Annotated in this window: 103 protein-coding genes and 1 pseudogene (1 of these 104 cut by a window edge); 50 read left to right on the top strand and 54 right to left on the bottom strand. The window is 61.5% G+C overall.

Annotation, left to right across the window (positions count from 1 at the left end):
* Nucleotides 1-484 carry the 5' portion of a hypothetical protein gene (locus ACYVM5_RS20815; protein WP_460620006.1) on the bottom strand. The gene continues 44 nt to the left of window position 1, outside the view, so only the first 484 of its 528 coding nucleotides appear in the window; it begins with the start codon at nt 482-484; its stop codon lies off the left edge, out of view.
* A 468-nt stretch (nt 485-952) separates the two neighbouring features.
* Between ACYVM5_RS20815 and ACYVM5_RS20810 the strand changes: the two genes are divergently transcribed.
* Entirely contained in the window at nt 953-1,255 is a 303-nt protein-coding gene (locus ACYVM5_RS20810) for a hypothetical protein (protein WP_460620005.1), read from the top strand.
* A gap of 117 nt (nt 1,256-1,372) precedes the next feature.
* Here ACYVM5_RS20810 and ACYVM5_RS20805 read toward each other — a convergent pair whose 3' ends face one another.
* Together ACYVM5_RS20805 and ACYVM5_RS20800 are read right to left on the bottom strand one after the other, a co-directional pair.
* Entirely contained in the window at nt 1,373-3,904 is a 2,532-nt protein-coding gene (locus ACYVM5_RS20805) for an ABC transporter permease (RefSeq protein ID WP_460620004.1), read from the bottom strand.
* A 63-nt stretch (nt 3,905-3,967) separates the two neighbouring features.
* Nucleotides 3,968-4,663 carry an ABC transporter ATP-binding protein gene (locus ACYVM5_RS20800; RefSeq protein ID WP_460620003.1) on the bottom strand — a complete coding sequence of 232 codons (696 nt, stop codon included), beginning with the start codon at nt 4,661-4,663 and terminating at the stop codon, nt 3,968-3,970.
* A gap of 207 nt (nt 4,664-4,870) precedes the next feature.
* On the opposite strand from ACYVM5_RS20800, the gene ACYVM5_RS20795 reads away from it, so the two are divergent.
* Nucleotides 4,871-5,566: an arylesterase gene (locus ACYVM5_RS20795; RefSeq protein WP_460620002.1), complete on the top strand. Its 696-nt coding sequence runs from the start codon at nt 4,871-4,873 to the stop codon at nt 5,564-5,566.
* On the opposite strand, the gene ACYVM5_RS20790 is transcribed toward ACYVM5_RS20795, so the two are convergent.
* Nucleotides 5,563-5,790: a hypothetical protein gene (locus ACYVM5_RS20790; protein ID WP_460620001.1), complete on the bottom strand. Its 228-nt coding sequence runs from the start codon at nt 5,788-5,790 to the stop codon at nt 5,563-5,565. The genes ACYVM5_RS20795 and ACYVM5_RS20790 overlap by 4 nt on opposite strands.
* 136 nt (nt 5,791-5,926) lie before the next feature.
* Between ACYVM5_RS20790 and murI the strand changes: the two genes are divergently transcribed.
* Both murI and ACYVM5_RS20780 read left to right on the top strand, forming a co-directional pair.
* A complete protein-coding gene (murI, locus tag ACYVM5_RS20785) occupies nt 5,927-6,775 on the top strand; it encodes a glutamate racemase (RefSeq protein ID WP_460620000.1) in 849 nt (282 codons plus the stop codon).
* 141 nt (nt 6,776-6,916) lie between these two features.
* Nucleotides 6,917-8,269, top strand: coding sequence for a site-specific integrase (locus ACYVM5_RS20780; protein ID WP_460619999.1), 1,353 nt, complete (start codon nt 6,917-6,919; stop codon nt 8,267-8,269).
* On the opposite strand, the gene ACYVM5_RS20775 is transcribed toward ACYVM5_RS20780, so the two are convergent.
* The gene (locus ACYVM5_RS20775; RefSeq protein WP_460619998.1) at nt 8,200-8,691 is read right to left on the bottom strand and encodes a hypothetical protein; all 492 of its coding nucleotides are present in this window, start codon (nt 8,689-8,691) and stop codon (nt 8,200-8,202) included. The two genes, ACYVM5_RS20780 and ACYVM5_RS20775, sit on opposite strands and share 70 nt — an antisense overlap.
* Nucleotides 8,692-8,694: 3 nt before the next feature.
* Complete coding sequence (locus ACYVM5_RS20770) at nt 8,695-8,889, bottom strand: hypothetical protein (protein ID WP_460619997.1); 195 nt, start codon at nt 8,887-8,889, stop codon at nt 8,695-8,697.
* A 70-nt stretch (nt 8,890-8,959) separates the two neighbouring features.
* Here ACYVM5_RS20770 and ACYVM5_RS20765 point away from each other — a divergent pair, with 70 nt between their 5' ends.
* The 4 genes from ACYVM5_RS20765 (at nt 8,960) to ACYVM5_RS20750 (ending at nt 11,338) form a co-directional block, all read left to right on the top strand.
* The gene (locus ACYVM5_RS20765; RefSeq protein WP_460619996.1) at nt 8,960-9,565 is read left to right on the top strand and encodes a thermonuclease family protein; all 606 of its coding nucleotides are present in this window, start codon (nt 8,960-8,962) and stop codon (nt 9,563-9,565) included.
* A gap of 60 nt (nt 9,566-9,625) precedes the next feature.
* Nucleotides 9,626-10,372, top strand: a complete 747-nt coding sequence (locus ACYVM5_RS20760; RefSeq protein WP_460619995.1) for a hypothetical protein — start codon at nt 9,626-9,628, stop codon at nt 10,370-10,372.
* Nucleotides 10,373-10,480: 108 nt separating this feature from the next.
* Nucleotides 10,481-10,828: a hypothetical protein gene (locus ACYVM5_RS20755; RefSeq protein WP_460619994.1), complete on the top strand. Its 348-nt coding sequence runs from the start codon at nt 10,481-10,483 to the stop codon at nt 10,826-10,828.
* Nucleotides 10,829-10,867: 39 nt separating this feature from the next.
* The gene (locus tag ACYVM5_RS20750; RefSeq protein WP_460619993.1) at nt 10,868-11,338 is read left to right on the top strand and encodes a hypothetical protein; all 471 of its coding nucleotides are present in this window, start codon (nt 10,868-10,870) and stop codon (nt 11,336-11,338) included.
* A gap of 77 nt (nt 11,339-11,415) precedes the next feature.
* Here ACYVM5_RS20750 and ACYVM5_RS20745 read toward each other — a convergent pair whose 3' ends face one another.
* Nucleotides 11,416-11,853, bottom strand: coding sequence for a hypothetical protein (locus ACYVM5_RS20745; RefSeq protein WP_460619992.1), 438 nt, complete (start codon nt 11,851-11,853; stop codon nt 11,416-11,418).
* Between the two features lie 254 nt (nt 11,854-12,107).
* On the opposite strand from ACYVM5_RS20745, the gene ACYVM5_RS20740 reads away from it, so the two are divergent.
* The 4 genes from ACYVM5_RS20740 (at nt 12,108) to ACYVM5_RS20725 (ending at nt 14,640) form a co-directional block, all read left to right on the top strand.
* The gene (locus tag ACYVM5_RS20740; protein WP_460619991.1) at nt 12,108-12,575 is read left to right on the top strand and encodes a LexA family protein; all 468 of its coding nucleotides are present in this window, start codon (nt 12,108-12,110) and stop codon (nt 12,573-12,575) included.
* A gap of 2 nt (nt 12,576-12,577) precedes the next feature.
* Complete coding sequence (locus ACYVM5_RS20735) at nt 12,578-13,915, top strand: Y-family DNA polymerase (protein WP_460619990.1); 1,338 nt, start codon at nt 12,578-12,580, stop codon at nt 13,913-13,915.
* Between the two features lie 171 nt (nt 13,916-14,086).
* A complete protein-coding gene (locus tag ACYVM5_RS20730) occupies nt 14,087-14,281 on the top strand; it encodes a hypothetical protein (protein WP_460619989.1) in 195 nt (64 codons plus the stop codon).
* A gap of 98 nt (nt 14,282-14,379) precedes the next feature.
* Nucleotides 14,380-14,640 carry a hypothetical protein gene (locus tag ACYVM5_RS20725; RefSeq protein WP_460619988.1) on the top strand — a complete coding sequence of 87 codons (261 nt, stop codon included), beginning with the start codon at nt 14,380-14,382 and terminating at the stop codon, nt 14,638-14,640.
* A 125-nt stretch (nt 14,641-14,765) separates the two neighbouring features.
* Here ACYVM5_RS20725 and ACYVM5_RS20720 read toward each other — a convergent pair whose 3' ends face one another.
* The 12 genes from ACYVM5_RS20720 to ACYVM5_RS20665 form a co-directional block, all read right to left on the bottom strand.
* The gene (locus tag ACYVM5_RS20720; protein ID WP_460619987.1) at nt 14,766-15,827 is read right to left on the bottom strand and encodes a PDDEXK-like family protein; all 1,062 of its coding nucleotides are present in this window, start codon (nt 15,825-15,827) and stop codon (nt 14,766-14,768) included.
* A 114-nt stretch (nt 15,828-15,941) separates the two neighbouring features.
* Nucleotides 15,942-16,157: a hypothetical protein gene (locus ACYVM5_RS20715; protein WP_460619986.1), complete on the bottom strand. Its 216-nt coding sequence runs from the start codon at nt 16,155-16,157 to the stop codon at nt 15,942-15,944.
* Nucleotides 16,158-16,222: 65 nt separating this feature from the next.
* The gene (locus tag ACYVM5_RS20710; protein ID WP_460619985.1) at nt 16,223-16,612 is read right to left on the bottom strand and encodes a hypothetical protein; all 390 of its coding nucleotides are present in this window, start codon (nt 16,610-16,612) and stop codon (nt 16,223-16,225) included.
* A gap of 56 nt (nt 16,613-16,668) precedes the next feature.
* On the bottom strand, nt 16,669-17,373 hold the full coding sequence (locus tag ACYVM5_RS20705; RefSeq protein WP_460619984.1) for a PD-(D/E)XK nuclease family protein: 705 nt from the start codon (nt 17,371-17,373) through the stop codon (nt 16,669-16,671).
* Between the two features lie 48 nt (nt 17,374-17,421).
* A complete protein-coding gene (locus tag ACYVM5_RS20700; RefSeq protein WP_460619983.1) occupies nt 17,422-17,670 on the bottom strand; it encodes a hypothetical protein in 249 nt (82 codons plus the stop codon).
* Between the two features lie 130 nt (nt 17,671-17,800).
* A complete protein-coding gene (locus ACYVM5_RS20695) occupies nt 17,801-18,496 on the bottom strand; it encodes a hypothetical protein (protein WP_460619982.1) in 696 nt (231 codons plus the stop codon).
* A 73-nt stretch (nt 18,497-18,569) separates the two neighbouring features.
* Nucleotides 18,570-18,776 carry a hypothetical protein gene (locus ACYVM5_RS20690; protein ID WP_460619981.1) on the bottom strand — a complete coding sequence of 69 codons (207 nt, stop codon included), beginning with the start codon at nt 18,774-18,776 and terminating at the stop codon, nt 18,570-18,572.
* 58 nt (nt 18,777-18,834) lie between these two features.
* Complete coding sequence (locus ACYVM5_RS20685; RefSeq protein WP_460619980.1) at nt 18,835-19,029, bottom strand: hypothetical protein; 195 nt, start codon at nt 19,027-19,029, stop codon at nt 18,835-18,837.
* 50 nt (nt 19,030-19,079) lie between these two features.
* Nucleotides 19,080-19,388: a DUF3846 domain-containing protein gene (locus ACYVM5_RS20680; RefSeq protein WP_460619979.1), complete on the bottom strand. Its 309-nt coding sequence runs from the start codon at nt 19,386-19,388 to the stop codon at nt 19,080-19,082.
* A gap of 73 nt (nt 19,389-19,461) precedes the next feature.
* Entirely contained in the window at nt 19,462-19,749 is a 288-nt protein-coding gene (locus ACYVM5_RS20675) for a hypothetical protein (RefSeq protein ID WP_460619978.1), read from the bottom strand.
* A 50-nt stretch (nt 19,750-19,799) separates the two neighbouring features.
* A complete protein-coding gene (locus tag ACYVM5_RS20670; protein WP_460619977.1) occupies nt 19,800-20,213 on the bottom strand; it encodes a hypothetical protein in 414 nt (137 codons plus the stop codon).
* The gene (locus ACYVM5_RS20665; RefSeq protein WP_460619976.1) at nt 20,206-20,700 is read right to left on the bottom strand and encodes a hypothetical protein; all 495 of its coding nucleotides are present in this window, start codon (nt 20,698-20,700) and stop codon (nt 20,206-20,208) included. Before ACYVM5_RS20665 ends, ACYVM5_RS20670 begins: the two co-directional genes overlap by 8 nt.
* A 193-nt stretch (nt 20,701-20,893) precedes the next feature.
* Between ACYVM5_RS20665 and ACYVM5_RS20660 the strand changes: the two genes are divergently transcribed.
* The 6 genes from ACYVM5_RS20660 (at nt 20,894) to ACYVM5_RS20635 (ending at nt 29,069) form a co-directional block, all read left to right on the top strand.
* Nucleotides 20,894-21,310 carry an SLOG family protein gene (locus ACYVM5_RS20660; protein WP_460619975.1) on the top strand — a complete coding sequence of 139 codons (417 nt, stop codon included), beginning with the start codon at nt 20,894-20,896 and terminating at the stop codon, nt 21,308-21,310.
* Nucleotides 21,311-23,156: 1,846 nt separating this feature from the next.
* Entirely contained in the window at nt 23,157-23,459 is a 303-nt protein-coding gene (locus tag ACYVM5_RS20655; protein WP_460619974.1) for a hypothetical protein, read from the top strand.
* Nucleotides 23,446-23,937: a M15 family metallopeptidase gene (locus tag ACYVM5_RS20650; protein WP_460619973.1), complete on the top strand. Its 492-nt coding sequence runs from the start codon at nt 23,446-23,448 to the stop codon at nt 23,935-23,937. Before ACYVM5_RS20655 ends, ACYVM5_RS20650 begins: the two co-directional genes overlap by 14 nt.
* Nucleotides 23,938-24,745: 808 nt before the next feature.
* A complete protein-coding gene (locus ACYVM5_RS20645; RefSeq protein ID WP_460619972.1) occupies nt 24,746-25,882 on the top strand; it encodes a DNA cytosine methyltransferase in 1,137 nt (378 codons plus the stop codon).
* 14 nt (nt 25,883-25,896) lie between these two features.
* Nucleotides 25,897-27,693 (top strand): AAA family ATPase, encoded by a 1,797-nt coding sequence (locus tag ACYVM5_RS20640; protein WP_460619971.1) that lies wholly within the window; start codon nt 25,897-25,899, stop codon nt 27,691-27,693.
* A 47-nt stretch (nt 27,694-27,740) separates the two neighbouring features.
* A complete protein-coding gene (locus tag ACYVM5_RS20635; RefSeq protein ID WP_460619970.1) occupies nt 27,741-29,069 on the top strand; it encodes an LlaJI family restriction endonuclease in 1,329 nt (442 codons plus the stop codon).
* 8 nt (nt 29,070-29,077) lie between these two features.
* On the opposite strand, the gene ACYVM5_RS20630 is transcribed toward ACYVM5_RS20635, so the two are convergent.
* The 9 genes from ACYVM5_RS20630 to ACYVM5_RS20590 form a co-directional block, all read right to left on the bottom strand.
* Nucleotides 29,078-29,512 (bottom strand): very short patch repair endonuclease, encoded by a 435-nt coding sequence (locus ACYVM5_RS20630; RefSeq protein ID WP_460619969.1) that lies wholly within the window; start codon nt 29,510-29,512, stop codon nt 29,078-29,080.
* 89 nt (nt 29,513-29,601) lie between these two features.
* Nucleotides 29,602-30,390, bottom strand: coding sequence for a DNA adenine methylase (locus tag ACYVM5_RS20625; RefSeq protein ID WP_460619968.1), 789 nt, complete (start codon nt 30,388-30,390; stop codon nt 29,602-29,604).
* Nucleotides 30,383-30,775 (bottom strand): VRR-NUC domain-containing protein, encoded by a 393-nt coding sequence (locus tag ACYVM5_RS20620; protein ID WP_460619967.1) that lies wholly within the window; start codon nt 30,773-30,775, stop codon nt 30,383-30,385. Before ACYVM5_RS20620 ends, ACYVM5_RS20625 begins: the two co-directional genes overlap by 8 nt.
* A gap of 13 nt (nt 30,776-30,788) precedes the next feature.
* Nucleotides 30,789-31,064, bottom strand: coding sequence for a hypothetical protein (locus ACYVM5_RS20615; protein WP_460619966.1), 276 nt, complete (start codon nt 31,062-31,064; stop codon nt 30,789-30,791).
* A gap of 4 nt (nt 31,065-31,068) precedes the next feature.
* A complete protein-coding gene (locus tag ACYVM5_RS20610) occupies nt 31,069-31,809 on the bottom strand; it encodes a hypothetical protein (RefSeq protein WP_460619965.1) in 741 nt (246 codons plus the stop codon).
* The gene (locus ACYVM5_RS20605) at nt 31,802-32,833 is read right to left on the bottom strand and encodes a hypothetical protein (protein WP_460619964.1); all 1,032 of its coding nucleotides are present in this window, start codon (nt 32,831-32,833) and stop codon (nt 31,802-31,804) included. The genes ACYVM5_RS20610 and ACYVM5_RS20605 overlap by 8 nt, the downstream gene beginning before the upstream one ends.
* Nucleotides 32,830-33,453, bottom strand: coding sequence for a hypothetical protein (locus ACYVM5_RS20600; RefSeq protein ID WP_460619963.1), 624 nt, complete (start codon nt 33,451-33,453; stop codon nt 32,830-32,832). Before ACYVM5_RS20600 ends, ACYVM5_RS20605 begins: the two co-directional genes overlap by 4 nt.
* Nucleotides 33,450-33,734: a helix-turn-helix domain-containing protein gene (locus ACYVM5_RS20595; protein WP_460619962.1), complete on the bottom strand. Its 285-nt coding sequence runs from the start codon at nt 33,732-33,734 to the stop codon at nt 33,450-33,452. Before ACYVM5_RS20595 ends, ACYVM5_RS20600 begins: the two co-directional genes overlap by 4 nt.
* Before the next feature lie 5 nt (nt 33,735-33,739).
* Nucleotides 33,740-33,994: a hypothetical protein gene (locus ACYVM5_RS20590; RefSeq protein WP_460619961.1), complete on the bottom strand. Its 255-nt coding sequence runs from the start codon at nt 33,992-33,994 to the stop codon at nt 33,740-33,742.
* Between the two features lie 309 nt (nt 33,995-34,303).
* On the opposite strand from ACYVM5_RS20590, the gene ACYVM5_RS20585 reads away from it, so the two are divergent.
* The 4 genes from ACYVM5_RS20585 (at nt 34,304) to pelA (ending at nt 40,785) form a co-directional block, all read left to right on the top strand.
* Nucleotides 34,304-34,951 (top strand): S24 family peptidase, encoded by a 648-nt coding sequence (locus tag ACYVM5_RS20585; RefSeq protein WP_460619960.1) that lies wholly within the window; start codon nt 34,304-34,306, stop codon nt 34,949-34,951.
* A gap of 347 nt (nt 34,952-35,298) precedes the next feature.
* Nucleotides 35,299-38,106: a beta strand repeat-containing protein gene (locus ACYVM5_RS20580; RefSeq protein WP_460619959.1), complete on the top strand. Its 2,808-nt coding sequence runs from the start codon at nt 35,299-35,301 to the stop codon at nt 38,104-38,106.
* Between the two features lie 242 nt (nt 38,107-38,348).
* Complete coding sequence (locus tag ACYVM5_RS20575) at nt 38,349-38,696, top strand: cupin domain-containing protein (protein WP_460619958.1); 348 nt, start codon at nt 38,349-38,351, stop codon at nt 38,694-38,696.
* A gap of 31 nt (nt 38,697-38,727) precedes the next feature.
* The gene (gene pelA, locus ACYVM5_RS20570; protein ID WP_460619957.1) at nt 38,728-40,785 is read left to right on the top strand and encodes a pectate lyase; all 2,058 of its coding nucleotides are present in this window, start codon (nt 38,728-38,730) and stop codon (nt 40,783-40,785) included.
* A gap of 87 nt (nt 40,786-40,872) precedes the next feature.
* On the opposite strand, the gene ACYVM5_RS20565 is transcribed toward pelA, so the two are convergent.
* The 6 genes from ACYVM5_RS20565 to ACYVM5_RS20540 form a co-directional block, all read right to left on the bottom strand.
* Nucleotides 40,873-42,687: a hypothetical protein gene (locus ACYVM5_RS20565; RefSeq protein ID WP_460619956.1), complete on the bottom strand. Its 1,815-nt coding sequence runs from the start codon at nt 42,685-42,687 to the stop codon at nt 40,873-40,875.
* Between the two features lie 4 nt (nt 42,688-42,691).
* A complete protein-coding gene (locus tag ACYVM5_RS20560) occupies nt 42,692-44,959 on the bottom strand; it encodes a hypothetical protein (RefSeq protein ID WP_460619955.1) in 2,268 nt (755 codons plus the stop codon).
* Nucleotides 44,956-46,599, bottom strand: coding sequence for a BatA domain-containing protein (locus ACYVM5_RS20555; protein ID WP_460619954.1), 1,644 nt, complete (start codon nt 46,597-46,599; stop codon nt 44,956-44,958). Before ACYVM5_RS20555 ends, ACYVM5_RS20560 begins: the two co-directional genes overlap by 4 nt.
* Nucleotides 46,600-46,661: 62 nt before the next feature.
* Nucleotides 46,662-47,537 carry a DUF58 domain-containing protein gene (locus ACYVM5_RS20550; RefSeq protein WP_460619953.1) on the bottom strand — a complete coding sequence of 292 codons (876 nt, stop codon included), beginning with the start codon at nt 47,535-47,537 and terminating at the stop codon, nt 46,662-46,664.
* A 77-nt stretch (nt 47,538-47,614) separates the two neighbouring features.
* Entirely contained in the window at nt 47,615-48,592 is a 978-nt protein-coding gene (locus ACYVM5_RS20545; RefSeq protein WP_460619952.1) for an AAA family ATPase, read from the bottom strand.
* 141 nt (nt 48,593-48,733) lie between these two features.
* Nucleotides 48,734-49,357, bottom strand: coding sequence for a DUF4159 domain-containing protein (locus ACYVM5_RS20540; protein ID WP_460619951.1), 624 nt, complete (start codon nt 49,355-49,357; stop codon nt 48,734-48,736).
* A gap of 255 nt (nt 49,358-49,612) precedes the next feature.
* On the opposite strand from ACYVM5_RS20540, the gene ACYVM5_RS20535 reads away from it, so the two are divergent.
* Complete coding sequence (locus tag ACYVM5_RS20535; RefSeq protein WP_460619950.1) at nt 49,613-50,242, top strand: porin family protein; 630 nt, start codon at nt 49,613-49,615, stop codon at nt 50,240-50,242.
* Nucleotides 50,243-50,355: 113 nt separating this feature from the next.
* On the opposite strand, the gene ACYVM5_RS20530 is transcribed toward ACYVM5_RS20535, so the two are convergent.
* The 7 genes from ACYVM5_RS20530 to ACYVM5_RS20500 all read right to left on the bottom strand — a co-directional run bounded on the left by ACYVM5_RS20530 (nt 50,356) and on the right by ACYVM5_RS20500 (nt 61,268).
* Nucleotides 50,356-51,681 carry a TldD/PmbA family protein gene (locus ACYVM5_RS20530; RefSeq protein ID WP_460619949.1) on the bottom strand — a complete coding sequence of 442 codons (1,326 nt, stop codon included), beginning with the start codon at nt 51,679-51,681 and terminating at the stop codon, nt 50,356-50,358.
* 33 nt (nt 51,682-51,714) lie between these two features.
* Complete coding sequence (locus ACYVM5_RS20525; RefSeq protein WP_460619948.1) at nt 51,715-53,364, bottom strand: TldD/PmbA family protein; 1,650 nt, start codon at nt 53,362-53,364, stop codon at nt 51,715-51,717.
* 104 nt (nt 53,365-53,468) lie between these two features.
* Nucleotides 53,469-54,662, bottom strand: coding sequence for a carboxypeptidase-like regulatory domain-containing protein (locus ACYVM5_RS20520; RefSeq protein WP_460619947.1), 1,194 nt, complete (start codon nt 54,660-54,662; stop codon nt 53,469-53,471).
* A 152-nt stretch (nt 54,663-54,814) separates the two neighbouring features.
* Nucleotides 54,815-56,149 carry a TldD/PmbA family protein gene (locus ACYVM5_RS20515; protein ID WP_460619946.1) on the bottom strand — a complete coding sequence of 445 codons (1,335 nt, stop codon included), beginning with the start codon at nt 56,147-56,149 and terminating at the stop codon, nt 54,815-54,817.
* A gap of 183 nt (nt 56,150-56,332) precedes the next feature.
* Nucleotides 56,333-57,985 (bottom strand): TldD/PmbA family protein, encoded by a 1,653-nt coding sequence (locus tag ACYVM5_RS20510; protein ID WP_460619945.1) that lies wholly within the window; start codon nt 57,983-57,985, stop codon nt 56,333-56,335.
* A gap of 91 nt (nt 57,986-58,076) precedes the next feature.
* Nucleotides 58,077-59,396, bottom strand: coding sequence for a TldD/PmbA family protein (locus tag ACYVM5_RS20505; RefSeq protein WP_460619944.1), 1,320 nt, complete (start codon nt 59,394-59,396; stop codon nt 58,077-58,079).
* A 219-nt stretch (nt 59,397-59,615) separates the two neighbouring features.
* Nucleotides 59,616-61,268, bottom strand: coding sequence for a TldD/PmbA family protein (locus ACYVM5_RS20500; protein ID WP_460619943.1), 1,653 nt, complete (start codon nt 61,266-61,268; stop codon nt 59,616-59,618).
* Nucleotides 61,269-61,723: 455 nt separating this feature from the next.
* Here ACYVM5_RS20500 and ACYVM5_RS20495 point away from each other — a divergent pair, with 455 nt between their 5' ends.
* The gene (locus tag ACYVM5_RS20495) at nt 61,724-62,020 is read left to right on the top strand and encodes a hypothetical protein (protein ID WP_460619942.1); all 297 of its coding nucleotides are present in this window, start codon (nt 61,724-61,726) and stop codon (nt 62,018-62,020) included.
* A 113-nt stretch (nt 62,021-62,133) separates the two neighbouring features.
* Here the strand turns inward: ACYVM5_RS20495 and ACYVM5_RS20490 are convergent, their stop codons facing one another.
* From ACYVM5_RS20490 to ACYVM5_RS20460, 7 genes are all read right to left on the bottom strand, one after another.
* Complete coding sequence (locus ACYVM5_RS20490) at nt 62,134-62,940, bottom strand: phosphatase PAP2 family protein (protein WP_460619941.1); 807 nt, start codon at nt 62,938-62,940, stop codon at nt 62,134-62,136.
* A 182-nt stretch (nt 62,941-63,122) separates the two neighbouring features.
* Nucleotides 63,123-64,574, bottom strand: a complete 1,452-nt coding sequence (locus ACYVM5_RS20485) for an efflux transporter outer membrane subunit (RefSeq protein WP_460619940.1) — start codon at nt 64,572-64,574, stop codon at nt 63,123-63,125.
* A gap of 148 nt (nt 64,575-64,722) precedes the next feature.
* Nucleotides 64,723-65,913: an efflux RND transporter periplasmic adaptor subunit gene (locus ACYVM5_RS20480; protein WP_460619939.1), complete on the bottom strand. Its 1,191-nt coding sequence runs from the start codon at nt 65,911-65,913 to the stop codon at nt 64,723-64,725.
* 59 nt (nt 65,914-65,972) lie between these two features.
* Nucleotides 65,973-69,305: an efflux RND transporter permease subunit gene (locus ACYVM5_RS20475; RefSeq protein ID WP_460619938.1), complete on the bottom strand. Its 3,333-nt coding sequence runs from the start codon at nt 69,303-69,305 to the stop codon at nt 65,973-65,975.
* Nucleotides 69,306-69,488: 183 nt separating this feature from the next.
* Nucleotides 69,489-72,632, bottom strand: a complete 3,144-nt coding sequence (locus ACYVM5_RS20470; RefSeq protein WP_460619937.1) for an efflux RND transporter permease subunit — start codon at nt 72,630-72,632, stop codon at nt 69,489-69,491.
* Between the two features lie 156 nt (nt 72,633-72,788).
* Entirely contained in the window at nt 72,789-73,766 is a 978-nt protein-coding gene (locus tag ACYVM5_RS20465) for an efflux RND transporter periplasmic adaptor subunit (protein ID WP_460619936.1), read from the bottom strand.
* Between the two features lie 129 nt (nt 73,767-73,895).
* A complete protein-coding gene (locus tag ACYVM5_RS20460) occupies nt 73,896-75,242 on the bottom strand; it encodes a TolC family protein (protein WP_460619935.1) in 1,347 nt (448 codons plus the stop codon).
* A 373-nt stretch (nt 75,243-75,615) separates the two neighbouring features.
* On the opposite strand from ACYVM5_RS20460, the gene ACYVM5_RS20455 reads away from it, so the two are divergent.
* The 14 genes from ACYVM5_RS20455 (at nt 75,616) to preA (ending at nt 94,121) form a co-directional block, all read left to right on the top strand.
* The gene (locus ACYVM5_RS20455) at nt 75,616-76,293 is read left to right on the top strand and encodes a response regulator transcription factor (RefSeq protein ID WP_460619934.1); all 678 of its coding nucleotides are present in this window, start codon (nt 75,616-75,618) and stop codon (nt 76,291-76,293) included.
* Nucleotides 76,294-76,371: 78 nt separating this feature from the next.
* Entirely contained in the window at nt 76,372-77,688 is a 1,317-nt protein-coding gene (locus ACYVM5_RS20450; protein WP_460619933.1) for a sensor histidine kinase, read from the top strand.
* 56 nt (nt 77,689-77,744) lie between these two features.
* Nucleotides 77,745-78,182, top strand: coding sequence for a PepSY-like domain-containing protein (locus ACYVM5_RS20445; protein ID WP_460619932.1), 438 nt, complete (start codon nt 77,745-77,747; stop codon nt 78,180-78,182).
* 203 nt (nt 78,183-78,385) lie between these two features.
* Nucleotides 78,386-79,201: an SDR family oxidoreductase gene (locus ACYVM5_RS20440; RefSeq protein WP_460619931.1), complete on the top strand. Its 816-nt coding sequence runs from the start codon at nt 78,386-78,388 to the stop codon at nt 79,199-79,201.
* Between the two features lie 165 nt (nt 79,202-79,366).
* On the top strand, nt 79,367-82,006 hold the full coding sequence (locus ACYVM5_RS20435; protein ID WP_460619930.1) for a glucosidase family protein: 2,640 nt from the start codon (nt 79,367-79,369) through the stop codon (nt 82,004-82,006).
* Between the two features lie 45 nt (nt 82,007-82,051).
* Nucleotides 82,052-82,678 (top strand): cyclase family protein, encoded by a 627-nt coding sequence (locus tag ACYVM5_RS20430; RefSeq protein WP_460619929.1) that lies wholly within the window; start codon nt 82,052-82,054, stop codon nt 82,676-82,678.
* Nucleotides 82,679-82,829: 151 nt separating this feature from the next.
* On the top strand, nt 82,830-83,312 hold the full coding sequence (locus tag ACYVM5_RS20425; RefSeq protein ID WP_460619928.1) for a DUF6799 domain-containing protein: 483 nt from the start codon (nt 82,830-82,832) through the stop codon (nt 83,310-83,312).
* Between the two features lie 26 nt (nt 83,313-83,338).
* Complete coding sequence (locus ACYVM5_RS20420; protein ID WP_460619927.1) at nt 83,339-85,450, top strand: WG repeat-containing protein; 2,112 nt, start codon at nt 83,339-83,341, stop codon at nt 85,448-85,450.
* Nucleotides 85,451-85,660: 210 nt separating this feature from the next.
* A complete protein-coding gene (locus tag ACYVM5_RS20415; protein ID WP_460619926.1) occupies nt 85,661-87,133 on the top strand; it encodes a CoA-acylating methylmalonate-semialdehyde dehydrogenase in 1,473 nt (490 codons plus the stop codon).
* A 148-nt stretch (nt 87,134-87,281) separates the two neighbouring features.
* A complete protein-coding gene (locus ACYVM5_RS20410) occupies nt 87,282-88,634 on the top strand; it encodes a PLP-dependent aminotransferase family protein (protein WP_460619925.1) in 1,353 nt (450 codons plus the stop codon).
* A 100-nt stretch (nt 88,635-88,734) separates the two neighbouring features.
* Nucleotides 88,735-90,108 carry a dihydropyrimidinase gene (gene hydA / locus ACYVM5_RS20405; protein WP_460619924.1) on the top strand — a complete coding sequence of 458 codons (1,374 nt, stop codon included), beginning with the start codon at nt 88,735-88,737 and terminating at the stop codon, nt 90,106-90,108.
* 245 nt (nt 90,109-90,353) lie between these two features.
* Nucleotides 90,354-91,220 carry a carbon-nitrogen hydrolase family protein gene (locus ACYVM5_RS20400; protein ID WP_460619923.1) on the top strand — a complete coding sequence of 289 codons (867 nt, stop codon included), beginning with the start codon at nt 90,354-90,356 and terminating at the stop codon, nt 91,218-91,220.
* Nucleotides 91,221-91,312: 92 nt separating this feature from the next.
* Nucleotides 91,313-92,638 (top strand): FAD-dependent oxidoreductase, encoded by a 1,326-nt coding sequence (locus tag ACYVM5_RS20395; protein WP_460619922.1) that lies wholly within the window; start codon nt 91,313-91,315, stop codon nt 92,636-92,638.
* A 94-nt stretch (nt 92,639-92,732) separates the two neighbouring features.
* On the top strand, nt 92,733-94,121 hold the full coding sequence (gene preA / locus ACYVM5_RS20390) for an NAD-dependent dihydropyrimidine dehydrogenase subunit PreA (protein ID WP_460619921.1): 1,389 nt from the start codon (nt 92,733-92,735) through the stop codon (nt 94,119-94,121).
* Nucleotides 94,122-94,595: 474 nt separating this feature from the next.
* Here preA and purU read toward each other — a convergent pair whose 3' ends face one another.
* On the bottom strand, nt 94,596-95,429 hold the full coding sequence (gene purU, locus ACYVM5_RS20385; RefSeq protein WP_460619920.1) for a formyltetrahydrofolate deformylase: 834 nt from the start codon (nt 95,427-95,429) through the stop codon (nt 94,596-94,598).
* 114 nt (nt 95,430-95,543) lie between these two features.
* Between purU and ACYVM5_RS20380 the strand changes: the two genes are divergently transcribed.
* Complete coding sequence (locus ACYVM5_RS20380; RefSeq protein ID WP_460619919.1) at nt 95,544-96,464, top strand: DUF6268 family outer membrane beta-barrel protein; 921 nt, start codon at nt 95,544-95,546, stop codon at nt 96,462-96,464.
* Here the strand turns inward: ACYVM5_RS20380 and ACYVM5_RS20375 are convergent, their stop codons facing one another.
* Nucleotides 96,465-97,625, bottom strand: coding sequence for an XdhC family protein (locus ACYVM5_RS20375; RefSeq protein WP_460619918.1), 1,161 nt, complete (start codon nt 97,623-97,625; stop codon nt 96,465-96,467).
* Between ACYVM5_RS20375 and ACYVM5_RS20370 the strand changes: the two genes are divergently transcribed.
* The 6 genes from ACYVM5_RS20370 to ACYVM5_RS20345 all read left to right on the top strand — a co-directional run bounded on the left by ACYVM5_RS20370 (nt 97,624) and on the right by ACYVM5_RS20345 (nt 102,908).
* Complete coding sequence (locus tag ACYVM5_RS20370) at nt 97,624-98,622, top strand: helix-turn-helix domain-containing protein (protein ID WP_460619917.1); 999 nt, start codon at nt 97,624-97,626, stop codon at nt 98,620-98,622. The two genes, ACYVM5_RS20375 and ACYVM5_RS20370, sit on opposite strands and share 2 nt — an antisense overlap.
* A 76-nt stretch (nt 98,623-98,698) precedes the next feature.
* Nucleotides 98,699-99,580 carry a Rossmann-fold NAD(P)-binding domain-containing protein gene (locus ACYVM5_RS20365; protein ID WP_460619916.1) on the top strand — a complete coding sequence of 294 codons (882 nt, stop codon included), beginning with the start codon at nt 98,699-98,701 and terminating at the stop codon, nt 99,578-99,580.
* 168 nt (nt 99,581-99,748) lie between these two features.
* On the top strand, nt 99,749-100,669 hold the full coding sequence (locus ACYVM5_RS20360; protein WP_460619915.1) for a helix-turn-helix domain-containing protein: 921 nt from the start codon (nt 99,749-99,751) through the stop codon (nt 100,667-100,669).
* A 160-nt stretch (nt 100,670-100,829) separates the two neighbouring features.
* Nucleotides 100,830-101,711, top strand: coding sequence for an SDR family oxidoreductase (locus ACYVM5_RS20355; protein WP_460619914.1), 882 nt, complete (start codon nt 100,830-100,832; stop codon nt 101,709-101,711).
* Nucleotides 101,712-101,859: 148 nt separating this feature from the next.
* Nucleotides 101,860-102,342: a GNAT family N-acetyltransferase gene (locus ACYVM5_RS20350; RefSeq protein WP_460619913.1), complete on the top strand. Its 483-nt coding sequence runs from the start codon at nt 101,860-101,862 to the stop codon at nt 102,340-102,342.
* Nucleotides 102,343-102,455: 113 nt separating this feature from the next.
* Nucleotides 102,456-102,908, top strand: coding sequence for a DUF4262 domain-containing protein (locus ACYVM5_RS20345; RefSeq protein ID WP_460619912.1), 453 nt, complete (start codon nt 102,456-102,458; stop codon nt 102,906-102,908).
* Nucleotides 102,909-103,004: 96 nt separating this feature from the next.
* On the opposite strand, the gene ACYVM5_RS20340 is transcribed toward ACYVM5_RS20345, so the two are convergent.
* The 3 genes from ACYVM5_RS20340 to ACYVM5_RS20330 form a co-directional block, all read right to left on the bottom strand.
* Nucleotides 103,005-104,456, bottom strand: a complete 1,452-nt coding sequence (locus tag ACYVM5_RS20340) for a TolC family protein (protein ID WP_460619911.1) — start codon at nt 104,454-104,456, stop codon at nt 103,005-103,007.
* Nucleotides 104,449-107,640 (bottom strand): efflux RND transporter permease subunit, encoded by a 3,192-nt coding sequence (locus ACYVM5_RS20335; protein WP_460619910.1) that lies wholly within the window; start codon nt 107,638-107,640, stop codon nt 104,449-104,451. Before ACYVM5_RS20335 ends, ACYVM5_RS20340 begins: the two co-directional genes overlap by 8 nt.
* Nucleotides 107,641-107,763: 123 nt before the next feature.
* Nucleotides 107,764-108,849, bottom strand: coding sequence for an efflux RND transporter periplasmic adaptor subunit (locus ACYVM5_RS20330; RefSeq protein WP_460619909.1), 1,086 nt, complete (start codon nt 108,847-108,849; stop codon nt 107,764-107,766).
* Nucleotides 108,850-109,371: 522 nt separating this feature from the next.
* Between ACYVM5_RS20330 and ACYVM5_RS20325 the strand changes: the two genes are divergently transcribed.
* Genes ACYVM5_RS20325 through ACYVM5_RS20315 form a run of 3 tightly spaced genes read left to right on the top strand, consistent with a single transcriptional unit; the run spans nt 109,372 to nt 110,686 of the window.
* On the top strand, nt 109,372-109,671 hold the full coding sequence (locus tag ACYVM5_RS20325) for a type II toxin-antitoxin system RelE/ParE family toxin (protein ID WP_460619908.1): 300 nt from the start codon (nt 109,372-109,374) through the stop codon (nt 109,669-109,671).
* Nucleotides 109,672-109,709: 38 nt separating this feature from the next.
* A complete protein-coding gene (locus ACYVM5_RS20320; RefSeq protein ID WP_460619907.1) occupies nt 109,710-110,012 on the top strand; it encodes a helix-turn-helix domain-containing protein in 303 nt (100 codons plus the stop codon).
* A gap of 50 nt (nt 110,013-110,062) precedes the next feature.
* Nucleotides 110,063-110,686, top strand: coding sequence for a DKNYY domain-containing protein (locus tag ACYVM5_RS20315; RefSeq protein WP_460619906.1), 624 nt, complete (start codon nt 110,063-110,065; stop codon nt 110,684-110,686).
* A gap of 108 nt (nt 110,687-110,794) precedes the next feature.
* On the opposite strand, the pseudogene ACYVM5_RS20310 reads toward ACYVM5_RS20315, so the two are convergent.
* A pseudogene (locus tag ACYVM5_RS20310) lies at nt 110,795-110,986 on the bottom strand (hypothetical protein); the annotation flags it as partial.
* A gap of 158 nt (nt 110,987-111,144) precedes the next feature.
* Between ACYVM5_RS20310 and ACYVM5_RS20305 the strand changes: the two are divergent.
* Both ACYVM5_RS20305 and ACYVM5_RS20300 read left to right on the top strand, forming a co-directional pair.
* Nucleotides 111,145-111,969, top strand: a complete 825-nt coding sequence (locus ACYVM5_RS20305; RefSeq protein WP_460619905.1) for a helix-turn-helix domain-containing protein — start codon at nt 111,145-111,147, stop codon at nt 111,967-111,969.
* A gap of 129 nt (nt 111,970-112,098) precedes the next feature.
* Nucleotides 112,099-112,608 (top strand): cupin domain-containing protein, encoded by a 510-nt coding sequence (locus ACYVM5_RS20300; RefSeq protein ID WP_460619904.1) that lies wholly within the window; start codon nt 112,099-112,101, stop codon nt 112,606-112,608.
* Nucleotides 112,609-112,653 lie beyond the last annotated feature (45 nt).

The raw sequence follows: 112,653 nt of genomic DNA, 5'->3' as shown, positions 1-112,653 counted from the left end.
TGACGTAGCCGGTGCGCAGGTATAAACCCCGGTGCCGAACGACCATGCCGGGGACACTGGTGTAAGCCACGGGAATGGAGAGCCAGATAACAGCGCCGTTCAGCCGGCGCTCCCTGAGCAGTATTTGGTGGCCGGCACTAAGGCGGTAACGCTCCTGCACGCGGCCATTGCGGCGGTAGCGGGTGATGTGACGCCAGGCGATGTTATCGGGTGCCCACTGCGTCTGTCGCACGCCGGCGTTGGACAAGGTGCCGCTGTTCTGGTGGGAAATGCCCACCACCACCACGCGGCGCCGGCCGCGAGACCGGGCATTGGTGTTGAATATTGGGCTGGTTTGCTCCGCGTGCAGTCGTAGCTGCGCCGCTTGTTGCAGCAGGGTGTCGCGGGCGGCGGCAGCGCGGGCGGGGTCGGTGATAAGCTGCGCGTGGGCGGGCGCGGCCAACAGCACCAGCAGGGCCAAAAGGCCGCCTAATCGGTAGAACATGTCGAATAAAGGGTTGTGGAATGCCCCAAAGCTACTGCGCCGGCCGGCATCCTGCCAACAGAATGGTGGCGCTGGAAAGCATGCCCAATGACCGGTGCTACTCCTACTCGAAAGGGTCGCTTTGGCATGAGAAAAACGCGGGCGAGACGACCGCCTGTGCAGTGAAAACCGTCCGGCAGTTGCCCGTTAAAACAGCCCTTGCGACGAGGCCCGTATTTCTACCCTCCCCAACGCACGTACTTATACCTGGCTTTAAAAACAGGTGATTTTACGCGTTTTTCAGCACCCCGCCGGGCGCTAGGTTTGCATCAGTTATTACTCGGATTAACAGGCAGTTTGCTGAAGCTACCCATGGGCAACAGGCAGCGGTTTTTCAGTAGTAACGAGTGGAGCAGCAACCACTTTGCCAAACGGGGCGATGATTCCGAAAAGCCTTACGAGTAGGAAAAATAATAACCCAATAAACCCATGTCAAATTCACCCGCAGCAGCACCAACCGCAAACGGCCAGGCAAATACGTTGCCCGGAGGCTGGACGCCCTACCACCCCCTCACCCCCCAGGACCAGAAGGTATGGGACGAAGCCATGCACGGCTTTGTAGGGGTGAAATACACGCCGCAAGCGGTTTCGACGCAAGTGGTGGCCGGCACCAACTATAAATTTGAGTGCAACGCCACGATGCCGCCATCCAACGCTATCTGGCGCGCCATTGTGGAGATTTATGCTCCCCTGCAAGGCCAGCCGCACGTGGTGAGCATTCACCGGATGTAATTAATTAGCAAGTGAATTAGTAGGAGAATATGAGAAGCCCCCTGAAATTATCAGGGGGCTTCTCTTCTTTTATCTCATTTGCTGAAGCTGGACAGCGCTGCGGGGAAGCCCTACGCTTTATCCCTCGGCCCGCAGCACCTCCAGCGGCGAGCGGCGCAGCACGTCGCGGCTGTTGAACAGGCCGATAGCGGCCGTGAGGGCCGTGACCAGCGCCGCCAGTCCCAGCAGCGGCAGCACCGCCGGCCCGAAGCTGGCCTCGAACACCCATACGGCCAGCGCCCACGCCGCCAGCACCGCCAGCGCAATGCCGGCGAGTGCTGCCAGCAGCCCCAGCAGGCCATACTCCACCAATGTGATGCGCAGAATCTGGGCCCGGCTGGCGCCCAGCGTGCGCAGCAGCACGCTTTCACGCACCCGCTGGTAGCGGCTGATGACCACCGCGCTGCCGAGCACCAGCAGGCCGGTGAGGATGCTGAAGCCCGCCATGAAGCGAATCACGAAGGAGATTTTATCGACAATGTCGTTGAGCGTTTGCAGAATCAGGCCCAGGTCGATGGCCGACACGTTGGGAAATTGCTGCACCAGCTTTTGCTCCACGGCGGCCAGCGCGGCCGTGCTGGGCGTGTGCGTGAGCACCACCTGGAACTGCGGCGCGCCCTCCAGCACGCCGGCCGGGAAGATGACCAGAAAGCTGGGCTGCACCCGGCTGCGGTCAATCTCGCGGGTGCCGCCGATGATGGTGCGCTGCGGCAGGCCCTGCACGTTGAAATCCAGCGTGTCGCCCAGGCTAAGCTTGGTGCGTTCCAGGTAGCCCTTCTCCACGGAGATGCGCGGTATTTTATCGGGGCCAATGGTCGGTAAGGTGCCGGCGGTGAGCTTTTCGGAGGAGTTCAGCGAGTCGCGGTAGGTCACGCGGTACTCGCGGGTGAGGGCCCAGGCCGGGATGCCCCGCGCCGTATCCTTTTTAATCACGAAAACCGACGTGCCATTGATAGCCGTCAGGCGCATCGTCACGATGGGGACGCGCTGGAGCACGGGCAGCTTTTGCGCCGTCAGCAGCGCCTCTACGCCGGCGCGCTGCTCAGGCTGAATGTCGAAGAGTACCAGGTTGGCGGCTGATTTCTGGCCGGCCACCTGCACGCGGCCCAGCAGCATGGCCTGGGTGAGGAAAAGCGTGGCCAGCAGAAACGTGCCCAGCCCAATGGACGTGACCAGCGTGAGCGTCTGGTTTTGGGGCCGATACAGATTGGCCAGGCCCTGCCGCCACACGTAGCCCCAGCCGGCGGGGAAGAAGCGTCGCACCGCCAGCATCAGCAGGCGGCCCAGGCCGGCCAGCGCCGCAAAGGCGGCCAGTAGCCCCGCCCCGAAGCCCAGCGTGAGCTTCCAGTCGTGCGTCTGGCCGTAGGCGAAGGCGAGAATGAACAAGCCGATTACCCCAATAACAACGCCCCGCACCGGGTCGGGTGCGGTTGTATCGTCCTCAAAGGCCGTGCGCAGCACCCGCAGCGGCGACACGCGCCGGATGCGCAGCAGCGGCAGCAGCGCGAAGAGCACCGCCATCAGCAGCCCCGTGAGCAGGCCCGTGGCAATGGCGGCCCACGACACGCTCACCGTAATATCAACGGGCAGAAAATCGCCCAACACCCGGGGCAGCAGCCCCTGCACGGCTGCGCCCAGGCCCGCGCCCAGCACCGCGCCGATGAAACCCAGCCCGGCCGTTTGAATCAGGTAAATGAGCAGCGCCTGCCGGCCGCTGGCCCCCAGGCAACGCAGCACGGCCACGGCAGCCAGCTTTTCGCGCACGTAGAGGTTTACGGCGCTGGCCACGCCCACGCAGCCCAGCAGCAGTGCCACAAAGGCCACCAGGCTGAGGTAGCGGGTGAGGTCGGCAAAGGCGCGGCCGGTGCTTTGCTGGCGGCTGGCCACGGTATCGGTGTCGAGGTCGGCCGCGTCGAGGCGGGCTTGTAGGGGCTTGAGCACGGCGGCCACGTCGGTACCCGGCGCGAATTGGTAGCTGCGGGTGTACTTCACCCGGCTGCCGCGCTGCACCAGGCCGGTGGCGGCTACTTCCTTCAACGGCAGAAACACCGTGGGTGCTACCGCCGTGCTGATGCCGGACTGCCCCGGCGTTTTCAAAACCCGCCCGATGATGGGCAGCACCACGTTGCCCACCTGCACCGAATCACCCACTTTGGCCCCGAACTGCACCAGCAGCGCGTCATCAACCAGCGCGCCGGGGGCGGCGGTGGTATCGGCGAAGCGCCGGGCGGCGGCCTGCGGCTGCGTTTCCCAGTCGCCGTAGAAAAAGCCGCCGTCGCGCGCCCGCACTTGGGCCAGCCGCGTGCCCCGGCCCGGCCGGAACTGCACCAGCGAGGCAAAGGAAATTTCCCGCGTGCGGGCCGTGCCGAGGTTTTTAAGGGCAGGTTCCAGTTTGGGTGCGAAGGGCTGGTTGGCGCTGAGTACGAGGTCGGCCCCGAGCAGCTCCCGCGCCTGGGCGCTGATGCTGCGGGCCAGGTTATCACCGAAGGAATTGATGCCCACCAATGCCGCAATGCCCAGGATAATGCTGGCCATGAACAGTAGCAGTCGCGCCCGGCTGCGGCGGCTGTCGCGCCACGCCATGCGGAAAAGCCAGGAGGTATTAGTCATTTTTGGGGTGTTATGGTAGCTTATTTGAGGACAGTCAGGCTGCGTCTGCGCTCAGCATGCCGTTCAGATGCTAATTTGATTTGCCCCCAGTATTTCCTCCACCACCTTGCCGCCGCGCAGGCGCAGCGTGCGCTGGGTTTTTGCGGCCAGCTCCAGGTCGTGCGTCACGAGCACCAGCGTGGTGCCGGCTTCGCGGTTCAGCTCAAACAACAGGTTCACCACCCGCTCGCTGGTGTCGGGGTCGAGGTTGCCGGTGGGCTCGTCGGCGAAGAGCACGGCCGGGCGGTTGGCGAAGGCGCGGGCCAGGCTCACGCGCTGCTGCTCGCCGCCCGAGAGCTGGGCGGGGTAGTGGCCGGCGCGGGCGGCCAGCCCCACACGGTCGAGCAGGTCGAGGGCGGTTTTGGTGGCGCCGCGCTGGCCGCGCAGCTCCAGCGGCACCAGCACGTTTTCGAGGGCCGTGAGGGTGGGCAGCAGCTGAAAATTCTGAAAGATGAAGCCCACGTGCTCATTGCGCACGGCGGCGCGCTGGTCCTCGCTCAGGTTATCGAGCTGAATGCCATTGACCCAGACGCTGCCCGATGTAGCACGGTCGAGCCCGGCGCAGAGGCCCAGCAGTGTGGTTTTGCCCGAGCCTGAAGGCCCAACGATGGCGAAGGTGTCGCCGGCGGCGAGGTCGAAGCTAACGGCGTGGAGCACCGTGAGCGGCTGGCCGGCGCTGGGGTAGGTTTTGGTGAGATTATCGACGCGGAGGATGGACATGTAGTAGGATGTAGAGACGCATATTCGCGTCTTGTCGTTGGACGATAATGGGACGGCCCGTTGGGGCGGGCGCAGACGACAAGACGCAATTATGCGCCTCTACATTCCGCCTGCTGCACAACCGCGCCGGCCCCCGTTCGTTACCCAAGACGTTGAAACCCTTGGCATGTTTTCCAACTTTATGGTTTCGTGCCCAAAAAGCTGCTTATGAAATTTCTGAATTTGCCCCTGGCCGCCCTGCTTGGGCTGGCCCTCACTGCCTGCAATACCGGCCCCACGGCCGAAAAGCCGGCTGCTGCCGAGGCTCCCGCCACTACCGCCCCGGCGGCCACGCCCGCCACCAAAAAGCGCTTACTGTTCTTCGGCAATAGCCTCACCGCCGGCTACGGCGTCGAGCCCGAGCAAGCTTTTGCCGGCCTCATTGGTGCCAAAATCGATTCACTCAAACTGCCCTACGAAGTGATAAACGCCGGGCTGAGCGGCGAAACCACTTCCGGCGGCCGCAGCCGCGTGGGCTGGATTCTGAAACAGCCGGTGGATATTTTTGTGCTGGAGCTGGGCGGCAACGACGGCCTGCGCGGCCTGCCGCTCTCAGCCACCCGCGACAACCTGCAGGGCATCATCGACACGGTGCGGCGGCGCAGCCCCGCCGCGCAAATTGTGCTGGCCGGCATGCAGATTCCGCCCAACATGGGCCAGGCCTACGCGAAAGATTTCAAGGCCCTCTACCAGGAAATGGCCACCAAAAACCACTTGGTGTTGATTCCCTTTCTACTGCAGGGCGTAGGCGGCGACCGCGCCCTGAACCAGGCCGATGGCATTCATCCCACGCCGGCCGGGCACCGCATTGTGGCCCGCACGGTGTGGGCGGTATTGCAGCCGCTGCTGGTACCAAAAAGCTAAATTACCCGCAGCCCGTCGAGGTTTACTTCATCGCGCAGCAACTCGAGGTGGCGGTAGGCGAGGGGGCGGCCAGCATCGGTGCTGAGGTCGGGCAGGGCGGCGCGGGCCGCGTCGAGGGTGAGCTGGGTGAGCTTGCGCTCGCCGAGGTAAATGGCAACGGGGCGGCCCAGGCGGGCATCGTGCGCGGCCAGGGCGTGGTCGATTTCGGCCAGAATGGTGCTCATAGAAAAAGAGTTGAGCTGAAAATTGGCGGAAATATACTGTGTAGCTTTCAGTTGGCCGTGCATAGCACGGGCCAACGATTGAGTGTTATCCATCTACCTGAAAACTGTTCACTGCCAACCCGGCTACCTTTGCCCAATGACTACTGCTGCTCCCGCTCCGGCCGTTTCGGCGGCATTGGCCGCCCGGCCCATTGGCATGTTCGACTCCGGTATTGGCGGCCTCACGGTGGCCCGGGCGGTGGCCCAGCGCCTGCCCCACGAGCGCATCGTGTACTTCGGCGATACGGCCCACCTGCCCTACGGCGACAAAAGCACGGCCGCCATCCAGGCCTATTCCATCAAGATTTGCGACTTGCTGCTGCGCCAGCACTGCAAGCTGATTGTCATTGCCTGCAACTCGGCCTCGGCCGCCGCCTACGAGCTGGTGCGCGAGTACGTGGGCAGCAAGGCCCAGGTGCTGAGCGTGATTGACCCCATTGTGGCGCACCTGGGCCAGGCCTACGCCGGCCGCCGCGTGGGCCTCATCGGCACGAAGCAAACGGTGAATTCCAACGTGTATAAAAAGAAGGTCGACGACCTCGATGCGGGCGTCGACCTGCAGTCGCTGGCCACCCCGCTGCTGGTGCCCATGATTGAGGAAGGCTTCTTCAGGAACTCCATTTCGGACGACATCATCGGCACTTATTTAGGCAACCCGGCCCTGGCCGACATCGACGCGCTGGTGCTGGCCTGCACGCACTACCCGCTGATAAAGGAGCAGATTGCGCGCTTCTACGCCGGCCGTGTCGATGTGCTGGATGCTTCGGATGTGGTGGCCGCCGCGGCCGAAGCATATTTAGCAGCCCACGGCCTGCTGGCGCCCGCCTCGGCCACGCCGCCCGCGCACCATTTCTACGTGTCCGATTTCACCCGCTCCTTTGAGGAAAGCACGCGGATATTCTTCGAGCAGGAAGTGCACCTGGAGCATTACCCGCTGTGGGAATAGGTTTATATACCATGTTGCTGGCCAAAAATACCCCGTGGGCGTAGTTTAAACGGGTTTTTTGGTTCTCGCGTGGTGCTTCCAAAACGGTTTGTATTGGCATTTACCCGGTGGTTTGCGCCCCACTGGTCGCCCCACTTTTTTATGAAAGTTTCTTACATCCTGCGGACGGATAAAAAGAGCACGGCCGGGCTGGCGCCGGTGCATGTGGTGATTCACTACGATGGCAAGCGGCTGAAAGCTGGCATCGGGGAGAAGTGTAAGCCGGCGAACTGGAACGCGGAAAGCCAGCGGTTTTGCGGCAAAATGGAGGGAAAAGCCGAGGCCAACGACTACTTGAAAAAGCTGTCGGAGCGGCTGTATCAGCTGTACCGGAAGCTGCGGGGTGACGGGGTAGCGGTGACCAAAGAGGCACTGCTGGCGGTGGTGCAGCCGGTGGTGGCCGAGGAGCTTCCGGCCCCTGCGCCGGAGCCGCCGATGGTGGGGCGGTTCGAGGAGTTTATGGACACCATGCGCGGGATGGGGTACGCACCGAATACCCTCATTCACTACAAGACGGTGCGCAACACCCTGAACCGGTTTCTGATTTCGGTGGGGCGGCCCGAGCTGCCGGTATCGGAGTGGGACATGGCTTGGCATCAGCAGTTCGTGGGCTACCTGCGCGAGGTGCAGGAACTGGCCGACAATGCGGTGTTCTCGACCATCAAGGACCTGAAATCTTTTCTGCGGCACCTGCAGAATGAGCGGGGCGAAACGTTGGCCCTGGACCTGGCGAAAGTGCAGCTGCGCTACTCTGACCCGGTGAAAGTCCACCTGCGGGCGGATGATTTGGCGGCGCTGGATTCGGCTATTCTGCCCACTTGGATGGTGTCGGTGCGGGACGTGTTTCTGTTCTGCTGCTACACCGGACTGCGGTACTCGGACGTGGCGGCGCTGCACGGCGGTAACCTGCACACGCTGGGCGCGGACGGCAGCGCCGGGCGGGTGCTGCGGCTGACGCAAACCAAGACGCGCACGGCGGTAAGTATCTACCTAACCTCGGCGGCTGCGGCGTTGCTCGATAAGTACGCGGGGCCTGCGCGGTCAGGGGCCGGGGCCAAGCTGATGCCGGTGCGGGTGAATACGGCCATGAACCGGGCCCTGAAACGGGTGGGTGAGCTGGCGGGCCTAAACCGGCTGGTGGAAGTGGTGAGCACGCCGGGCGGGCGTGTTGAAAAGCGGGCGGTGCCGCTGTACGAGTTGATGAGTATGCACACGGCCCGTCACACGTTTGCGGTGCAAAGCCTGCTGCGTGGTATGCCGGTGGTGGTACTGCAAAAAGTGCTGGGGCACGCCCACATTCAGACGACGATGCGCTACGCCCAGATTGTAGAGGAAGTGCAACACGATGCCATGCGGGCGGCGTGGGAAGGTCCGGCCGCGCCGAGTCAGGGCGCTACCGTCAATGCGGCGGCTTTGTCGGGTACCATCTGCGCGGTGGAACCGTTGGCGGCTTGAATGTAGCCGGTGACGGTAATGGTGCGGCCTACGAGTTTGGCCGGGTCCATTTTGAGGTGGGCGGCTACGTTGGCGAATAGTACCACTTCAAGCGGGCAATCCGGGAAGGGCTTGCTTAGGTTCAGGAAGGTTGGTGCGCCCTCGCGGTGGTGCGCCGTGTAGGCGCGTACCACTTTGCCCGTTACCTGGGCCCGCTTGCCGATGTAGCGGGGGGCTTTGTCGGCCGGTATCTTCAGAAGCGGCGGTGTCGTCGAAGAAGTGAGGGCTGCGGCCGTTATCAGCGTCAATACAAAGCCGCGCACGGAAAGCCGGGGCCGCGCCTGAACAGGGCGGTCAGCCGGGGGCATTACGGCCGGGCCGGCCGATACCTGCGAACTGGGGGCGGCGGTACTGCAGCCTTGCTTGGTCCATACTCCAGCCATACTCTAACTGCGGTTCAAGGCGCGGGACACTTCGGCCTCGGGGAGGTGGGTGAACTGGCAGAACTCGGCCACCGACACGTAGGCCCGCGCCGGCTTATTTAGCTCCTTGCGGATGCGTTGGAGCAGGGTCTTGGCGGTGCCGTATTTGGTGCCGGTCAGCTGGGCTACCTCCTTCGGGTAGATGCAAACCTGGGGCATAGTGGGGTGTATTTGGCTAGATGTGGCAGACGAATATACAACCCTTACGGGCGGCGCGTAGGTTCGGGGCATGATGAGCAAGCGTAAGGTTTCGGTACTGGGCGTGGGGGTTTTTGTGGCCGGGTTGGCGATGGGATGCCTCGGTACCCGGTCCGACGACTTTCCGGCTTCGTCCTTCACCGCCCGCGCCGCTCTCGCCGCCGAAGCCGCCCGGGTGGTGCGCGTCATCGACGGAGATACCTACATCGTGCTGTCGGGCTCCAGTACCTACCGGCTGCGGCTGCTGGGCGTGGATGCACCCGAGCATGACCAAGCATTCGGGCCGCAGGCTACCGACTCGGTGGCGCGGCTGCTGGCGCCGGGGCGGGTGGTGCTGGTGGCGCGGGCCGGGCTGGACCTGTACGGCCGGACGCTGGGGGCGGTGCTGCTGCCGACCGCAACGGTGGCAGCTGCGGGCCGCGCCGTGCCGCTGGATTCGCTGCTGGTGGTGCGGGGGTGGGCCTGGGCTTTCGACCCTAACCGCACCGTGGCGGGGCGGGCGCAGCAGCAGGTGGCCGCGCAGCGGGCCGGGCGCGGGCTGTGGAAATGCGGCGCGGCCGGGGCGGTGCCGCCGCAGCTGTGGCGGTCCTTCAATTCTGAAATCAAGCGGCGCTACCGGGTTGGCTGCACCTGGTAACAATGCCGCGCAAGTGAAAGCAGCCGGGTTTTTTATCTCACTTTTTATCCCTCTTTTCTCATGGCCTCTCAAAATGGCATCCTGGGTTTGCAAGGCACCGTGGGCGGCCTTGTATTCGCCAAAAACGGCACTGTCCGTCAGAAACCCGCTTCGAACAAGGCAGCCTTCACCTCGTCGGCGTCGCTGGCCCGTACCCGTGAAAACGCTTCGGAATTCGGCCGCGCCGCTTCGGGCGCCAAGCTGATTCGGGACGCTTTGCGCGTGCTCATTTCGGCCGCTTCCGATAGCCAGATGGTGAGCCGCCTCACGCAGAAGGTGCGCCAGCTCATCGGCATGGACGACACCAACAACCGCGGCGAGCGGGTGGTGGACAAGGCCAACATCGCGGCCCTGCTCGGCTTCAACTTCAACCTGGGCGCCGGCATCGGGCAGAGCATCTTTTTCCAGTACGGCATCGCCGCAGCCGGTTCGGACGTGACGATGAGCATTCCGGCCCTGAACCCGGGTACCGACATCTCGGCTCCGCAGGGCGCGACCCACTTTGAGCTGCTGTACGGCGCGGCTTCGCTGGACTTCGAAACCGGCACCTACCAGCAGGGCGCCGTGGCGGCTCCGCTGGGCATCCTGGCCCTGAACTCGCCGGCGCTGGCTAACCAGAGCATCGTGGCCAGCTTCCCGGGCGCTCCGGCCGCTACCGACGTGGTGGTGGGCGTGGTAGGCATCAACTTCTACCAGCAGCTCAACGGCCAGATGTACCCGCTGAACAACAACGCCAACAACCCGTTGGCCATCGAGTTCGTGGGCTAAATGGCCTTCGGAAAAAACAAAACGGCCGGCTCCTTTTGGCGCTGGCCGTTTTTATTCAGACCCGGAGGGCGGCGGTTTTTACCTTCCTTGCCTTTACAGCTTCAACATATGGTAGCTCTTACGCTATACCAACTGCAAGGTAAGCGGCGCATCAAAAAGGCATTGAAACGCCGCTACAGTGCCGATTTCAAGGCGCGTGCGCTGGCGTTGCGGCTAGCGGAAGCGTTGGCCGATGCTTCGGTGGCGGCTACCAACGTGGCAACCATCAACACGCTGTACGGCACCACCTACGCCGGTTCGACTTCCTTTATCCAGGCCCTGGGCACGGCTGGGGTCGGTGCCGCCATTACGGCCGCTGCTGCAGCGAGCGTGGCCGGTGCTCCGGCTCAGGTGTACGCACCGCTGCCCAACGCCAACGGCGGCGCCGAGCTGGCGCCCAATGCGGCCCTGGACTAATTTTCTCTTCACTCAGAACGCGCTACGCGCACCCAGTTTATGCCTATCAAGCCCATTCTTTCCGCCTCCGCCGGCGGTAAATCTTCTGCTTACCAATTGCAAGCCAACGGCCGCGCCAAGCGGGCCGTGAAACAGGTATCGGTGGCCGATACCCGCGTCCGGGCGGCTGCCCGCGTGCTGACCGATGCGCTGGCGCTGGCCAGCAAGGCCACGGCTGCCGTCGAGGCCGTGAACAAGGCATACGGTACCAGTTACCCTACCACGTCAAAGTACGTGGAGGCAGTGGCCGGTGGGGGCGTGACTCAGGCCCTCGCCAAAGCGGGCGAAATAGCGCCCACGGCCGAATACCCGCCTGTCATCGGCTCGTTCGAGGACAGCAAGGACGGGGCCGCGCTGCCGGGCCTGGCGGTGCTCGGGGAGTACGAGGCTCCGGCCGATGTCAAAACGGAAAAACCCGCGAAGGCAAAAGCCCGGAAGGAGGAAGCTCCTGCCGATACCGTACCGGCGTAACCGACGAGGGCGGCCATGGTCGGCCGCTGTGGACTGAAAAAGCCAGCTCCTGATGAGGGGGCTGGCTTTTTTTGTAGCTAGGCGGCTTGTAGCTCGTCTTCGCGGTAGCAGTCCCAATAGCCGTTGTCGAGGCGGTAGACGTTGACGCGGTGGTACAGGCCGGTGGCGGGGTGGCGCTCCTTGTGCTGGCCGCGCCAGATGACGGGGGCGGGGGCGCTATGGGTGGGCTGCACGCAGTTGCCGATTGCGAAAGCGAAGGCGTGGCCCGGAGCGTATAGGGGCACCGGAGGGGCGTTGTCGGCGTGCTCGGCAGCGGCGGGTGGCGTGGGGGCGGCGGCGCAAGCCTGCTCGTGCCAAGCCAGCGGGTCGCCGCAGATGGAGCAAAGCGGGTCGGCGGCGTCCGTGCCGTATTCGGGTGGCTGTTCGTCGTGGTAAAGTAAATCGGCGGTGCCGGGCTCGTGCTCGGCATCCTCGTATAGCAACACGGTGCGCGGCGCTTTTTTGAGCGTTTTCATGGGGCGAGGTAATGCATTTGCGGGCTGATGTTGCTGCTAATTTAGCTGGCTTTTGGTAAGGCAGCAAATAGAAATACAACCATATTAGCAGTGATAGGCGGGTAGATTACGGCTGAAATACCAGTAGGGTACTTCCTTTGGATGAAAGTTTTACGACTGATTATCAGTGGTCATTGCCAAATTCATTAGTGATTTTGTAAACTAATACAGTTAGCAGGCGTTTCTTTGGGCGTTCACTCTATTTTATCCGCCTTATGTATGACGTGCTGCTTATTCCGGTGCATGAAGCACCGATGCCCGCCCTGCTGCCTGTGTTCAGCTGCCGGGTGCCTGCGGGGTTTCCCTCCCCGGCCACCGATGAGTTGGAGGGGCTATTCGACCTAAACCGGCTGCTGTTTCGGCACCCTGACGCTACGTACTTGGTGCGGGTGTCGGGTGAGAGCATGAGCGGGGCCGAAATTCACGCCGGCGACCTACTGGCCGTGGACAAGCATTTGGAAGCCGACCACGGCCATATCGTGGTGGCGGTGGTAGAAGGTGACTGCACCGTGAAACGGTTGGAGCGCCGAGGGGAAACGTGGTGGCTGATGCCCGCTAACCCGGCATTTCAGCCCTACAAGATTCGGACGGGGGAAGAACTGCACATCTGGGGCGTGGTGACGCACGTCGTGCATGAGCTGATACCGGGTAAACTCGCGGCCCTGCTGCACAGCCGCGACTAGGTATGTTCGGGCTGGTGGATGTCAACAACTTCTACGTGAGTTGTGAGCGGGTATTTCAGCCGCGGCTGGAAGGGAAGCCGGTGGTGGTGCTTTCAAATAATGACGGGTGCATCATTTCGCGCTCGGCGGAAGCGAAGGCGCTGGGCCTGAAAATGGGCGAACCCTACTTTCAGGTGAAAGAGCAACTGCGGCGCGAGCAAGTGCAGGTGTTCAGCTCGAACTATACGCTGTACGGCGACATGAGCCGGCGCGTGATGCACTACCTGGGGGCGTCGGTGCCGGGGGTGGAAATATATTCGATTGACGAGGCATTTCTGGACCTGGGCGGCCTGGAACAGCACCTGACGCCGTACCTCGGCCACCTGCACGACCTGGCGCAGCGGCTGCGGACGGGCGTGAAGGCGCGCACGGGGCTGCCGGTGTGCGTGGGCGTGGCCCCGACGAAAACGCTGGCCAAGCTGGCGAATCGGGTAGCCAAGAAAGACGCGGGGCTCGGCGGGGTGCTGTACCTGGATTCGGCGGAGCGGCGGGCCTGGGCCCTGAAGCAGGTGCCGGTGGGCGACGTGTGGGGCGTGGGGCGGCAATACGCCCAGAAGCTCTCGGCGGTGGGCGTGGACTCGGCGGCGGACCTGGCGCGGGTGTCGGAGGCGTTTGCCCGCAAGCACCTGGGCGGCGTGGTGGGCGCGCGGCTGGTGCGCGAGCTGCAGGGCTACCCCTGCGCGGGGCTGGCCCCGAGCGAAGACGGGACGCTGAAACGGCAAAGCATCAGCTGTTCGCGCACGTTCGGGCAGCCGTTGCGGGTGCAGGCCTTCGTGATGGGGGCGCTGGCCTCGTTCGTGGCGCGGGCAGCGGAAAAGCTGCGGGCGCAGGGCGAGCTGGCGCACGTCATGACGGTATTCATCAGCAAAAACCGCTACGGGCCGGACGCGGGCGCGGCGGGCGGGCATTCGCGCTCGGCGGTGCTCACGCTGCCGGTACCCACCGGCGACACGCGGGAGCTGACGGCGCGGGCCGCGCAGCTGCTGGCCCGGCTCTGGGAACCGGGGGCGGTGTACGTGAAGGCGGGCGTAGTGCTGGCCGGGCTGGAGCCTCCGGGCGGGCAGCAACTGGGCTTGTTCGGGGAGGCCGCTCCGCTGGCTGCGGGGGCTGCCGTGGACGGCCGCGGCGCACGGGCGATGGCGGCGCTGGATGGCCTCAATGCCCGGTTCGGGCGCGGGACGGTGCAGCTGGCGGCGGCGCTGGGGCCGAAAGGCGGCGGGCCGGTGCCCTGGAAGGGGCAAGCGGCGTGGCGAACTCCGGCCTACACGACGAGGCTGGAGGACCTGCTGACGGTGGACTAATACTTAACCTGCTTAACTGTTAATGCTATGTCTTTTCCAATTCCCCCGGCCCACTTGCCAGGGTCCTTGCCGGATTACCCGGTTTCCAACCGAGCCGTGGTGAGGCGGCTGCATAATCGACGCATTACGATGCTCGCGCTGCCCAACGGGGACTGCTACACGCATTTCGCGGTGGCGCTGCGTCCCGGTGAGGCGGATGAGCTACGGCGCGGGGGCCACGTCGATTCGGTCATCAACTACATCCTGCGGGACCGGGTGCGGTACTGGGTACTGGTGTTGAAGGGCGAAACTTTCGACGCCATGATTAGCTGCTGGGGCGACCTGCAGGCGCGGGAGCAGCAGCGGAAAACCCGCAAGCGGGCGTGAGCAAGCCGGGTGGCTGTACTACCTGCCATGCCGATAAAATGAACGTTTGGGGCCCGGTGGGTTGCCGGTCTTCGTTTTTACCTTTTCACTTATTCGTTATGCCACATTTTTTGCCGGATGCGGAATCCATCACCGATTACTGCGGAGCCTACGAGGCCCGCGGGTGCCGATTTGACGTAGTGCGGGCCACCTCGATGGGCGGGTTCGGGCTACGGATGAAGTTCGGCCCAGGAAGCAACGTGTCGCCCATCTTCCCCTTGCCAGCGGAGGAAATGCAGACGCCGGAAGCGGCGGAGCAGTGGATGGCGTACCTGCGCGACACCCACCTAAGCCAGTTTTCTTACTTGCTGCAGGAGTAATAGGCGGGCAACGGCGCTAGGCTTGTGGTGGGACAGGAACTTATGTAAAGCCCCGGCTGGTATGGCACCGGCCGGGGCTTTTCTGGTTTGTTGGTGGCGGATGCCGGGGTGGCAGCTTGCCGGGCCTACTCGCCTGCCGCTACCTGGGCAGGCCAGTCGGCTACGCATTTTTTGACGAAAGCATCGTAGGCGTTTAGCTTTTGTTTTACCCCCTCGAAGTCTACCGGCTGGTCGGGTGCCCCGAGCCAGTGCTCAGGCTCCACCACGGCCACCGTCATGTAGGCACCGCTACCGAAGCGGGCGGGCTTGTGAATGTGGTTGAGCCCTGCCGCTTTCGCTTTCTCCATCACATAGCGGTAGTAGTCGTTGCGTGTTTCGCGGGTGTAATCATCAGGCCGAACATCGGGGCCACCTTCCTCGGTGCTGATTTTGATGCAGAGCATCTTGCGGTCGGCCTCAATCTGCAGATAAAGCGGGTGGGGACTATTTCCTTGCTGCCAGTTTATCAGATAGCACCAGAAACCGCCTGAATAATTATTCACCCAAAACCATTTGATTTTCGAGATGTCGGCTTGGGTATCCATCCACAGATAAAAGCCTTCCCAGTCGCCGTTATCCCAATGATTCCAAGGCTTTTCGAGGTAGCCGGAAACGGCTTTTTCCAGCGCATCGAGGTACCCGATGAAATCGGTGAAAATTTGGTTGGTAACTCCAGGGTGTTGCTTAAACAGGCTTATCAAGTCAGTCCGCCCTATCGTGTCGTATTGCTTTTTCTTGATTTCCGCCAAATCAACGGCGTTTTCGTTGCCCGTTTTCAGATATACACAAACGAGTTTCCAGGGCTTTTTCCGGTCTGGGTGCGAACACCACTCCTGGGCCATCTCGCGGTACGTGTCTAACTGATTACCGTGCTCGGCGGCGTGCTTCTTGTCTTCGATGATTAGCAGAGTTTCCTCATTAATTTCCGCCCACACATCGACGTTGTTCCACTGCCGGCCTGCGTCCAAGCTAGTTATCTGGAAATCGGGCGTCTCCTTCAGTAGCAGAATGACGAATTGCCGGGCGCACTCGTGCAAAGCCGGGTCGTTTTGGCGTTGCTCCGGGGCGGCCCATTTCAGCATCCAGGTTAGGAAAGCATCTTGGCTCAGCTCTTTGGTGGCAATCTGGAAAATATTTGGTTTGTCCATCAGGTTTATAAATGTTTTGATAGTGAGCCGCGAAAGGTATGCAATGAAACAGCCCCGACCTGCACGGGGCGGGTCGGGGCTGGCGGTGCTCGAGGCACTTTGGGTCTGGCGGTGTCAGCTCTGCGGTGCCGGGGCCGGACGACGGCCCGAATCATCAAAAAGAAAGTGCTCGCCTACTTGGTAGGTTTCCTGTAGATAGTCCAGGGCGGCATCAGGCGTTGTAAAAGGCCCAGCCATCTTCATGCCGCCCTCGGGCAACTCGGCTCGGGTATAGAATTGCTGGTCGCGGGCGCGGAAGATTTCGCGGTGTAGTTGCTGGGCGGCGTTCATGGCTGGCTGGTGGCGGGTCAGGAATGGAAAATTACGGAATAGAAGGGCAAGAAGTGGCGGTTGTGTTAGAATGGCGGCTCCTCGTCGCCTGGGCGGCGGCTACCGGGCACCCCGAAACGGAACAACGGAGTAGATTCCGGCGCTGCACGCTCGGCAGTTTCGGCGGTGGTGGCCACGAAACAGGGATTATTGGCCTTGGCTAACTCAATCGGTTGGCCGTTGTGGCCTGAGCCCTCCCAGCGGTGCGGTGGGTCGGTGGCCTCGGTCAGCATGGCATCACCTGCGGCTGCTGCGGCCTGGGCGGCGCGGATGGCGGCGGCGTGGTGATGGTCGCGGGTGAATTGGGCCAGCAACTCGGTAAAGTGGGAAAGGGCTCCGGCGTGGGTCCGGTGGGTGGTACTGACGGTGACGGTGTACCCGCGGTGGTCCTGGATGATTTGTAGCTGGGTGAGCATGGGCGGGGTTTCTGTCGGCGAACTGCAGATAAACGAGGCGGAGGGCAGGGGTTTGATTAGGCCCTGACGTAGGCCGGGGCCCACGTTTGCGCGGGTATCACCGGCACAGTAGACACAGCTGGGCGGGGCTGCTGCTGGGCGCACAGCTTCAGCAGCCGCTCGTACTTCTTGCGGCCTTGCTCGATGAGGCCGGGCGCGGCGCTTACCTCGAACTGCCATACCTCGAACGGGGCTTTTTTCTGCACGCCGATGATGACAAAGCGGGCCGCGCCCAATAGGTCGGTGTATAGGGCGGCTTGGCGGTCATAGTCGTATTTCTCGATGGTAGCGCAGAAATTGGCGTAGTCCGGGGCGCTGGTGGTTTTGAAGTCGACCAGAACCCGCCGCCCGGTTTTGGAGCTGGTAATTAGCAGGTCGGGGCGCACCTTCACCGTGAGGCCGGTGGCCTCGTGGGTGGCGGTGTGGGTCTGTTCGGCCTGGCCCCGGTAAAGCAGGTCGCGGCAGAAGCGTTGGCGGCGCACGGCGGCGGCCAGGTCCTCAATCTGCTGCCAGGGCACGCGCTGGGTAGTGCGCTGGTAGTGGTCGGGCTCCAGCACCGCCGTATGGAAGTGGCTGCCGAAGGCCAAGGCCTGCGGGTTGGGCTGGCGGGTGATGCCGAGGGCGCGGTTTTTGGCCTCGCTCAGGTCGGTATTGGAAAGGAAGGGCAGGGCGCGGTGGGCTTCCTGCGTCAGGCCGGGGTGGTGGCGGTGGTCGGTGAACATTCGACAAGTAGCGGTTAGCAGTGAACAATGAGCAATGAGTAAGCGGGGCTACTGGTAGCGGTCGATGATGCAGGCCAGGCGCTGGGGCTCGTCGGCGCGGTGCAGCCAGACGTGGGAGCCGCCGCAGCCGACCTGGTAAGCGGGCTCGGGAAAGAGCCGGCGCACGTCGGGGGCCAAGTCGCGCACATCAAGCAGCGGGGCGGTGGTGGCGAGAAGCTGGGCCAGCTCAACCAAGCGGGCGGCTTCCTCGGGGGAGTTTGGGGTTAGCTCCTGGCGGAACTCGGGAAGTTGCAGCATGAGAATAGGAATTGAGAAGGGACTAGGAGAAGCGGGGGCCGGGCGCGGCCCGTTGGTTCTGGCGGTGTCGTCGAAGCGTTCCGCCGATTCGGACGGGGCCAGCTGATGCGGTGCTGGCCCCGTCCGGCGGTTAGGCGGCTTCGGCCGGGGCGGCTTCGGCGGCTTCGAGCTGCGCGGGCTGCTCGACGGGCGCGGGTACCCGGTAGCCCTGCACCAGCTTGGTATCGGCCTCGCCGGTGTGGGTTTCCTCACGCCAGATGTGGAAGTCCTCGGCGAACTCCTTGCGGGCCTGCACCTCGGCTTTATCGGCGGGCGTGTAGCTGAACTCGGCGATGTAGTAGGTGGCCGTTTTGCCTTCCTTCTCGGTCTGCTTCTTCTGCGCGGTCACGGTCACCACCACGTCGGCTAGGGTCAGGTCGTCGTAGAAAAGCGGCTCGATGAGGCGGTACAGGTTTTCAACCGAATACCCGTGAAACAGCACGGCGCAAACGGCCCCTTTGTCATCGACAAAGTACAGTTCGGCCCAGGTCTTGCGGCCCATGTTCAGGATGTTGTCCTGGAAAATGTGCCAAGCCAGCGGGATAAAGCTCAGCGACTTGCCGATGACGGTTTGGCCGCCGATGTTGAAAACGCCCGCCTTCGCGTCGAAACGAATCTGGCGGGGGTGGCCGGGGAGGTACTTGAAACGGCTGGTTTCCGTCACTTCGCCGCTGTCCTCATCCACCGAAACGGTGAGGTAGGAGCGGCTGGGCTTCGGGGTGGTGGTGTCGATGGCGGCGGGGGCGGCGGTTGCGGCACCTGCGGCGGTTTTGGGAGTGGTTGCCATGTGGGCGGTTGTGGGAGTAAAAAAGCGGGGCCAGTTGTCGGCCGGCCCCTGCGCCGTTTTGTGGTAGTGGCCGCTAGGCGGCATCTTCTGCATCTCGGTAGGTCAATTCCCATCCGGCGGCTCGCAGCTCAGCCAGCACCTCCACGGCCAGAAATCGGGCGCCGCGTGCGTTTGCGCCTCGGTCGTGGATGTATTCGGCCGGGCCTGCGAAGCCTAGCACCTGGGCGGCGCGGCCTACGGCGGCCTCGAAGGCTTCGGCGTGTTCTTTTACTTTTGACATTGGAAGTAGTGGGGTAGTAATGGGGCCAGTTGTGGGCCGGCCCCTGCGCCATGTGTGCTCAGGCCCTGCGGGGGTCGGGGTGCTCGTGTATGTCCTGGAAGTGGCGGCAGTCGCGGATGATGTCGCGGATGGCGCCGGCGCGGGTCGGGCTGTCGTTGTTGGCCGTGGTGGCGCTGAATGGCTGGCGGGCCTGCCAGATGTAGCCGCCTGCGGGCCAGCGGCGGATATAGGCGCGGAAAATCGGGGCTTTCATGGGGCGTGCCGGTAATGCGGGGCTGGCGCTTACGGCCGGCCCCTGGGTGGTTATTTGAATTGTTTGTCGTGGCAGAGAATGGCGCGGCCCACAATGCAGTCGACGCCGCGGGCGGCTGGCTCGTGCTGGTGCCACAGGTAGGTAGCCAGCAGATTGAGGTAGGCCGGTTGGCGGAACTTGCCTTCGTCGTCGATTATCAAAATCAACTCATCGGTGAGGCGCACCACGTCCACCAAACGGCAGTCAAGCATGGTGTATAGCTCGGCCAGCTTGAAGCTCTTGCCGTTGGCAGGGTTGACGGGGCGGGGCTCGGCGCTGGCTGGGTCGAGCAAATGGGGCTGGTAATTGATTTTGGGCATGGGCGTAAGGGATGCGGGGCCGGCGCGCTGAGGGCGGCCCCCGGTTGATGGGTTGGGATGGTGGCGGGGGTGGCTAGCGCGGCGCGTAGCTGCCGGCCCCGGAGGGGTCCCCGGCGTGCGGCCGGGCGCTGGGGTAGGCGTGCGCGCTGTCGTTGAAAAGGCTGACGACTGCGGCCAGCGCCTCCCACCGGCAGGCCCCGGTGGCGCGGTACTCGCGGGGGCAAGCCAGCCCGGCCGGAGTGCTCACGACGATGGTAAACCGGGCGCCGTGGGAGAATGAGTAGCCGCCGATGGTGCAGCCGGGGAGCGGGAACAAAGCCGCCGCGACCTGGGCAAAGCTGGGCGTAAGGAGTGCCGGCATGAGCTGGTGGGGGAGGTGGCCCCCGCCGCTGCTGACGGGGGCCGGGTGGCTTACAGATTTGTTCCGTGGCGGGCGTTGTGGCCTGCCCTTATGCGGGCTTCGAGCTGGGCGCGTGGCGTGGCGGCGTAGGCTTTGGCGGCGGCGGCGTAGCGGCTGCGGGCGGCTTCCTGCGCCAGCCGGGCGGCTTTTTTGCGCCGCTTGCGGCCGGGGCCGTGGTCGTTGTCGCGCACCTCCCGGAATGCTTGGTCGGCGTCGAACTTGGCCGACTGCGCCCGGCATAGCTCGAAATAGGCGGCTTGGCTCTCGGGGTCTGGCTGCGGCCTAGCGGCTGGGGCGACCTGGCGGCTAGGGCTGCGGGCGGCGAGCTGGGCCAGCGTAGCATCTAAACGGGCCAGTGCCTCCCGGACCCGGTGGCTGGCGGCCCCCGTGGCGGGGGCCGCTGCCTGCTGCACGGTGCTAAGCATGGGCCGTGACGGGCTGGCGCATGGTGGCCCAAACACAGTCGCACCCTACTCCGAACGGGTCTGTAGTGCTGTCGCACCCGCAAGCCGCGCACTTGATGGGCGCCGGGGCTGCGGGAGCAAATGAGAAGAAGCGGGGCGCGACGGCGGGGAGGGCGGCACAAGCGGCGGCGGCCTGACGGGGCTGCGCGTTGCTGAATACCTGCTCGGCGGCGGTCAGGATATCACTGCCGGAATGTAGCTGCTCGGCGGTAATGGCGAACTGCTGCCACGCTTTGAGCAAGGCAGCGCGCACGGCCGCAAAGGGGCAAGGCTCTACCGCATAATAGCAGGGGCCAGTGGCACCGTGCGGGTGGTAGCTGACGCTGTAGCTGGTGGTAGTGTAGTCGCCGGCCTCACTGGTGTAGTGGGCAATGGTGGCGAAGCGGCTGGCGGATGGGCCCGACCATGCGGAGGCTGCAAGCTGGGAGAATTGCGAAGGGGTGAACATGGGCTGTATAGGTTAGCCGTGTGGTGCGCTGCGATGCTGGCCGGGCCCAGCTAGCGCCGCAGGCGCAAGCGCCGGGGTCTCTCCCCGACTACTACACAAATATACGCACCAAAGTAGGAAAAGATGCACCAAAGTAGGTAAAAAGTTATCCACAATATGCACCAGAATACACACGTATGGCGTAACTTGCAGTATGAGAAATGTACTAAAAGAGGTGACCGGGAGCGGTGGGCCGGTGGTGGCGGTGGTGGGCAGCCGGGGACTGGCGGCGTGCGCGGCACTGCTGGCCCGGCTGGCTGAACTGGCCCCCGCTGAGGTGGTGAGCGGCGGCGCGGCGGGCCCTGACACGCTGGGCGCGGAATGGGCGCGGGCCAACGGGGTGCCGCTGCGGGTGCTGCGGCCTGACTACAGCGCCCACGGCCCGGCCGCCCCCCATGTGCGGAACGCCGAAATAGTGGCCGCCGCCGATGTGGTGCTGGTGGTGTGGGACGGAAAAAGCCGGGGGACGCTGAGCGCCGCCCGCGCCGCCGCCCGGCTGGGTCGGCGCTGCGAGTGGCTGGCTGCCCCTGCACCTGGAGCGCGCCCGGTGCCGGGCGGGCTGGGGCTGTGAGGCCTGCACCGCCGGGGCCGCTGGTGGCCGCGAGCCCCGCCGCCCCTGGCGCTGCTGGCCACCGCCGCCCCTGCCGGTGGCAGCTGCCGGTGGCGCGGGCGCTGGATGGTGCGAAAACAGCCCCACCACGGCCACCTGACGCGCCCGCCCCGCCCAGTGCCTGCCTGGCTGCTGCGCGTGGCGTGAGGACGCCCGGCCGCTGCCCTGGTGGCCGCTGGCGCGGCCCCGCCTGCCACAACACACTAGATGCCCCCGGCCAGGGGGTGCGGGGGCCGGCCGTGAGGCCCCCGGTGCGCGCCGATGGCCGCACCCTCTCCGCGAAGCGGGCCTTGTGAGGGTGTAGCAGCCTTTTCCGGCTGCGGAACCCGAGGAAGATGACCGGGCGTAAGCCTGGGCATGGATGCCGGGGGCCTGGGGGCTGCCCCCAGACCAACCCTCCGCGAAGCGGGCCTTGTATTTGAGCCAGGGGCCGCTGTCGCCGCTGCTGGCACCTTCGCCGCTCTGCGCCGCGCCCTGGCTTCGTTTCCGCCGCTTCCGGCGTTGCTCCAGCCTGCTCGCGGGCGGTGCGTGGGGCACGGCCAGGGGGCCGCGCTTGGGAGATGCCGACCAACGGAAGGCGGCGACCTTGCGCATCGGCAACCTGGGCCGGTGCGGTGGGCTGGCGTCAGGTGACGGTGGGGGCGGTAAGCGTAGGCTGAACCCGAACGCAGCAGAGCGAAGTGAGCGGTTCAGCCGGAGCGCCGGGCAGGCCTGGACGCTGAAACCGCCGCCGCTGATGCTACGGGTGACGGGCCGGCAGAGGCTGGCCGAATGAAGCACCGGGCAGCCGGCAAGCGGAGGTACGGAGCGCAGTCCGGCCGCCCGGTGTGGAATGAGGCGGGCCGGGGCGGTGGGTTACGGTAGGGCCGACTGGCCGACCATCGGGAGGCTGGGCGGGCCGCTGGGTGCGTCTGGTGAGCTTCGGCGGTAACTGCTGAGGCGGTGAGCGTAGGGGGACGGCCGCGGTGGGTCGTGCGGCAGGCCGTCCCCCCGAAGCGCAGGCGGGCCGCTGCCACTTGAAACTGCCGCTTCGGGTTGCTGCTGGCTGAGCGTGAGCCGCTTTTTTCAGCGGCTGGCGCGGGGCGGCGGGCTTGCGTCCGGGGCGTATCACCGGCACCACGGCCACCGCTGCCTGACGCGCTGGGCTGGTGGTGCTGAAGGTCGGCGGCGGGCTGCGGTGGGCTGTTTCGGCGGTATCAGTGCGTTGGGCAGAGGCTGGCCGCCCAACGGAAGGCGGGCCGGGGCGGTGGTTTTCGGTAGGGGCGGCCGGCTGACCTCGGGGAAGCTGGACGACCCGTAGGCGGTGGTGCTGCAGCTTCGGCGTATCAGCAGCTGGCGCGGGGGTAGAGGCCGGCACGGTGCCGCAATGACCAGAGCGACCAGCGCCTAGCAAGCATAGTGAGTGAGGAGCCGAGGGACGAGGCGACGAATCGAACGTAGCGCAGCGTGGCGCAGGGAGTGGCGGGAATGCAGGCGACGGGCGGGCCGGGGCGGTGGGCTTCGGTAGGGGCCGGATGCGCCTTTTTCCGGCGCTGCCGGGCCCGTTGGCGGGGTGTCACGGCCGAGTCGCTGAGTCGCTGCCGAAGTGTGCAAGGGATGGGAAGGGAGCGACCAACGGGAGCTGTGCGAAGCACCGTAGCGCAGCGAAGCCCTGGACAGCCCGACCCCCGGAGCGACCCACGGGAGCGGAGGGGGATGCACCCTGAATAATGCAAATAAAGCCAGTGCTGTAAATCGATGGCTGAATCATCGGTGACTACGTAGATTTGCACTAAAGTGTATTTTACAACTTCTACTTTAGTAAACTATGTTGTTCAGCAGCTCCAAACTGGGCCATATCGGCCAGATTCTCAGCACCGGCGCGGTCTGGGAAATAGGCACTTCGGCTTTCACGCCGCCTACGGCCAACGAAATCGAAACCTTCGTCCACGTTGTAATTCAGGTGGTGGTGGGCATCGTGACCATATATGCCACCGTGCGCAAGATGTTTCAGCGGCCGGAATCGGTGGTCAAGCTGCCTGCTGTCGGGGTGGTGGCGGCTCCCCCGGCTTCACCTGCTGCTGCTCCTGTGCCTCCCGCCGCCGCTGATTCCGCCCATGTCGCCGACTAAGCCCGCCGCCACTCCTGCGCCCGTCCCAGCCGTTAAGCCGGTCCGTGTCGCGCCCGTGCTTTCACCAGCCCAGGTAAAGTCGCAGGCTGCCCGGCTGGCGCAGGCGGTGCCTTATCTGGCTGCGGCTTACTCGCACGCGCTGGGCCGTTGGGTAAGTGACCCGGTGTTGCGGCTCCTGGGCCTGCCCATCGTGACGGAAAGCTACCGAAGCCCCGAACGTCAGGATGAGCTATACACGCACGGCCGCACTGCCCCCGGTCCGGTGGTGACTTACAAGCGGGGCGGCGAGTCGAACCACAACAAGCTGCCCGCGCCTGCGCTGGACGTGGCTTTTCTGCTGGCCGATGGGTCGGTGTCGTGGTCGGGGCTGCTGCTCTCCAAGTTCGCCCGGCTGATGAAGGCCGCCGATGCGCGGGTGCATTGGGGCGGCGACTGGTCGAAATTCAAGGACAGGCCGCATTTCGAGGTATTGAGCTGAGCCGCAAGCCAGCCGCAACCCTTTCTTTCCCTTCACCCTTTTACCCCATTTTTCACTGATGAAACTCTGGCAGATAATCGTTCACGCTGCGGTAAGCGTGATTTTACAACTTGTGGATAAGAAGCGCGACCAAGCCGGCAAGTAGCCGGCACCTGCACCACCGCCACAAACAACGGGGCCAGCTGGCCGGGCGTGATGCTCGACCAGCTGGCCCCGTTCACGTAGTTACACCGACATTTGCAGGGCACTACGGCCATATTTTCATGCGCGCTATTCTATACACTCCGGCGGAGCCGCCACGTACCGTATCACCCGCCGGCTTCACTATGCCCGACCGGGTGACAGGATTAGTCCGTACTCCCCCGCAGGCCGCAGAACTGTTAGAATGTGCCCCTACGCTCGTGGACGTATTGGCGTCTGGGGCTGATTACGTGGCTTTCTCCATATTCGACTTCGAAGGTGAAGTAAACTATGCGGCGATGGAGGCCGTGGCCAAAATCAGCGGGCATGATTTCGACGTTGCGGACGAGGACCACACGTTAGCAGGACCGGTACTAATCGTATATGAAGGCTAACTTTCTTAGTTTAGGAATGGCCGGGCTCGTGGGCTCGTAGAAAAAAAATCAAGTCTTTAGAAAGCGTCTCGGGTCAGGCTACTTGGTTAAGTTTTACGGTATTGCCGCACGCCGGGGGCCACCGACATGCCATCGGGAAGGAAGCCCGCGCAACCTTAACCAGGGTCTGCGGATTGTAGGCGATTACAAACCGACTAACTTTAGGTCGACAAAATCTTACAACGGGCCTACTAATGGGAAAGAATAAATATACCGTCCTCAGCATGTTCAGCGGGTGCGGTGGGATGGATAAGGGCTTTATCGACGCCGGCTATGAGGTGCTATGGGCTAATGACTTAAATAAAGACGCTTGCGACACGTATCGTAAAAACATAGGTCCTATAGAAGAAGGTGACGTCTGTAACGTTTCGGTTCCGCTTATCAACGACTTGGACGTGCTGACCGCCGGCTTTCCGTGCCAGCCGTTCTCAAACGCCGGCTCCAGAAAAGGCATCGACGATGACCGGGGGAGCCTATACCACCAGTGCTTGCGATTCATCAGAACGTTGAATCCGAAGGTCATCCTGTTCGAGAACGTCCGAGGTTTTCTTTCTTTCAAGAACGGCGACGAACTTCTGGTCGAGACCTTATGCCGGGAGCTATCGGAACTCGGGTATGAGGTGCAATTCAAACTCGTTAAGACCAGTGATTACGGAGTGCCGCAACACCGTATCCGTCTCATCATCGTCGGGACACTTCAGAACGCGCGCTTAGGCCATTTCAGCTTTCCGCAGCTCGTCAAGAACGTAGACCTTTCGCTCGGGGCCACCATTTTGGATATTCCCGCTGACGCGCCCAACCAAAATGAGCTGATGCAACTGAACCCGCAGGCCGTGCTGCTCGGCACTTTCGTGCCCGAAGGCGGTTCATGGAAAGATATTCCTACTGAACATCTGCCCGGTCGTCTGAAGCTGATTCGGGATAACATGGAGAAATACCGCTGGCCGAACTTCTACCGGCGGTTCCACCGTGATGAAGTCGCGGGCACCATCACGGCGGCTTTCAAGCCAGAAAACGCCGGCGTGTGGCATCCGGTAGAATCACGCGTGTTCTCGGTGCGGGAAATCGCGCGGATTCAGACCTTCCCGGACGACTTCGTTTTCTACGGCGCCAACGTCAAAGCTAGATATGCGATGATTGGTAACGCGGTGCCACCGCGCCTAGCTCAGGTGCTGGGTGAGGAAATTAAGGTGGTGCTACAGGGAAAGACGCGGAAGAACCGTATCGTGCCTGTGAATTCTTCGACCATTGAGCTGGGGAAAAAGCCGGTGCGGCCCAGTGACCTGCCGATTTTCTATGACGGGCCCGCTGTTATGGCCGCTACTGTATAACCCGCTTTTCTACCATGCCTAAGTATTTTTCCAACGCCGCTTTCATAAGTGAGTTTAAGAAGCTGCGCCATTCGACCACCACTGGAAAGGTCGGTAAGGAGCAGACATCGGCTCTATGCACGTTGTTGGCGTTCGATATGGCTGAGAAGTCGTTGGGCAAAGACTTGCTGGACTTATCTGTCAATAGCGGTGACCGGAGTGAGTTTTCGCGCAAATTCGACGAATTGATGACTTTCGGTCAAGAAGCCGAAGGCGTTCTTCTAGTCGATGACCTTGGCTATCTAAGCTATTCGGACGGTACGGCTAGTTCACGGCTGAGTAAGAATTTCCTGACCACGATACTTAAAAAGGCTAGCGAGGCCGCAGCCCAAAGCGTATATCCGCGCCGTGGTGCAGCTGTCTTGAACCTTGGACTAAGCGCAACTAAATACGGAACTCGAAAAGTAGCTGACTGGAAGGGCGCATTAACGTCACATGTTGAGGAGCGAGAATTGGATACGTTCGATGACGATTCATTCGACCTCACTCCTTTGGCAATGTTTGTACTGCGTGATTTCGAATTCCCAGACAGCATAGTCGGTAACCCGCGAAAGGGCGTAACGGCGGCGCTGCACCTGATTTTGACTGATGACGTTGCAGATTACTTGGCGGCGCATCTGTATTTTGATGGTGCGGTTAATTACTTTGACGACAAGCCCTTGTCGGATGAGCTTGATGTTGACGCCCTGCTGAAAGATTCACAAGAAGAGGATGGCGGCGGCTCCGTAAAGCCTAGCAAGTCGCAAGCTGTTGACTCCGAATTTCCCCGTAATAGAATTATTTACGGCGCACCCGGAACAGGCAAAAGCAATAAGCTGAAAACAGAATCGACCGGGTTCGAGGAGACTCGGGTCATGTTTCACCCGGACTATACCTATAGCCAGTTCGTCGGCGGCTATCGGCCAGCTACCCTTTACAGGACTCCGGCAACTGGCGTCGAAATATTCGATGTTTCCAAAAAGGATAAAATAGACCCGCAGTTAGAGCCGGTCATCGATTATGCGCTGGCGTCGGGTCCGTTTCTGGACGTACTCGTCAAGGCCTTGAATGACCCGTCAAAGAACTATTTGCTGTTGATTGAGGAAATCAACAGGGCGAACGTGGCCGCCGTTTTCGGAGACGTATTCCAATTGTTGGACCGAAACGATGACGGGGTTAGTGAGTATGACGTTACTCCGAACCGAGAAATCGGCGCATTCTTGAAGGAGGCTGTAAATGAATTCTCAGGGAAAATGCAGCTGCCCGCTAATATGTATATCTGGGCCACGATGAACAGCGCGGACCAAGGCGTATTTCCGATGGATTCCGCTTTCAAGCGCCGCTGGTCATTCGAATATTTGCCCTTGAATCAGCCTGAGCAAGACGCTTTGCTACGCAATCTGAAGCTGAGTTTCCTCGGGAAGGAATATTACTGGGTGCCATTCAGAAAGGCACTCAATTCGTTTCTGACGGAGAAGGCTAAAGTGTCTGAGGATAAATTACTGGGTGCGTTCTATATGAAGGCCAGTGAACTCAGCAGCCCGGCCGCAATCAAAAATAAGTTACTGCTTTACCTCCGTGAGGACGTGCTACGCCACAACGCGAAGGCCCTTTTCGAAAAACCGACTTTTTCTCAAATCGCTGAGGCTTACGATAAGGCAGACGGCGGGCTGTTCAACGCAGCGTTTATAGAAAGCCTCACCGAAGCGAACGTCACTTATGCCGCTGATTCCGGGCCTGCTGCCGCTGAAGCTGCTGACGAGGATGAGGACGCCGCTGAGGATGACGAATAATTCCGATTGACGCCCCGTAGCCATACCTTACGCCGATGAAGCGGACAATGCTCCACTACATAGAGGGCCGCTACTACCCAGCGGCTAAGCTCATGGAAGCGTTGCCAGCTGCAGCGCTTACGTTTCTTTACGAGAACCGTCTGCTGGTCAAAGTCGATGAGGACGGGGCGGCGCTTAGGCAGTTTAATTTCGTCGGTTTCCTATCGTTCGGGGAGCTACTCGTATGCGTGCTGCCGAAGTTCTATCGACCTTTACGCGACAAAGACAACGTTGATGAACTGGCCCGGCTGCTATTGCAGACGATGGAAAAGCACGGGCCGGTGACTGAGCGAGGTGACCCGTTGGATGAGCCTGATTTCACCGCTGACCGGTCACCGCTGTTCGATGAGCTGACGGTGGGGCGGGAATTAATCACAGATTATCTGGCGAACGGTTTACTCATTCATGAGTTGAAATACAACGAACTGAACGGACCTGGCCGGATAGATTGGGAAGTGACCGTTCAGCGCGAATACGCGCTCGTGACGGCCGGCGGGGCGTTCTACCCCGTGACCCATACGGCGGCCCGGCGTAGCATCGACTCGCTTAAACTGACGGAGATTCATAAAGCGGTGCTGAACCTTTGCGTCGAACGTTACGGCTGGGCCTCTGATTATGAAATAACCGCTGATTTCGACTCTGCTGTCGAATTGGGAACGTATGACGATGAGCTTTTGCAGACACTGCGCCAAGAGTTGAATCAGACCTACGTGGATAGTAGGCTGCGGACCATCCGCAACCTAATCAGCTTCATCGAGCAAGTCAACGGGGAGGAATCGCGGCCTAACGTGTTCGGTACGCGGTTCTTCCATCGAGTATGGGAGAAGGTCTGCGCGGCGCTGTTTCCTGCTAGCGGGGCTTGGAAACGTGATTTGTTGAAACCGCTCTGGCATGACCACTCCGCCCAGACATACACCGACGAGGCTACCAGACTGATACCGGATTCCGTCTATCAGTGTCAGAGCCAGTCGGCTATCATCATCATTGACGCGAAATACTATAACGTCAAAGTTCAGAGTACGCCCAGCTTGCGGTATGATGGCGCGCCTGGCATCGGTGACGTGCTGAAACAGTTCGTCTATGAGGACGCGGTTACCAAAGCGATGGCCGGTGAGCCGCCGTTTGAAATCCGTAACTGCTTTCTGTTCCCGGCGGCTGATGAGGTCAGCGGATTCCCGTTGCGGCACCTGGGCTTTATCACCTATGACTTGCAAGCGTTCAGCGGCAAGCGAATCATGATGGCGACCGTATCGGCGAACAAGGCATTCGCTAACTACGTGAACGGCGGCAGTCTGCGAGACGCTGAAATAGCGGCCTTCTTCCTGAGTCCGGTTTAGCGGCTCCGTCAGGATTTAGGAAGGGCCAGCAACGCATCGCGCAACTCACTAAGGGTCGCTTCGCGGACTTGCTTTTTCAGGGAGCATTCCCATATGACGAATACGTGCCAACCAAGCTCCTGTAATTCGGCCTGCTGCCTAGCGTCACGGTTGACGTTGCGGTCGAATTTGGCCTGCCAGAACTGTAAGTTAGACTTCGGTTTGAGAGGCTTTACTAGGCATTCCGCGCCGTGAGCGTGCCAGAAGCAGCCTTGAATGAACACCACCGCTTTGCGGCTGGGAAACACGATGTCGGGGCTGCCGGGCAGGTCTTTGCCATGCAAACGGAACCGTAGGCCCTGAGCGTGCAGGTACTTTCTCACCAACATCTCAGGCTTCGTATTCTTGCCCTTCACCTGGGACATGTTATAGCTCCGGGCGGGCGTAGTCGTAACGTCTAGCATATCAAGAAATACGTCCGCTCATCCCGCTTCGTTCCGGCCGCCGGGCATTTCCTCGCTAGGGTATCGTAGGAGGTCGGAGGGCCGGCCGGCTAGCTCGCCGGGGCTGCCGGTGGTCGAGTACCGCTGTACCTGGCCGCCTCGTCGTGGGTGGCGGTGGTGGCCATGGTGAGCAGGGCGGGGTGGGTTTCCTGCATCAGCTCCTGTAGAATGTGCTGGCGCTCGTGGGGCTTCAGCTCTTTCCATCTGGCTACCCAACGGGCAGCCTTGCGTTTGATGTATTCCCGCTCGCGGTAGTCGTTGCCGGCAAAGCGGGCATCGTGTAGCACTTCGGGAGTTGGGTAGTTGTAGAAAAGCCACTCTGTGGCGGCGCCGTGGCGTGTCTGGCTTTGAAACTCTGTGCGGTTCCAGTGGCTGAGCTGGCGGGCGTAGCTTACGTTGGGGTAGGTGCTCACCAAGCAGTCGACGCGGAGGAATCGGACGGCCGTTAGAAATTCCTCGTGGTCCTGGTCGGTCATTTCGTACCGGTAGCGCAACTCGGGGCTTTTGCGGCTGTCGAGGGGATAGGGGGGGTCGCAGTAGATGACTACCCGGCCTAGGTCGGTGCGCTTTAGCACGATGGCCAAAAAGTCGAGGGCGGGCAGGTTGTAGAGGTCGAGGCGGGGGCCTATTTCAGCGTTGCGCCACTGGTCGATGATGTATGGGTCGAGGTCGTTGACGATGACCTGGGCGGGCCACTGGATTTGACGGGTCAGGGCGCAGTTACCGAGGAAAGGTATTATCAGGGTGTCGTGGGGGCGGACGTGGTTGATAATCTTCTGGTAGGTGCCGCTGCTGCCCTTGCCGCCGTAGTACGTGCTGATAGTGGGGAGCTTAATCATGGCGGTGCTGCAGGTGAAGGCCGCGGCCCTCGAATGACTGTTGGAACTGGGCAAAATCGTAGGCGACAAAGGCTAGGCCCTGGGCCTGCTTCAGTTCATTTAGGAACTGCTTTTGGTCGTCGCGTAGGGTGTCGCGGCCGGCTTTCACTTCGACGCCCACGAACACCCCATCAGCGAGGCGGAAGCCGATGATGTCGGGCACGCCATTGCAGCCCTGGGGGTTCTTCCGCCAGCGGCCGGTATCGGGGTCGTAGATGCCGCTGGTGTTCTGGCGCCATACTTTGAAGCCGTGCTTGGTGAGGTAGGCAATGATGGCGCTGGTTATCTCGCCGGCTTTGAGGGTGCCGAAGTCAAGAGGCAGCTGGTCGTGTTTGCGGGCTATCATGGGCGGGGCGGGGCTAGTGCTCGGCGTAGTGGCCGCGGTGGGGTTGGGGCTTGGGTGCTGGCAGTTGCTCGGGGGCGAATAGCTGGCCCTGGGTAGGTTGCAGGCGGGCTTGGTACAGTCGTTCGAGGTCGGCTAGCACGTCGCGTAGCACCTGTTCGCGGTGGTCGGCGGTGTGCTGGGAGAGGCGACCGGTGCGGACCCAATCGGGGTACACCCGCTTGCGGGTTTCCAGCTCGCGCCGTAGCTCGGTCAGGCGCTGCTCAAGAGTGGTAGCTTGCTGTTGGGGCATGAGGCTAGCGGGTAGGGGGGCGGTACTTTTCCATCAGGCGGGCATCTTCGGCGCGGTTGCGCTTGTCGATGAGGCGCTGGGCCTCGGGGCTGGCTTTCCAGTCGGGGCGGGGCTTGCGTTCGATGGCACGGCGCACCTCGGCGCGCTGCTCCTCGGCCTGGGCGGGGGTGATGAGGCCGCGCCGGGCTTTCTGGCCGGTGATGGTGAGCTTCTGGCGCAGGCCCTCGGCGTTGGGGTGGTCGGCGGGAATCTGCTGGGCCACGTTTTCGAGCATCCGGGGGGCCGCGTCGCCGAGCAGCTGCACATCGGCGGCTTGCTGGCTGGCGCCGTTGGCTTTCTGGTCGAGGTGCCGGTTTTCGAGGAAGGCAGCCTTGCGGTTGAAATACTCCTGGATAAGCCGGTAAAGGGTGCTTACGTCCATCGACTGGTAGAATTTGGTGCCGTGGGTGCGGGCCTCCTTCAGCGCCAGAATTATATCCTTCAGGCTGTCGTGGGTGTAGGTGTGGGTCAGTGTATCGGCCAACTCCAGAATGTCGGCCGGGTCGGGCTTTTCGGGCACGCGCAGCGAATCCATGAAGGCGCGCAGCACGACGACCAGCAGCTTGGTTAGCACCGTTTCACCCAAGCGGTGCCGGAGCTGGAATAGCTTGGGCGCGGCCACGGCCTGGGCCACGGTGAGGCCTACGGACACCTCGGCCAGCAGGGCGCGGGCCTCGGGGTTGGGGGTGCTGGCCAGCTCACGCATCGTACTTGGAGCGGTAGCCAGTTGGAGCAGGCCGTGTTCCGGGGTCGGGGCCGGGCTGGCCAGGCTGGTGCTGGTGGGTTCCGGGAGCGAGTTTGAGGCGGTTATCAGCTGCATCATTGAGCATGAATTTTTTGGAGGTTGCTACCCAGTCGCGGCGCAGGGGCGGCAGGCCGGTCTTCTTGTCGCGCCAGTTGTCGATGAGCTGGTGGTAGTGGCGCAGGTCGGCCAGGGCGTAGTCGGTGCCGGCGAAGGCGGCGGTAAAGGCCTCGAAATCGAAAAGGGCCGACTGGCGGAAAGTCAGCTCGGGGAGTGGGGCGCGCCGGCGGGGCTCGTCGCGGGCGGCGGTGGCAGCTGCGCGGATGGTGTCGGCGCGTACCCCTTTCTTTTTTAGCGCAACTTTTTTCTTTGGGGCTGCGCCTGGGGTCGGCTGCGAGTCGTCGGCGGTTTCTTCGGCTAGCCCTGAAAGCCCTTCGTTGGTGGGCGAAGCCTCCCCCTTATTTTTTTTTGAAGCGGCGGCGCGGCCGTTTACTTCTACATGCTGTTTACTCTTATCAGGATGTTTATTACCTATAAGGAGTGGTTGGGGCACATCTGCCCCCGGTAACTCGTCGGCTTGGGGCACATCTGCACCGGGTAAGGGCTGGTTACCTGGGGCAGTTGTGCCCTCGGTAAACGGCGGGGAGCTTGGGGCACTTGTGCCCCCGGTAGGGCTGGCGGCTTGGGTCACATCTGCCCCAAGTAAATCTGACATCAGAAAGCAGGTGGCTTGGTGGCGGCTGCGGCTGGGACGGTAGGCCAGCAGCCCCCACGTTTCGAGTGCGTAAAGCGTGGCCCGGTACACCTTTCGGTTGCCGATGTGAGCGGCCCGCATCATGCGCTCGTGGTCCAGCTCCACGGCTTCGGCGAACCGGGTGGCGTTCCATTCAAAGAACAGCGCCCAGTACAGCGAAACGTGTAGGGGAGTGGCCTCGGCGCGACGGGTCAGCAGCTCGTGGGCGGCGCGGGTGTGCTGGATGAAGTTCATGCAGCGGGGCGGTTGTGGGCAGCGAACACGGCGGCGGAAAAGCCGCGGGGCGTGAGGCTGCGAATGTTGGCGCGGTTCTTTGACGCCGGTACCTTGTCGACCATGGAGCCGCGCACCGGAAAGACGGGTCGCTTCTCGGGCATCTGGAAGCCGTGCCCCGTCCATAGGCAGGTGCGCTTGGTGTAGGCTTCGGGCTCGGGGTCGGCAAGCCAACCGGCGTACTCGCATGGGTCGAACTGGTGGTCAGGCTCGCGCCAGTAGTGGCGGAGCTGGCCCCTGGGGTTCTCGATGAAATAGGGGGCGCCGAGGCGTTCGCACAGGTCAACGGCTGCGCCCACCAGGTCAAGGGAGGCAGCCAGGGCTCGCAAGCCTTTCACCCGGAACAGGTGCGCGCCCGCGTTGCTCAGGTCGGTGCAGGGCAGGAAGGCAGCCACGAAAGCAATGGGGCCGGGGGGCGGCACGAAACGGCGCACGTCGCCGCCCACCAAGCACACGTTGCCCTGCCAGATTTCGCCGGCCGGGTGCTGCACGTCGACGCAGTAGCAGGTGTAGCCGGCAGCGGCCCACGGCTCCACGAAGCGGCCGGAATGGTCGAATAGCGAGATGACGACTTGGCTCATAAACTGGGCCGCTGGTAGCGGCGGGGGTAGGCTTCGACCACGGAGCGCCGGAAGCCGAAGGACTTTTCATCACGGCGCACACCTGGCAGGCGCCCGGCGCGGCGGGCGCAGCGCACGGCCTCCGGGGAGATGCCCAGGGCTTCGGCGGCTTGGTTGGTGGTCAGGATGTCGTCGGGGCTGGCGGCAGTGGCCACGCTGGCCTGCTGCTGCGCCTCCAGCTTTTCGAGTCTGCCCACCACGTCGCGCCATTCGTTTTCGGGGATGAGAAGAACGGCTTGCATGGCGGCTAGGCGGCGATTTTGGCGGCGCGTTCTTTCACCTGGGCCCGGCGCTCGGTTTCGGCCTCGGCGGCGGCAAGGAAGGCTTCTACCAATTCCTTACGGCCACTCTTGCCCTGTATCATCTGGTACATGGCCGAAGTACTAACCTTTATTCCTCTGGCAGTTAGGGCCGCAACTGCGTCCTTAACGACTGTCTGGCCAGGCCCCAGCCGTTCGAGAATCTTCTGGAACTCGGTGGGTTCTTTGGTATTCTGGTGCATATTCGTGTGTATTTTGGTAGTAATTGTGTATCTTTGTAGGAGCAATAATGCCCTTGTTGCACAAAGATACACTTACCATAGTGTCAAAGTTGCACCTTAGTATGCCTACTTATGGAAACATCTGACAACATCTCAGAGCGTCTAGACGCTATTTTAAGGCATTATGACTTGAATGCCAATAGTGTAACGGCCAAGCTCGGGTATTCCACCACGAGCAAAATGTACAAGATTTTGAAAGGTGCGGAGCCTAGTTATCCTACTTTGGTAGATTTCCTGCGGGTATTCCCAGAGATTTCCAGCGATTGGCTGATGCTAGGCAAGGGGCCCATGCTGCGCGGTTCAGCACCGCAGGCCACCCCTAAAACAGAACTGCCCCAGCGGGCTATCACTGGGGCGGAGGTGCTGACCGTAACGGTCGACACGGACGGGGAGGAAAACACGCTGCTCGTGCCGCTGTCGGTGCAGGCGGGCTATCCTAGCCACTTCAATGAGGCGGTTTACCTAAGCGACATGAAGCCTTACCATCTGCCGGGCTTCGAGCGGGGGACCTACCGGGCGTTTGAGGTGGAGGGGCTAAGCATGTCGCCGACCTTCGGCCACCGCGACATTGTGGTGTGCTCTTATGTGGACCGTTGGGACCTGCTCAAACCTTGGGAGTGCTACGTGATAGTGACGGCTGAAAACCTGCTGCTCAAACGCATCAGCGAGCGAATTGTAGACAAGCGCGGCAGCTTCGAACTGCACTCGGATAATCCGTCCTATGACCCGTACCGTCTGCCGGTGGCCGACCTGCTACAACTGTGGCAAGTGCGGGGCTACATCTCAACCAGCATTCCGCCGCGCCCCACTAACAACGGGCTGGCAATGGAGCGGCTGCAAGAGGTGATTGAGCTGCTGGGACACGACTACCACGAGGTGCGGAAATTTCTAGAAGACACCGTGCGGGAACGGGTGTAATGGGGCGCTGGGGCAGTGTCTAGTTGCCGAAATCGCCCCACTCAGCGCCCCACTGTTCGGGACGGGCTAAGTGGCTTGTTCCGTATAGTGTTGATAAATAATAAATTGACAGCTTTGTACCTCGTTAGTAGTTACTTGCTGTGGGAATGAAAAGCAGGATTTCTTCGCCACAAAGCCTTTGGTCCGGGGCGGCATTTGGCAGCGCGGGCGTCCCGGCTTTGGGTAGGATATAATTCCGTAACTTTCCGACCGCGCTGCGCCGCTCTATCTTTGGGGTGTATGAGCGCAATTGCGATACTTACTTTACTCACTTTTTTCACCTTCCTTTTTCACTTTATTTCTTCACTATGAAGCAATTCTTCACAACGCGGCTGCTCTCCTGCTTAGCGGTGCTGGGCCTGACTGGGCCCACCCTGGCCGTGCAGGCCCAAGCGCTTACCCAGGCCGATTTCACGGGTGTAGTAGTTCCTCAGTATCTGAGCAACGGCAACAACAGCGGTACCGCTACTTTTCCTGGCCCACGTTTGGCCGTAGCCTTTCGCGCCACTGTTTCTAATTTGACTGCCAGCACCACGTACCGCTATTACGTGCAAGCGGCCACGCAATCGGAATTCACCGGTACTGCTTCCGGTGCGGGCGTTGTGCTTTCGGCCACGCCCGGCACCACGCCTGCTACCAGTACCTATGCTACTTCCAGCACGGGCAGTCTGGGTACGGCGGGTTCGTATGCCAGCTTCACCACCGACGCCTCGGGCAGCTATACGGGCTGGTTTTTCTTCGTGAATTCGAACAACGCCACCCGCTTCCAGACGCCGGGCACCGTGCTGTTCCCCACCATTACCCTGGCTACCGATGCAGTGCCGGGTACCATCGTGGCTCGGCGGGCACTCAACCAAAGCATCACTCTGCTCGGTTTCCTGCCCAGCGCTGGTGCCAACAACGGCACCTTGCTCACCGGCTCGTCGTCGGCCACGCCCAACAACGTCGTATTTACCTACGACAACACGGCCGGTACCGGCCGGCCGCTCAGCGGCGCGGTAGTCGAAAGCATCGGCGTAACCACCGGCACCACCCAGACCGGCGCTAACGCCTATACCTACAGCACCACTAACGGTTCCTACACCACTGTTATTCCTAACACGCTGGCCACCGGCGTGCGCCGCGTAGAGGAGCGCAGCATTGTGAGCGGTGCCGTGCTGAACTGCAACAGCGACGCCGACGGCATCTGGCCTTCGGGTGCCAACACGGTGAACCCCGCCGGCGGCACTGCTGCCGTGGTTCTCACCGCCACCGACACGCCCCTGAATGCGGGCTGCAACTCGGCTGCTACGGCCACCATCACCGGCACGCCGGCCAGCCTCACGGCGTTCACCACGGTAGTGGGCACGCCCTCGGCTACCCAAACCATCACCGTGGGCGGCACGTCCCTCACGGCCGACATCGTGGTAACGGCCCCGGCCGGCTACGAGGTTTCGCTGAGCGCCACCACTGGCTTTGCCGCCACCGTAACCGTGCCCCAGACCAGCGGCACCGCCGCTAACACGCCCGTTTATGTGCGCCTGACCGGCGCCGCTACCGGTACCTTCGCCGGCAACGTGGCCTTGAACAGCACCGGCGCTACCTCCGTGAACGTGAACGTGACCGGCACCGTAACCGCCGTAGCTACGCCTGCGCCCACCATCACCAGCTTCACGCCCACCACGGGCGCGGCTGGCACCACCGTCACCATCACCGGTACTAACCTGACGGGTGCTACTGCTGTTACCCTGAATGGCGTGGCTATCACCGGCTTCACGGTGGTGAACGGCACTACCATTACCTTCACCCTGCCCGCTGCTGCCACCACTGGCACCATTGCCGTGACCACGCCCGGCGGTACGGTTACCAGCACTGGTACTTTCACCGTAACGGCTTCGGCTCCCACCATCACCAGCTTCACGCCCACCACGGGCACAGCCGGCACTACCGTAACCCTGACGGGCACCAACTTCACGGGGGCTACTACGGTGACTGTGGGCGGCATCACCGTCACCGGCTTCACGGTGGTTAATGCGACGACCATCACCTTCGTGCTGCCCGCTACGGCCGTTACCGGCCCCATTGTGGTGACCACGCCTGCCGGCACGGCCACCAGCACCACCAGCTTCACGGTGACGGTGGCCGCTGTGCCCACCATCACGACCCTGAGCCCGGCCCGTGCCGTGGTAGGCGGCCCCGCTTTCGTGCTCACCGTAGGCGGCACCAACCTGACGGCTACCACGCAGGTAAACTTCCGCGGCCAGAACTACACGGCGGCCACGGTTACCGGCACCACCAGCATCACCGTTAACATCCCCGCCAGCGCCATTGCCACCGTCGGTCAATTCACCGTGACGGTAAACAACGGCGGTACGGCTTCCAACACCCTGGACTTCGCGGTGGTGGCTGCTGCCACGACTGTTGCCTACGAAGACTTTGAGCAGGGCGTCCGCACCGGCTACACCGATGCCGCGCCCGTAGCGCTGCGCTCCGGTGCCTGGACTTTCACCCAGGCGCTGCTGGGAGACTTGTTCAACGACCGTGTGAACCAGACGAAGTCGGCCCGTATTCGCGGCGGCGGCTCCATTGCCATGAACTTTGACAAGCCCAACGGCGCGGGTATTGTTACCATTTCGGCCGGCTTGTACGGTTCCGACACGGGCCCCACGTTCACGGCCGAAGTATCTACCGACGGCGGTACTACCTATCAGACCATTGCCGGTACGCCAGCCACCCTCACCAGCACGCTGACTCCCTATACCCTGACGGTAAACCGGAGCGGCAACGTGCGGCTGCGCTTTAGCACGACCAACGCCACGGCGGGCCAGAACCCCCGCATCAACCTCGACGACCTGAACATCACCAACTTCACGGGCACGGCTACGGCTGCCAGCCAGGCGCTGCCCGGCCTGTCGGTGTTCCCGAACCCGGCTACCGACCGCATCACCGTGGCGCTGCCTTCGGCTGGTGCTGCTACCGTAGCCCTGCGCGACCTCACCGGCCGCGTGGTGCTGGCCCCGGCCACGCTGGGTGCCGATAAGCAACTGGTGCTGCCGGCTTCGCTGGCCCGCGGCGTCTATATGCTCGAGGTGAAGCAGGGCGACGTACTTGCTGTGCGCCGCATCGAGAAGAACTAAGTTTTCGTGTGAACTGACCGGAACCGGTCAGCACTTGTGAAAAAGCCCCCGCCGACGCGGGGGCTTTTTTTGTCTCTGAGCCGAAATAGCAAGCATCTGGTTGATGGCCGATGGCAGGAGAAGAGAGACGCGTTGACATCGATGTCGGGAACGATTGCGCAATTAAAAAGCCCGCTGACCTTGGCGGCACCCCCAAACAGGTCGGACTTTTAAGGTCCGACCTGTTCTTTTTACCTGATATCATGACGCCACAATCCGTTGCCCAACCCGCTTTTGTAACCGACGCCGACGCGGCCTGGGAAACCACCGGCCCCGGCGTGCGCCGCAAAGTGCTGGCCCACGGCCCCGACCTCATGCTCACCCGCGTGGCCTTCGAAACCGGTGGGGTAGGAGCCCGCCACCAGCACCCGCACGCCCAGCTCAGCTACGTGGAAAGCGGTGCGTTTGAGTACACCATCGAAGCCGAGACGCACACCCTGCGCCCCGGCGACAGCTGCTACGTGCCGCCGCTGGCCTGGCACGGCGTGACCTGCACCGAAGCCGGCGTGCTGGTGGATGCCTTCACGCCCCGCCGCGACGATTTCTTGTAAGCCCACTCGTTTCGCTGCTCCTTCTCCTTCGATGAAAACGACTTTCCTGCGCCTGCTGGGGCTGGCCATGCTGCTGTTGCTGGGCCTGTGCCTGCTGCCGGCCCGCGCCCAAACCATTACCGTAGCCGCCGATGGCTCGGGCAGCTTCCGCACCATTCAGGAGGCCATCAACAGCGTGCCTGAAACGGCGGCCAAGCCCCGCACCATCTTCATCAAAAACGGCACCTATCGCGAGAAAGTCTTCATCGACGGCAAGAACAAACTGATTATCAAAGGCCAGAGCGAGAACGGTGTCATTCTGACCTTCCCGCAGGCCCGCGACATGTGGAGCTGCGGCCCCGGCGCCACTGCCGGCGACTGGGGCGTGGCCACCCTCAACCTGCGCAACAGCCCCGACCTCACCCTCGAAAACCTCAGCGTCATCAACAGCTACGGTTTCGACGCTACCGGCGAAGTCACCATCGACTGCCCCAGCGCGCCCACCGGCAAGAAAACAGTGAGCAAAACCGGCCACCAGATGGCTCTTCGCGCACTGCCCGGCGTCACCCGCCTCATTGTTCGGCACTGCACCTTTCGGGCCTTGGGCGGCGACACGGTGAGCCCCTGGGACACAGAAGCCGGCGCGTATTATTTCAAGGACTGCACGATGGAAGGCGGCGTGGATTTCTACTGCCCGCGCGGCTGGGCTTACGCCGAAAACTGCCGCTTCATCTGCCACAGCAAGGAGGCCGCCATCTGGCATGACGGCTCCGGCAACCGCGACTCGAAAACCGTGCTGCGCCATTGCACTTTCAGCGGCGATGACGGCTTCAAGCTGGGCCGCTTCCACCGCGAAGCCCAGTTTTATCTGGTTGATTGCCAGTTTGCGGCCAATATGGCCGATGCCGACATCTACCACGCCACTTCGGGGCCGGGGGCGAAGCTCTGGGGGCGGCGCGTGTACTATGCCGACTGCCACCGCCAGGGCGGCGACTATGCCTGGATGAAAGATAACCTGAGCACCGCCGAGGGCGCGCCTAAGCCCAAAGACCTCACCGCTGCCTGGACCTTCGGCGGGCGCTGGAACCCCCTGACCGGAGCCGTGCGCGCCACGCCGCCCGTGCCCGCGGCACAGGTCGACACTACGGCCGAGAAAATGCTGCTTTACCAGCGCGCCGTGGGCGGCTGGCCCAAGGCCCTGGGCGAAGTGAAGGTGAACTACGCCGCCCGCCTCAGCGCCGGGGCCCGCGCCGGCCTGCTCGACAGCAAGAACCTGAACGATGGTACCATCGACAACGATGCCACAACCCGCGAAATCAACTACCTCGTCGTCGCCTTCCAGAAAACCAATAACCCGGCCTACCGCAAAGCCGCCGAAAACGGTATCCGCTACCTGCTGAAAATGCAGTACCCCAACGGCGGCTTCCCGCAGTTTTACCCCGACCTGAGCGGCTACCACCACGAAATCACCTTCAACGACGACGCCATGATTCACGCGCTGACCGTGCTGCGCAACGTAGCCCGTCAGCAGGGCGCCTTCGCCACCGTCGACCCTGATTTGGTGGCGCTCTCCAAAGCTGCCGTGGCCCGGGGCATCGAATGCATTCTCAGAACGCAGTACGTGCACAACGGCCAGCCCACCGCCTGGTGCGCCCAATACGACGAAGTGAGCCTACTGCCGGCCCGGGCCCGCGCCTTCGAGCTGCCCTCGCTCAGCGGTGAAGAGTCCGTGGGTATCGTGCGTTTTCTGATGGACATTGAGCAACCTACCGCCGCCGAGAAAGCGGCCATTGAAGGTGCCATTCATTGGTTTGAAAAGGTGAAAATGCCCAACCTGGCACTGAAGGAAATTGCCGCGCCGAACGAGCCAAAGGGCCGTGACCGCGTTATTGTGCCCGCGCCCGGCGCGGCGCTCTGGGCGCGCTTCTACGAGCTGGGCACCGACCGGCCCATCTATGTGGGCCGCGACAGCCAGGTGCATTACCAGCTCACCGAAATCGAAAACGAGCGCCGCGCCGGCTACCTCTACGCCGGCACCTGGCCCGCCGAATTATTGGCCCAGGAATACCCCGCCTGGCAAAAGCGCGTGGCCGGCGAAGCCCGCAAGTAGAGACGCGACCCTTCGTGTTTCGGCGTTGAAAGTCAGCGTTTCGGATGTTCAGCCGGTGCGAATTCCAAGACGCGAAGCGTCGCTTCGCTACAGCTTTTCCTCCAGCCACAAGTACCCGGCAGCCAGCAGAAATAGCCCGAAGAACCAGCCCGCCGGCCACGGTTCCGCTACCGTTGCTTGCGTGGCTGCCGTTGCTTGCGGAACCACAGCTGCGGCTGCCAATTGCTCGGTGGCCTGCTCACGCTCCTGCAGCTCCGGTCCCAGCCAGGCTGTGGGCGGGTACACGTAGAAATTGTAGCTCACGCGGCCCGGGCCGCGCACCTGGTGCCAGCCCGCCGCGCCGGGCCAGAACTGCGCCGTGCTCCACTCGGGTAGGCGGGTGTCCTGGCGCAGGGCCAGGCGCACGGCGGGGCCGCCGGCCAGCGGGGCCACGGTGGGCGGCGCGGCTGGAAAATCTGCCGCCAAATGCAGCGTAAGCGGCTGGGCTGGCCGGGGCCAGCGGCTGCCCGCGTGCCAACTGGCCTCGGCCGGAGCCGGGGGCAGGGCCGCCGCCAGCAGTCGGTTCCAGAAGGAAGCATACACGGCGGCATGCCCCTGCAAGCCCCAGCGAAACGTTTCGGGCACCACCGACACCACCGCGAAGCCCAGGCCTACGCGCCGGCTGGCCGCCAGCAGCAGTTGGCGCGGCCCCGTGATGAGGGTGCGCAAGTTGGGGTTGGGTTGGAGCTGGGCGGGTAACGTGGCGCGGGCTTCACCGGGAGCATCGGGCCAGGCGAGGGGCTGCGCAGGGGCATTGGCCGGCCGGGTCTGCACTGCGAAATCGGCGCGGGCGGGAGCGATGCGGGGCAGTGGTGCAGCTTCGGCCAACGTGACTAGGCCGAACCGGCCGGCGCGCAGTGCCGCTTGCAAGGCTTGAGTTTCGGAGGCGGTAAGGGTTGCTATTGTAGCAGCATCCGCAACAAGAACCGAATAGCGGGCTAGCAGCGCGGGCGTAAGGCGGTCGAGCGACTGGGCCGGCTGGTTCACGAAATCAGTTTGCACCAGGCCCCGGCTCACGCTCGTGCGCAGGGCCACGGGGTAATGCGCTTCGGCCAGGTAGTTCTTCAAAAACTTGAATTCGAAGGATGGCGCGGCCGTGAGCAGCAGCACCGTCGGCAGCGCGGGCGTGGTGATTTCGACGGGCACCGGCTCGCCCAGTAACGGCAGGCCCGGCCGACGCAGCAGTAGCTCGTAGGTAGCCAGCCCGGCCGTTTTGGGCTGGTAGCGCAGCCGAAACGGCCCGCCCCCGGTGGGGAGTTTCATTGAGTCCCGTCCGGTGCCGGCGGCCCGCAGCACCACCCACGCAGCAATTGCCCGGCCATGCGCGGTCACCGTGCCTTCCAGCTGCAGTGTTTCGCCCAATGGCAATTTCGCCGGCCAGAAAGCGGTGCCGAAACCCGCGAAAGGCGCGCTTTGGTGCTGCTGAACGGCTAGCGTACCCAGCAGAGGCAAGTCGGCCGCCGGCAGGCCGTGGCCCAGAATGTGCAGACGGCGCAGAGTCGGCCGTTGCTCGGCCAGCGTGAGCACGCTAGCCAACGGCCGGATGTTATCGGCTTTTTCAACGTCGCCATACGCCCATACCGCCGTGCCCGCGCCCAGCCGCTGGCGCAGCTGCCGGAGTGTGTCGGACGAGTAGCCGGGGGTGAGGAGAATGGCCTCGGCACGGGCGGCGGGCAGGTGGCGCAGGGGGGGAAAGGCCGTGAACCACAGCGCCGCCACGGCCGCTGCGCTGGCCAGCAGCCGAGCCGCCCGCTGCCGCCGTCGGGGCCGCCGCCAGGCCAGCACCAGCAGCCCAAGGCCAAGCAACAGGCAAAACGCCAGCAGGCCGTAGTAAAGAACTGGATTCGGAGCTAAAACAGGCAATGGACTAGCGGCTTAATTCTTGGAAATAGCGCCGTGCCAGCCGGTCGGGGGCGGGCGGGGCGGCCGGGGCGGGAGCGGGCGCGGCCAGCAGGTCGGTGAGGGCGCGAGCCACCGGGGCGCGGCTGGCGGCGCGGGTGGGGCGGCCAGCGCGCACGTCGGCCCCCAACTCGCGCAGGGCGCGCAGGGCCGGCAGGTAGAAGCCCGGTCGGGTAAGGGCTGCGCCGGCCAGCACGGTGCCGGCCTGGTCGAGCGCGGCGGCATCGGCGGGGCGGGTGGGCTGGCCGTTGTCGGCCGCGGCCAGCCAGCGCAGGGCAGCACGAATGGCGGGCTGCGGATTAGGGGCGGGCAGGGTTTGCTGGCGCTGGGGCACGGCGGCCCCGGCCAACTCGCCGGTTAGGCGCAGGGTGGCCTCGGTCATGGGCGGCGGACTGAAACCGGCTTTCTTGACGAAGGCGCGGGTTTGCTGCTGCACTTGTTTGAGTAGCCGCAGGGCGCGGTATTCGTAGGGCAGGGCCTCGCGGAGCTGGCCGGTGCGCAGGCGCAACTCAGCGGCCCACATCTGGTCGAGCACGGCACGGAGTTTGGCCTTCACGGCGGGCTCCAGGAAGTCGGCCGTTTCCGAGTCGTCGTGCTTGTGGATGTAGGGGTCCATCAGGGCATCGGTTTCGGCGGTGGGCGAGGCCTTGGCGGGCGAGGTGGGTGGGGCGGCGTGGTCGTGGTGGTCATCGGGCTCCGGCACTTCGGCAGTAGGGGTGGCGGGCGAGTCCTCGTCCTCCGCGATAGGCGAGTGCTGCGCCTCCGCGCCGATGCCGGCTTCGGCTTCTTCGCCCATAAACTTGCCGTAGCGCAGGCGCAGGCTTTGCTGGTCGAAGCCCAGGGCGTTGGCCCGGCTGGCCACGGTGGCGGCGTCCAGCTTGGGCTTTTCGGCGATGAGCTTTTCGGTGTCGATGATAATCTGGCGCTCGCTGCGGAAGTAGGCCGGGGCCACTTTCACGCCCATGCCCATGTCGATGGCGCCGTCGGCCACGGCGGTGTCCTGCCACTGCACGAGGTAGGAATCGGTGCGGGCGGTGTGGCCATTGTTGTCGCGGGCCGTGAGGTAGAAGTAAAGCTCGTCGCCGTAAGTCAGGCCGAGTTTGGGCAGATTCAGCGTGCTGCTCAGGTTGGTCTGGGTTCCGCCCAGCCCCGCGCTTAAGTCGCGCCGCACTTCGCGGAACTTCACTGCCTCGCCCTGGCCCTGGGCCACGGTGATGACCAGCTCGGCCCGGCTCAGCCCGTAGTCATCGTGCACCGTGGCACGAATGGGCACCTCCGGCCGCTGGCCCAGCGCCGCCACCAGCGTGTAAGGCTTCGGCGTGACAATGCGCAGTACCGGCGCAAGGTCGGGCCGCACGTCGATGGCGTAATCGTCCGAAACCGTACCCGCGTAGCGCAGCCGGTACAGCGTCGAAGTATTCAAAACCAATTCGATGGCAAACACACCCGGCTGACCAGCCACGGATTGCAAGCGGCGGCGCTGCGTACCCAGTTCCAGTTCGGGCGCGGGCTTATTTCCGCTCACGCGCACCTGCCAGCGCACCCGCGCCCCCTGCGGACATTGGAACGAAGCCTGAGTGGGCGCGAATTCCGCCAGGTGGGTGTAGGCCGGGGGCGTTACCCGCAATGTGGTTGCGCTGATGCGGGGCGGCGCCGCGGAAGTCGGGGTTGGCTGACGGCCATCGGGCGTAAAATGCATCGCTACCGCCGCCAGCCTGGCTATTGGCCGGGCTGGAGGAAGCAAAAAGACCGTGGCCGCTCCCAGCAGCAGGCTGCTACTCAATACCAAAGCGTTTTTGAACGCAACCGGCAGCAGGGCCGGACCGTCGGCCGTTAGCTGCGCCATCTGCCGGGCTACGCGCCGAAACTGTAGCTGGCCCAAAAACGACAAGGTGGCCGGGTTTTGCAGGAGCAGGCCGGTGCTGTCCTGCAACTCAGCAAACTGCCGGTCCAGCCGCCGGGCTACGGCAGCACGGTCCAACTGCCGCAGCGGTAGCAGCTGCCACACCGCCGCCAGCAGCAAGCCAAGAGCAGCTAAACCTGGCCAAATGGTGGGCACGGCTGGCCAGTGGTGGGCCAACGCCGCCAACAGGCCGCCAGCAGTCAGCAACGGCAACAGCCGGGCTGCTGCGTAGCGAAGCGCATAGCTGCGCCGCACCTCCTGCAGCTGGACAACGGCGGGGCCCTGCGCGCTGAGCAGGCTGGTTTCGGGAGAATTATCGACAGTCTGCATCATGCCGCGGCCGGTGAAAGAATGTCCGCTCGCCGCCAGGCCAGCAGGCGTTCCAGCAGCAGTAGGAGGCCCGCTAACAGCACCAGCCACGGCTGTAAATCGGTTTGGCGAAAGCCAGGGCTGGTGGAGGTTCTGGGTGCTGCATCCATCGGGAGTTTTGCTGCTGAACTTTGAGTGAGCATAAGCTGCACTGCGTCAAGGGCTCGCTGGTCCTGCATGGCATGGCCCGCACCTGCCGCCTGCCCTTGTGCCTTGGCCGGAAAGGCGGTTTGCAACAGCTCCAGCAGCCACGCGGGCAGCTGCGGGGCCTCGGCAAGCTCGCTCCACTCGGAGTTCAGGCGGGTAGTGAGGCGGTAGATAGCCCCGCGGCCCAGCGTTTGTCGCGCCAGCACAGCGCGGCCCTGACCATCGGTCCACACGGCTACAGTGCCTTTGCCGGGAGCTACTTTATCGCGGCGTAACACGGTAACCGGCAATGAGTTAGACTCATTTGATGTTAAATGTGCGGTGTCGGTTACGCCCGGGCCGGCTGCTTCCTGCCACAGACTAGTACCCTGCCGCACGGCGTTCTGCCACGCCGTCGGCATTGGGGCATCGCTCAGCCAGAAAAGCCAATCCGGCGGCGTAGCCGGGTTCGGTGGCTGAGCCGTCGTTTTCAATTCCAACGCCACGGGCAGTCCCACACTCGCCGCCTGCAAACCGGCCTGCAATACGCGGACATCGGAGCAATAAGGCGCTGTGGCGTATATAATTGCCCGCAATGGCCTAGTTTGTAATACTACCGCCGCCGTATCGGCCGAGGAACTGGCGGCCGTTTTGCTCAAGCTAATTTGACTGCCCGCTGCATTCTTTTGGAGGCGTAGGGGGGCTAGTCCTGCCACGCGCAACGCCGCTCCCGGCGCAGGCTGGGCCACCGTTATGGTTCGAAACCGTGTTTGGGTTTCCGTGCTGTGCCCCAGCACCAGGCGCAGGCTATCCCCGCGTAGCGCTGCCGCCTGAAGCCAGTTCGTGGCCTTCGCATCGGGCAGCGCCAGCCAGGTCACGGTTTTCGGCAGCAGGCCATGGCTGCCCTGAAAGTTGCGTAATGCTGCACTCGTCACCACCAAAAGCGGCTGGCTGGGAAAGGCAGCCACGGCCTGCTGCACCCGCGCCCAGGCAAACGGCTGGTAACTAGATTCGGAAGTAGCTCGTGCCACTCCCGAATCAGCGGTTGCCCCGAATTTGCCGGCCTTCATTCGCTGCCATGCTCCGCCAGTTACCCTGCCGAAACCGGGCGCCAGCCAGCGTAGCGTATAGCCTTTGCGGCGCAGGGAATCAATGGTGGATTTTAACCCGTTCAGTGCGGGTAAACCAGCCGCCTCGGCACTCAGCAGCACCACGCCCCGGCTGGCGGGCAGCCGCTGCCGCCATACCGGCCCGGCTACCGCCACGGCCAGCACGGCCAGCAGCGCAGCGCGCAGCAGCAGCAGCCAAAGCTGCTCCAGCTTCAGGTTGCGCAGGCGGCGGTTGGCGCCCGCGGCCAGCCAGCGCACGCTGCCCACGGCTACCTCCCGGCCCGGCCGGCGGTTCCAGAGATGGATGGCTACCGGCACCAGCAAGCCCAGCAGGGCCAGTAACGCGGCAGGATTAAGCAGAGTGAACAATGTGCGGTGAAATCAGAATCGCAATAACAGACGGAAAAACAGCGTCGAAGGTGGCTTTGGGGTCAGCTGCCAAGGGTGCGTAGCCGGAGAAACTCCCGCATCGCCGCATCGAGCGGCTGCGAAGTGTCAAGCAAATGATAGTCGAAGCCCTGGCGACGGGCCTGCCGGGCCGTCACCTGCAGCCAATCCTGCAATTGGGTTTGGTAGGCGGCGCGCTGCTGGTCGGCGTCGATTTGCAGAGTTTGGCCGGTTTCCAAATCCCGAAAGGTAACCGCGCCCTGGTAGCCGAATTGCAGCTCGTTATGCGCCATCAGGTGCAGCAGCAATACATCGCCGCTGGTGGCACGCAGGCGTGTGAGCAGCGCGTTGATTTCGGTGCCTTCCTCATACAAGTCGCTCACGCACACCGTGAGGGCGCGCTGCCGCCGCGCCGTAAGCGGAGCTAGCGTGCCGGCGTTGGGGAAGTGGCCGGCGGCCTCGGTAGTCTCCAAAGCGTGGTAGAGGCGCGGGAGCTGCCGGGCATCGGCGCGGGGCTCAAGGTGCTGCAAGCCGGTGGGATGGAGGATGGTCAGGCCCACGGCGTCGCCCTGCTGGGTGGCGAGGTAGGCCAGCGCGGCCAGCAGCAGCCGGGCATAGTCGAGCTTGGTGAGGCCGTTGTCGTCGCGGTGGTTCATGCTGGCGCTGGCATCGAGCAGCAGGTGCACGGTCAGGCTGGTGTCAATTTCCGACTCTCTCAGATAATACCTATCCGAGCGGGCGGCCAGGCGCCAGTCGAGGCGGCGCAAGTCGTCGCCGGGCTGGTAGGGGCGGTACTGGCTGAACTCCATGCCCGCGCCGTGCCGCCGGCTGGCGTGCGCGCCGTTGAGGAAGCCCTCGGCCGCTTGCCGGGCGGCGAGGGACAGGTTGCGCAGGCCATGCAGGAGTTCGGGAGTGAGCATGGAGTAGCGCGGACTTTGTAGTCCGCGAATTCAACGATTTAATCAGGAATAAACACGCGCGGACTACAAAGTCTGCGCTACACTACTACCGCTTTCAGCAGCTCTGCCACCGCGTCATCCGGCGTCAGATTCTCCGCTTCGGCGTTGAAATTCAGCAGCACCCGATGCCGCAGCACCGGCGGAGCCAGCGTGCGAATATCCTCGAGCGTAGCGGCGAAGCGCCCATGCAGCAACGCCCGCGCCTTAGCACACAATATCAGCGCCTGGCCGGCGCGCGGCCCCGCCCCCCAGCGCCCGTAGTCCTTGATGAACTTTACCTCCGACGTAGCCGGGCGGGTGGCCCGCACCAGCCGGTTCACGAAATCCATCAGCTCGGGGCTGAGGCTGACCTGCCGCACGAGGGCTTGCAACGCCCGGATATCGGCCCCGCCCAGCACCGGCTGCACGGTTTGGCCGGCCGCGCCGGTGGTGCCGCGCAATACCGCCAGCTCCTCTTCGGCCGTGGGGTAGCCGATGCGCACGTACAGCAAAAACCGGTCGAGCTGGGCCTCGGGCAGGGGATAGGTGCCGCTTTGCTCGATGGGGTTTTGGGTGGCCAGCAGGAAGAAAGGCTTGGGCAGCGCGTGCTCCTGCCCGGCGTAGGTGACGTGGCCCTCCTGCATGGCCTCCAGCAGAGCCGCCTGGGTTTTGGGTGGCGTCCGGTTGATTTCGTCGGCCAGCACCAGGCTGGCGAAAATGGGCCCGGGGTTGAACTTGAACGAGCGGCGGCCCGTGCCGTGGTCTTCCTCCAATACCTCGGTGCCGAGGATATCCGTCGGCATCAAATCGGGCGTGAACTGGATGCGGCGAAAGGGCAAATCCGTGGCGGCGGCCAGCGTGCGCACCAGCAAGGTTTTGGCCAGTCCGGGCACGCCTTCGAGCAGGGCGTGGCCGCCGGCCAGCAGCGCCACCAGTACCTCATCGAGCACGGTTTCCTGGCCCACAATGACCTTGGCGATTTCGGCCTTCAGCACGGGCAGCTTGGCGAGGAGCGTATTTACTTCTTGTTCGGTCATTCGGGATATAAGGAGGAAAAACGAACGTCATGCTGAGCGTAGCCGAAGCATCTCTACCGCATAACTAACTCATTCGGTTGGATTACTACAGTGGCAGAGAGGCCTCGACAAGCTCAGCATGATGTACCTTCTTATCGGTCATCACGTCAGCGCATACAGCAAAATATTCACCCCAAATTTCGTGTTGTCTTCCGCCAGAAAGCGCTTGTTGCGGAAGTCGTAGTCCCACTCACAGCCGTAGTCTTTGTTGGAATACAGCACGCCGATGCGGCCCTTTATTTCCACGGCTTTGAGGTAGTCGTGCACCAAGTCGTCGCCCCAGCCATTCAGCTCAAAACCCGTGTTGGGCGGGCCGTCTTTGAAGGTGAAAAACTGGGAGTAGATGGGGTGGGTTTTGGGGATTTTCTTCAGGGCATTGGCCCCGAAACACTGGCGCATCTGTTCCTCAAACGAGCGGGCGAAGAGGCCGTCGATGTCGTGGTTACAGTCGTCCACGAACACGAAGCCGCCGTTGCGCACGTACTGGATAAAGTTCTGTTTTTCAGTGCCCGAAAACTGCACCAACCGGTGGCCCGAAAGGTAACAGAAGGGGTAGTTGAACAGCTCCGGGCTGTCCAGGGCCACCACTTTTTCCTTGGGGTCGACGGGGACTTTGGTGTACTGCACCAGCGAATGCAGCAGGTTGGCAGGCATGCGCTCGTCCACCGCGTCCCAGTCGCCGGAGTGGTATTTCAGGCGCACAAAAGTGAATGGGGCAGCGGGCACAGCGGAAAGGGTAGCGGCGGAAGAAAAATGAAAAAGCGAACGGGCGCTAGCGCGATAGTCGGGCGGGAAATAAATCGGTTGCGCGAGGCGTTGAAATCGGCGGTAATTAAATCAAGCCTTGGCCTAAACCGCAACCTTTTGCCGGCGTCCAACTGTATTAAAGCCTACTCTTTTCGGCCCGACTGTTGCCGAAGCTACGCCTGAAATCCCGGATGGCTTTGTCTTGCCGTCCTCATCCTATATCCACTATTTCCTATGAAAAAGCTGCTGATAATCGCATTGCTGAGTTTTGGGCTGATGCCGCTGGCGCACGCGCAGTTTGGCATCAAGGGCGGGCTGAACGTGGCGGAAATGACCGGCCGCGACGGCGAAAGTGCTTCCTACAAACCGTTTTACCACGTCGGGATTTTCTATCAGGCCAACGTCCTCGGGCCGCTGTCCATTCAGCCCGAGGTGCAGTATTCGGTGGCCGGCGGCAACCTGAAATCGGCCTTCACCAACTACGACAGCGAGCTGCATTACCTCACCGTGCCCATCCTGGCCAAGCTCACCGTGGGGCCGGTGTTTGTGGAAGCCGGGCCGCAATACGGCATCCTGCTCAGCGCCAACCAGTCGGGTACTATGCAAGTAGGGTTTACCCCCGACGGCCAACCTGCCTATGGCAACCAGTCGCGGGCGGCCAGCAGCGAGTTTAAAAGCAGCGATTTCAGCGTAGTAGGTGGCGTGGGCCTGAAGCTGGCCAGCGGCTTTTCGCTGGGCGGCCGCCTCGTGGCGGGTTTAAACGACATCAACGATGCTAAAAACCTGTCCGGCATCAACGACCCGCGCCTGCAAAACCGCGTGTTTCAGGTGTATGCCGCGCTACAGTTTGGCGGGCGGAAATAATGTAGCGTGGACTTTGCGAGTCCGCGAGCGAGCGGAGCGAGCATCGGATGTATGGCATGGTCCCAGATGTTCGCTGCGCTCACGCGCGGACTCGCAGAGTCCACGCTACATTTCTATATCGCGTCCGACAAACTCGTGAACGTGAAGTCCCGGATTTTCAGCGGCGGAATCAGGCAGCCGGCCAAGCGTTGGGGCCGGCCGATGGCCTCGATGTTATTCAACATGATAATCGGGCTTTCGTTGAAGCGCAGGTTCTTGATGGGGAATTTGATGGCCCCGTTTTCGATGTAAAAAGTCCCGTCGCGGGTGAGGCCGGTATAGAGTAGCGTCTGCGGGTCGACTTCGCGGATGTACCACAAGCGCGTGACCAGTATGCCTTTAGCAGTGCTTTTGATGAGCTCGGCGGTGCTTTGGGTGCCGCCCGTCATGATGAAGCCGCTGGGGAAGGCCGTGGCCGCCACCTTGTTTTTCTCGGCCCAAAAGCGGGAGTAATACAGCTGCTTCACCACGCCTTTTTCAATCCAGCTCAAGCGCTTGGTGGGCAGGCCGTCGCCGTCGAAGGCGCTGCCGGGCACCTCGGCGTTCATAGGGTCGGAGTAGATGTTCACCCGCTCGTCGAACAGCTTTTCGCCCTTGCGGTTGCCGCCGCCTTTCTTCGTCATGAAGCTGCGGCCCTCGTCGGCCGAGCGGGCATCCAGCCCATACATCAGCCCGCCGAGCAGCGACAAATCGCCACCGTCCATCAGCGCGGCCGGCTCCAGAATCACGGTGTATTTGCCGGGCTCGATGGCCTTGGCATTGACCGAGCCCAGGGCTTTGTCGGCGGCGCGCTGGGTGAGGGCTTTGGCGTTGAGCTTGGCGGGGTCCGTCACATCGGCAATGGCGTAGCCTGAGCCGCGCCCATCGGCGGTGCGCACCGTCACCGAAAAGTCGGTGTTGGTGGATTGCTGGTAGGCTTCGAGGCCCTTGGAATTGCGGATGGCTTGGAACCGGGTACCGCCGTCGAGGAAGCCGGCGGCGGTCAGGTTTTTGGCGGCGCATAGGTTCATGCTGTCGGCGGCGGCCTGGGCGCGGGTGGCGGCCGTGAGCAGCGTGGTGGCCGTGGAGGGCGGGCTCACGTAGGTTTGCGGGCCGAGCAGGGGCACGTATTCGGGGCTTTCGGGGGCGAGCTTCGCGATTTCCTCGGCCCGCTGCACGCAGCGTTTCAGGGTGGCGTCGTCGAACTCGTTGCAGGTGGCAATGCCGCTGCGCTTGCCGAAGCGGCTTTCGACCACCAGCGAGATGGAATTCTGAGCGCCGGCTGTGCTCACGCTGTTGCGGGCGTAGCGGATGTTGCCGGTGGTGCGCCCGTTCAGCGACACCGCGCACTCGTCGGCGGTACTGTATGTGAGGACTTTCTTGAGTAAAGCCTGGGCTTCGTCTTTGGAGAGAATAGCCATGATGATTTGCAGAAATGTTGGGAAGGAGAAGGGCTAAACTTTGCGGGCGGTGTTGATGACGTTCACGCCATTAAATCGCGTGGTGGCCGAGCCGTGGCTCACCGACGACACCTGGGCCGGCTGGCCCTTGCCGTCGAAGAAAGTGCCGAACAGGCGGTAGTCCGACTGGTCGCACGAGCCGGCGCAGGCGCCCCAGAATTCCTGGGTGTTCGACTGGTAGGCCACGTCTTCCAGCGGCTCGGTGATTTTGCCCTTCTCGATGGCAAAAAACAGCTGCCCGCCAAACTGGAAGTTGAAGCGCTGCTGGTCGATGCTGAACGAGCCGGCTCCGGCGATATAAATGCCTTTGTCCACGCCTTTCACCATCTCGTCGGGGCTCATTTTGGCGGTGCCGGGGCGCAGGCTCACATTGGGCATGCGCTGGAACTGCACGTCTTCCCAGCTCTGCGCGTAGGCGCAGCCGTCCGATTCCTTCTGGCCCACGATGTGCGCCTGGTCCCTGATTTTCTGGTAGTTCACCAGCTTGCCTTCCTTGATGAGGTCCCACTCGCGGGTTTTCACGCCCTCGTCGTCGTAGCCCACGTTGCCCACCGAGCCCGGCTGCAACTTGTCGGCCACAATGTTCACCGCCTTCGAGCCGTAGGGCAGGTTCTTGGCCTTCCAATCGAGCGTCGCAAATGAAGTGCCGGCAAAATTGGCCTCGTAGCCCAGCACGCGGTCCAGCTCCGTGGGGTGGCCGACGGATTCGTGAATCGTGAGGCCCAGATGCCCTGGGTCGAGCACCAAATCATACTTGCCGGGCGTCACCGATTTCATGTTCAGCTTGGCCTTCGCCTGCTTGCCGGCCAGCGCGGCATCGGCCAGCATATCGTAGCGCAGCTTGTAGCCGATGGTGTCGGTGCCCTGCGGCCCGCGCACCTGCTCGGCCGCGCTGGGCGTGAGGTACTCAAACCCCAAACCCACCGGCGCACTCAACGCATCGCGCGAGCGGAATTTGCCGGTCTTCATATCCACCGCCGTGGCCGAGAAGGTGGGCCAGAGCCGGTGAATATCCTGGTCGATGTAGGAGCCGTCGGTGCTGGCGAAATACTTCTGCTCGTTCACCTGAAACAGGGCCGAATTGATGTAGTTGGCCCCTGCGTCCAGTGCGGCGGCGTTGGCGGCCAGCAGCAGGTCCACTTTCTGTTTGATGGGCACCTCGAACGCGCTTTGCTGAATGGGCGTTTTCCAGCTCACCTCGCCGTAGCCCTGTTGCGCGGCCAGCTGCACGGGCTCCTTCATTACCAACTTGTTGGCCTTGGCAATGCTCACCGCCTCGCGGGCGGTGGCGGCCAGGTTGGCCTCCGTCACCACGCTCGTGGAGGCGAAGCCCCAGCATCCTCCTACCAGCACCCGGATGCCCACGCCGTAACTCTCGGTGCTCACAATGTTCTGCACCTGCTTCTCGCGGGTGAACACGTACTGGTTCAGCGAGCGGCCGATGCGCACGTCGGCGTAGTCGGCCCCGGCGGTTTTGGCGGCGTTCAGGGCGGCGTCGGCCAGGCGTTTTTTCACGGCCACGTCGGCGCCCGGCTCCAGCAGGCGGGCGGGGTCGACGGGCGTGTGGCCGAAGCCCGGCAGGCTCGGCAAAAACAGGGCCCCGGCGGCGAGGCCGGTGAGGCCCACAAAGTCGCGTCTTTTCATAAGGTTGCAGAGAAAAAAGTGTAGCGCGGACTTTGTAGTCCGCGAGTGAATGGAATGAGTTTAGGCAGCGGCTCATTCGCGGACTTCAAAGTCCACGCTACAAGCTATGGCGTGAGCATGGTGCCGAAAGCGCCCTTCTGCTCGAAGGATTTCATCACCTGCTCCTCCAGCGGCGTGCGTTTCACTACCGCGTTGTTTTGCCAAAAAGAGGGGTCATAAGCGGTTTGCTTGATAGTGGCCAAATCAACCACGCCGCTCTTGGCCTGGGCATACGTTACGCCGTTTTCGGGCTTCGGCTGACAGTTGTAAAAGTAGATGAAGGACGAGGCCTCAATGGGCAGGTTGCTCTTCAGCGGCCGGCTCATCGAGCCGCGATAATCGACTTTTAGATACTCAAGCACCGTTGGCCCTTTAACCGATGGCCGAAACACCCATTCCACCCGCGTCAGCTGGTCGTGGAACTTGAACATGGGGTTATTAGACTTGGTGTTGAGCGCATTGGTTTCGAGCCGCAGCCGCAGAATCTGGTGCGTGGCCGCGTCGATAACCACGCTGCCCTGGCGGGTACGGGCATTCGGGTCCTTATTCACAAAGCTGATTTCGGCTAGTTGCTGCTGCCCATTCTGGCTTAGTCCGAGGAGCCGGAGCTGATATTGCTCAGCCGTGCGCAGGCTGATAATGCCTTTGTTGCTGGCGCTGTCTTCGGCAGCATCGAAGAAGGTGACGACTTTGGTGAAAAGCGAAAAGTTGTTGAAGGAAATCAGTGCTTTTTTCTTCGCAAAGCGTCCCTGCGCCAGCGCCGAACCTTCGAGCCGGGCGTTGCTGGTTTGGGCGTGCCACACCATTTCCTGCACTTCGGTAGGGTCGCCATCGATGCGCGTGACCTGGCGGTAGAAAGCCTGGCCGTAGGTTTTCTGGTCGTTGGTGCGGCGCAGCTCGCGGTAGGCCTGCTTGATGAGCTCCTCGGTGTAGGTGCCGGTTGTTACTTCCGGCAGCGCCACGGCCGCCGGCTGCAGCCGCACCAGCAGCGGCGTCGCAGTAGCCGCCGCCACGGCCACGGTGTCGCGCCGGTGGCCCAGTTCCGAGACAATGAGGCGGCCCGGTAGCGCAGTTTTGAGCTCGAACTCGCCCTCGGCGTTGCTGGTAGTGCCCGTGGTGGTATGCAGCACCGAAACGCTGGCGTAGGGAACCGGTTGGCTGGTGGCGGCATCCAGGATTTTGCCGGTGAGGCGCTGCTGCGCAGCTACGGGGCGGGCGGCAGGGGCCAGCAGTAAGCCGGCGAGTAGAAGAAATTTCATTGCAGAAAGTAGGAGAGGAAGCCGCAAAATAGATGCGGGGATTTGGCATCCAAACGGGCAGATGCAGCGGGCCACTTAGCGGTTGCCCACGGCAGCGGCGCAAACCAAAAGTCCCCCAACCGGGGTAGGCTGGAGGACTTTGAACCGGTGTCCTATACCGCGTCCGACAGGCTCGTGAAGGTGAAGTCCCGAATCTTGAGTGGCGGCACCAGGTTGCCGTTCAGGCGCACGGGCTTGCCGATGGCTTCGAGGTTATTGAGCATAATCACCGGGCTTTCGTTGAAGCGGAAATTCTTCACCGGGAACTTGATTTGGCCGTTTTCGATGTAGAACGTCCCGTCGCGCGTGAGGCCGGTGAACAGCAGCGTCTGCGGGTCGACGGGGCGGATGTACCACAGGCGCGTGACCAGAATGCCCTTGGCGGTGCCTTTGATGAGGTCGGCGGTGCTCTGGGTGCCGCCTTCCATAATCCAGCCATTGGGGCGGGGCAGGTCGGGGATGCCGGCCTTCTGCGCCCAGTAGCGCGAGGAGTAGAGGTTCTTCACCACGCCCTTTTCAATCCAGGTGGTGCGCTGCTGCGGCCGGCCGTCGCCGCTGAAAGTGAGGTCGCTGATTTCCGGGTTCAGCGGGTCGGAATAGATGGTAACCCGCTCATCGAACAGCTTTTCGCCCTTGCGGTTGCCGCCGCCCTTCTTGCTCAGGAAGCTGCGGCCCTCGTCGGCATTGCGGGCATCGAGGCTCTGCATGAGCGCGCCGATGAGCGACGTGTCCACGTTGGACAGCAGCGCGTTCGGCTCCAGAATCACGGTGTATTTGCCCGGTTCAATGGCCCGTGCCTTCATCGAAGACGCCGCTTTATCGGCCGCAATTTTCGTGAAGCGGGCCGCGTCCATCTTCGCTGCGTCCACATAGTCGCCCGAGGCGTAGCCCGAGCCCGTGCCATCGGGCGTGCGCACCGTCACCGAAAACGTGACGTTCGAAACCTGCTGGTAAGCCTCCAGCCCTTTGGAGTTGCGCTTGGCTACAAAGCCGTGCGAGTCGTCCAGAAAAGCGGCCGAGCTGAGTTTGCGTTGGTCGCACAGCGCCATGCTAGCCCCTATTTGCCGGGCGCGGTAGTCGGGGTCGATGGCGGCCGTGGTGGCCACGTAGGAGCGGCTGCCATCGAGGTACTGCTGCGGCCCGAGCAACGGCATGTATTCCGGCGACTCCGGCGCAAGGCGGGCAATTTCTTCGGCCCGCTGCACGCAGCGGCGCAGCGTGGCGTCATCAAACTCGTTGCAGGTGGCCACGCCGGCGCGTCGGCCGAAGCGGCTTTCCACGGCGAGCGAAATATTGTCGCTGGCCCCGGCCGTGCTGATGGAGTTGCGGGCCGAGCGCACGTTGCCGCCGGTGTTGCCCTGTAGGGTAGCATCGCACTCGTCGGCGGTGCTGAAGCTGAGGACTTTCTTGAGTATGGTTTGGGCTTCGTCTTTGGAGAGAATGGCCATGAGAATTGTCGTTGAGTTGGAGGAACAAACTCCCCTCCTTACCAAGGAGGGGACGCTGGCGCGAAGCGGCAGCTGGGGTGGTTGTGGGCGTTGGATGACTCAAGCTTTGTCCAATGCCACAACCACCCCCGTTCGAGCCGTTGGCTCGAACATCCCCTCCTTGGTAAGGAGGGGAGTGATGCACTACCCGATTTTGCGGGCCGTGTTGATGACGTTCACCCCGTTAAACCGCGTGGTGCTGCTGCCGTGGCTCACCGCCGAGCTCTGGCTGGGCTGCCCCTTGCCGTCGTTGAAAGCGCCGAAGAAGCGGAAGTCGCTCTCGTCGCACGAAGCCACGCAGCTGTTCCAGAATTCCTGGGTGTTGGCCTGGTAGGCCACGTCCTCCAGCATTTCGGTGATTTTGCCCTTCTCGATGGCGTAGAACACCTGGCCGCCGAACTGGAAGTTGTAGCGCTGCTGGTCGATGGAGAAGGAGCCGTTGCCGGCGATGTAAATGCCCTTGTCGACCTTGCTCACCAGCTCGTCCACGCTCAGCTTTTCCTTGCCGGGCTGCAGGCTCACGTTGGGCATGCGCTGGAACTGTACGTCCTGCCAGCTCTGCGAGTAGCAGCAGCCGTCTGAGTGGTCCTGGCCCACCACATGCGCCTGGTCGCGGATTTTCTCATAATCCACCAGCCGGCCTTCTTTAATCAAATCCCAGCGGCGGGTTTTCACGCCTTCGTCGTCGTAGCCCACCGCGCCCAGCGTGCCGGGCGTCACCTTATCGGCCACGATGTTTACCACTTTCGAGCCGTAGGGAATTCCCTTGGCCTTCCACTCCAACGTAGCGAATGAGGTGCCCGCGTAGTTGGCCTCGTAGCCCAGCACGCGGTCGAGCTCCAGCGGGTGGCCGACGGATTCGTGGATGGTCAAACCCAAGTGGTGCGGGTCGAGCACGAGGTCGTATTTGCCGGGCGTCACCGACTTGGCGGTCAGCTTCTGCTTCACCTGCTTAGCGGCCGAAGCCACGTCTTCCAGCATGTCGTAGCTGTATTTGTAGCCGATGATGTCGGAGCCGGTGGGGCCGGCCACCTTGTCGGCGGCTTTGGGCGTGAGGTACTCATAGCCCATGCCCACGGGCGAGCTCAGGGCCTGCCGCGAGCGGAACTTGCCGCTGGCCCGGTCGATGGCCGTGACGCCGAACGTGGGGTAAATCCGGTGAATATCCTGGTCGATGTAGGAGCCGTCGGTGCTGGCGAAATACTTCTGCTCGTTCACCTGAAACAGCACCGAGTTGATGAACGACACGCCCAAATCGAGGGCCTTGGCGTTCACGCCCAGCAGCAAATCCACCTTGTCCTTGATGGGCACCTCAAACGCATTCTGCTGAATGGGGGCCTTCCAGGTCACTTCGCCGTAGCCTTTTTGTGGGGCCAGCTGCACCTTTTCCTTCTGCACTTTCGAATTGGCTTTGGCAATTTGGACGGCCAGCTGGGCGGCTTTGGCGATGCCGGCCTCGGTCACGTTGTTGGTTGAGGCAAAGCCCCAGGTGCCGTTGGCAATCACGCGGATGCCCACGCCGTAGCTCTCGGTGCTGGCAATGTTCTGCACCTGCTTTTCGCGGGTGAAGATGCCCTGGTTGAGGTAGCGGCCGATGCGCACGTCGGCGTAGCTGGCCCCGGCGGCTTTGGCGGCGTTGAGGCCGGCATCGGCGAGGCGTTTTTTCATGGCTACATCGGCACCCGGCTCCAGCAGGCGGGCGGGGTCCACAAGTGTCCCGCCGAGGCTGGGGAAGCTGGGCAGAAACAGGGCCCCGGCCGCCAGGCCGGACAGTCCCACAAAGTCGCGTCTTTTCATATGGTGAGATGTAGCGCGGACTTTGTAGTCCGCGATTGAAGGCTAATGAATAAATAAATGGTGCACAGACTCGCGGACTACAAAGTCCGCGCTACACCGCATCCGAGAGGCTGGTGAAGGTGAAATCCCGGATTTTGAGCGGCGGCACGAGGCTGCCGTTCAGGCGCACGGGCTTGCCCAGGGCTTCGAGGTTGTTCAGCATAATCACCGGGCTTTCGTTGAAGCGGAAGTTTTTCACCGGGAATTTAATCTGGCCGTTTTCGATGTAGAACGTGCCGTCGCGCGTGAGGCCGGTATAGAGCAGCGTTTGCGGGTCGACGGCCCGAATGTAGTAGAGGCGCGTCACCAATATGCCTTTCGCGGTGCCCTTGATGAGCTCGGCCGTGCTCTGGGTGCCGCCCTGCATAATCCAGCCGCCGGGGGGCGGGATGTCGGGCACGCCCGATTTCTGCGCCCAGAAGCGCGAGGTGTACAGGTTTTTCACGATGCCTTTTTCTACCCAGGTCACTTTTTGCTGGGGGCGGCCGTCGTTGGCGAAGGTCAGGTCGGGCACGTCGGGGTTGGTGGGGTCGGAGTAGATGGTCACCCGCTCGTCAAAAACTTTTTCGCCCTTCTTGTTGCCGCCGCCTTTTTTGCTGAGGAAGCTGCGACCCTCGTCAGCGTTGCGGGCGTCCATCGCGCCCATCATGTTGTTGAGCAAATCGATAGCCGCAGCGGGTTCCAGAATCACGGTGTATTTGCCCGGCTCAATGGCCTTGGCGCCCACTGATGAGGCCGCCTTGTCGGCGGCCACGCGCGTGAGCCGGGCCGCGTCGAACTTCGCCAAATCGGTGTAATTGGCAATGGCGTAGCCCGAGCCCGTGCCGTCGGCCGTACGCACGGTGATGGAAAAATCAACGCTGCTTACCTGCTGGTAAGCCTCGAGCCCCTTCGAGTTACGCTTGGCCACAAAGCCCGCCGAGTCATTAAAGAAACCGGCCGAACTCAGCTTCTTCTGCTCGCATAATGCCATGCTGGCCCCAATCTGCTCGGCCCGGTAATCGGGCGTAATAGCCGCCGTGCGCTGGGCAAACGAGCCCGGCGAGGCCAGATACGTCTGCGGCCCCAGCAGCGGCACGTACTCCGGCGACTCGGGCGCGAGGCGGGCAATTTCCTCGGCCCGCTGCACGCAGCGGCGCAGCGAGACGTCATCAAATTCATTGCAGGTGGCAGTACCGCTGCGCTTGCCGAAACGCGCCTGCACCGCCAGCGCCACATTCTCGGCCGCGCCGGCGGTGCTGATGGAGTTGCGGGCCGAGCGCACGTTGCCGCCGGTGCTGCCGGTGAGCGTGGCCTCGCACTCATCGGCGGTGCTGAAGCTGAGGACTTTCTTGAGTATCGTTTGGGCTTCGTCTTTGGAGAGAATGGCCATGAGGAAGGGTTGAGTTTTCAGTGCTGAGGGTTGAATGAACTTCACTCCCCTCCTTACCAAGGAGGGGATGCTGGCGCGAAGCGCCGGCTGGGGTGGTTGTAGCGTTGAACGGTCTGCAGAAAAGGATTTCGGCATTCTTCCAACGCCACAACCACCCCCGTCCGAGCCTTTGGCTCGAACATCCCCTCCTTGGTAAGGAGGGGAGTTGCCGTTCAGGTGCTACCCAAGTTTCCGGGCCGTGTTTATCACGTTCACGCCATTAAAGCGCGTCGTGCTCGACCCGTGGCTCACGGCCGACACTTGGCTGGGCTGGCCCTTGCCATCGAAGAAGGAGCCGAAAAGGCGGTAATCCGATTCGTCGCAAATCGCGGCGCAGGAGTTCCAGAATTCCTGGGTATTGGCCTGGTAGGCCACGTCCTCAATCATGCCGGCAATCTGGCCTTTTTCGATGGCGTAGAACACCTGCCCGCCGAACTGGAAATTGTAGCGCTGCTGGTCGATGGAGTAGGAGCCGCGCCCGGCGATGTAGATGCCTTTGTCGACGTTTTTAATCATGTCATCGACGCTCATTTTGGCCTTGCCGGGCTGTAGGCTCACGTTGGGCATGCGCTGGAATTGCACCGAATCCCAGGAATCGGCGTAGCAGCAGCCGTCCGATTCGGTCTGGCCGACGATGTGGGCCTGGTCGCGGATTTTCTCATAATTGACCAAAACGCCATCCTTGATGAGGTCCCAGCGCTTGGTTTGCACGCCCTCGTCGTCGTAGCCCACCGCGCCCAGCGAGCCGGGCTGGAGCTTGTCGGCCACGATGTTGACCAGCTTCGAGCCGTAGGGAATCTGCTTGGCTTTCCACTCCAGCGTGGCGAAGCTGGTGCCCGCGTAGTTGGCCTCGTAGCCCAGCACGCGGTCGAGCTCCAGCGGGTGGCCGATGCTTTCGTGGATGGTGAGGCCCAGGTGGTTGGGGTCGAGCACGAGGTCGTACTTGCCGGCAGTCACCGACTTCGCGGTGAGCTTTTCCTTCACTTGCCGGGCAGCCAGGGCGGCATCTTCCAGCATGTCGTAGGAGTTGCGGTAGCCGATGAGGCCGGTGCCGCTGGCCCCCGGAATCTTATCGGCGGCCTGGGGCGTGAGGTACTCGTAGCCCAGTCCCATGGGCGCGCTCAGCGCGTCGCGGGTGCGGAACTTGCCGCTGGCCCGGTCGATACCTGTGACCGAAAACGTGGGCCAGATACGGTGCACGTCCTGGTCTATGTACGACCCGTCGGTGCTGGCGAAGTACTTCTGTTCATTGATTTGAAACAGCGAGGAATTCACAAAGCTCGCGCCGTTGTCGGTGGCTTTGGCGTTGGCGGCCAGCAGCAGTTCTACCTTCTGGGCCACCGGCACCTCGAAGGAATTCTGCTTGATAGGCGTGCGCCAGGTCACTTCGCCGTAACCTTTTTGCGGGGCCAGCTGCACCGTTGACTTCTGCACTTTGGCGTTGGCCTTGGCAATCTGCACAGCCAGCTGGGCGGCTTTGGCCAGGCCGGCTTCGGTCACCACGTTGGTGGCGGCGAAGCCCCAGGTGCCGTTGGCCAGCACCCGCACGCCGCACCCAAAACTCTCGCCGCTGGCGATGTTTTGCACCTGCTTTTCGCGGGTGAAGATGCTCTGGTTGAGGTAGCGGCCGATGCGCACATCGGCGTAGCTGGCCCCGGCGCTTTTGGCGGCGTTCAGGGCGGCATCGGCCAGACGTTTTTTCTGGGCGGGGTCGAGGCCGGGCTCCAGCAGGCGGGCGGCGTCTACGGGCGTGCCGCCCAGGCTGGGGAAGCTGGGCAGAAAGAGGGCCCCGGCGGCCAGGCCGGAGAGTCCTACAAAGTCGCGTCGTTTCAAAAGTGCGTAGGGATTCGGGTGATAGAGAATGTAGATTCGTAAAGATGGGACGGAATCTTAATGAAAAAGACAAGCAGATAACCGGAACGTTGCGTTGTCTATTAGAAGGCTGAGGCCACCGGAAAAATTTGTTGTGGAAAGCTTGTCGGGGCTGGGCGCCCGCAGTTAGGGTTGGCCAGTACTGCAATGATACTGGCGGCATTGCAGGCTGGCGATAACAAAGCGGGGGCTGCAGTGCCTCAGGCTGGGGCTGCAGGAAAAATTATTGTCTGAAATCAGCCTGCTTTAGCGAGGGCTGGGGCTGTGTTCCGGCCGTTTATTCCGCAGTTCCAGCCATAGCGCTACGAAATACTATCTAAATACAAGTCGCAGTTAGCATCAGTTTGTCCTTGAATAAGCAAGTGAGGACGCGTGTCTTTGTGTCGTTCAATTTTCAACCTTCACTTCCATTTTTCATGAACAAACTTTCAATGTTGCTACTGGCTGCCGCTTTAATGACGAGCACCGCTACCCACTCGCTCGCAGCCACTCAGGCGGTTGCGGTCACTATTCCGGACGAGGGCTATAACTATGGATACGCCGCTGGCCAGCGCTACCTGACGTATACCACCGACATGGCCCGCATTGCTGATGAGTGGCACAAGGCACTCAGAAATGTTGATTTCTACAACAACGCCGGCGAAACCGGACGCGCCGAGTGGTGGCAGGGCTATGCCGATGGCCTGCAGTATTTCGATAACAACACCTACTAAATCCCCCTCGCTCGTTACATACAGCACTTGTTAAAAATGAAAAAGCCCCGCCAATTGGCGGGGCTTTTTTGTGGAACTGCGTGAGTGGTTTGTCCCTATTGATGAGGATGGCACTATTTCGACGGTCGCCAGGAAATGCTCACGCCCGAGGCACCGTTGCCAAAGTAGCTGGGCGACATGCTCACATCGCGACCGATGGACTTGCGGCCCCAGCGGTTGCGGTGGCTCAGGTAGGCCAAGTGAGCGGAGAGGATGCCGAAGCCCGCACCGGCCACCACGTCGCTCTGCCAGTGCTTGTCGTTAATCATGCGCAGCGCCGCCACGCTGGTCGCAATGGTATAGGCCCCAATGCCATACCACTGGCTTTTGTCCCGAAACTCGGTATGCACGATGCTAGCCGCCAGAAATGCTTGCGCCGTGTGGCCCGAGGGAAACGAGAGGTTGTCCTGGCCGTTGGGCCGGGTTTCGTTGGCGAGGTACTTCACGGCGAAGGTGCTGGCCAGCATAATGGCCTCGCCCTTGGCAATGATGAGCAGGGTGTTGATGCGGTCGTTGCGCGACTCTACGCCCGCCAGCGCCACGGCCCCCAGTTCCAGGTAGGGCAGGAAAATCACGGTGTTGTCAATCATCGTGTTGACGGGCCGGAATTGCTTCTGCACAAACGTGCGGGCATCGTGGTTCACGCCAGCGTCGCCCTGCGCCGTGATGGCCCCGTAGGTTATCAGCACCGCCGGAATGGCCACGGCTTTGAACAGCTTGCTTTTCAGAAATGGCTTATGAACCGCCGCCGGGATGCCGCCGGGGTTGGCGTATTTTTTAGTGGTGTCAGAAGGCGTAGGCTTAACCTGGGCTTGGGCCGGATGCATTGCCCCGAACAGCAGCATAGCGGCAGCGAAACGGGTAACTAGAAATGAGCGCATGAAGGTGAAATTGGAGTCAGAACGGTTTTGAATTCGTTATTACGGGCTTGTTAACATAAACGTAACGGCAGATTCTGAGGGAAATCTTAACTAATTGACTACGCGTCAATTGTTGCCATAAAAAAGTCCCCGCCAGCCTGGCGGGGACTTTGAAATCTGTGCGAAATCTGTTGATTTAGGGGCTATTCCCAGCCCCCGCCCAGCGCCCGGACCAGGGCTACGCTGGCACCTAAGAGGTTGCTCTGGGCTTGGGTGAGCAGCGTAGCCGCATCCAGGGTCTGGCGGTCGGCATCCACCACTTCGAAGTAGGTGGTGAGGCCGGCGCGGTACCGCTCCTTGGTGAGGGCGCTGGCCAGGCGGGCGGCGCGGTAGGCGCGCTGCCGGGCCGCCACCTGGGCCTGGTACTGGCGCACGTCGGCCTGGCTGGTTTCCACTTCCTGAAATGCTCCGAGGGCGGCCTGCCGGTAGTCGGCCACCAGCGCTTCGGCTTCGGAGCGGGCTACCTGCTCGTTGGCGCGGTTGCGGCCGCCATTGAAGACCGGAATGCTCACGCCGCCGCCCACGTAATAGGTGTAGTTGTCGCTGATGCGGGCCAGGTCACCAATTTGGGCGCTTTGCGGGCCGAGGTAGCCGTTGAGGCGCACGGTAGGCAAGCGCGTGAGCTTGGCCACATCGACGCGGGCGCTGGCGGCGGCAAGGCGGCGCTCGGCCTGCTGCAAATCGGGCCGGCGGGCCAGGAGGGTAGCGGGCAGCGAGGCAGGAATGATGGGCGCCGCTAGCGGCCCGCCCTGCGACGGCACCGCGAAGCCGCTGGCCGGCACACCCAGCACCGTAGCCAACGAGGCTTCGAGGCCCAAGCGCTGGCGGCGGGTTTCCACCACGCTGGCATCCACATTGGCCAGCTCAGTTTCGGCCCGGTGCACGGCAATTTCATTATCGACGCCGGCCTGGTAGCGGGCGCGGGTCAGCTCCAGGCTATGCTGACGGTCGAGGCGGGCGGTATCAAGCACCAGCAGCTGCGCATCGAGGCCGCGAATGCCGAAATAATAAGTCGCGGCATCAGCCGTGAGCGAAAGGAGCACGGTGCGGCGGTTGGCTTCCTGCACCTGCGCATCGGCCTCGGCGGCCCGGATGCTGCTGCGAATGCGGCCCCACACGTCGAACTCGTAGCTGGCGTTGATGGGGATGTAATACTGCGTCTGAATTACGCCCAGGTTGCTGGTGGCCACCGGAAACGGCAGCGGCCGCAGCCCCGACAGCCGCGAGCGGTACACCTGTGGGTCCACTGTTATCAGCGGCGAGCGGTAGGAATTGGCCACGCGCACGTTGGCCCGGGCGCTTTCCACGCGGGCCAGGGCGGCCTGCAGGCTGAAGTTCTGGGCGGTAGCCTGCTGTTCCAGCGTGTTCAGACCGGCATCATTAAACAGCGTCCACCAGCTGCCCGGCGCGGGTGGGTTGTCCACGGTGGGCGGGGTGCTGCTGGCCACGGCGGCCGTGGGCGTAGTGGCGGTGAGGCTATCGGCCGTGTTTTTCCAGGCGGCGGGCGTGGGCAGGCTGGGCGGCGCGTAGCTGGGCGGCCGCACGCAGCCGGCCAGCAGCGCAAGGAGAAGAAAAGGGGAGAGGCGGAGGGTCATGGGCTTGTTCATTCTGAACGTCATGCCGAGCGCAGCGAAGCATCTTGCCTGCGCAACGCAATCCAATCAAAAGGATTAGTGACTGCGGGCAAGATGCTTCGCTGCGCTCGGCATGACGTTCTTAACTGACGTTCTGAAAAACTGCGGCCTATTTCACCGGCGACGACACGCGCGGCGCATCCGGGTCGTTGGGGCGGGGCTTGGCGGGCGGCGGGCCGGCGGGCTTGGTGGGCGGAGTGAAGGCTTTGGTTTGCACGGCCTGGCCTTCGAGGAGAGTTTCGGCGGGGTTCAGCACTAGTAACTCACCGCCCTGCAGGCCCTGCGACACTTCAATTTGGTTGCCGAAATCGCGGGCGGTGGTAATGGGTTGGTAGTGGATTTTGCCGTCCTGCACCATGGCCACGCGGCTATCGGTGCCGCCGGGTACCAGTGCGTTGGCGGGGATGATGACGCTGGGCGCGGTGCGTGGCAGGTAGAACTTCACCTGGGCGTAGGAGCCGGGGCGCAGTTCGCCGCGTGGGTTCGGAATCTGCACTTCGGTGAGCAGGGTGCGGGTATTGGGGTCGAGAGCCCCTGCATCGCGCACCACCTTGCCTTTGAAGGGCTTGCCCACAAACTCGGGCACCAGATAATCGGCCGTCATGCCGTTTTTGATGGCTGGGGCGAAGTTCTGCGGCACCTGCACGTAGGCGCGCAGCTTCTCAGTTTGTTCGATTTTAAATAGCTGGGAACCCGGCGCGTTGCTGCTGCTCACGAGGCTGCCCACTTCTACGTTCCGCTGCGTGACGATGCCGCTGAACGGGGCCGTGATGCGGCGGAAATTCTGCTGGGCCAGCAACTGCTGCAGGGCCGCCTGTTGTACCGAAAACTGCGACTTGGCCACGTCCAGCTCCTGCTTGGAAATGGCACCGGGCAGGCCCACGCCGGCCAGGCGGTTGTAGCTGGTTTTGGCCAGGCCGAGGTTGGCGCGGGCCTGGGCTACCTGCTGGTCGAGTTCGGGCGTGGTTACTTCGGCCAGCACCTGTCCGGCGTGTACCTTCTGGCCAATATCGGCGCTCCACGACTTCACGAAGCCGTTGGCCTGGGCAAACACGAAGGTTTCGCGCAGCGACTTGGTATCGGCGGGCAGGGTGACGGTGGTGGTGTCGGGCGCGGCTTTGGCCGGGGCCACGGTCACGGTTGGGTTGGCATCGATAACCTGTTTGGCTTCGGCGTCGCGGGCTTTTTCCTGCTTGTGGCGCGGCATGTAGCCTAGCACGAACAGGCCAGCAAACACCACCAGTACAACAAGAATCAGCAGCCAAAACCGGCCGGAGCCGGAAGAATTAGAATCAGACATTAGGCAAAGAATCGGGGCGGAAAGCGGGGAGTGAAAAAGGGGCGGGCGAAAGCCGGCCGTTAGGCTGTCTCCGCCTTCACTGGGGCGGGCTTTTTCAAATAGGAGAACATAATCGGCACAAAAAACAAGGTCGTAACTGTAGCCAGCATCAGCCCGCCAATCACGGCGCGGCCGAGCGGAGCGTTCTGCTCGCCGCCCTCGCCCATGCCCAACGACATGGGCAGCAGACCGATAATCATGGCCAGGGCCGTCATTAGCACGGGGCGCAGGCGGGTGAAGCCGGCATCCAGCGCCGCATCGCGGGGGCTCAAATCCGGCTCTTCCTCCCGCCGCTCATTGGCAAAGGTGACGAGCAGAATACTGTTGGCCGTAGCCACGCCGATACACATGATGGCACCCATCAGGGCCGGCACGCTGAGCGTGGTTTGCGTCACGAACAGCATCCACAGGATGCCGGCCAGCGCGCCCGGCAGAGCGGTGATGATGATGAGCGGGTCCATCCAGCTCTGGAAATTCACTACCATCAATAGGTACACCAATATGATGGCCCCGGCCAGTCCCAGGCCCAGCCCGGCGAAGGACGTGCGCATGGAATCGGCCTGCCCGCGCAGGGCCAGCGTGGTGCCTTTCGGCAGAGTCTTTTCAGTGTCGGCCAGGATTTTACGGATGTCCTTGCTCACGCCGCCGAGGTCGCGGCCCGAAACGCTGGCGTACACGTCCACGGTGCGCTGGATGTTATAATCCGACACGACGGCCAGCGCCTGGGTGCGGCGCACCGTGGCGAAGTTGCTCAGTAGCTGGGCCTGGGCCTGGCCCGCGCCGGTCACGCCGATGCTGCCCACTTCATCGAGGGTGGATAGGGCGCGGGGCGGGGTTTGCACGGCTACTTGGTAGCTCACGCCGGTGGCGGGGTTCAGCCACTGGCTGGGCGAAGTTTGAGAGCTGGAGCTGAGGTTCACCAGCACGTTGTTGGCGATGTCGCGCTGCGAAAGGCCGGCTTCCTGGGCGCGCACCCGGTCGATGTCAAGGCGGAGCTGGGGCTGGTCGAAGGCCTGGTACACGAAGGCATCGACGAGGCCGGGAATCTTCACGATTTTCTCCTTGATTTCGCCGGCGATGCGCTGGTTGGTCATTTTGTCGCGGCCAATCACCTGAATGTCAATCGGCGCGGGCAGGCCGAAGTTCAGGGTCTGGTTCACAATGTCGGCCGGCTGGAAGAAAATGGTCAGGTCCGGGTATTGCTTGTGCAGCTGGCGGCGGATTTCGTTGATGTACTCGCCGGTGGGGCCATGCTCCTCCTTCATGCTCACCAGGATTTCGCCGTCGCCGGCTCCGATGGTGGGGTTGTCGCTCAGCAGCAGGTTGATGGGGATAACCGGCAGGCCGATGTTATCGAGCACGAGGTCCAGCTCATCGGCCGGAATCACCTCACGAATTACTTTTTCCACCTGCCGGAAACGCACTTCCGTTTCCTCCACCCGCGTGCCGGTGGGCACCCGCACGTGCAGGCGCAACTGGCCCGCATCCACCGTCGGGAAGAAGTTCTGGCCGATGAGCGGGAACAGGCCCAACGAACCAATAAACAGCACCATGAACGCCAGAATGACCTTCGGGCGGTTGCTCAGCGCCCAGTCCAGCGCCCCGCCGTACACGGCGCGGAACTTCTCGAACTGGTGCTCAAAGCCCTTGTGCAGCTTCCAGACCCAGGTTTGGGTGATGGCCTGGCCGGCTTCCCGTTCCGAATCGGTGATTTCATCCTCGGCTTCTTCCTCGGGCGTGCCGCTGGGGTGGGCCTTCTCGTACTGCTCGCGCCGGATGTGTTCGAGGTCGCGCTCAATCTTGCTCACCGGCTTGCCGTCGCGCTGGTTCAGGCTGGGCAGGTCGGGCTCCTCCTGAGCATGGTATATGGGCAGCTCCTTGCGCAGCAGGTACATCACCAACGTAGGCACCAGCGTCCGGCTCAGTATGTAGGAGGCCAGCATGGCAAAAATCACCGCCGTGGCCAGCGGCGCGAAGATGGCCGACGCCACCCCGCCCAGAAAGAACACCGGCACAAACACGATGCAAATTGCCAGCGTGGCCACCAGCGCGGGCGTCGCAATCTGCTGAGCCCCATCGAGAATGCTGCGCTTGAGCAGCTTTTTCATGCCCATGTTGCGGTGGATGTTCTCGATTTCCACCGTCGCGTCATCCACCAGAATGCCCACCGCCAGCGAGAGGCCGCCCAAGGTCATGATATTCAGGGTTTGCCCCAGAATGTTCATCATGATGATGCTGACCAGAATACTAAGCGGAATGCTGGTCGCAATAATCAGCGTGGAGCGCCAGGAGCCCAGAAACAGCAAAATCATGAGCGCCGTGAGGGCCGCCGCGATGCAGGCTTCGATGATAACGCCCTTGATGCTGGCCCGCACGAAAAACGACTGGTCGAATAACAGCTTAATGTTCAGGGCCGGGGGCGCGTTGGCCTGGATGTTGGGCAGCGCCTTCTTGATTTTGTCGATGATGTCAAGCGTGCTGGCCGCGCCGCTTTTCAGAATCGGGATAATGGCGGTGCGGCGGCCGTTCTGGCGCACGATGTTGGTTTGCACGGCCGCGCCCTCGTGCACAAACGCCACGTCGCGGATGTAGGTGGTGGTGCCGTTCACCGTCTTGATGGGCAGGTCGTTGAGCGTAGCAATGGCCTCGGGGCTGGAGTTCAGCTTCACATCATATTCCCGGTCGCCGATTTTGGCCGAGCCGGCCGGGATGATGAGGTTCTGGGCCAGTAGGGCCTGCACTACGTCGTTGCCGCTCAGGTTTTTGCCGGCCAGCTTGTCGGGGTCGAGGTCGACCATGATTTGCTTGGGCTTGCCGCCGTTCGGCAGCAGCACCGACGCGCCCTGTACCACCGCCAGGCCCGGCCGGATGAAGGCGTTGGCCGCATCGAAAAGGTCCGACTCGCCCAGCGTTTCGGAGCTGAGGGAAGTTTGCGCAATCGGCACGTTGGAGGCCGAGTAGCGTATGATGAGCGGGGGCGTGATGCCCTGGGGCAGCACCCGCAGCAGCGTCTGGGTGATGGCCGTGAGCTGGGCCACGCCGGCATCGGGGTTCGAGCCGGGCTGGAAGAACACCTTAATCAGGCCCACGCCCTTGAGGCTCTGGCTTTCCTGGTGCTCCACGTTGTTCACGGTGGTCGTAATGGCGCGCTCCACCGGGATGATGATGCGCTGGTTCATCTCCTCGGGCGAGATGCCCGAGTAGCCCCACACCACGCCCACCACCGGAATCGGAATGTCGGGGAAAATGTCCACCGCCATCCGCTGAATGGTGAGGCCGCCGCCCACCAGAATGAGCAGCGCCATCACCACGAAGGTGTAGGGGCGCGCCAGCGCTAGTCTAACTATCCACATATCGTCGGTTTTCTGCGTTCGCCGGTGCAGCGCATCGACTGCAAGGGCTCTTAACTACTCAGCGCGAGTTTTTGTTAAGATGATAGCGCAAAATTAACCCCCTCCGGCCGCTGAAGCCGTTTTCATCGACGGGGAGGGGGTATTTTATCGACGGGGCTCCCGCATTTTCCGGACCGGGCGCGGCTATGCTGCCGGGGCTGCCAAAACGGGTTTTTCCGGCAACGTTTGTTGCTGGTAGGCGAGGCGCAACAGGCTGGGCAACACCATCAACAGCAGCGGCAGGGCCAGCAGCAGCCCGCCAATCACGGCAATGGCCAGCGGCTGGTGCAGCTGCGCGCCCGCCCCAATGCCCAGCGCCAGCGGAGACAGCGCCGCGATGGCCGAGAGGGCCGTCATCAGCTTGGGGCGCAGGCGGGCGGCGATGGCGTAGCCCACGGCCTGTTCCACGGGCCGGCCTTCCTGCAGAATCTCGAAAAACTGCTGGAAGGTGAAGATGGCATTCTCGCCGATGATGCCCACCACCATGATGAGGCCGGTGTAGGAGCCCACGTTCAGCGGGGTGTTGGTGAGGAAAAGCGCCAGCGAGCCGCCGGCCGGCCCTAACACGGAAATGAGGAGGATAAGCCCGGCCGCTTTCAAGTCCCGAAACAGGAACAGGGCCACCGCAAACACCAGCAAACAGGCCGTGCCCAGAATGGTAAGCAGCTCCTGGAACGACTGCTGCTGCTCGGCATACGAGCCGCCGTATTGGATGAAGTAGCCGGGCGGCAGCGGCACTTCCTTGTCGAGTTTCTGGCGGATTTCGCTCATCGCGCCGCCCAGGTCGCGGCCGTCGAGGCGGGCGGTGACGGCCGTCATGGCTTGCAGGTTTTCGCGCTCCAGTTCGGCGTCGCCGACCGACACGTTGACGGTGGCCAGCTCGTCGAGGCGGCGGCGCTGGCCGTTGGGCAGGAACACGGGCTCGCCGCGCATCTGGGCCAGGTTGGCCTGGGCGGCGTTGGGGTAGCGCATCCGGATGTTGAGCAGCTGCTCGCCTTCGAGCACGTTTCCCGCCGTGGTGCCGGCCAGCTGGGTTTGGAGCTGGGTCTGGAAATCGGTGGCGGTGAGGCCGTACTGCGCGAGGCGGCGCGGGTCGGGGCGCACGTCCACGCTGGGGCCCATGCGCACGATGCCGTCGAACACATCGGCGGTGCCGGCCACGCCTTCCACCACTTTGGTCACCTGCTCAGCCAGGGCGTAGCGCTTGGTAGCGTCGGGGCCAAAGACTTTGATTTCGATGGGCTGCACGGTGCTCATGAGGTCGCCGAGCATGTCGCCGATGACCTGGCCGAAGTCGATGGTGAGGGCCGGCTGGGTGGCTTCGATGCGCGTGCGGATGTCGGCGATGACTTCCTCGGTGGTGCGCTTGCGGTCGGTTTTGAGGCGGATGAGGTAGTCGCCGCTGTTGGGCTCGGTGATGAAGAAACCCATCTGGGTGCCGGTGCGGCGAGAGTAGCTGGCGACCTCGGGGACTTTTACAATCAGCTTTTCGGCCTGGCGGAGCATACGGTCGGTTTCTTCCAGGCCGGTGCCGGGCGGGGAGTGGTAATCGAGCACGATAGCCCCTTCGTCCATGTCGGGCAGGAAGCCGGTGGCCAGGCGCGGGATGATGAGCACCATGCTGCCGATGAGTACCAGAATGCCGATGATGCTGTAGGCCGGATGGCGGATGACGGCGCGGACCCAGGGGATTTCGTGGTGGGCGTCGTCGGCTGTAGGGCCTTCGCCGCTGCTTCCATCGACCGCCACTTTTGAAGGCCCGTCGATGGCAGCGGCTTCTTTGGCTTCGGCCGGAGCGGCTTTGCCTTTCCGCGAGAGCAGCAGGTATATCACCGGCAGCCCCAGCCACGCCACCAGGAAGGAGCAGACCAACGCCACCACCATTGTCGTCGCCAGCACCTTAAAGTAGGCCCCCGCCACGCCGCCCAGCAGCGCGAACGGCAGGAAAATCACAATCGTGGAGAGGCTGGAGCCCACCAGCGCGGGCAGCAGATGGCCCACCGAGCGGCGCACCACCTCGCCGGGCGTCGCCTCGGGGTGCTCCTCGCCCACGCGGTGCAGCTGCTCCACCATCACCACGGCGTCGTCAATCATGAGGCCGATGGCGGCAGCGATGGCCCCCAGCGTCATGATATTAAAGGAGTAGCCGAGGCCGAAATACAGCACCGCGATGGTGAGCGCCAGCGCCACCGGAATGGCCCCGAGGATGGTCATGGTGGCGCGGAAGGAGCGCAGGAACAGCGCCGTGACGATGAGCGCCAGCGCCAGGCCAATCCAGAGCGCGTCCTGCACCGACTTCACGACTTCGGCCACGAAATCGGCTTGGTCATAGTACGGGGCCATCGTCACGCCGCGCGGCAGGCCGGGTTTCAGAGCTGCTACTTTGGCCCGCACGCCGTCGGACACCTGCACCACGTTGGCATCGGGCTGGCGGAGGATGGAGACGAGCACGGCGTCGGAGCCGTTGGCGTTGATGCGGGTGTACTCGGGCTGTTCGCCCAGGGTCACGGTGGCCACGTCGGCGAGGCGCACGATGCGGCGGCCGTCGTTGCGCAGCACCAGGTTTTCGAGGTCTTCCTTCTCCACGATGGTGGCGTCCGTCACGGTCAGGTAGAGGCGGCGGTAGTCGCTGAGGTAGCCGTTGCTCTGCACGAAATTGGTTGCCGTCAGGGCCTTGGTCACATCATCCGGCCCGAGGGCGAGGGCGGCCAGCTGGTCGGGCAGCAGTTGAATCTGGTACTCCTTGGTGCGCCCGCCCTGAATCTGGACCGACGACACGCCATCGACCTGCGAGAGGAAGGGCTTGATGGTGTAGAGCGCGAGCTTGCGCAGTTCCAGCGCCGAGCGGCCCGGCGCTTCCAGCGTGTAGCCCATCACTGGCAGAATGGCGGGGTTCATGCGCTCCACCGAGATGTTGACGGTGGGGGGGAGGTCGCCCCGAATCTGGTTGAGGCGCGACTCGATGAGGGTCTGGCTCTTGGCCACGTCCACGTTCCAGTCCAGGAAGGCCGAGATTTCGCAGCTGCCGCGGCTGGTGGTGCTGCGCAGCAGTTTCAGCCCCGGCACCCGCTTGATGGCGTCTTCCATGGGCTTGGTCACGGTCACCATCATGCGGTCGACGGGCTGCAGGCCGTTCTCGGCAATCACCTTCACCTTCGGGAAGGTCACCTCCGGAAACAGGGCCACGTTGATGCGCCGGTAGGCCACCGTGCCCAGCGCCAGGGCCAGCGCCAGCAGCACCGCGATGGGCGCTTTGTAGGCTTGAAAGATGGAGGGACGATTGGGCATTGGTTGGTTGGGTATTGGGTATTCCAGCACGTCATGCAGAGCGCAGCGAAGCATCTTGCCCGCAATGAGTAATTCAATCAACTGGATTAGTGGTGGCGGGCAAGATGCTTCGCTGCGCTCTGCATGACGTACTTTCATTTGTCACAAAAGCGCATCTTATTCCTTCGGCGCCGCCACCGGCCGCGTCACCTTTACTGCCGCCGTGTCGTCCAGCCCGAAGTTGCCGCTGAGCAGAATCTTGTCGCGGGGGCCGAAGCGGGGGGCTTTGATTTCGATTTGGTCCTTTTCCTGAGCCCCCACCGTCACCGGGACTTTCACGGCGGTGGAATCATTGAGCAGCTTCATCACCCAAAACTCGGTTTGCGTCTCATCGGTGAGCACCGCGCCGCGCGGCAGGATGCTGGCCTGGCGCGGGGCCGTGCGGTCCAGCTCGACCTGCACGGCCAGGTTTTCGGGGAGGTCCGGCACCGGGCCGGTGGGCCGGATGGTGTAGCGCTGGGTCTGAATGCTGACATCGGCGGTGGCCAGCACCTCGGCCACGCGGCCGGCCAGCACCCGGCCATCGGGGAGGATGATGCGGCAGGCCTGGCCGGTGTGCACGTAGCGCAGCTGGGTCACGGGCACGTCGAGGATGAAGCCGAAGCGGCTGCGGTCGTAGGTAAGGCCGAGCTGCTCGCCGTCCTGCACGTAGTCGCCAGCCAGCTTGTCCACGGTGGCCAACACGCCGTTGCGAGCCGTTTTTATCTGGATGATGCCGCTGAACCGCAGGCGCGGGTCGCCGGTGAGCTTATCGAGGTGCAGGGTTTTTGATTCCTTGGTCTGAATAGTGAACACCGTCTGGCCGGCGCGCACCTGCTGGCCCACCACGGGCGTGGGGGGCAGCACATAGCCCGTGGTGGTGGCCCGCAGCGCATCCTTGGCCGGGAAGGCCGACACGGCACTCAGCCGCAGCACGTCGGTCAGGGTATCGCTCCGAACGGTGCCGATGGTGACCAGGGCCCTGGGCTTCACGGCGGGCTCTTCCTCGCCGTCGGCGGGCGGGGCAGAATCGCCGGCGGCAGCGGGGTCTTTCGGGCCGCAGGCGCTGAGGCCGGCGAGGGCGAGGAGGAAGAGAAGGTGGCGGGGGAGGGTCATGGAAGCAAGTAGAAAAATGTAGCGTGGACTCTGCGAGTTCGCGAGCGAGCGCAGCGAGCATCTGGCGTCCGGCATACGGGGTAGTTCGTCCTGCTCGCTGCGCTCGCTCGCGGACTCGCAGAGTCCACGCTACTGCTCGGCGAGGTAATCCAGGGCAAAGCGGCTCCTTAATTGGTCGGTCTGCGCCTGCGTGAGGCTGAATTGCAAGGTCCGGTAGCTTGTCACCAGGTTCAGGTAGTCGAGAATGGCCACGTCGCCGGTGGCGAGTTGCTGCCGGGCGGCCCCCACCAGCGCATCGGCCACCCGCAGCTGCTCCCGGATGCGGCCCAGCAGCGCATCGGAAGCCCGGATGAGGCCCTCCAGCTGCTCGTACTGCTGCCGCCGCTGCACCGTGAGGAACTGCCGGTAGCCGCGGCGGCTCTGCTCGCTCAGCTCGATGCGCTGGTACTGGAGCTGACGCTGGTGGCCGTCGAAAATCGGAATGTTCAGCTGCAAGCCGCCCCCGATGCCCACGCTGTGAGCCAGCGCCACGGGCAGGTACGACGAGGATTGTAGGCCCGCATCGACCACGGCACTCACTTTGGGGCGGTAATACGCATCCACGGCGCGGCGGTCGAGCAGCAGGCGGAGGCTATCGAGCGTGTACTGGCGCTGCGCCGGGGCCAGCAGGCCCGCCAGCGGGCGGTGGGTGGGCGGGGTAGGGGCTTCGAGGGCCACGAGGGCCGTGTCGGCCACGCCGGCCAGGGCGCGCAGGGTGCCCAGCTCGCGGCGGTAGGCCAGGCGGTTTTGCTCCACGGTCACCTCCTGGGTACGCACGGAGAGGTAGAAGCTGAGGTACTGCGTCTGCTTGAAAATGCCCCCGTTCACCAGCTGGCGCAGCATTTCGTCCTGCTGGCGGAGCTGGGTGAGCAGCGTGCGGCTGAACGTGAGCTGGGTTTCGGCGGCGTAGGCGGTCAGGAACTGGTCGGTGATGCTGCGGCGCAGGTCCAGGGCCGAGAGGCGGCCGGTGTTGCGCAGCACCTGGCCCTGGCTGGCGATAATCTGGTAGTCGTTCTGGAGCTGGAAGCGGTTGAGAATGGGCTTGGTGGCCTGCGCGATGGCGGCGTAGTTGCCGCCGTTGGTCACGGCGTTGTCGTAGCCCAGCACACTTTCGCCCTTGCTGTTGGTGATGGACGGATAGTACAGCGCCGAACCGATGCCGCCCAGCTGCACCCCGTTCTGCCGGGCCCGCACGAGGCTGTCAATGCGATTCTGGCGCACCTGGTTGGCGGTTTCGCGCAGCAGCGGGCTGCTCTGGCGGGCCACCAGCAGGAAATCATCGAGCCGGCGCGGGCTGGCGGGCGCGGCGGCTACGGCTGGCAAGGGGGCGAGCACGGCCGGGGCCGCGCCGGTCTGGGCGCGGGCGGCCGGAAGGCTAGCCAGCAGCGCGACACCAAGGGCGAGGCCGGCAATTAGGTAGGGAAGGCGAGCAGACAATACGCGGAGAAGGTTGGTGAGGCCGGCTGGCAATCTGTTTTGATAAGCGTTTGTCATCCTGAGCGTAGCGAAGGACCTTATCATGGCTGCATGATATAGTGCGGGCCATAAAAAACAAGCCTACATGATAAGGTCCTTCGCTGCGCTCAGGATGACAAACGCGCTGTTCCGGATGACAAACGCTGCGTCCAGGATGACAATGCGCCCGCAGTTACGGATAGCTGCAATAAGCGCCACAAAACTGCGGGCCAATTCTGAAGAAAATCGGCCCCTTGCGAGGTTGAAGTCCCTCATACGCACCACGGCACAGAATATATACAAACTTTGCCCCTTCCTTCGCGGCTGTGCCGCCATCCATCCGGACTTCCTGCTCATGAAAATTCTCCTCGTTGAAGACGAAGCCGCCCTGCGCACCGCCCTCATGGGCTCCCTCAAGCAGGCCGGCTACCTGGTGGAAGCCGCCGCCGATTTTGCCCAGGCGCACGAAAAAATCAAGCTCTACCAGTACGACTGCGTGCTGCTCGACCTGACCCTGCCCGACGGCTCCGGCCTCGACCTGCTCCGCGCCCTCAAATCGGATGGCTCGCCGGCCGGCGTGCTCATCATCACGGCCCGCGATGCCCTCGACGACAAAATCGCGGGCCTCGACCTCGGGGCCGACGACTACCTCATCAAGCCCTTCCACCTCTCCGAGCTCAATGCCCGGCTGCGGGCCATCATCCGCCGCCGCCAGTTTCAGGGCCAGCAGCAAATCACCTTCCGCGAGCTGCTGGTGCTGCCCGAACTGGCCGAAGTGCACGTGCGCGGCGAGCTCCTCACCCTCACCCGTAAGGAGTACGACCTGCTGCTGTACCTGCTCGCCAACCCCGGCCGCGTGCTCACCAAGGAAGCCATTGCCGAGCACCTCTGCGGCGATGCCGTGGATGCCGCCGACTCGTTCGATTTTATCTACACCCACCTCAAAAACCTGCGCAAAAAGCTTCAGGAGAAGGGCGCGGACAACTACATCCGCACCATGTACGGCGTGGGCTACAAGCTGAGCCACGAGTAGCCGGCGAGGGAAGAAACAAAAGCAGCCCGGGCTTACTAGTAATATTGCACGCATCCCGCGCTTCTTTTCTATCCCGGCATGAACCTGCTCAACGCTACCACTCGCTACTATCTACTGCTGGCCTTGCTCTTGTTTGTGGGCGGCAGCCTGGGGCTTTATTACGGTATCAACTGGGCGCTGCGCACGGAGGTGGACGAGCAGCTGGCCGACCGCCGCCGGGAGCTGCTGGCCAAAGCCCAGGCCAACGAGCTGCCCCCCGTGGGCCAGCTGGCCATCCTGCTCGACATCAGCCGCACGCCCCGCCCGCTCGGCTTCCGCGATACCCTGCTGCTCGACCGCACCGAAGACGAAATGGTGCCGCACCGGCAGCTCACGTTTCCGATGACGGTGCACGGCGAGGGGCCGGTGTGGGTGTCGTTGCGCAAGTCGTTGGTCGAGGCCGAAGACCTGCTGGGCGTGGTGCTGGCCGTGATGCTGAGCGTGCTGGCCCTGCTGCTGGCCGGCATGGTGGGGCTAAACCGCTGGCTGTCGGCGCGGCTGTGGGCCCCGTTCCGGCACACGCTGGCGGCGTTGCGGCAGTACGATTTGCAGCAGCACCGGCCCCTGGCGCTGCCCGTGCCGCCCGTGGCCGAGTTCGCCGAGCTGAACCAGGCCCTGAACGGATTCAGCCAGCGCCTGGTGACCGATTATGAGAGCCTGCGCGAGTTTACAGCCAACGCCGCCCACGAAACCCAGACGCCCCTGGCCATCATGCAGGCCCAGCTGGAGCAGTTGTTGCAAGTGCCCGCCCTGGCCGAAGACCCGGCGGTGGCCCCGCTCGTGGCCGACCTCTACGGGGCCACGCTGCGCCTCTCGCGCCTGCACCAGGCCCTGAGCCTGCTCAGCAAAATCGAAAACCGACAGTTTGCCCAGGCCCAGCCCGTGCGCCTCGACCAGCTGCTGGAAGAGAAAATGGCTCAGCTTGAGCCCCTCTTCGAAGCCCGCGAGCTGCGCTACGGCCTCGACATCAGCCACGGCCCTGTGGTGGTGCAGATGCACCCCGGCCTGGCCGACTCGCTGCTCCAGAACCTGCTGCAAAACGCCGTGAAGCACAACGTGCGCGGCGGCGAGCTGGCCGTTTCACTATCAACTACCGAGCTGAAAGTCACCAACACCGGCCCGGCCGTAGAGGGCGACCCGGCCCGGTTCTTCGAGCGATTCCGCAAGCACAACGCCGCCTCCGAGTCGCCGGGCCTCGGCCTGAGTATTGTGCAACAAATCTGCGGCTATTACGGCTTCGGGGTCGAGTATTCGGTGGCGAAGGCGGGCACCCGCCACACCCTGCGCGTCAGCCTGAAACCCATGGCCGGGGTGCCCGCGAAAAAAAGCAGCGCGGCTGCCATCATCACAGAGTAGCTCCAGAATGGCCGGATAGATTTGGTGCGCATTCACCTTATAACTCCTGCAATTCCATGAAAAAGCAACTCCTGCTGGCCGCTGCAGCCATGCTGACCGCCGGTGCCGCCCAAGCTCAGAAAGTTGCTGCCGCGCAAGTGCCGGCCGCCGCCACGGCCACGTTCAAAAAGACCTTTCCCACCGTGAAAACCGTGAAGTGGGAGAAGGAGGGGGCCGACTACGAAGCCGGCTTCGATATGGGCAAAGCCGAGATGTCGGCCGTCATCACCGCCGCCGGTGTACTCAAGGAAACCGAGACAGAAATGGCCGTAGCTCAGCTGCCCGCTCCCGTGCAAAAGGCCCTGGCCGCCAACTACAAAGGCCACAAAATCACGGAAGCCGCTAAAATCGTGACCGCCGCCACCGGCGCTACCACCTACGAAGCCGAAATAAGCCAGGCGGGCCAGCACCGCGACGTGCTATTCAACGCCGACGGCACCGAAGTGAAGAAATAGCGCCCGCACATTCTTTCAGCTGAAACAGCCCGGTTGCCCTTGCGGCGGCCGGGCTGTTCTTATGCAGAATAAACCCCGCCGGATGGGGCGCGTATGCCATTTGCTGCCTCTTCGGCCGTGCTGTTGTCTTCATCAAAAGCTCAGGCCGCCTTGGTAGCATTACGCCTTCAATCGTCTCTTCATCAATCCCCACACCTTCCCGCATGGCCACTCCCGACCCCCGGCGTCTCGCCAATCAAATTGCCCTCGTCACGGGGGCCAGTTCCGGCATTGGCGTGGCCGTGGCCGTTGCCCTGGCCGCCCACGGTGCCACCGTGGTGGTGAACTATGGCCACGATGAAGAAGGCGCCAATGCCACCGTCGCCACCATTGAGGCGGCCGGCGGCACGGTCCTGGCCATCAAGGCCGACGTGAGCAAGGAAGACGAGGTGCAGGCCATGTTCAAGCAGACCATTGAGCGGTTCGGCACGGTGCACATCGTGGTGGCCAACGCCGGCCTGCAGGTCGACGCGAAGTTTGTCGACATGACGTTGGCACAATGGCAGAAGGTGATTGACGTGAACCTGACCGGTCAGTTCCTGTGCCTGCGCGAGGGCGCCCGCGAGTTTATCCGGCGCGGCGAGCAGCCCGATATTTCCCGCGCCACCGGCAAGCTCATCTGCATGAGCTCGGTGCACGAAGTCATTCCGTGGGCCGGCCACGTCAACTACGCCGCCAGCAAGGGCGGCATCATGCAACTCATGAAAAGCACCGCGCAGGAGCTGGCGCCGCACAAAATCCGGGTTAACAGCATTGCCCCCGGCGCCATTGCCACGCCCATCAACCTCTCGGCCCGCGACACGCCCGAGGAGGAAAAAGCCCTGCTCACCCTTATTCCCTACAACCGCGTGGGCGACCCCGCCGACATCGGCAACCTCGCCGCCTGGCTGGCTTCGGACGAAGCCGACTACATCACCGGCCAAACCATTTTTATGGACGGCGGCATGACGCTCTACCCGGGCTTCGCCGATAACGGCTGAGTAAGGGAGAAATCAGCTGTCATCCTGAGTGCAGCGAAGGACCTTATCACTGCTGAACGGTTTGCAGTAATCAACTGCTGCGAGCGTGATAAGGTCCTTCGCTGCGCTCAGGATGACAGCCAATTTCAGACTGCCCTACCTACCCGCGCTCCCAACTGAAAAAGCATGAACCCCGAACAATCCCGCCTCGCTGAAGCCAATGCCGGCACCAAACCCTGGCGCAAGTTCGGTCCCTACGTGGCCGACCGGCAGTGGGGCACCGTGCGCGAAGACTACAGCGCCAACGGCGACGCCTGGAACTTCACCACCCACGACCAGGCCCGCAGCCGCGCCTACCGCTGGGGCGAGGAGGCCCTGGCCGGCTTCTGCGACGAGGAGCAGCACCTGTGCTTCGGCCTGGGCCTCTGGAACGGGCAGGACGCCATTCTTAAGGAGCGGCTGTTTGGGCTGAGCGGGCCGGAGGGCAACCACGGCGAGGACGTGAAGGAGGTCTATTATTACCTCGACGCCACGCCCACGCACTCCTACCAGCGCATGCTGTACAAGTACCCGCAGCACGCTTTCCCCTACGAGTGGCTGGTGCAGGAAAACGCCCGCCGCGACCGTATGAAGCCGGAATTTGAGCTAATGGACACGGCCATCTTTCTGGAAAATAAATACTTCGATGTGTTCGTGGAGTATGCCAAGGCCGATGCCGAGGACGTGCTCATCCAGCTCACCATCGTCAACCGCGGCCCGGCCGAAGCCACGCTGCACCTGCTGCCGCAGCTCTGGTTCCGCAACACCTGGGCCTGGGGCGAGGATGCCTACCGGCCCAAGCTGGCCGCTACTGCCGACAACCACATCCACGCCGAGCATCGGGATTTGGGCAGATTCACGCTCTATTGCGAAGAAGCGCCCAGCCTGCTTTTTTGCGAAAATGCCACCAACAACGGCCGCCTCCACAACGCGCCCTCCACGGAGCAGTTTTTCAAAGACGGCATCAACGACTACCTGCTCCACGGCCAGGCCGGGGCCGTGAACGCCGCCCGCACGGGCACCAAAGCCGCCGCGCATTACGAGCTAACCATCGCAGCGGGCGCTACCCGCGTGGTGCGCCTGCGCCTGGCCGCGCCGGACCTGAAAGCCCCCTTCGCCGATTTCGACCAGGCCCTGAAGCTGCGCCTGGCCGAAGCCGACCAGTTCTACCAAACCCTGCAGGCCGACCTGCCCAGCGCCGATGCCCGCCTGGTGCAGCGTCAGGCCTTCGCCGGCATGCTCTGGAGCAAGCAGTTCTATTACTACGACGTGCCCCGCTGGCTGACCGGCGACCCCGCCTTCCCGCCGCCGCCTTCCGAGCGCCTCGAAGGCCGCAACAGTACCGGCTGGGTGCACCTCAACAACCAGCACATCATCTCGATGCCCGACACCTGGGAATATCCCTGGTACGCGGCCTGGGACCTGGCCTTTCACTGCCTGCCGCTGGCCCAGCTTGATGCGCAATTTGCCAAAGACCAGCTGCTGCTGCTGTGCCGCGACTGGTACATGCACCCCAACGGCCAGCTGCCTGCCTACGAGTGGAAGCTGAGCGACGTGAACCCGCCGGTGCATGCCTACGCCACCTGGCGCGTGTTTAAAATGGACCAGAAGGCCCACGGTGGCCACGGCGACGTAAAGTTTCTGGAAACCATTTTCCACCGCCTGCTCATCAATTTCACCTGGTGGGTGAACCGCAAGGACCGCGACGGCCGCAACATCTTCGAGGGCGGCTTCTTGGGGTTGGACAACATTGGTGTGTTCGACCGCTCGGCCCCGCTGCCCTACGGCGGCTACCTGGAGCAGGCCGACGGCACCGCCTGGGTGGCCATGTACGCGCTCAACATGATGCGCATCGCCCTCCAGCTCAGCCAGACCAACCCCGTGTACCAGGACCTGGCCAGCAAGTTTTTCGAGCACTTCCTCTACATCGCCGAGGCCATGACCAACGTGGCCAACGAGCACATGGACCTCTGGGACGACGAGGACGAGTTCTACTACGACGCCCTGAACACGCCCGACCGCGGCCACGAGCTGCTGAAAGTGCGCAGCCTGGTGGGCCTGATTCCCATGTTCGCGGTAGAGGTTATTGATGAGGATTTGCTAAAGGGCGCGCCGGAATTCCTGGCCCGCATGAACTGGTTTCTGGACAACCGGCCAGCGTTGGCCTCGCTGGTATCGCGCTGGCAGGAGCCCGGCAAGGGGGCCCGCCACCTGCTCTCGCTGCTGCGCGGCCACCGGGTGAAACGTTTATTGTCCAGAATGTTGGATGAGGCCGAATTTCTCTCGCCCTACGGCGTTCGCAGCCTCTCGCGCTACCACTTGGAGCATCCGTTCGTGTTCCGGGGCACCGAAACCCAGTTCACCGTCAACTACGAGCCGGCCGAATCGCAAACCAGCCTTTTCGGCGGCAACAGCAACTGGCGCGGTCCCGTGTGGATGCCCATGAATTTCCTGCTCATCGAGTCGCTGCAACGCTTCCACCACTACTACGGCGACGATTTCAAGGTGGAGTACCCCACCAATTCCGGTAAAACGGTTACCCTGCTCGAAGTGGCCGACGCTCTCACCACGCGCCTCACCCAGCTCTTCCTGCGCGACCCCGAAACCGGCCGCCGCGCCTGCTTCGGCGACGATAAGCAGCTGCAAACCGACCCCAATTTCCGCGACCATCTCTGGTTCCACGAATACTTCCACGGCGACAACGGCCACGGCCTGGGTGCCAGCCACCAAACCGGCTGGACGGGGCTGATTGCGAAGCTGCTCCAGCCGAGGAGCGGTGGCAGTTAAGATGAAAAAGCTCGTCATGCCATAATCATTAACCCTAGCTTCCTTATGCCCACACCCGCCCCCTGGCTCGACGCCACCACGCCCATCCGCGACGGCATGGTGCACTGGCCCGACAACGCCCCTGTCCACGTCAAAAAAACGCTGAGCATCGCCACCGGCGCGGCGGCCAACGTCACCGAAGTTTCGATGAGTGCCCACACCGGCACCCACGTCGATGCCCCGCTGCACTTCACTGCCAACGCCGGCGATATCACCACGCTGGACCTCGCCCGTCTCATGGGTCCGGCGCGCGTCGTGGCCATCACCGACCCCAAAAGCATCAGCCTGGCCGAAGTGCAGCGCCTGGAAATCGAACCCGGTGCCCGGCTGCTGTTCCGCACCCGCATGTCGGATTCGGAATGGAGCACCGCGCCTTTCCAGCCCGATTTTGTGGCCCTGGATGGCAACGCAGCCGTTTTCCTGCGCGATGCGGGTGTGGTCTGCGTCGGGGTCGACTACCTTTCCGTGGGCAAAGCCGATGCTCACCACGCCCTGCTCGATGCCGGCATCTGCGTGATTGAGGGCCTGGCCCTGCAGCACATCGCGCCCGGCGAATACGAAATGCTGTGCCTTCCGCTAAAAATTGTGGACAGCGACGGGGCCCCCGCCCGGGTGCTGCTGCGCCCTCAGTAACAGCCCGCAACAAACCGGAGGACGGCCGCTCGGCTTCCCGGAACCGGTAGGATGATGCTACCCGAAGCAGCCTGGCTTCGTATTTGACGTATACGGCTTGCCGCCGGCTCCCGGGCCGTGCGGCTTCGTCTATTCAGGGTACTTCTATAATATGTTTTTGCGCACCTTTCGGCTCTGCGGAGCCGTTGCCAGTTTGCTGGCGCTACCGGGGCCGGCGCACGCCCGCCAAACGCCGAACAACGATGGCTTTCAGCGCCGCAACGGCCAGATGCAGGTAATCCGCAATGGCCAGCCCCGCCCCATGACCCGCGATGCCCACCTGCCTACCGGCGCCACCGTCACCAAAGACGGCTTCGTGGTGAGCCCCACTGGCCAGCGCATCGAGCTGCGCGAAGGCCAGGGCTGCGACCTGCGCGGCCGTCCCGTGGCCGTGCGTACCGCCGACAATGGGGCCCTGGCTCTGGGCGCGCCCTCGGTTCCGGTGTCCGTTCGCAGTGCCCGTCCCGAGCCTGCGCCTTCATTGCTGGACCAGTTGTTTGGCTCGGATGAGGACAAAGGCAAAGGGAAATTCAAGTTTAAAAAGCACAAAAAGCACCACGGCAAGGGCCACGGCCGGGGCAGGGGCGACGACTAGCGGCCGGCCGCGCATTTCAGTAGTTCATGGTTCATTGTTTTCTCGCGTCTCCTTTCCCTGATGCGGCCCGCACCGGGCAGTTTGCCGCCGTGCAAGCCGCGCTGCAGGCCGAAACCAGCCCCGATACCCTGCTGCTGGGCAACTTGGTGCTGGCCGATGGAACCGCCCCGCTCGATGCCGTGGTGGTGCGCCCGCACAGCATCACACTCCTGGTATTCGCGCCCCGTGGTGGCCGGCTGAGCATTCCCGCGCTCGGCTACGGCCGTTGGCTGCTCGATGGCGCGCCTATACCTCGTTCCGAAGATTTTGACAATACTTTCGAGCAGTTTCGGGAGCAGAAAGCCGCGCTGGCCGCCTGGCTGCAGCCGCGTTTCACCCCTGAACAGGCTGATTTGAATGGAATTTCTGGGTTAGTGTTGTTCGAAGCGCCTGTTGAATTTGGTGCCGATGCGGAAGCCGCTTTGGAAGAAGCGCCGGCCAGCTTCCAGATAACCAATACTGTGGCCGACTTGCCAATCTGCTTACAGAATTTGGCGACGCCTGAAATCAACCTCACCGCTGATGATATTGCCGAGTGGACCGCCGAATGGGCCGCTTTCGTGGCCGCGCCTGTTCAGGCCGAAAGTGGAGCGACTGCCAGCGCAACAACCGGCGCCACTACCGATTCCACCAGCGCCGCCAGCCGTTTCCTGGGCCAGAAAGCCCGCGCCCTCTGGGGCTGGCTCGGGGCCAACGACGTGCCCGACGACGACCTGCCCTACGGCTACGCCAACACGCTAAGCGCCCGCAACGAGGAAAAACAGCAGCTCGAACAACTGCGCCAGCAAATGCAGGCCGACCTCAGCACCCAGTTGCAGGCCCTGGAAGCCCGTGAAGCCGAGCGCGAGCGTAGCATCGCCCAGCTCCGCGCCGAGCTGGCTCAGGCCCCGCCCGTCGCCGCCGAAGCCACCGCCCTCGTCTCGCGCCTCGGGGCCGAAACCCGCGAAAAAGCCGCCCTTGAAGCCGAAATGCAGGCTTCCCGTGACGAACTGGCCGCCCGCAATCAGGAGCTGGATGCCAAGATTCAGCAGCTCAGCCAGCTCATTGGGCAGCTAAGCGCCAGCCCAACAGTTACTTCGCCGGCTGCAGCCCCGTCCATAACGGCCTCAGCACCGCCCACAACTCCCGTTGCCCCGCCTGCCCCGGCAGCCTCACCAGTTGCTGAAAGCAAGCCCGTCGCTGCTGCCACTACTTCCGGTGTTACCGAATCTGACGCGCATCGTGGCGAACCCGTAGAAAGGAGGCCCGATTCGGCTGGATTTAACTCACGGTCAACTGCAGCAGCAGCAAAGCCGGATGCCGAATCAGCACCGCCGGTTTCGGTCCTTTCCAATTACCTTGGAAATCTGCGCGCCCGGGCGCAAGCCGGGGCCGCCGCGTTGCGCCCCCGGCTGCGGCAGGCGCGGGAGTGGGGGCAGGGCCAGCCCCGGGCCGCATTGGCTGCGGCCGGCGTGGCCGTGCTCGGCCTGGGCATCTGGGGGCTGAGCCATGTCGGCGGCACGCCGCCCGTTCCTTTCCAGAAAAATGGCCGTTGGGGCTATGCCGACGCCAGTGGCCAACCCGTCATTCCGGCTCAGTTCACGGCCGCCAGTCCGTTTGAGAAAGGGCAGGCCGTGGTGGCGAAAAACGGCGCGTATGGTTTCGTGAATGAAAACGGCCAAGAGATAATCCCCGCCGCCTACGATGCCCTCAACCCTTACGCCGGCGGCTACGCCCGCGCCCGGGTGGGCGATGCTTACACGTTCATCGATGAAGAAGGCCAGGAATTCGACCATTATTATTTTAACGCGCTCGACTTCGCCGAAGGCCACGCTGCCGTGCTCGACCACCGCGGCTGGCACTACATCAGCGGCCCCACCGAGCCCGATACGGCGCCCGCCATCTTCAAAGAAGCCTACTCTTTTGCCGACGGCCTGGCCCGCGTGAAGCTGACCGATGGCTACACCTTTATCACCGCCGATTATCTTGCCGACCCCAGCCAGGGCACCAAACCTTTCGGCCGCTACCAGCAGGCTTCCGATTTTGTCGATGGCAAAGCCCGGGTGAGAAAAGCCGGCCGCAGCTTCACCATTGATAAGGCCGGCGAAGAAGTGAAGTGACGTAAATGCACCCACTGCGGGTAAAATATTCAGGCGCAGGCAGGCTACATTGGTGGCCCGCCTGCGCCTAATTACTTTAGGTAGATTTTTCGGATGAAATAGTTGGCTGAATGTGAGCGAGTTTAAAAATATTTCCCTCGGAAACGATTGTGGAGTTATTCCATATCCTGCAAAACCCTTAGCTTGCACCCCGCTTAACAATAAGGTAACATGGAAGTTCAAACATTGAAGTATCCGGCCATCCGTAACTACGTGGCTGGCCAGTCGGTAGAAAGTGCCTCTACGCCCACCATGGACGTATTTAGCCCCCTCAGCGGGCAGTTGATTTCCACCTTGCCGCTCAGCAACGCCGCCGCGCTCGACGCCGCCGTGCAGGCCGCCAAAGCCGCCTTCCCCTCGTGGTCGGCCACGCCCATCAAGGAGCGGGTACAAATTTTCTATCGCTATAAAACGCTGTTGGAGCGCGACATGAAAGCCCTCGCCGACCTCGTGCGCGAGGAAAACGGCAAGACCTACGACGAAGCCCGCGCCGAAGTCGAGAAGGCTATTGAGCTGACCGAGTTTGCCTGCTCTATGCCGCAGCTTATCCAGGGCGAATTCCTGGAAGTGAGCAAGGGCGTGGAAGCCCGCGCCGAGCGCAAGCCGCTGGGCGTGGTGGCCAGCATCGCCCCGTTCAACTTCCCCAACATGGTGCCGCACTGGACCATCCCGAACGCCATCGTGCTCGGCAACACCATGATTCTGAAGCCCTCGGAGCAGGTGCCGCTGAGCGCCGTAAAAATCGCCGAGCTGCTGAAAGAAGCCGGCCTGCCCGACGGCGTGCTGAACGTAGTGAACGGCGACAAGGAAATCGTGGAAGCCATCTGCGACCACCCCGAAATCCAAGCCGTGAGCTTCGTAGGCTCCACTGCCATTGCCAAAGTCGTGTATATCCGCGCCACCAGCAACCTGAAGCGCTGCGTAGCCCTCGGCGGTGCCAAAAACCACCTGATGGTGCTGCCCGACGCCCACCCCGAAATGACGGCTTCGAACGTGGCCGCCAGCATGAGCGGCTGCGCGGGCCAGCGCTGCATGGCCGGCTCTACCATGGTAGGCGTGGGCGCGATTGATGGCATCGTAGCCAAAATTGTGGAAGAAGCCAAGAAGATTGTGGCCGGCCAGAACCTCGGCTCGGTTATCAGCAAGCAGGCCAAAGAACGCATCGAAAAGCACATCACCGAAGCCGAAGCTGCCGGTGCCAAAGTCCTGCTCGACGGCCGCAACGCCGTGGTGCCCGGCCACGAAGACGGCTACTACGTGGGCGCCACCGTCATCGATTACGTGACGCCCGACATGCGCATCGCGCAGGAAGAAGTCTTCGGCCCGGTACTCGCCATTATGCGCACCAACACGCTCGACGAGGCCATCGCCATCGAAAACGCCAACCCCTACGGCAACGCCGCCGCCGTCTTCACCAGCAGCGGCAGCAGCGCCCGCTACGTAATGGACCACGCCAACGCCGGCATGATTGGCGTGAACATCGGCGTGCCCGTGCCCCGCGAGCCCTTCTCCTTCGGCGGCTGGAACGACTCGAAATTCGGTGCCTGCGATATCACGGGTAAGAGTTCGATTGAGTTCTGGACGCAGTTGAAAAAGACGACGACCAAGTGGAACCCGGAGTCGCGGGTGAACTGGATGTCATAAGGTTGGAACTGTCATCCTGAGCTTGCGAAGGACCTAAGGACAGTCGAATAGTTTGCAGTAAACATTTAAGCGAGCAGGCGGCGCGGACGTGATAAGGTCCTTCGCTGCGCTCAGGATGACAGACGTCAGCAGTGCCAAACCAATACTCATGGAAACCACCTTCGCCACCGATAAAGACCAAATCCTGCACGACAACCTCGACCACACGCTCTTCTCGTGGTCGAAGCAAACGGGCCTGAACCCTATTAACGCCGAGCGCGCCGAAGGCGTGTACGTGTACGACCGCGACGGCAAGCGTTACATCGACTTCTCGGCCCAGCTGATGAACGTGAACATCGGCCACGGCGACCAGCGCGTGACCGAAGCCGTGGCCGCCCAGATGCGCGAGCTCAGCTACGTGTACCCCGGCATGATTACCAAGGCCCGCGGCGACCTCGGCAAGAAGCTCGCTGAAATCACCGCCCCCAACCTTACCAAGGTATTTTTTACACTGGGTGGGGCCGAGGCCATTGAAAACGCCATCAAGCTGGCGCGAGTGTACACCGGCCGCCACAAGATTGTGTCGCTGTATCAGTCGTTTCACGGGGCCAGCTACGGTGCCATGAGCGTGGGCGGCGACCCCCGCAAGTTTGCCGTGGACAGCCAGGCCATGCCCAGCACCATCCACGTCGAGAACCCATTCTTCTACCGCTGCCCCTGGCATAGCTCCACGCCCGAAGAGTGCGCCCAGCGCGCCGCCGATGCCATGGAGCGCATCATCGGCTACGAAAACCCCGGCAGCGTGGCCGCCATCGTGCTCGAAGGTGAGTCGGGTACGTCGGGCTGCATCAAGTACCCGCCCGGCTACTGGACGCGCATCCGCGAAATCTGCGACAAGCACGGCATCTTGCTCATTGCCGATGAGGTGATGTCGGGCTTCGGCCGCACCGGCAAGTGGTTCGGCTCCGACCACCACAATGTCAAAATCGACATCATGTGCATGGCTAAGGGCATCACCGCCGGTTACCTCCCCCTGGGCGCGGTGATGGTGGACGAGAAAATCGCCAAATCCTTCGACGACAAGCCCCTGCCGCTGGGCCTCACGTACTCGGCCCACCCGGTTTCCTGCGCCGCCGCCGTGGCCGTGCTCGATATCTACGAGAGCGATAATCTGCTCGAAAACACCGTGGAAATGGGCAAGTACATGGATGAGCAGGTGGCCCAGCTCATGCGCCACCACCCCAGCATCGGCGACTGGCGCAACACCGGCCTCTTCGGCTGCATCGAGCTGGTGAAAAACCGTGACACCAAAGAGCCCATGGCCCCCTGGAATGCCACGCCCGCTCAAATGGACATCATGAACCAGGTTGCCGCCAAAATCCGCGAGCTGGGCATGTACACTTTCGTGCGCTGGAACTACATCTTCATTTGTCCCCCGCTGACGATTAATAAAGAGGAGATTGATGAAGGTCTGGCCATTATTTCGGAGGCCATCAGCATTGCGGATAAATACGTGAATTAGCATGTAGCGCGGACTTTGTAGTCCGCGTCTCCGCACATTTATAGCATCGTTCCACCTATTTATTCCGGGACGCGGACTACAAAGTCCGCGCTACTTTTCAATGTCCATTCTCCTCAAAAACGGCCGCGTCGTCACCGCCGATTCGGACGCCGTCTGCGATATCCTGATTGAAGGCGAAACCATCGTTTCCATCGGCCGCAACCTGTCGGCCGAAGGGGCGGAGGTAATTGACTGCACCGGCAAAATCATCGTGCCCGGTGGCATCGACCCGCACGTGCATTTAGAAATGCCCTTCATGGGCACGTTTTCGTCAGATACCTACGAAACCGGCACCCGCGCCGCCCTGCACGGCGGTACCACGATGGTCATCGACTTCATCCTGCAAAAGCAGGGGAATTCGTTGCGTTCGGCTTTTGAGGAGTGGAGTGGCCGGGCCACTGGCAACGCCGTGGGCGACTACAGCTTCCACATGGCCGTGACGGATTTCAACCCCAGTACCAAGGAGGAAATTAAGGACATGGTGGCCGAGGGCATCACTTCCTTCAAAACCTTCATGGCCTACAAGGGCGCGCTCATGATTGATGATGCGCAGATGGTGGGCCTGATGCAGGAAGTGAAAAAGCACGGCGGCCTCGTGACCGCCCACGCCACCAACGGCGACATGATTGACACGCTTATTGCCCAGCACCGGGCGCAGGGCAAACTCACGCCACTCTACCACTACCTCTCGCAGCCCGAAGTAACGGAGGCCGAAGCCTCAGGCCGCTTCGCCGACATTGCCAACTATACCGGCGTGAATGCCTACATCGTGCACCTCACCTGCGAGGGTGCGCTGAATCAGGTGCGCCGCGCCACCGAGCGCAACCAGCGCATGCTGGTTGAAACCTGCATTCAGTATCTAGTGCTGGATGCTTCGCTTTACGAGGACGAAACCAACGGCGCGAAAGTGGTAATGTCGCCGCCGCTACGCGAGAAAAAGGACCAGGCTACGCTTTGGGCCGGCCTTAATCAAGGCTTGGTCAACGTGGTTGGCACCGACCATTGCCCTTTTATGTGGGAGCAGAAGTTGATGGGCAAGGACGACTTCTCAAAAATTCCCAATGGCCACCCCGCCGTGGAGCACCGCATGGAATTGTTGTTTTCGGAAGGCGTGAATAAGGGGAAAATAACGCTGAATAAATTCGTGGAAGTAACTTCTACGAATGCCGCGAAAATATTTGGCATGTTTCCGCGCAAAGGCACCATCAGCATTGGCGCCGATGCAGATTTGGTGATATTCGACCCAACTAAAAAACACATAATTTCGGCCGATACGCACCACATGAATTGTGATTACTCAGCCTACGAGGGCTGGGAGCTAACCGGTAAGATTGACACCGTGTTACTCCGCGGAAAAGTGGCCGTAGATGCCGGAGAAACCAAAGTAGCCAAAGGGTACGGACAGTTTATCAAGCGCGGCAAAACCAATTTCTAACAGGTAATTATCGTTGCCAGCGGACTGGTTGACATAACGAGTGCTTTAAAGCATTCATTTCTTGCTGTGCCCTAGTGTGTAGGATGTACAACTGCCCACTTTTTTGCTTAATTTAAAGCCCGCTTTGGGCTGTTTAATTTGAATTAGCTTTCATCACAACTTAAAGCATTGTGACTTGCCGGTAATTTCTGCCGCACGGCACTCGCTACGACTTAACTCAACTCCATTCATTCTCACCCCCAACAATGCCCAGAATTATTAAATCCGGCCTCATCCAGATGAGCCTGCCGATGACTGAAGGCGAAGGCACGATTGCCGAAATCATGGAAGCTATGGTGCAGAAGCACATTCCGCTCATCGAAGAAGCTGGCCGCCAAGGTGTGCAGATTCTCTGCCTGCAGGAAATCTTCAACACCCCGTATTTCTGCCCCGGCCAGGACAAAGCCTGGTACGCCTCGGCCGAATCGGTGCCCGGCCCCACGACGGACCGCATGGCTGAATACGCCAAAAAATATAACATGGTGATGATTGTGCCCGTGTACGAGCGCGAGTCGGCCGGCTTCCTCTACAACACCGCTGCCGTGATTGATGCCGACGGTACCTACCTCGGCAAGTACCGCAAGAACCACATTCCCCACACCACCGGCTTCTGGGAGAAATTCTTCTTCAAGCCCGGCAACATGGGCTACCCCGTGTTCCAGACCAAGTATGCAAAAGTAGGCGTGTACATCTGCTACGACCGCCACTTCCCCGACGGCGCTCGCATCCTGGGCCTGAACGGCGCTGAAATCGTGTACAACCCTTCGGCCACCGTGGCCGGCCTCTCGCAATACCTCTGGAAGCTGGAGCAACCCGCCCACGCGGCCGCCAACGGCTATTTTATGGGTTGCATCAACCGAGTGGGCGAGGAGAAGCCCTGGAACCTGGGCCGCTTCTACGGCACCAGCTATTTCGTGGACCCGCGCGGCCAGATTATCGCGCAGGCCGATGAGTACAAAGATGAATTGCTGATTGCTGAATTCGACCTCGATATGATTGAGGAAGTGCGCAATACCTGGCAGTTCTTCCGCGACCGCCGCCCCGAAACCTACGAGAAACTGGTAGAGTTGTAGGCGCTTGGCTGACATAAAAACGGTCATGCTAAGCGTAGTCGAAGCATGACCGTTTTTTTATTCACTAATAATTTCGAAATTAACCTGCCCCAATGGCTGAATTTTCTACACCTACCACCGAGCAACAATTCGCGGAAAATTTCGCGCAATTGAAGCCGGTGATGAACCGCACCGAGGCGCTATACGAAAGCTCCCGCTGCCTTTTTTGCTTCGATGCGCCGTGTATAAAAGCGTGCCCGTCGGGGATTGATATTCCGCAGTTTATTCGCCAGATAAATTCGGGCAACGACACCGGCGCGGCGCGTACTATTTACGAGGCCAATTACTTCGGTAATGCCTGCGGTAAAGTGTGCCCCACAGAAGTGTTGTGCGAAGGTGCTTGTGTATATAACCTGCAGGAAGTGAAGCCAATTGAGATTGGGCGCCTCCAAAGTTTTGCCACCACCAAGGTGATAAAGAGCGGCGAAAAGCTGTTCGGTCCCGGGGCGGATAACGGCAAAAAAGTAGCGGTAATCGGAGCCGGTCCGGCCGGTATTTCGGCGGCTTGTGAGCTCCGTTCGTTGGGCTATGGCGTTGATGTTTTTGAAGCCAAAGCGCAACCTTCGGGACTAACGGTTTACGGCGTTGCGCCGTATAAAATCACCAACGAAGAAACGTTGGCCGAGATGGACTACTTGCAGGCACAATTCGGCTACAACGTGCATTTTAATTCAGCTATTTCTTCGCGTGAAGAATTAGAAAATCTGGAAAATAAATACGACGCTATTTTCCTGGGTATTGGCCTTGGAAAAACCAATGAGTTGGGACTGCCCGGCGAGGATAAAATCAACTGCACCGGCGCGGTAGAATTTATTGCCGAGCTGCGAGAGTTCCAGCATAAAGTTGCTGTGGGCCGCAAGGTGATTGTGCTGGGTGGCGGCAACACCGCCATGGATGCCGCCTCCGAATCTTCGCGTCTGGGCGCGGAAAACGTGATTCTGGCTTACCGCCGGGCCAAGGAGGAAATGGGCGCTTACGAGTTCGAATACGACCTGGCCAAAGGGGTAGGAGTGAAGGGCTTGTTCAATGTGGCGCCGATTGAAATCACGGGTAATGGCTACGTGGCGGGCGTGAAATTCATCCGGACCGAAACCAAGGACGGCAAGGTGTCGGAAATCGCCGGTTCCGAGTTTGTGGAGCCTTGCGATATGGTGATTAAAGCTACGGGGCAAGCCAAGCAAACTGAGTTTCTGAGCCTGATTCCGGGCCTGGAGTTGGATGGCAAAGGCCGCATTATGGCCAATGCGCACACCGGGCAGACTGGCAACCCGAAATACTTCGCTTCCGGTGATGCCTGGAATGGCGGGGCCGAAGTGGTAAATGCGGCAGCGGAGGCGAAGCTGACGGCACGCGGTATTCACGCTTATCTGAGCAAGTAGCGACAAGTAGCGCGGACTTTGTAGTCCGCGAGTTTGCGCATCATTTCCTTATTCATTTGCCTTCAATCGCGGACTGCAAAGTCCGCGCTACTTTATGCCCGACCTCTCAATAAATTTCGCCGGTATCAAATCGCCGAACCCGTTCTGGCTGGCTTCGGCCCCGCCCACCAATTCCGGCTACCAGATTATGAAAGCCTTCGACGCCGGCTGGGGCGGTGCGGTGTGGAAGACGCTGGGCGTACCCGTCGTCAACGTATCGAGCCGCTACGGCGGGGTGAACTACCGCGACAAGCGCCTCGTGGGCTTCAACAACATCGAGCTGATTTCGGACCGCCCGCTGGCCGACAACCTGCGCGAGATTGAAGAAGTGAAAAAGCGCTTCCCCAACCACGCCGTCATTGCCTCGCTCATGGTGCAGACGCGGCAGGAGTGGCACGACATCGTGCGTCAGTCACAAGATGCCGGAGCCGATGGCTTCGAGCTGAACTTTGGCTGCCCGCACGGCATGTGCGAGCGCGGCATGGGCTCGGCAGTAGGGCAGGAGCCCAAGGTGCTCCAGATGATTGTGGAGTGGGTGATGGAAGTGGCCAAAAAGCCCGTTATCGTGAAACTCACGCCCAATATCTCGGATATCACGGAGCCGGCAATGGCCGCTCGCCGGGCCGGGGCCGATGCCATTTCGCTCATCAATACCATTCAGAGCATTGTTGGCGTCGATTTGGATAAGTATGCGCCGTATCCAATCGTGGACGGCAAAGGCACTAACGGCGGCTACTGCGGCCCGGCCGTGAAGCCCATTGCGCTGAACATGGTGAAAAACTGCGCCCAGCATCCCGATATCAAATTGCCCATTTCGGGCATCGGTGGGATTGAGAACTGGCGTGATGCGGTGGAGCATATTCTGCTGGGAGCCAGCTCGGTGCAGGTGTGCACGGCGGCTATGCACTTTGGCTTCGGCATCATTCGCGAGATGACTTCGGGCCTGGAGCAGTACATGGTGGAAAAGGGCTTCAATACCATCTATGACATGGTGGGCAAAGCCCTGCCCAATGTGCTGCATTGGGAAGACCTGAACATGAAATACAAGGTGACGGCCAACATCAACGAGGACAAGTGCATTGGCTGCCAGCTGTGCTACACGGCCTGCGAAGATGGTGCTCACCAAGCCATTAAGCTGAACGCCGGCACGCGTATCCCCGAAATTATTGAGGAAAACTGCGTGGGCTGCAATCTGTGCTCGCTGGTATGCCCCGTGGAGCAGTGCATCACCATGGAGCGCACCGACGACGGCACCCAGCACCTTACTTGGAAAGAACGCACCGAAGCCGGCACCGCCCCCACCGAATTTAACGACGAAAAGGCCGGTGGCCGCCACCATTGGGTACCCGAGCCCAGCGCCGCACTGGGCAAAGAGCGCCACAAAACGCTGCCCGGCAAAGCCCGGCTATATTCCGGCGAAACGGTGTTGCCAACCGAGGCTTAAGCTGGTCAATAACGCAGTCTCACGGCACTAATTCTGGTCCGTATTTTGTTTATAGACGTAGAAGTACATTCACTTGTAAATCGACGTGCTTTGGCACGCTGCCTATATCATGAAGACCAAATCAGTAATTTTTGCCTTGAGTATCAGCCTGCTCATGTTGGGTGGTTGTGTTGCTGCAGGCCCGGGCTACGGCCCCGACTACGGCTATTACCCGCCCGTGCAGCCCGTTTATGGTTACGGCTATGCCCGTCCGTATTACGCGCCGCGGACCGTAGTGGTGCGACCGGCATATCGGCCCGCCTACGGTGGCTACCGTGGTGATGGCGGCCGTCGCGGTGGCGGCTACCATGGCGGCTATGGTGGCGGAGGCTACCACGGAAGTGGCGGCCACGGCCGGAGCCATTAACCAATAGCAATTAATTTGAAGGGGGCTATTCGCTTGATAAAGTGAGTAGCCCCCTTTTTTATGACCTTTCAGTCGAAGATGACGGTTTTGTTGCCGTGCACGAACACCTGCTCGTCGAACACCATTTTGAGGGAGCGGGCCAGCACGATTTTCTCCACGTCGCGGCCGGCCTGGGCCATTTCGTGGGCGCTCTGGGTGTGGTCGATGGGGATGACGTTCTGGGCGATGATGGGGCCCTGGTCGAGCTGTTCGTTGACGAAATGGGCGGTGGCCCCGATGATTTTTACGCCCCGAGCGTAGGCCTGCGCGTAAGGACTGGCCCCCACGAAGGCAGGCAGAAAGGAGTGGTGAATGTTGATGAGCCGGTTGGAGTAGTGCGCCACGAATTCAGAAGTCAGGATGCGCATGTATTTGACCAACACCACAAAATCAGGTTGATACTGGGCCAGCACGGCCAGCACTTCGGCTTCGTGGGTTTCGCGGGAACGGTCGGCGTGGGGCAGGTAATGAAAGGGCAGGTTGAATTTGCGGGTGAGGTCGCCAAGCACCTCGTAGTTGCTGATAACGGCCAGTACGCGGGCATTCAGCTCGCCGAACTCGTGGCGCACCAGCAGTTCGCTGAGGCAGTGGTGCTCCTTTGTAGCCATCAACACAATGTTTTTGGGCTGATTGGTGGTGAGGCGAATGACGGCGGAGAGTGGTAGTGCCAGGCGCAAGTCGGCTTGAAGCGCCTCTGCGTCAAATTCGCCGGCCACCTCAGTGCGCATGAAAAAATGGTTGCCGTCGCGCTCCACGAACTCGCCGTTGCGAATGATGTTGAGACCGTGTTTAAACAGCACACCCGTGATTCTATAAACCAGGCCCGGCTCGTCGGGGCAATGAATGAGCAGTAAATGCGCCATGCGAAATAGGGTAAGGAGTTGGGTGAGCCGGCCGACAGCCGCGCTGCAAAAGTAGAGCGCTGGCTATTGGATAATTGCGCTTTTATTTGTCGCTCAATTCTGCCAAAATATTCTGTGCATTCACCTCTACCCGCCCGGCTGCTGCCGGCTCTGCTGCTCAGCGCCAGCTTGCTCATTCCAGCCATCAGCCGCGCACAGGGCTACGCCGAGGGCATTGGCCTGAGCTACGAAGTACTGCCTCTGAAGCTGAAAAGCGGCAACGAAGCCACGTTTTGGGGCAATATTTTTCGGGCGAATATCATTGTGCCCGTGGCCACAGCGTCCGATTCTTCGCACGCGGTATTGGCGGGTCTGAACCTTGAAACATTGCGTTTCAGCGGCAATCGTCTTGGTTTTGAGGTCCACAATGTGTACGGCATCACGCCGGTATTGGGCTACCGGCAGCGCCTGTCGTCCCGTGCCGAGCTTACCGCCATCGCGCTGCCCGCCCTCAACTCAGACCTGCGCGAGGTGCGCGGGGCTGATGTGACCTGGGGCGGCGTGGTGCGGGCGGCCTACCGCAGTAGTGCCCGCCGCGCCTATCGCCTGACGGTGGGCTACCGGCAGCAGTTCTACGGGCCGCAGTACGTGCTGCTGTTGGGCCTCGACTGGCGGCTGGGGCAACGGTGGCGGCTGTTTGGCGACTTGCCGACCACCTTCACGGCCAGCTATGCTGCCACGCCCCGGGTTAATATCGGCTTCAACCTGAATGGCATTAATACCGCTTACCGACTGCTGAATAACGACCAGTATTTCCAGTACCAGCAGGGGCATTATGGCCTGTTTGCCGAAACGTATTTGAGTGCCCATTGGGCGCTCCGGGCCACCGCCGCCTATGCCGTGACGCGGCGACTGGAAGTATACGCCAGAGACGACCAATGGCCCGCCACCATCGACTACATCGGGCTGGGCAAGGCTCCTACGCCGCTGAACTCACCGATTGAAAAAGGCCTGGCGTTCCGGTTGGCGCTGAGCTACCGCGTGCCGACCCCGTGATTATACTGCTTCAACCGTTGCCGGGCTGTTCGATTTAGGAGAGTCGTTGTGAATAGCAACCGTCGTGTCACGCAAGTGCTGGGGCTGCCGCTTATTCTTCACGGCCTGAATTTCAGCCACAATAGCCAGGGCAATTTCCTCCGGCGTTTCGCCGCCCAGGCTCAGCCCGATGGGACTGTGCAGGCGGTTTCGCAGCGCATCCGAAATGCCTTCTTCGGATAAGTCCAGCTCATTTTCACTAAGTAGCCGTCCGGCTTTGGCTCGGGGGCCCAGCAGACCGATGTACGGGGCCGAAGAAGGGAGCAGCGCTTGCAATGCGGCCAAATCGTAAGCATAGTTGTGGCTGAGCAAAACATGGTACGCGCCCGCATCTGGGGCAAGCGTTTCCAATTCCCGCACTGGCACGATGCGTACCTCGGCGGCTTCCGGAAAACGGGCGGCGGTGGCCAGGTTGGGCCGGCCATCCAGCACTGTAATGTGCCAGCCCAGCGAGGCTGCCAGATGCACCAGCGGCTGCGCATCGTTGCCCGCGCCATACACTACCAGGCGCAGCGGTGGCCGTAGCACCTCCAGCAGCGCCCGCACCGGCCCGGCATCGGTTTCGATGTCCAGAATCTGCGACTTTCCCTGTTCGAGCGTCATTCTGGCTGCTTCGGCTAAGGGGGCGGCCAGCAGGGGAGTGCCTCGCAATGCGCCGGTGGCCGACAGCAGCACGCGCTGCCCCACGCCAGCTTTGAGGCCGGCGGTATCGGTTTCAAACACCGTAGCCAGCACCGCCGGTTCGGGGTGCTGGGCGAAGCCGCGCAACAGCTCCACCGGGTTATCGGATGCGTCAAAATCCAGCGGCTCCAGCAGGATGCGAACCACGCCCTGGCAGCCGGGGCCGAGGCCATGGCGCGGGTCGTCCTCATCGCGGGTATCGTAAGTGACCAGTGCCGGCTGGCCCCGAAAAATGGCCTGGCGCGCCCGTTGGCGGGCATCGCCCTCCAAACAGCCGCCGCTGATGGCTCCGGTCAGCTCGCCGTCTTCGGTCACGAGCATGCGGGCACCGGGGCGGCGGTAGGCCGAGCCCAGCACCTCCACCACCGTGGCCAGGGCGCAGGGGCGGGCCTCGGCACGGTGCCGGTCGTAGGCGAGGAGCAGGCGTTGAAGTTCGGTCATGAGGGCGGTAGTTTGCGCAGGAAGTACGCCCGGTGGCGGGATGGGGTTATGCAAACCGCTGACGGGGGAAAGTGGTTTTGGTTTGAAAGTGGGCTGCCAACAAACGGCTCGCATGTTGAAATTTATGACTGCTGCTATTCCCGTCTATCAATTAAATAAGCTCACTGACGCTGAAGAAAAGACGGCGGCGGTTTTCTTTTTAGGGCCGAATTCCGCGCCGTCTCACCTGCCCATCGACCTGCCTTATCGCAGCAATTATTACAAAATTGGCTTGTGCCTGCGCGGGACTGCCAGTCTGAAAGTCAACCTCGAAAACTACGAAATCGGGCCGGGTTCGCTGATGATTCTCTCGCCGTATTCTATCAAGCAGTGGCCATTTATGTCGGCTGATTTTGATGCACTAAGTATATTTTTTACCAGAGAATTCATTTCTGCCAATAGCAATCTGAATCCGGACACTTTTTCGTTTTTTGAGCGAGACGCCAGACACGTATTTCAATTAACCGCGCTTCAGGCCGATGATATTGCTGCGCTTTTGCGTTCCATCGAGCAGAAATACAACGCGCCGCACACTTATCGGGAGGAAATTCTGCGCAGCTTTATTCAAATTTTGCTGCACGAAATCGCGCCTATTTACAGCTTGCAGCACGTTTCGGCGAATGCCATTCAGACCAGAAGCCAGCTGATTGCTACCGAATTTAAAAAGCAGGTCAACACGCACTACGCCACCGAGCGCAGCCTGGCTTTTTATGCCGACAAGCTCTGCATCAGTCCCAAGCATCTGGCCGAAACCGTGAAGGAGGCCACCGGCAAGCGCGCCGTGGAATGGCTGGCCGAGGCCGTGCTGCTGGAAGCCAATGTGCTCCTGCAAAACCCGGCCCTCACCATTGCCCAAATTGCGGATACGCTGCATTTTGCTGACCAGTCTGCGTTTGGCCGGTTTTTCCGGAAAAGCATCGGGGTTTCGCCCGCGGCCTACCGCCAGCGCTGGGCCTGATGCTTGCCGCACTTTGGCCCAATTTTGCCGCCGTTTTGCCCTTTCCATTGGTTGAAGCCGGACGGAGCTTTGCCCCATGAAAATTATCCTCACAGGTTCCCTCGGGAACATCAGCAAGCCCCTGGCCACCGCGCTGGTGCAGCAGGGCCATGCCGTCACGGTTATCAGCAGCAAGCCGGAAAAGCAGCCGGAAATTGAAGCGCTGGGCGCCACCGCTGCCATTGGCTCGGTGGAAGATGCCGGTTTCTTAACCGCCACTTTCACCGGCGCCGATGCCGTGTACCTGATGGTGCCGCCCAATTTCGCCGTGGCCGATTCGCGGGCTTACCACCAGCAAATTGGCCGCAACTATGCGTTGGCCATTCAGCAGGCCGGCGTGCGGCGCGTGGTGCAGCTCAGCAGCTGGGGGGCGCATTTGGCCGAAGGCACCGGCGGTATTCTCGGCACCCACGATGTGGAGGTGCTGTTGCGCGAGGTGCCCGGTACCACGCTTACGCACATGAGGCCCACGTCCTTCTACACTAATTTCTACCCGTCTGTTGGCATGATAAAGGGCGCGGGCATGATGGGGGCCAACTACGCGGGCAATATCAAGGTGTCCTTTGTGCATCCGCGCGACATTGCCGCAGCGGCAGCGGAGGAGATTGCCAAACCAACCACCGCGGCCGGCCAAGACGTGCGCTATGTGGCCAGCGACGAGCGCACGGCCGATGAAGTCGCTCACGCCATCGGCGCGGCCATTGGCAAGCCTGACCTGAAATGGGTGGCTTTCACGGATGCCCAAATGCGGGAAAACATGACGAGCCACGGCGTGCCCGTAGATAGGGCCAACGAAGTTGTGGACATCTACGCCAGCATCAACAGCGGTAAGTTGGGCGAGGATTACTGGCAGCACCGGCCGGTTTTGGGCGATGTGAAATTGGAGGATTTCGCCCGGGAGTTTGCGGCGGCCTTTTAGTCGCAGTTGGTTGTTAATTGAACGTCATGCTGAGCGCAGCGAAGCATCGCTACCGCAATAGTAAATGAATTGCTTGCGCGATAGAGAGGCTTTGACAAGCTCAGCATGACGTTCTGCATAGCGTAATTTTGCTGGGTGACTTACCTTTGATTTCTACAAGATTTCGCCATGTCGCCCCGTCCGCTTTCCGAATTGTACACCAAACTGGCTCCCGAGGCTGCTGAGACGCTCTTGCTGCCGGAGCGGCCCCGTGAAATTGGCCATTTCAACGTCTTCAACGTGGCGGGCCTGATGCTGGCCAACCGCGACCGGCCGCCGATGAGCTTCGACCGACGCTCCTTTTATAAAATCAGCCTGATTCGGGGCCGCAGCCGCATCGAGTATGCCGACCAGACGGTGGAAGTAGAGGCAGGGGCTTTGTGGTTTGCTTCCTCGCGCGTGCCCTACCGCTGGCTGCCGCACGACCAGAACCAGACCGGCCATTTCTGCATCTTCACCGAGGCGTTTCTGCAGCCCACCAAGGGCCGGGCGGCGCTGGAGGAATTGCCGTTTTACCAGCCCGGCGCCTACCCGATTGTGCGGGTGACGGATGCCGAATTTGCTGCCATAGAAGCCATTTTCCAGAAGATGGAGAAGGAAATTGCTTCCGACTTTGCCTACAAGTACGACCTGCTGCGGGCCTACTTGCTGGAAATGATTTACTATGTGCAGAAGCTGCAGCCGGCCCCGGCAACGGTGCCCGCGCCAAACGCTTCTTCCCGCCTCACAGCCCAGTTTGCCGACCTGCTGGAGCGGCAGTTTCCGCTGGAGTCGCCGCAGCAGCGCCTGCGTCTGCGCACCGCCACCGACTATGCCGCCCAGCTGGCCGTGCATGTCAACCACCTCAACCGCGTGCTCAAGGAAACCACCGGCCACACCACCACTGCCCTGATTGGCAGCCGCATAGCGCAGGAAGCCAAAATCCTGCTGAAGCAAACGAGCTGGAATATTTCTGAAATCGCCGACAGCCTGGGCTTTGCCGATGTGGCGCACTTCTGCAATTTCTTTAAGCGACAGACGCGCCTGACACCGGGCGATTTTCGGGGTTGAGGGTTTTTGGTTAAAATCGTTGTGCTTTGTTGCATCCCTGCATGACGGCCTTTTAATTGTTTGATTTATTCAACAAACGGTTTGAGCAGCACAATACCTCCGCTGCCCGCCTGCCGGAACTTTGTGTGGTAATCAATCACCAATTAAAAACGACCATCACATGCGTGTTTTTGTAACCGGCGCGTCGGGCTTTGTCGGCTCCGCCATCGTTCAGGAATTGCTCGGCGCAGGCCACAAGGTGCTCGGCCTCGCCCGCTCCGAGGAGTCGGCCCAGGCGCTGCTCGCGGCCGGCGCGGAGGTACACCGCGGCTCGCTCGATGACCTCGACAGCCTGCAGCGCGGCGCAGCAGCTGCCGACGGCGTCATCCACACCGCCTACAACCACAATTTTGTGGAATACGAGGCGGCCGGGCAAACCGACCGGCGGGCCATTGAGGCGCTTGGCAAAGCATTGGCCGGCTCCGAGCGGCCGCTAATCGTCACGGCCGGGCTGGCGGGCTTCAACCTGGGCCGCCCCGCCACGGAAGACGATTCTCCCGCCGCCTCGCTCCGCATGTCGGAAACCGTGGCCATGGAATTGGCCGCGCAGGGTGTGCGTGCCATGGTCGTGCGCCTGGCTGCCTCGGTCCACGACCGCAACGACCACGGCTTTGTGCCGACGCTTATCAATATTGCCCGCCAAACCGGCGAGGCGGCCTACGTGGGCGATGGCCTCAATTGCTGGCCCGCCGTGCATCGGCTCGATGCCGCCCGCCTCTACCGGCTGGCCTTAGAGCAGGGCACCGCCGGCGCCCGCTACCACGGCGCGGCCGATGAGGGTATTCCGTTGCGCGACATCGCCGCCATCATTGGCCGGCACCTGAACCTGCCGGTCGTGTCCAAAACTCCAGAGGAGGCCACCGGCCATTTCGGCTGGATGGCCCGCTTTGTGGGGCTGGGCATGCCGGCCTCCAGCGCCCTCACGCAGCAGCGGCTGGGCTGGCACCCCACCCAGCCCGGCCTGCTGGCTGATTTGGAGCACGGAGACTATTTCAAGAAGTAAGGTTGAACCAGCAGAAACGCCCCGCAACCGCCTAGTTTCGGGGCGTTTCTATTCGGGGTTAAGCCTTTGTCGTTTTCTGATTAGCAACAGCGGTTATTCAGCCAATATTGGGTAGCTTGACGCCGCCAACAGCAACGATTTCCGCGCCATGACAGCCCGCAGTATTACCTTAACTGAAACCGTAAGAGACGACTTAGACACGTTGTTTCTGTTCCAGACAGACGAAGAGGCCATTCATTTGGCCGCATTCACCCCGAAAGACCCCAGCGACAAAGGGGCCTACCTCGAAAAATACGTCAAGCACTTAGCCGACCCGACCATCCACATGCGGACCATAAAAGCCGATAATGAAATTGTGGGCAGCATCGCGAAGTTCTTGATGCACGGCGACGCTGAAATTACCTATTGGATTGATAGAAAGCATTGGGGATACGGAATAGCCACCACTGCCCTGCAAGAGTTCCTGCAACTCGAACCAGCCCGGCCCATCTACGGCCGCACTGCCTTCGATAACCACGGCTCCCAAAAAGTGTTGGAGAACTGCGGGTTTGTAAAAACCGGAACGGATAAGGGTTTCGCCAACGCGCGGCAAGCGGAGATTGAAGAGTATGTTTACAAACTGTCAAACTGAAAATCTTCTTCATCTACGGCAACGCCACCAAGTCGTACTACAGCTTAGGGTTGAGTCGCTTAAATCCTGTACATTGCCAATCTAATTGCGTTAAATGCGCTCAATCGAGAATTATGACTGACCAACAGATAAAAGAATATCACGAGAAGGTTGAAGCAGCTATGGAGCAATATGGTTATTACTCAACTTTTGTCTTTGGTGATACTACTCCTTCATTTTGCTATTCAACGGGAGTTTATAAGAACTTCGGTATTCCAGAGATTTTTATTTCTGCGTTGCCTCAAAACCTATCACATGAACTCATTCAAAATTATGTAAATGAGTTTGAAGACGCCGGTTCTGTGCCGTTAGACAAGAGAATTGATAGCCTTACTGACAGGTTTCCTATTTATTTGATAGAGACGCCAAAGGATAAGCTAAAGGAGTATGTTCTTTCAAGCCATAAATTTTATGGCGATGAAGATTTTAAATATGTTCAATTAATTTATCCCGATACGAAAGGGTGCTTTCCCAATGATTCTGGTTATAATTATGACCAGGAAATAGTTGGGAATTTCAAAAACTGAAATTTTGATTATTACAAAAGAAACGCCCCGCAACCAACCAGTTGCGGGGCGTTTCTTTGGCAGCTTAAGCTGCTGCCGGTACTATCTATTTCTCGATTACTGCCAGCCGCCGCCCAGGGCGCGGTACACGTTCACCGAGGCGTTGAGCTGCTGCATGCGGGTTTCGATGAGGTCAAACTTCGACTCTAGGGCGTCGCGCTGGGTGAAAAGGACTTCCGTGTAGTCGGCGCGGGCGTAGCGGAAGAGGCTGTTGGAAATGTCCACCGACTGGTTGAGGGCGGCTACTTCCTTGGCTTTCGCGTCGTAGCTCTTGGCCAGGTTGCCGATACTGGCCACTTGGTTCGAAACCTCCACATAGGCGTTCAATACGGTTTTTTCGTACTGGTAAGCTGCCTGGGTTTGGGCGGCGTTAGCGGTGTAGTAAGCGGCTTTGATGCCGTTGCGATTGAAGAGCGGGCCAGCCAGGTCGGCCCCCAGCGCGTAGAGCATCGACTGCGGCGTGCTCACCAGCAGGCCGGGCGTGAAGGCGGCCAAACCCACGCCGCCCGTGAGCCCCAGCGAGGGGTAGAAGTTGGCGCGGGCCACCTGCACGTCGATTTTGGCGGCGGCCAGCTGCTGTTCGGCCTGCCGGATGTCGGGGCGGTTGGCCAGCAGCTGCGCGGGCGAGCCAGCCTGAATGCTCGCGGGCAACAGCTCATTGAACGACTGCGCGTTGCGCGCCACCGGTTGCGGGTAGCGGCCGGCCAGGTAGTTCAGCTTGTTTTCGGTTTCGATGATGCTTTGCTGCAGCTTGAACTGCAGGGCGCGGGTGTGCTCTACCTGCGCCTCAAAGCGTTTCACGGCTAGCTCGGTGGCACGGGCCGATTCCTTCTGCTGCTTCACCAGTTCCAGGGCGTTGCTCTGGATGCCGATGTTTTGCTTCACAATGGCCAGCTGATTATCGTAGGCCAACAATTCATAATAGGAATTGGCGATTTCGGCAATCAGGTTGGTCACCATGAAGTTTTTGCCCTCCACGGTAGCCAGGTAGCGGACGGCGGCGGCCTTCTTGGCGTTGCGCAGCTTGTGCCAGATATCGACCTCCCAAGTAGCAAACGCGCCCAGTTGGAAATTGGTGAGCGGGTCGGGCGTGCGGCGGTCTTCCTTAATCTGGACCTGTTCCTCGGTGGCACCTTGCAGAGTGTAGCGGCCCACTTTTTCCACGTCGGCGCGGGCACCCAGGCTCACGAAGGGCAGGTACTCGCCCTGGCGGGCGCGGATTTCGTTCTTGGCAATCTCAATTTCCTGGAGCGTGATGTTCAGCTCCTGGTTGTTTTGCAGGGCGGTTTCGATGAGCGCCTGCAGGTTGGGGTCGGTGAAAAACTGCTTCCACTGCACGCGGGCCGAGTTAGCGCTGTCAAGCGAAGTGGCCGCGGTGGTGCCGGTGGCGTAGCTGGCCGGCACCGCCCGGTTTTCATTTTTTACGACCAGCTCGGGCGTTTTGCAGGCGCCTACCGCGAGGGCCAAACCGGCCGCGCCGAGGCATTGATAAATTCGTTTCTTAAGCATAAGGCTCCATTTCTTCTAGTGTAACGCGGGGCTCTACGCCTTCGAGGATGGGGGATTCGTTCTCATCCTTAATTAGTTTGCTGTTGCCAGCCAGAGTGCCGAAGAAGTAGTACAGGCCGGGGATGATGATGACCCCGAATACGGTACCGAACAGCATGCCGCCCAGCGCCGAGCTACCAATGGTGCGGTTGCCGATGGCACCGGCACCGGTAGCCACCACCAGTGGAATCAGACCGGCGATGAAGGCGAACGAGGTCATCAGAATTGGGCGGAAACGGGTCTTGGCGCCTTCGATGGCGGCGTCGCGGACGCTCATGCCTTCCTCGTGTTTGAGGGCCGCGAATTCCACAATCAGTACCGCGTTTTTACCCAGCAGACCGACGAGCATTACCAGACCAACCTGGGCGTAGATGTCGTTGGCGAGGCCGAACATCTTGATGAACAGGAACGAGCCAAACACGCCCGCTACCAGCGAGAGAATAACGGCCAGCGGCAGCAGGAAGCTTTCGTACTGCGCGGCCAGCACCAGGTACACGAACACCAGCACGATGAGGAAAATCACGGTCGATTCGTTGCCGCGGCTCACTTCGTCTTTTGACAGGCCGCCCCAGTCGATGCCATAGCCGTGGGGCAGGGTTTCAGCCACTTCCTGCACTGCCTTGATGGCCTCGCCCGAGCTATAACCGGCGGCCGCGCCGCCCCGGATGGAGCCCGTGGGGTACATGTTGTAGCGGTTGATTTCGTTGGCGCCCTGCGACTTCACGATTTTCATGAAGGCCGAGAACGGCACCATTTCGCCTTTATCGTTCTTGGCCCACATGTTCAGGATGTCTTCGGGCAGCTTGCGGTACTCCGGCGAAGCCTGCACGAATACCTTGAAGAAGCGCTGGTACTTGATAAAGCCCAACTCGTAGGTCGAGCCCACCAAAATGCTGAGCGTGTTCATGGCGTTGCCAATGCTCACGCCTTTCTGCATGGCTAGCTCGTTGTCAATCTTGAGTTCGTACTGGGGGTAGTTGGCCGAGAAGAAGGTGAATACGCCCGCCAGCTCCTTACGCTTTTTCAGCTTGGCGATGAACTCGTTGTTCACCCGTTCCAGGGCCTTGTAGTCGCCGGTGCTGGTTTTGTCGAGCATCTGTAGCTGGAAACCACCCGCCGCGCCGTAGCCCGGTACTGCCGGCGGCTCGAAGAATTCAATGGTCGCGCCGGGAATCTGCTTGGCTTTCTTCTCCAACTGCTCCACAATCTCGGCAATGGATTCCTTGCGCTCCGACCACGGCTTCAAGTCAATCAAGCAGGTACCCGCGTTCGAGCCGCGGCCTTCGGTCAGTACTTCGTAGCCGGCCAGCGTCGAGATGTTGGCGATGCCGGGCACATCTTTGGCCAGGTCGCGCAGGCGCTTCGATACGGCGTTGGTTTGCTCCAGCGTGGTACCGGGCGGCGTTTGCACGATGGCGTAAATCAGGCCCTGGTCTTCGCTCGGAATAAAGCCGGCCGGCAGCCCTGCCGAGATGGCCCAGATGCCCAGCCCGAAGGCCACCAGCATCACGAACGTCACAATGCGGTTGGCCACAATGCGCTGCAGCAGACCCACGTAGGCATTGGTCAGCTTCTCAAAGCCGCGGTTGAACCAGTCGAAGAAGCGCTGCAGCGGCGTCTGCTTCTTGGGTTGGCCGTGGTGGTTTTTCAGAATCATGGCGCAGAGCACCGGCGTCAAAGTCAGAGCTACGAGGCCCGAAATCACGATGGCCGTGGCCATGGTAATGGAGAACTGGCGGTAGAAAATGCCCACCGGGCCGCTCATGAACGACACCGGAATGAACACGGCCGTCATCATGATGGTGATGCCGATAATAGCACCGCTGATTTCACCTACCACCTGCCTCACGGCATTATAAGGCGATAGATGCTGCTCGTCCATCTTGGCGTGCACCGCCTCAATCACCACAATGGCGTTATCGACTACAATACCAATCGAGAGCACCAGCGCAAACAGCGTAATCATGTTGATGGTGAGGCCGAAAGCCTGCATCGCAATGAACGAGCCCACTAGCGACACCGGCACGGCCAGCGCCGGAATTAGCGTCGAGCGCCAGTCGCCGAGGAAGATGAACACCACCAGCGCCACCAGAATAAAGGCATCGCGCAGGGTGTGAATCACGTTCTCAATCGAGGCGTCGAGGAAGTTCGACACGTCGTAGGTGATTTTGTAGTCCATGCCGGGCGGGAAGCTGCTTTTCTTCAGCTCTTCCAGCTTGGCCTTCACCTCTTTAATTACATCCGAAGCGTTCGAGCCGTAGGTCTGCTTCAGCACGATAGCGGCCGAGGGATACTGGTTCAGGTTGGAGTAGATGTCATAGTATTCCGAGCCCAGCTCCACGTTGGCCACGTCCTTCAGGTGCAGGCTTTCCCCGTTCGGGTTGGCCCGCAGAATCACGTTCTTATACTGCTCCACGTCGTTGAAGCGGCCCTGGTAGCTCAGCACGTATTCCAGCGACTGCGCATTCTTGCCATCGGCGCGTCCGATACGGCCCGGCGAGCCAATCACGCTCTGCTCGTCCAGCGCCTTCATCACGTCATCCACCGAGATGTTGTAGGCCCGCATGCGGTCTGGTTTCAGCCACACGCGCATGGCGTACTGCCGGCTACCCAGGATGCTGGCCCGGCCAATGCCACCGAGGCGCTGCAGTTCGGGTATCATGTTCACGCCGGCGAAGTTGAACAGGTACTTCATGTCCGTGTTCTTGTCTTTCGAGTACAAGTTCACGTACATCAGCATGTTAGGCACCACGCGGTTCACAATCACGCCCTCGCGCTGCACAATCAGCGGAAGGCGGTTGAGCACCTGCGCAATGCGGGTGTTCACGTTTACCACCGCCTGGTCGGGATTAGTGCCCAGGTTGAAGACAATCTGAATGTTGGCCTCACCGGCCGATACGGCATCGGAGGTCATGTACTTCATGCCCGGTACGCCGTTTACGGCCTGCTCCAACGGAATCAGTACCGACTCGGTCAGCACCTTGGCGCTGGCGCCCGGGTAGGAGGCGCTCACCATCACGAGGGGCGGCGAAATCTCCGGAAACTGCGACGTGGGCAGCTGCATGATGGCCAGCCCGCCCATCAGCAGGATGGACACCGAAATAACAATGGCAAATACTGGCCTGCGAATGAATTTACTAAACATATTCTTCTGGCTGTGTGGATATTATTGGGAAGGGGGCAGGTTCCGGTCGGACCGCCCTAGGCGGTCCGACTGGTTGTAAGCAGAACAAACCGATGGTATGGCAACCGGTCGGACCGGTTGCGCTTACTCGGCCGTCACTTTCAAATTCGAGAGAACCCCCTGCGGCGCCTTGTAGTCATAAGCCACCTTGTCGCCGTCCTTCACCTTGCGCAGGCCTTCCAGGAGGATGCGGTCGTTGGGCGTGATGCCGGAGCCAATGATGTAGAGGTCGGGCATTTCGGAGGCGATGCCGACTTCGCGCTGGTGCACCACGTTGTTCTTGTCGACCACGAAAACGTACTTCTTTTCGAGGATTTCGAAGGTGGCTTTCTGCGGGATGATGAGGGCGTGTTTCAGCGGCACGGTCATGAGCACGCTGCCGGTTTCGCCGTTGCGCAGCAGCCCATCGGGGTTGGGGAAAGTAGCGCGGAAGGCGATGTTGCCGGTTTCGTTATTGAAATCAGCCTCAATAGTTTGCACCACGCCGGTCTGGTCGAATACCTCGTTGTTGGCCATGCGCAGCTTCACGTGCGCCGCCTTGTCATTGGTCTTGGCGTGAGCCTTGTAAGCCAGGTACTCGGCCTCGGGTACGTTGTAGTACACCCACATTTTGCTGTTGTCCGAAAGCGTCGTCAGCAGGTCGCCTTCGTCCACGAGGCTACCCAGCCGGGCCTGAAAGTGGTCCATAATGCCACTAAACGGTGCCTTCACCGTGGTGAACTGCAGGTGGGCCTGCGCCATCGACACATCGGCGTTGGCCTTGTCGTACTTGGCCTGCGCCAGCGCCAACTCGCTCTTCGACACGATATTCTTGTCGGCCAGGTTCTTGGTATTCTGGTACTCCATCTGCACGTAGTGCGCCTCGGCCTGCGACTTTTTTAGTTCGGCCTGGTACACGGTGGGCTTAATCTGGAACATGGTCTGGCCCTGCGCTACGTGCTGGCCCTCATCCACGAAAATCTTCTCCAAGTAGCCTTTTTCCAGGGCTCGCAGCTCGATGCGCTGGTAGGAGTGAATCTGAGCGACGTACTCCTTCGTGATGGTGGTGTCCTTCTGCAAAGGGCTGGTGGCAACCAGCTTAATCTGCTCTTCGACTTCCTTTTTTTCTTCCTTGCAGCTGGTGGTGTAAAACAAAACACTGCAGCTCAGCAGCATGAATACTCTTTTCATAAGAACCTTGGGTAACGTGACAGGCGGGTGGTATTGCATAGAAAATGGTTATTCAGAAAACGACTCCAAACGGCTGGCCTGACCCACGATGCATTGGGGAAGCCTGTGCCGGGCAGCGAATCAGGCGGTGGAGCCGGCCAGAAGGCCAGCAGGAATCGGGGCCGGGGTGGGCTGATTGGGGTTATTCATACTTCGCGGAAGGCTTCGCTCAAACAGCAGAACGCCCTTGGCCCCGGCAAACCTGCCGGAGCCAAAACAAGCCGAAAGCGCGCATCGAAGGGTGGGAGGGGCGAAGCCGCGCAGCTTGTGTCGTGGGTTGACCCTACAAACTTCCCCCCAATGGCATGAAGCGGAAATGAAGCTTTCCCGTCCTGCTTTTTATTTTCCGGCCCACATTTGCCGCGTCCAGAGGCACTTTTGGGCCTGGGGGTGGGGCGGGTTGGGGAAGCTGACGGCTGCTTTATGAAGCTGCGGAAACGCCAGCGGCTTGCTTGGTGTTACCTAATTAGCTAACTTCGTGAGGTGAGTGATTTCAACGGCCAAATCCGCAGTCTCAAAATTTATGGGGATGAATTCTGGACTTTTTACAACAAGCAAAACCAGAAAATTCAGGACCGTATTCTGTGGACCTTTCGCCTAATCCGCGAAATTCCGGTGGTGCCCGAGAAGTATCTTAAGCATCTCACCGGCACCGTTGGCCTCTATGAAATCCGCGTCAGCGCCGGTAGCGACATCTTCCGCATTTTCTGCTTTTTCGATGAGGGCCGGCTGGTCATCGTGTTGAATGGTTTCCAGAAGAAAACCCCAGAAAACGCCCTCTAATGAAATCGAACGTGCCGAACGACTTAGAAAACAATACTATGAAGACAAAGCAAAATAAGCTGGTTGACCTCGACGATTTCATCGACAACCAATATGGTGTCCGTGGCACCGCCGCCCGCGAAACCTTCGAGGAAGGCTACGAAGCCTTTAAGCTAGGCGCAATGCTCCAGGAAATGCGCAAGGAAAACAACATGACGCAGGAGCAACTGGCCGCCAAGTGCGGCACGACGAAAACGTACATCTCCCGCATCGAAAACAACGCCAGCGACATTCGCCTCTCCACGCTCATGCGGATTGTATGGGAGGGCTTTGGCAAGCATTTGAAATTGTCGGTGGATTGATTGTTAATTATTGATAGTATGTGCTGCTGATAGCCACACTTGTCGCTTCTATGAAATACGACTTTAAATCACTACTGCTTGTTACTGTTGTGTTGTCTCTAATGACTAGTTGCAACAACGGTTATAAAGTAGAACACGACGGTGTGTATTATGAACACTGGAATGAAGGAAGCGGACAGAATAAGCAGAAAATCGAAACTGCAGATACTCGGACATTCAAGGAGCTGAATTTTGATTGTGACTGTAGCTTCAAATTTGGCAAGGATAAGAACCACTTATATATTGACGGGAAACAAATTAAAAATATGGACCCGAGTACATTCAGATATGTCGGCAACTACGTGTTTCGTGATAATAAATCCGCGTATTTCTTTGGTTTTTACAACGATATCAATGATTGTGCTATCAAGGATGTTAATCCTGACAAAATAGAATTGATTTCATATCCGTGGTCTAAGGCTGGTAATCTACTTATTCATGGTAGGGATGTTTTGGTTCTTGATGACATTGATTCATTCAAACCAATTGATAAAGATTGGGGAATTACTAAGCAGCACGTCATTTATAAAAGCAGAGTTTTAGTAGGTGCGGACCCTGCAAGTTTCGAAGTCATAAACAGCTATTCAGGAAAGGATAAGCTGCATGATTATGAGTTTGGTAAGATTAAGGATTGAAAACCTGATTCAAATAAAAACGCCCCGCAACGAATTCGTTACGGGGCGTTCCTTTTGAGGCTTCAGCTACTGCCGCACCTCACGGGGCGGAAGCGCTGGCGGGCGGCATTACGACTTGGCCAGGTCGAAGCGGCCGAGGTTCATCACCTTGGCCCACACGGCCACGAAGTCCTTCACGAACTTCTCCTGCGAGTCGGCGCAGGCGTACACTTCGGCCAGGGCGCGCAGCTCGGAGTTCGAGCCGAAAATCAGGTCGACGCGGGTGCCGGTCCACTTAAACTGGCCGGTTTTGCGGTCGCGGCTGTATTTGCCCTGGCTCTTCCGGCAGCACTAGATGCGGCGGCTGGTGGCAGGGCTGCGCGCCGGCTAGTGAGGCCGGGGTGAAGCGGGGATAAAACTTTATATTGCTGTCCGCCAATGGCGCTGCTACGTGCAGCCGGCTCCACCGCGGACCCGTCATGATATACCAAGTCACGCTTCCGCACCCGGCTTTGCGGCCCTATATCAAGGAGTACCTGCTCGTGGATTTCGATTTTACCGGGCTGGCCGAAATCCCGACCAAACTGCTGCCTGCCCGCGCCGAGCAAAGCCTGATTTTTTACCCTGGCAACGTGTTCACCAAGGTGAACACCGCCCTCAACAAGCGGCTGGTGATGCCCAACACCCTGGTGCAAGGCCAGCCCCTCACCAGTTGGCACCACCACTACCCGCGCACTTTCACGCTGGTGAAGGTCATTTTCCAGCCCTGCGGCCTATACCAGCTGCTGGGGCGGCCTGTGGGCGAGTTGACCGATGCCGCCATTGATGCCGAAAGCGTGCTGGGCAGCGAAATCCGGGAGCTGATTCAGCAGCTGATGAACACGGGGCGCTACCACGAAATGATTGCCGTGGTCGATGCCTACCTGTTTCAGAAATTCGGGCGCCGCCAGCTCCGTTCCGAACCCATCGACAAAGTGAGCCAGCTGCTGCAAAGCGGCCACCGGCCGCCCTCGGTAGAGTATCTGGCCAGCCAGGCCTGCCTGAGCCTGCGACAGTTCGAACGCAAGTTTCGGGAGCGGGCCGGCGTGAGTCCCACGCTGTTCATGCGCATCCAGCGCTTCAACCGGGCCTTTGACCTGAAGGAGAAAAACGCCGGGCTCGACTGGCTGGCCGTGGCCCTGGCCAGCGGCTACGCCGATTACCAGCACATGGTGAAGGACTTCCGGCAGTTTGCGGGCACCACGCCGGTGGGCCTGCTCGAAGCCGAGGCGCAGGCACCGGAGCGCATTCTGAAACTGCGCTGAATATGGCGTTTTTTGACCACTGGCCGCTCAGGGCGGCAACTAGTTTTGGGGCTCACTTCACCGCACCTCGCCATGGAACACCAAACGCGCCGCTCGGCCCTCAAACACCTTTCTGTTACAGCAATCGGTATGGCTCTCCTTCCCACTGAAACCCTGAGCGCAGCCCCGGCCGCCTCGAAAACACCCTATGTACTGCGCAATGTGGAAGGCCGCTTCCAGGAGCATTACCGCATGATGGGCTTTGACCTGTACTTAAAAGTGTCGGCCAAAGATTCTGACGGGCAGGTTTCTGTTTTTTCGGGCGAGTATCGCAAGCACGACGGCCCGCCCCTGCACGTGCATTACCAGCAGGACGAGGAGTTCTACATCACCGAAGGCGAGTTTCTGGTGCAGGTGGGGGAGGAGAAATTCACGCTGAAAGCCGGCGACTTAATCTTCCTGCCCCGCAACATTCCGCACACCTTCCTCACCCTGAGCGAAACCGCCAAAATGGTGTTCATGACGCACCCCAGCGGCGCCACCGAGGCACTATTCAAGCAGTTGGCGGCCCTGCCCCCCACGGCCACGCTGGACGATGCGCAGAAAATCCACCTTGCAAACCAATGCCGCATCGTCGGGCCGAAGTTGACAGTGGGGTAAGCATAGGGAAGATACCAAGCCCATAAGATTAAGTGAATGAATGCG

The organism is Hymenobacter ruber, assembly GCF_054783255.1.
The sequence above is the reverse complement of the archived record's forward strand: the minus strand, read 5'-3'. Positions and strand labels throughout refer to the sequence as shown.

Bases quoted from the DNA above. Each gene is read 5' to 3' on its own strand.
- ACYVM5_RS20370 (WP_460619917.1), top strand. From the start codon at position 97,624: ATGAGGGCGGTAGTTTGCGCAGGAAGTACGCCCGGTGGCGGGATGGGG.
- ACYVM5_RS20610 (WP_460619965.1), bottom strand. From the start codon at position 31,809: ATGCGTGAGCTGGCCAGCACCCCCAACCCCGAGGCCCGCGCCCTGCTG.
- ACYVM5_RS20750 (WP_460619993.1), top strand. From the start codon at position 10,868: ATGCCTATCAAGCCCATTCTTTCCGCCTCCGCCGGCGGTAAATCTTCT.
- ACYVM5_RS20515 (WP_460619946.1), bottom strand. From the start codon at position 56,149: ATGGCCATTCTCTCCAAAGACGAAGCCCAAACCATACTCAAGAAAGTC.
- ACYVM5_RS20695 (WP_460619982.1), bottom strand. From the start codon at position 18,496: ATGGCAACCACTCCCAAAACCGCCGCAGGTGCCGCAACCGCCGCCCCC.
- ACYVM5_RS20740 (WP_460619991.1), top strand. From the start codon at position 12,108: ATGTATGACGTGCTGCTTATTCCGGTGCATGAAGCACCGATGCCCGCC.
- ACYVM5_RS20795 (WP_460620002.1), top strand. From the start codon at position 4,871: ATGAAATTTCTGAATTTGCCCCTGGCCGCCCTGCTTGGGCTGGCCCTC.
- ACYVM5_RS20475 (WP_460619938.1), bottom strand. From the start codon at position 69,305: ATGTGGATAGTTAGACTAGCGCTGGCGCGCCCCTACACCTTCGTGGTG.
- ACYVM5_RS20485 (WP_460619940.1), bottom strand. From the start codon at position 64,574: ATGACCCTCCGCCTCTCCCCTTTTCTTCTCCTTGCGCTGCTGGCCGGC.
- ACYVM5_RS20560 (WP_460619955.1), bottom strand. From the start codon at position 44,959: ATGATGCAGACTGTCGATAATTCTCCCGAAACCAGCCTGCTCAGCGCG.
- ACYVM5_RS20805 (WP_460620004.1), bottom strand. From the start codon at position 3,904: ATGACTAATACCTCCTGGCTTTTCCGCATGGCGTGGCGCGACAGCCGC.
- ACYVM5_RS20435 (WP_460619930.1), top strand. From the start codon at position 79,367: ATGAACCCCGAACAATCCCGCCTCGCTGAAGCCAATGCCGGCACCAAA.
- ACYVM5_RS20440 (WP_460619931.1), top strand. From the start codon at position 78,386: ATGGCCACTCCCGACCCCCGGCGTCTCGCCAATCAAATTGCCCTCGTC.
- ACYVM5_RS20455 (WP_460619934.1), top strand. From the start codon at position 75,616: ATGAAAATTCTCCTCGTTGAAGACGAAGCCGCCCTGCGCACCGCCCTC.
- ACYVM5_RS20595 (WP_460619962.1), bottom strand. From the start codon at position 33,734: ATGCAAGCCGTTCTTCTCATCCCCGAAAACGAATGGCGCGACGTGGTG.
- ACYVM5_RS20600 (WP_460619963.1), bottom strand. From the start codon at position 33,453: ATGAGCCAAGTCGTCATCTCGCTATTCGACCATTCCGGCCGCTTCGTG.
- ACYVM5_RS20525 (WP_460619948.1), bottom strand. From the start codon at position 53,364: ATGAAAAGACGCGACTTTGTGGGCCTCACCGGCCTCGCCGCCGGGGCC.
- ACYVM5_RS20535 (WP_460619950.1), top strand. From the start codon at position 49,613: ATGAAAAAGCTGCTGATAATCGCATTGCTGAGTTTTGGGCTGATGCCG.
- ACYVM5_RS20345 (WP_460619912.1), top strand. From the start codon at position 102,456: ATGACTGACCAACAGATAAAAGAATATCACGAGAAGGTTGAAGCAGCT.
- ACYVM5_RS20355 (WP_460619914.1), top strand. From the start codon at position 100,830: ATGCGTGTTTTTGTAACCGGCGCGTCGGGCTTTGTCGGCTCCGCCATC.
- ACYVM5_RS20350 (WP_460619913.1), top strand. From the start codon at position 101,860: ATGACAGCCCGCAGTATTACCTTAACTGAAACCGTAAGAGACGACTTA.
- ACYVM5_RS20375 (WP_460619918.1), bottom strand. From the start codon at position 97,625: ATGACCGAACTTCAACGCCTGCTCCTCGCCTACGACCGGCACCGTGCC.
- ACYVM5_RS20330 (WP_460619909.1), bottom strand. From the start codon at position 108,849: ATGAAAAGAGTATTCATGCTGCTGAGCTGCAGTGTTTTGTTTTACACC.
- ACYVM5_RS20300 (WP_460619904.1), top strand. From the start codon at position 112,099: ATGGCTCTCCTTCCCACTGAAACCCTGAGCGCAGCCCCGGCCGCCTCG.
- ACYVM5_RS20690 (WP_460619981.1), bottom strand. From the start codon at position 18,776: ATGTCAAAAGTAAAAGAACACGCCGAAGCCTTCGAGGCCGCCGTAGGC.
- ACYVM5_RS20655 (WP_460619974.1), top strand. From the start codon at position 23,157: ATGTTGTTCAGCAGCTCCAAACTGGGCCATATCGGCCAGATTCTCAGC.
- ACYVM5_RS20480 (WP_460619939.1), bottom strand. From the start codon at position 65,913: ATGTCTGATTCTAATTCTTCCGGCTCCGGCCGGTTTTGGCTGCTGATT.
- pelA (WP_460619957.1), top strand. From the start codon at position 38,728: ATGAAAACGACTTTCCTGCGCCTGCTGGGGCTGGCCATGCTGCTGTTG.
- ACYVM5_RS20495 (WP_460619942.1), top strand. From the start codon at position 61,724: ATGAACAAACTTTCAATGTTGCTACTGGCTGCCGCTTTAATGACGAGC.
- ACYVM5_RS20465 (WP_460619936.1), bottom strand. From the start codon at position 73,766: ATGACCCTCCCCCGCCACCTTCTCTTCCTCCTCGCCCTCGCCGGCCTC.
- ACYVM5_RS20590 (WP_460619961.1), bottom strand. From the start codon at position 33,994: ATGCACCAGAATACCAAAGAACCCACCGAGTTCCAGAAGATTCTCGAA.
- ACYVM5_RS20315 (WP_460619906.1), top strand. From the start codon at position 110,063: ATGAAATACGACTTTAAATCACTACTGCTTGTTACTGTTGTGTTGTCT.
- ACYVM5_RS20675 (WP_460619978.1), bottom strand. From the start codon at position 19,749: ATGCCGGCACTCCTTACGCCCAGCTTTGCCCAGGTCGCGGCGGCTTTG.
- ACYVM5_RS20450 (WP_460619933.1), top strand. From the start codon at position 76,372: ATGAACCTGCTCAACGCTACCACTCGCTACTATCTACTGCTGGCCTTG.
- ACYVM5_RS20745 (WP_460619992.1), bottom strand. From the start codon at position 11,853: ATGAAAACGCTCAAAAAAGCGCCGCGCACCGTGTTGCTATACGAGGAT.
- ACYVM5_RS20305 (WP_460619905.1), top strand. From the start codon at position 111,145: ATGATATACCAAGTCACGCTTCCGCACCCGGCTTTGCGGCCCTATATC.
- ACYVM5_RS20630 (WP_460619969.1), bottom strand. From the start codon at position 29,512: ATGCTAGACGTTACGACTACGCCCGCCCGGAGCTATAACATGTCCCAG.
- ACYVM5_RS20715 (WP_460619986.1), bottom strand. From the start codon at position 16,157: ATGAACGCCGCCCAGCAACTACACCGCGAAATCTTCCGCGCCCGCGAC.
- ACYVM5_RS20395 (WP_460619922.1), top strand. From the start codon at position 91,313: ATGGCTGAATTTTCTACACCTACCACCGAGCAACAATTCGCGGAAAAT.
- ACYVM5_RS20520 (WP_460619947.1), bottom strand. From the start codon at position 54,662: ATGAAATTTCTTCTACTCGCCGGCTTACTGCTGGCCCCTGCCGCCCGC.
- ACYVM5_RS20665 (WP_460619976.1), bottom strand. From the start codon at position 20,700: ATGTTCACCCCTTCGCAATTCTCCCAGCTTGCAGCCTCCGCATGGTCG.
- ACYVM5_RS20430 (WP_460619929.1), top strand. From the start codon at position 82,052: ATGCCCACACCCGCCCCCTGGCTCGACGCCACCACGCCCATCCGCGAC.
- ACYVM5_RS20585 (WP_460619960.1), top strand. From the start codon at position 34,304: ATGCTAGGCAAGGGGCCCATGCTGCGCGGTTCAGCACCGCAGGCCACC.
- ACYVM5_RS20470 (WP_460619937.1), bottom strand. From the start codon at position 72,632: ATGCCCAATCGTCCCTCCATCTTTCAAGCCTACAAAGCGCCCATCGCG.
- ACYVM5_RS20360 (WP_460619915.1), top strand. From the start codon at position 99,749: ATGTCGCCCCGTCCGCTTTCCGAATTGTACACCAAACTGGCTCCCGAG.
- ACYVM5_RS20705 (WP_460619984.1), bottom strand. From the start codon at position 17,373: ATGTTCACCGACCACCGCCACCACCCCGGCCTGACGCAGGAAGCCCAC.
- murI (WP_460620000.1), top strand. From the start codon at position 5,927: ATGACTACTGCTGCTCCCGCTCCGGCCGTTTCGGCGGCATTGGCCGCC.
- ACYVM5_RS20725 (WP_460619988.1), top strand. From the start codon at position 14,380: ATGCCACATTTTTTGCCGGATGCGGAATCCATCACCGATTACTGCGGA.
- ACYVM5_RS20605 (WP_460619964.1), bottom strand. From the start codon at position 32,833: ATGAACTTCATCCAGCACACCCGCGCCGCCCACGAGCTGCTGACCCGT.
- ACYVM5_RS20770 (WP_460619997.1), bottom strand. From the start codon at position 8,889: ATGCCCCAGGTTTGCATCTACCCGAAGGAGGTAGCCCAGCTGACCGGC.
- ACYVM5_RS20765 (WP_460619996.1), top strand. From the start codon at position 8,960: ATGATGAGCAAGCGTAAGGTTTCGGTACTGGGCGTGGGGGTTTTTGTG.
- ACYVM5_RS20410 (WP_460619925.1), top strand. From the start codon at position 87,282: ATGGAAACCACCTTCGCCACCGATAAAGACCAAATCCTGCACGACAAC.
- ACYVM5_RS20670 (WP_460619977.1), bottom strand. From the start codon at position 20,213: ATGCTTAGCACCGTGCAGCAGGCAGCGGCCCCCGCCACGGGGGCCGCC.
- ACYVM5_RS20775 (WP_460619998.1), bottom strand. From the start codon at position 8,691: ATGGCTGGAGTATGGACCAAGCAAGGCTGCAGTACCGCCGCCCCCAGT.
- ACYVM5_RS20810 (WP_460620005.1), top strand. From the start codon at position 953: ATGTCAAATTCACCCGCAGCAGCACCAACCGCAAACGGCCAGGCAAAT.
- ACYVM5_RS20505 (WP_460619944.1), bottom strand. From the start codon at position 59,396: ATGGCCATTCTCTCCAAAGACGAAGCCCAAACGATACTCAAGAAAGTC.
- ACYVM5_RS20580 (WP_460619959.1), top strand. From the start codon at position 35,299: ATGAAGCAATTCTTCACAACGCGGCTGCTCTCCTGCTTAGCGGTGCTG.
- ACYVM5_RS20445 (WP_460619932.1), top strand. From the start codon at position 77,745: ATGAAAAAGCAACTCCTGCTGGCCGCTGCAGCCATGCTGACCGCCGGT.
- ACYVM5_RS20490 (WP_460619941.1), bottom strand. From the start codon at position 62,940: ATGCGCTCATTTCTAGTTACCCGTTTCGCTGCCGCTATGCTGCTGTTC.
- ACYVM5_RS20760 (WP_460619995.1), top strand. From the start codon at position 9,626: ATGGCCTCTCAAAATGGCATCCTGGGTTTGCAAGGCACCGTGGGCGGC.
- ACYVM5_RS20620 (WP_460619967.1), bottom strand. From the start codon at position 30,775: ATGATAGCCCGCAAACACGACCAGCTGCCTCTTGACTTCGGCACCCTC.
- ACYVM5_RS20425 (WP_460619928.1), top strand. From the start codon at position 82,830: ATGTTTTTGCGCACCTTTCGGCTCTGCGGAGCCGTTGCCAGTTTGCTG.
- ACYVM5_RS20575 (WP_460619958.1), top strand. From the start codon at position 38,349: ATGACGCCACAATCCGTTGCCCAACCCGCTTTTGTAACCGACGCCGAC.
- ACYVM5_RS20685 (WP_460619980.1), bottom strand. From the start codon at position 19,029: ATGAAAGCCCCGATTTTCCGCGCCTATATCCGCCGCTGGCCCGCAGGC.
- ACYVM5_RS20635 (WP_460619970.1), top strand. From the start codon at position 27,741: ATGCTCCACTACATAGAGGGCCGCTACTACCCAGCGGCTAAGCTCATG.
- ACYVM5_RS20415 (WP_460619926.1), top strand. From the start codon at position 85,661: ATGGAAGTTCAAACATTGAAGTATCCGGCCATCCGTAACTACGTGGCT.
- ACYVM5_RS20320 (WP_460619907.1), top strand. From the start codon at position 109,710: ATGAAGACAAAGCAAAATAAGCTGGTTGACCTCGACGATTTCATCGAC.
- ACYVM5_RS20550 (WP_460619953.1), bottom strand. From the start codon at position 47,537: ATGCTCACTCCCGAACTCCTGCATGGCCTGCGCAACCTGTCCCTCGCC.
- ACYVM5_RS20700 (WP_460619983.1), bottom strand. From the start codon at position 17,670: ATGCTGCAACTTCCCGAGTTCCGCCAGGAGCTAACCCCAAACTCCCCC.
- ACYVM5_RS20780 (WP_460619999.1), top strand. From the start codon at position 6,917: ATGAAAGTTTCTTACATCCTGCGGACGGATAAAAAGAGCACGGCCGGG.
- ACYVM5_RS20365 (WP_460619916.1), top strand. From the start codon at position 98,699: ATGAAAATTATCCTCACAGGTTCCCTCGGGAACATCAGCAAGCCCCTG.
- ACYVM5_RS20530 (WP_460619949.1), bottom strand. From the start codon at position 51,681: ATGGCTATTCTCTCCAAAGACGAAGCCCAGGCTTTACTCAAGAAAGTC.
- ACYVM5_RS20340 (WP_460619911.1), bottom strand. From the start codon at position 104,456: ATGCTTAAGAAACGAATTTATCAATGCCTCGGCGCGGCCGGTTTGGCC.
- ACYVM5_RS20800 (WP_460620003.1), bottom strand. From the start codon at position 4,663: ATGTCCATCCTCCGCGTCGATAATCTCACCAAAACCTACCCCAGCGCC.
- ACYVM5_RS20625 (WP_460619968.1), bottom strand. From the start codon at position 30,390: ATGATTAAGCTCCCCACTATCAGCACGTACTACGGCGGCAAGGGCAGC.
- ACYVM5_RS20510 (WP_460619945.1), bottom strand. From the start codon at position 57,985: ATGAAAAGACGCGACTTTGTGGGACTGTCCGGCCTGGCGGCCGGGGCC.
- hydA (WP_460619924.1), top strand. From the start codon at position 88,735: ATGTCCATTCTCCTCAAAAACGGCCGCGTCGTCACCGCCGATTCGGAC.
- ACYVM5_RS20640 (WP_460619971.1), top strand. From the start codon at position 25,897: ATGCCTAAGTATTTTTCCAACGCCGCTTTCATAAGTGAGTTTAAGAAG.
- ACYVM5_RS20660 (WP_460619975.1), top strand. From the start codon at position 20,894: ATGAGAAATGTACTAAAAGAGGTGACCGGGAGCGGTGGGCCGGTGGTG.
- ACYVM5_RS20790 (WP_460620001.1), bottom strand. From the start codon at position 5,790: ATGAGCACCATTCTGGCCGAAATCGACCACGCCCTGGCCGCGCACGAT.
- ACYVM5_RS20335 (WP_460619910.1), bottom strand. From the start codon at position 107,640: ATGTTTAGTAAATTCATTCGCAGGCCAGTATTTGCCATTGTTATTTCG.
- ACYVM5_RS20720 (WP_460619987.1), bottom strand. From the start codon at position 15,827: ATGGACAAACCAAATATTTTCCAGATTGCCACCAAAGAGCTGAGCCAA.
- ACYVM5_RS20645 (WP_460619972.1), top strand. From the start codon at position 24,746: ATGGGAAAGAATAAATATACCGTCCTCAGCATGTTCAGCGGGTGCGGT.
- purU (WP_460619920.1), bottom strand. From the start codon at position 95,429: ATGGCGCATTTACTGCTCATTCATTGCCCCGACGAGCCGGGCCTGGTT.
- ACYVM5_RS20710 (WP_460619985.1), bottom strand. From the start codon at position 16,612: ATGCTCACCCAGCTACAAATCATCCAGGACCACCGCGGGTACACCGTC.
- ACYVM5_RS20545 (WP_460619952.1), bottom strand. From the start codon at position 48,592: ATGACCGAACAAGAAGTAAATACGCTCCTCGCCAAGCTGCCCGTGCTG.
- ACYVM5_RS20420 (WP_460619927.1), top strand. From the start codon at position 83,339: ATGGTTCATTGTTTTCTCGCGTCTCCTTTCCCTGATGCGGCCCGCACC.
- ACYVM5_RS20615 (WP_460619966.1), bottom strand. From the start codon at position 31,064: ATGCCCCAACAGCAAGCTACCACTCTTGAGCAGCGCCTGACCGAGCTA.
- ACYVM5_RS20680 (WP_460619979.1), bottom strand. From the start codon at position 19,388: ATGCCCAAAATCAATTACCAGCCCCATTTGCTCGACCCAGCCAGCGCC.
- ACYVM5_RS20400 (WP_460619923.1), top strand. From the start codon at position 90,354: ATGCCCAGAATTATTAAATCCGGCCTCATCCAGATGAGCCTGCCGATG.
- ACYVM5_RS20735 (WP_460619990.1), top strand. From the start codon at position 12,578: ATGTTCGGGCTGGTGGATGTCAACAACTTCTACGTGAGTTGTGAGCGG.
- ACYVM5_RS20755 (WP_460619994.1), top strand. From the start codon at position 10,481: ATGGTAGCTCTTACGCTATACCAACTGCAAGGTAAGCGGCGCATCAAA.
- preA (WP_460619921.1), top strand. From the start codon at position 92,733: ATGCCCGACCTCTCAATAAATTTCGCCGGTATCAAATCGCCGAACCCG.
- ACYVM5_RS20650 (WP_460619973.1), top strand. From the start codon at position 23,446: ATGTCGCCGACTAAGCCCGCCGCCACTCCTGCGCCCGTCCCAGCCGTT.